Source organism: Acinetobacter sp. OYA S30 (genome assembly GCF_033599315.1).
GTDB lineage: Bacteria > Pseudomonadota > Gammaproteobacteria > Pseudomonadales > Moraxellaceae > Acinetobacter > Acinetobacter baumannii.
This window is the reverse complement of sequence record NZ_JAWVAV010000017.1, coordinates 1-81,546: the sequence shown is the minus strand read 5'-3', so window position 1 is coordinate 81,546 and position 81,546 is coordinate 1. Positions and strand designations below refer to the sequence as shown.

General features: G+C 38.1%; 76 protein-coding genes and 1 pseudogene. 28 read left to right on the top strand and 49 right to left on the bottom strand.

All coding sequences use genetic code 11. The features are described from left to right. The 8 genes and pseudogenes from R5R67_RS10535 to R5R67_RS10500 form a co-directional block, all read right to left on the bottom strand. A pseudogene (locus tag R5R67_RS10535) lies at window positions 1-246 on the bottom strand (GIY-YIG nuclease family protein); the annotation flags it as partial. A 512-nt stretch (window positions 247-758) separates the two neighbouring features. Further along, window positions 759-1,334, bottom strand: a complete 576-nt coding sequence (locus R5R67_RS10530) for a DUF4126 domain-containing protein (protein ID WP_017725592.1) — start codon at window positions 1,332-1,334, stop codon at window positions 759-761. A 123-nt stretch (window positions 1,335-1,457) separates the two neighbouring features. After that, complete coding sequence (locus R5R67_RS10525; protein WP_001983336.1) at window positions 1,458-1,592, bottom strand: zinc ribbon-containing protein; 135 nt, start codon at window positions 1,590-1,592, stop codon at window positions 1,458-1,460. A 325-nt stretch (window positions 1,593-1,917) separates the two neighbouring features. After that, window positions 1,918-2,637 carry a hypothetical protein gene (locus R5R67_RS10520; protein WP_002123357.1) on the bottom strand — a complete coding sequence of 240 codons (720 nt, stop codon included), beginning with the start codon at window positions 2,635-2,637 and terminating at the stop codon, window positions 1,918-1,920. Between the two features lie 125 nt (window positions 2,638-2,762). Beyond that, the gene (acnD, locus tag R5R67_RS10515) at window positions 2,763-5,369 is read right to left on the bottom strand and encodes a Fe/S-dependent 2-methylisocitrate dehydratase AcnD (protein ID WP_001093589.1); all 2,607 of its coding nucleotides are present in this window, start codon (window positions 5,367-5,369) and stop codon (window positions 2,763-2,765) included. Beyond that, a complete protein-coding gene (prpC, locus tag R5R67_RS10510; RefSeq protein WP_000097514.1) occupies window positions 5,369-6,526 on the bottom strand; it encodes a 2-methylcitrate synthase in 1,158 nt (385 codons plus the stop codon). The genes acnD and prpC overlap by 1 nt, the downstream gene beginning before the upstream one ends. Before the next feature lie 265 nt (window positions 6,527-6,791). Continuing rightward, the gene (gene prpB, locus R5R67_RS10505) at window positions 6,792-7,676 is read right to left on the bottom strand and encodes a methylisocitrate lyase (RefSeq protein WP_001118924.1); all 885 of its coding nucleotides are present in this window, start codon (window positions 7,674-7,676) and stop codon (window positions 6,792-6,794) included. Further along, on the bottom strand, window positions 7,669-8,379 hold the full coding sequence (locus R5R67_RS10500) for a GntR family transcriptional regulator (protein WP_001153625.1): 711 nt from the start codon (window positions 8,377-8,379) through the stop codon (window positions 7,669-7,671). The genes prpB and R5R67_RS10500 overlap by 8 nt, the downstream gene beginning before the upstream one ends. A 45-nt stretch (window positions 8,380-8,424) precedes the next feature. Between R5R67_RS10500 and R5R67_RS10495 the strand changes: the two genes are divergently transcribed. Beyond that, window positions 8,425-8,559: a hypothetical protein gene (locus R5R67_RS10495; RefSeq protein WP_002017219.1), complete on the top strand. Its 135-nt coding sequence runs from the start codon at window positions 8,425-8,427 to the stop codon at window positions 8,557-8,559. Window positions 8,560-8,894: 335 nt separating this feature from the next. Beyond that, the gene (locus R5R67_RS10490) at window positions 8,895-10,109 is read left to right on the top strand and encodes an aromatic amino acid transaminase (RefSeq protein ID WP_000486246.1); all 1,215 of its coding nucleotides are present in this window, start codon (window positions 8,895-8,897) and stop codon (window positions 10,107-10,109) included. A gap of 48 nt (window positions 10,110-10,157) precedes the next feature. On the opposite strand, the gene dld is transcribed toward R5R67_RS10490, so the two are convergent. From dld to lldP, 4 genes are all read right to left on the bottom strand, one after another. After that, window positions 10,158-11,864 carry a D-lactate dehydrogenase gene (gene dld, locus R5R67_RS10485; RefSeq protein WP_017725590.1) on the bottom strand — a complete coding sequence of 569 codons (1,707 nt, stop codon included), beginning with the start codon at window positions 11,862-11,864 and terminating at the stop codon, window positions 10,158-10,160. A gap of 290 nt (window positions 11,865-12,154) precedes the next feature. Then, window positions 12,155-13,306 carry an FMN-dependent L-lactate dehydrogenase LldD gene (lldD, locus tag R5R67_RS10480; RefSeq protein ID WP_002009553.1) on the bottom strand — a complete coding sequence of 384 codons (1,152 nt, stop codon included), beginning with the start codon at window positions 13,304-13,306 and terminating at the stop codon, window positions 12,155-12,157. Next, complete coding sequence (lldR, locus tag R5R67_RS10475) at window positions 13,303-14,055, bottom strand: transcriptional regulator LldR (RefSeq protein ID WP_001222772.1); 753 nt, start codon at window positions 14,053-14,055, stop codon at window positions 13,303-13,305. Before lldR ends, lldD begins: the two co-directional genes overlap by 4 nt. Window positions 14,056-14,074: 19 nt before the next feature. After that, window positions 14,075-15,742, bottom strand: coding sequence for an L-lactate permease (lldP, locus tag R5R67_RS10470; RefSeq protein ID WP_011857993.1), 1,668 nt, complete (start codon window positions 15,740-15,742; stop codon window positions 14,075-14,077). Between the two features lie 373 nt (window positions 15,743-16,115). On the opposite strand from lldP, the gene R5R67_RS10465 reads away from it, so the two are divergent. Beyond that, window positions 16,116-17,486, top strand: coding sequence for a phosphomannomutase/phosphoglucomutase (locus R5R67_RS10465; protein WP_005120672.1), 1,371 nt, complete (start codon window positions 16,116-16,118; stop codon window positions 17,484-17,486). Between the two features lie 43 nt (window positions 17,487-17,529). Here the strand turns inward: R5R67_RS10465 and galE are convergent, their stop codons facing one another. The 25 genes from galE to tviB form a co-directional block, all read right to left on the bottom strand. Then, a complete protein-coding gene (gene galE / locus R5R67_RS10460) occupies window positions 17,530-18,546 on the bottom strand; it encodes a UDP-glucose 4-epimerase GalE (RefSeq protein ID WP_001062913.1) in 1,017 nt (338 codons plus the stop codon). After that, complete coding sequence (pgi, locus tag R5R67_RS10455) at window positions 18,539-20,209, bottom strand: glucose-6-phosphate isomerase (RefSeq protein ID WP_030424273.1); 1,671 nt, start codon at window positions 20,207-20,209, stop codon at window positions 18,539-18,541. The genes galE and pgi overlap by 8 nt, the downstream gene beginning before the upstream one ends. Continuing rightward, window positions 20,206-21,468: a nucleotide sugar dehydrogenase gene (locus R5R67_RS10450; RefSeq protein WP_000686121.1), complete on the bottom strand. Its 1,263-nt coding sequence runs from the start codon at window positions 21,466-21,468 to the stop codon at window positions 20,206-20,208. Before R5R67_RS10450 ends, pgi begins: the two co-directional genes overlap by 4 nt. 117 nt (window positions 21,469-21,585) lie before the next feature. After that, on the bottom strand, window positions 21,586-22,461 hold the full coding sequence (gene galU, locus R5R67_RS10445) for a UTP--glucose-1-phosphate uridylyltransferase GalU (RefSeq protein WP_005120675.1): 876 nt from the start codon (window positions 22,459-22,461) through the stop codon (window positions 21,586-21,588). An 18-nt stretch (window positions 22,462-22,479) separates the two neighbouring features. Next, window positions 22,480-23,100: a sugar transferase gene (locus R5R67_RS10440; protein WP_000977704.1), complete on the bottom strand. Its 621-nt coding sequence runs from the start codon at window positions 23,098-23,100 to the stop codon at window positions 22,480-22,482. A 416-nt stretch (window positions 23,101-23,516) separates the two neighbouring features. Beyond that, complete coding sequence (locus R5R67_RS10435) at window positions 23,517-24,527, bottom strand: MraY family glycosyltransferase (RefSeq protein WP_001100755.1); 1,011 nt, start codon at window positions 24,525-24,527, stop codon at window positions 23,517-23,519. 10 nt (window positions 24,528-24,537) lie between these two features. After that, window positions 24,538-25,473: an NAD-dependent epimerase/dehydratase family protein gene (locus tag R5R67_RS10430; protein WP_109428905.1), complete on the bottom strand. Its 936-nt coding sequence runs from the start codon at window positions 25,471-25,473 to the stop codon at window positions 24,538-24,540. Between the two features lie 16 nt (window positions 25,474-25,489). Further along, window positions 25,490-26,677 (bottom strand): glycosyltransferase family 4 protein, encoded by a 1,188-nt coding sequence (locus R5R67_RS10425; RefSeq protein WP_109428906.1) that lies wholly within the window; start codon window positions 26,675-26,677, stop codon window positions 25,490-25,492. Between the two features lie 10 nt (window positions 26,678-26,687). Further along, window positions 26,688-27,818: a non-hydrolyzing UDP-N-acetylglucosamine 2-epimerase gene (wecB, locus tag R5R67_RS10420; protein WP_000734323.1), complete on the bottom strand. Its 1,131-nt coding sequence runs from the start codon at window positions 27,816-27,818 to the stop codon at window positions 26,688-26,690. A 12-nt stretch (window positions 27,819-27,830) separates the two neighbouring features. After that, entirely contained in the window at window positions 27,831-28,940 is a 1,110-nt protein-coding gene (gene wbjC / locus R5R67_RS10415; RefSeq protein WP_318754842.1) for a UDP-2-acetamido-2,6-beta-L-arabino-hexul-4-ose reductase, read from the bottom strand. Window positions 28,941-28,942: 2 nt separating this feature from the next. Beyond that, window positions 28,943-29,977 (bottom strand): polysaccharide biosynthesis protein, encoded by a 1,035-nt coding sequence (locus R5R67_RS10410; protein WP_318754841.1) that lies wholly within the window; start codon window positions 29,975-29,977, stop codon window positions 28,943-28,945. Continuing rightward, a complete protein-coding gene (locus R5R67_RS10405) occupies window positions 29,970-31,097 on the bottom strand; it encodes a glycosyltransferase (RefSeq protein WP_318754840.1) in 1,128 nt (375 codons plus the stop codon). Before R5R67_RS10405 ends, R5R67_RS10410 begins: the two co-directional genes overlap by 8 nt. Window positions 31,098-31,135: 38 nt before the next feature. Next, window positions 31,136-32,164 (bottom strand): O-antigen polymerase, encoded by a 1,029-nt coding sequence (locus R5R67_RS10400; RefSeq protein ID WP_318754839.1) that lies wholly within the window; start codon window positions 32,162-32,164, stop codon window positions 31,136-31,138. Window positions 32,165-32,181: 17 nt separating this feature from the next. Beyond that, complete coding sequence (locus tag R5R67_RS10395) at window positions 32,182-33,387, bottom strand: oligosaccharide flippase family protein (RefSeq protein ID WP_318754838.1); 1,206 nt, start codon at window positions 33,385-33,387, stop codon at window positions 32,182-32,184. Next, window positions 33,380-34,960 (bottom strand): hypothetical protein, encoded by a 1,581-nt coding sequence (locus R5R67_RS10390; protein ID WP_318754837.1) that lies wholly within the window; start codon window positions 34,958-34,960, stop codon window positions 33,380-33,382. The genes R5R67_RS10395 and R5R67_RS10390 overlap by 8 nt, the downstream gene beginning before the upstream one ends. A 26-nt stretch (window positions 34,961-34,986) precedes the next feature. Beyond that, on the bottom strand, window positions 34,987-35,757 hold the full coding sequence (locus R5R67_RS10385) for an oxidoreductase (protein WP_318754836.1): 771 nt from the start codon (window positions 35,755-35,757) through the stop codon (window positions 34,987-34,989). Window positions 35,758-35,760: 3 nt separating this feature from the next. Continuing rightward, entirely contained in the window at window positions 35,761-36,447 is a 687-nt protein-coding gene (locus R5R67_RS10380) for a cytidylyltransferase domain-containing protein (protein ID WP_038345893.1), read from the bottom strand. A 10-nt stretch (window positions 36,448-36,457) separates the two neighbouring features. After that, window positions 36,458-37,429 carry a Gfo/Idh/MocA family protein gene (locus R5R67_RS10375; protein ID WP_163050092.1) on the bottom strand — a complete coding sequence of 324 codons (972 nt, stop codon included), beginning with the start codon at window positions 37,427-37,429 and terminating at the stop codon, window positions 36,458-36,460. Continuing rightward, window positions 37,429-38,484, bottom strand: coding sequence for a nucleotidyltransferase family protein (locus R5R67_RS10370; protein WP_065709049.1), 1,056 nt, complete (start codon window positions 38,482-38,484; stop codon window positions 37,429-37,431). The genes R5R67_RS10375 and R5R67_RS10370 overlap by 1 nt, the downstream gene beginning before the upstream one ends. Then, a complete protein-coding gene (locus R5R67_RS10365) occupies window positions 38,477-39,118 on the bottom strand; it encodes a sugar O-acyltransferase (RefSeq protein ID WP_038345898.1) in 642 nt (213 codons plus the stop codon). Before R5R67_RS10365 ends, R5R67_RS10370 begins: the two co-directional genes overlap by 8 nt. After that, the gene (locus tag R5R67_RS10360) at window positions 39,119-40,213 is read right to left on the bottom strand and encodes an N-acetylneuraminate synthase family protein (protein ID WP_032047237.1); all 1,095 of its coding nucleotides are present in this window, start codon (window positions 40,211-40,213) and stop codon (window positions 39,119-39,121) included. Then, on the bottom strand, window positions 40,203-41,339 hold the full coding sequence (neuC, locus tag R5R67_RS10355) for a UDP-N-acetylglucosamine 2-epimerase (RefSeq protein ID WP_318754835.1): 1,137 nt from the start codon (window positions 41,337-41,339) through the stop codon (window positions 40,203-40,205). Before neuC ends, R5R67_RS10360 begins: the two co-directional genes overlap by 11 nt. A gap of 5 nt (window positions 41,340-41,344) precedes the next feature. Beyond that, window positions 41,345-42,493: a LegC family aminotransferase gene (locus R5R67_RS10350; protein ID WP_318754834.1), complete on the bottom strand. Its 1,149-nt coding sequence runs from the start codon at window positions 42,491-42,493 to the stop codon at window positions 41,345-41,347. Then, window positions 42,493-43,689: a UDP-N-acetylglucosamine 4,6-dehydratase gene (locus R5R67_RS10345; RefSeq protein WP_000102101.1), complete on the bottom strand. Its 1,197-nt coding sequence runs from the start codon at window positions 43,687-43,689 to the stop codon at window positions 42,493-42,495. The genes R5R67_RS10350 and R5R67_RS10345 overlap by 1 nt, the downstream gene beginning before the upstream one ends. A 13-nt stretch (window positions 43,690-43,702) precedes the next feature. Then, the gene (tviB, locus tag R5R67_RS10340) at window positions 43,703-44,977 is read right to left on the bottom strand and encodes a Vi polysaccharide biosynthesis UDP-N-acetylglucosamine C-6 dehydrogenase TviB (RefSeq protein WP_034129613.1); all 1,275 of its coding nucleotides are present in this window, start codon (window positions 44,975-44,977) and stop codon (window positions 43,703-43,705) included. 355 nt (window positions 44,978-45,332) lie between these two features. Here tviB and R5R67_RS10335 point away from each other — a divergent pair, with 355 nt between their 5' ends. The 5 genes from R5R67_RS10335 (at window position 45,333) to R5R67_RS10315 (ending at window position 50,727) form a co-directional block, all read left to right on the top strand. Further along, window positions 45,333-46,433: a polysaccharide biosynthesis/export family protein gene (locus R5R67_RS10335; RefSeq protein WP_034129612.1), complete on the top strand. Its 1,101-nt coding sequence runs from the start codon at window positions 45,333-45,335 to the stop codon at window positions 46,431-46,433. Between the two features lie 4 nt (window positions 46,434-46,437). Beyond that, window positions 46,438-46,866 (top strand): low molecular weight protein-tyrosine-phosphatase, encoded by a 429-nt coding sequence (locus R5R67_RS10330; protein ID WP_034129611.1) that lies wholly within the window; start codon window positions 46,438-46,440, stop codon window positions 46,864-46,866. Between the two features lie 18 nt (window positions 46,867-46,884). Continuing rightward, a complete protein-coding gene (locus R5R67_RS10325; protein ID WP_318754833.1) occupies window positions 46,885-49,068 on the top strand; it encodes a polysaccharide biosynthesis tyrosine autokinase in 2,184 nt (727 codons plus the stop codon). Window positions 49,069-49,259: 191 nt separating this feature from the next. After that, the gene (locus R5R67_RS10320) at window positions 49,260-49,982 is read left to right on the top strand and encodes an FKBP-type peptidyl-prolyl cis-trans isomerase (RefSeq protein ID WP_000030404.1); all 723 of its coding nucleotides are present in this window, start codon (window positions 49,260-49,262) and stop codon (window positions 49,980-49,982) included. Window positions 49,983-50,031: 49 nt separating this feature from the next. Further along, window positions 50,032-50,727 carry an FKBP-type peptidyl-prolyl cis-trans isomerase gene (locus tag R5R67_RS10315; protein ID WP_000724220.1) on the top strand — a complete coding sequence of 232 codons (696 nt, stop codon included), beginning with the start codon at window positions 50,032-50,034 and terminating at the stop codon, window positions 50,725-50,727. A 45-nt stretch (window positions 50,728-50,772) separates the two neighbouring features. Here the strand turns inward: R5R67_RS10315 and murJ are convergent, their stop codons facing one another. Next, entirely contained in the window at window positions 50,773-52,323 is a 1,551-nt protein-coding gene (gene murJ, locus R5R67_RS10310; protein WP_171290665.1) for a murein biosynthesis integral membrane protein MurJ, read from the bottom strand. A gap of 72 nt (window positions 52,324-52,395) precedes the next feature. Further along, window positions 52,396-52,965 (bottom strand): 1,6-anhydro-N-acetylmuramyl-L-alanine amidase AmpD, encoded by a 570-nt coding sequence (ampD, locus tag R5R67_RS10305; protein ID WP_109428919.1) that lies wholly within the window; start codon window positions 52,963-52,965, stop codon window positions 52,396-52,398. A 171-nt stretch (window positions 52,966-53,136) separates the two neighbouring features. Here ampD and nadC point away from each other — a divergent pair, with 171 nt between their 5' ends. Then, complete coding sequence (gene nadC, locus R5R67_RS10300) at window positions 53,137-53,982, top strand: carboxylating nicotinate-nucleotide diphosphorylase (RefSeq protein ID WP_109428920.1); 846 nt, start codon at window positions 53,137-53,139, stop codon at window positions 53,980-53,982. Here the strand turns inward: nadC and R5R67_RS10295 are convergent. The 6 genes from R5R67_RS10295 to R5R67_RS10270 all read right to left on the bottom strand — a co-directional run bounded on the left by R5R67_RS10295 (window position 53,979) and on the right by R5R67_RS10270 (window position 60,081). Next, the gene (locus R5R67_RS10295) at window positions 53,979-54,146 is read right to left on the bottom strand and encodes a hypothetical protein (protein WP_031996581.1); all 168 of its coding nucleotides are present in this window, start codon (window positions 54,144-54,146) and stop codon (window positions 53,979-53,981) included. The genes nadC and R5R67_RS10295 overlap by 4 nt on opposite strands. Window positions 54,147-54,549: 403 nt before the next feature. Further along, entirely contained in the window at window positions 54,550-56,718 is a 2,169-nt protein-coding gene (locus R5R67_RS10290; RefSeq protein ID WP_109428921.1) for a phosphocholine-specific phospholipase C, read from the bottom strand. 21 nt (window positions 56,719-56,739) lie between these two features. Then, window positions 56,740-56,874: a hypothetical protein gene (locus R5R67_RS10285; protein WP_254974790.1), complete on the bottom strand. Its 135-nt coding sequence runs from the start codon at window positions 56,872-56,874 to the stop codon at window positions 56,740-56,742. Window positions 56,875-57,007: 133 nt separating this feature from the next. Further along, entirely contained in the window at window positions 57,008-57,724 is a 717-nt protein-coding gene (rph, locus tag R5R67_RS10280) for a ribonuclease PH (RefSeq protein WP_001217232.1), read from the bottom strand. Window positions 57,725-57,882: 158 nt separating this feature from the next. Further along, a complete protein-coding gene (locus R5R67_RS10275) occupies window positions 57,883-59,025 on the bottom strand; it encodes a fatty acid desaturase family protein (RefSeq protein WP_114289274.1) in 1,143 nt (380 codons plus the stop codon). Between the two features lie 30 nt (window positions 59,026-59,055). Next, window positions 59,056-60,081: a ferredoxin reductase gene (locus R5R67_RS10270; protein ID WP_109428922.1), complete on the bottom strand. Its 1,026-nt coding sequence runs from the start codon at window positions 60,079-60,081 to the stop codon at window positions 59,056-59,058. A gap of 173 nt (window positions 60,082-60,254) precedes the next feature. On the opposite strand from R5R67_RS10270, the gene R5R67_RS10265 reads away from it, so the two are divergent. Further along, complete coding sequence (locus tag R5R67_RS10265) at window positions 60,255-60,893, top strand: TetR family transcriptional regulator (RefSeq protein WP_000027529.1); 639 nt, start codon at window positions 60,255-60,257, stop codon at window positions 60,891-60,893. Window positions 60,894-61,029: 136 nt separating this feature from the next. Next, window positions 61,030-61,677 (top strand): TetR/AcrR family transcriptional regulator, encoded by a 648-nt coding sequence (locus tag R5R67_RS10260; protein ID WP_001047027.1) that lies wholly within the window; start codon window positions 61,030-61,032, stop codon window positions 61,675-61,677. Between the two features lie 78 nt (window positions 61,678-61,755). Here the strand turns inward: R5R67_RS10260 and R5R67_RS10255 are convergent, their stop codons facing one another. Beyond that, window positions 61,756-62,373, bottom strand: coding sequence for a thiol:disulfide interchange protein DsbA/DsbL (locus R5R67_RS10255; RefSeq protein WP_000737567.1), 618 nt, complete (start codon window positions 62,371-62,373; stop codon window positions 61,756-61,758). Between the two features lie 179 nt (window positions 62,374-62,552). Between R5R67_RS10255 and ubiG the strand changes: the two genes are divergently transcribed. The 12 genes from ubiG to R5R67_RS10195 all read left to right on the top strand — a co-directional run bounded on the left by ubiG (window position 62,553) and on the right by R5R67_RS10195 (window position 73,470). Further along, a complete protein-coding gene (gene ubiG, locus R5R67_RS10250) occupies window positions 62,553-63,266 on the top strand; it encodes a bifunctional 2-polyprenyl-6-hydroxyphenol methylase/3-demethylubiquinol 3-O-methyltransferase UbiG (RefSeq protein ID WP_000080758.1) in 714 nt (237 codons plus the stop codon). Beyond that, the gene (locus R5R67_RS10245) at window positions 63,263-63,964 is read left to right on the top strand and encodes an HAD family hydrolase (protein ID WP_081313815.1); all 702 of its coding nucleotides are present in this window, start codon (window positions 63,263-63,265) and stop codon (window positions 63,962-63,964) included. The genes ubiG and R5R67_RS10245 overlap by 4 nt, the downstream gene beginning before the upstream one ends. A 65-nt stretch (window positions 63,965-64,029) precedes the next feature. After that, complete coding sequence (locus R5R67_RS10240; RefSeq protein ID WP_000877608.1) at window positions 64,030-64,776, top strand: YciK family oxidoreductase; 747 nt, start codon at window positions 64,030-64,032, stop codon at window positions 64,774-64,776. Window positions 64,777-64,993: 217 nt separating this feature from the next. After that, the gene (locus tag R5R67_RS10235; RefSeq protein ID WP_000732887.1) at window positions 64,994-65,404 is read left to right on the top strand and encodes an RcnB family protein; all 411 of its coding nucleotides are present in this window, start codon (window positions 64,994-64,996) and stop codon (window positions 65,402-65,404) included. 222 nt (window positions 65,405-65,626) lie between these two features. Then, window positions 65,627-65,947 carry an RcnB family protein gene (locus R5R67_RS10230; RefSeq protein WP_000724539.1) on the top strand — a complete coding sequence of 107 codons (321 nt, stop codon included), beginning with the start codon at window positions 65,627-65,629 and terminating at the stop codon, window positions 65,945-65,947. Between the two features lie 120 nt (window positions 65,948-66,067). Further along, on the top strand, window positions 66,068-67,423 hold the full coding sequence (gene argA / locus R5R67_RS10225; RefSeq protein ID WP_001142457.1) for an amino-acid N-acetyltransferase: 1,356 nt from the start codon (window positions 66,068-66,070) through the stop codon (window positions 67,421-67,423). A gap of 333 nt (window positions 67,424-67,756) precedes the next feature. Further along, window positions 67,757-68,725 (top strand): sulfonate ABC transporter substrate-binding protein, encoded by a 969-nt coding sequence (locus R5R67_RS10220; protein WP_001173275.1) that lies wholly within the window; start codon window positions 67,757-67,759, stop codon window positions 68,723-68,725. A gap of 71 nt (window positions 68,726-68,796) precedes the next feature. After that, a complete protein-coding gene (locus R5R67_RS10215; protein ID WP_001164677.1) occupies window positions 68,797-69,780 on the top strand; it encodes a sulfonate ABC transporter substrate-binding protein in 984 nt (327 codons plus the stop codon). A 26-nt stretch (window positions 69,781-69,806) separates the two neighbouring features. Continuing rightward, window positions 69,807-70,982 carry an FMNH2-dependent alkanesulfonate monooxygenase gene (gene ssuD / locus R5R67_RS10210; RefSeq protein ID WP_000689549.1) on the top strand — a complete coding sequence of 392 codons (1,176 nt, stop codon included), beginning with the start codon at window positions 69,807-69,809 and terminating at the stop codon, window positions 70,980-70,982. Next, window positions 70,979-71,776 (top strand): aliphatic sulfonate ABC transporter permease SsuC, encoded by a 798-nt coding sequence (gene ssuC / locus R5R67_RS10205; protein ID WP_030424282.1) that lies wholly within the window; start codon window positions 70,979-70,981, stop codon window positions 71,774-71,776. The genes ssuD and ssuC overlap by 4 nt, the downstream gene beginning before the upstream one ends. A gap of 12 nt (window positions 71,777-71,788) precedes the next feature. After that, a complete protein-coding gene (locus R5R67_RS10200; protein WP_000183283.1) occupies window positions 71,789-72,589 on the top strand; it encodes an ABC transporter ATP-binding protein in 801 nt (266 codons plus the stop codon). Between the two features lie 260 nt (window positions 72,590-72,849). Next, window positions 72,850-73,470, top strand: a complete 621-nt coding sequence (locus R5R67_RS10195) for a TetR/AcrR family transcriptional regulator (RefSeq protein WP_001186827.1) — start codon at window positions 72,850-72,852, stop codon at window positions 73,468-73,470. 34 nt (window positions 73,471-73,504) lie between these two features. On the opposite strand, the gene R5R67_RS10190 is transcribed toward R5R67_RS10195, so the two are convergent. Beyond that, the gene (locus R5R67_RS10190; RefSeq protein ID WP_005120699.1) at window positions 73,505-74,071 is read right to left on the bottom strand and encodes a hypothetical protein; all 567 of its coding nucleotides are present in this window, start codon (window positions 74,069-74,071) and stop codon (window positions 73,505-73,507) included. 80 nt (window positions 74,072-74,151) lie between these two features. After that, the gene (locus R5R67_RS10185) at window positions 74,152-75,285 is read right to left on the bottom strand and encodes a TDT family transporter (protein ID WP_005120702.1); all 1,134 of its coding nucleotides are present in this window, start codon (window positions 75,283-75,285) and stop codon (window positions 74,152-74,154) included. Window positions 75,286-75,493: 208 nt separating this feature from the next. On the opposite strand from R5R67_RS10185, the gene ribF reads away from it, so the two are divergent. From ribF to R5R67_RS10160, 5 genes are all read left to right on the top strand, one after another. Then, on the top strand, window positions 75,494-76,495 hold the full coding sequence (gene ribF / locus R5R67_RS10180; RefSeq protein WP_272390945.1) for a bifunctional riboflavin kinase/FAD synthetase: 1,002 nt from the start codon (window positions 75,494-75,496) through the stop codon (window positions 76,493-76,495). 61 nt (window positions 76,496-76,556) lie between these two features. After that, window positions 76,557-79,394: an isoleucine--tRNA ligase gene (gene ileS, locus R5R67_RS10175; protein WP_005120704.1), complete on the top strand. Its 2,838-nt coding sequence runs from the start codon at window positions 76,557-76,559 to the stop codon at window positions 79,392-79,394. Further along, window positions 79,387-79,917, top strand: coding sequence for a signal peptidase II (gene lspA, locus R5R67_RS10170; protein WP_001133879.1), 531 nt, complete (start codon window positions 79,387-79,389; stop codon window positions 79,915-79,917). Before ileS ends, lspA begins: the two co-directional genes overlap by 8 nt. A 1-nt stretch (window position 79,918) precedes the next feature. Next, the gene (locus R5R67_RS10165; protein ID WP_000136002.1) at window positions 79,919-80,401 is read left to right on the top strand and encodes an FKBP-type peptidyl-prolyl cis-trans isomerase; all 483 of its coding nucleotides are present in this window, start codon (window positions 79,919-79,921) and stop codon (window positions 80,399-80,401) included. A gap of 133 nt (window positions 80,402-80,534) precedes the next feature. After that, window positions 80,535-81,077: an NADPH-dependent FMN reductase gene (locus R5R67_RS10160; RefSeq protein WP_000964178.1), complete on the top strand. Its 543-nt coding sequence runs from the start codon at window positions 80,535-80,537 to the stop codon at window positions 81,075-81,077. 45 nt (window positions 81,078-81,122) lie between these two features. Here R5R67_RS10160 and R5R67_RS10155 read toward each other — a convergent pair whose 3' ends face one another. Then, complete coding sequence (locus tag R5R67_RS10155) at window positions 81,123-81,473, bottom strand: ankyrin repeat domain-containing protein (protein WP_000353866.1); 351 nt, start codon at window positions 81,471-81,473, stop codon at window positions 81,123-81,125. Window positions 81,474-81,546 lie beyond the last annotated feature (73 nt).

Here is an 81,546-nt window from a genome sequence, read left to right as displayed (position 1 = left end):
TATATGAAATAAAAGCCATAAATCTTCATTCCTTTTTATTTTTATAAAACCGATTGTTATTTGACCATCCTTATAAGACTTATTTTTATTATAATTCCAATAATGCCCTTGCAATAAGACATCCTCTTCACCATTTTTGAATATCTCAATTGGATTCCAATTACCATCAAACATTAAATTGAATCTAACTTTCACGTTATCAAAGTCATTCAATTTCAAAATATCATTAAGTTTTATAATAGACACGCCAAACCTTTAAAAATAAAATAACTTCAATAAAATTCATGAATAATCTACTGATTATAATCAAGAATCTATTAGATGATGGTTTAGAATAAGTTTTTTTGAAATCTGAATACTCATTCCTTTTTAAGAACAATCTCTTACTTAAAGCCATATTTATAAAGCAATAAGCACCAGTTCTTAATTTTTATGGCGGAACCCATATAGCTTGAACCGAAAGTAGGATTGCTCGGCTCCACTAACCAGTTGCAACTACAAAAAGTATTAAGGTATTTCTCAATGTAAGTTTTTTCCTACAAACTTTTAAGGATTTTGCGGATTGGCGACACTCTACTTTTTTCCTAATATGAACTCATACAGGAACAGGATGTTCCGGAACATAAAACAACAATAATACGTTCAAGCACCAGGAGCGTGAGATACGACAGGAGTCATATCTAATCACCAAATACAAAAAAGCCCGACAGGATGTCGGGCTTTTTTTATGCTTATTAAAAAATGATATTTACACTCACCTATAGCGGGGTATGCGCCTGTTCTTGCTTTTTATGGCGAATCCAACGCACCACCCAAATAACCGCAATCAGTACCACTATTGCAACAAGCGCAGGCACCAGCATAGCTGAAACTGAAAGTAAGATTGCTCCAATCCACTCCCCTGTCGCCACAATAAAGTTCCCTAAACCACCCGTGGTCGCAGTTGAAACACTACGTGCAGCAACGGTACTCATTTGCACCACACCTGCCGTACCACCACCGACAATAATGGCTGCTGCCCAACTGGCAAACTGAGACATTTCTCCACTGCTAACCGCCATTGTCGCTAACGTACCCGCGATCATGGCCGCAGGGGTTGCGACTGTGTCTAAGGCATTATCGACCCACGGGATATAGTAAGCTGCAACTTCACATACCGTTGCCACACCTAAAGCCAAACACACCGATGGCAGAGCTAACCACTCAAAGCCTTTTGATGGCTCAAACCAGCCCATCATGGTGGCGATGCTCATGACCAATAGCGGTACAAACACGCGAAAACCGCAGGCAGCGCTCAGGCCCACACCAATACATAAACCCAATATCGTTTCCATAACGGTTTCCTTCTTCATGCCCATCACGGGTCTTGTTATGTAAGTCTTATTTTTAAATTAACAAAAAGCCCCATCGGGTGACAGGGCTTTTTGTTAAATGCGAACGCAAATATTATTTCATTCTTAACGTTTAAATTGCGTGCAGTAGCATTTTGTGCAAGGTGGTAAAGGGTCGGTATTAATTTCTAAAAACACTCTATGTCCGCACTGAGCACAGAAATAGAAGCCTGTTCCGGGTTTTTCGCCAGCTGTTACCATGATTACATTCCTATAATCGTATATATATTAAACAGGAATATAACCCAGTTAGAGTGAATGTCAATTGTCCATTTCGCCCGATGATGATGGCATAAATGCAAAAAATGTTATTTGTACGATTTATCTTACACAGATTTAGGGATTTAGCGGATTGGCTACCCTCTGCTTTTTTTCTAATATGAACTCATACAGGAACAGGATGTTCCGGAACATAAAACAACAATAATAGGTTCATGCATCAGGATCGTGAGATACGACAGGAGTCATATCTAGCAACCAAATACGAAAAAGCCCGACAGGATGTCGGGCTTTTTTATGTAATAACTTATGTATTCGCTGAATCTATAAGACCAATTTTCTTTAGCATCATTTTACCAAGTGGTGTGACAAATCTATAAGAAACCTCAGGTACTCCCTGATGATTAAATTTCGGTAAACCAGTATTCTTATCAATTCGATAATTTGATCGAATAAGTCCTAATCTCTCTAAATGTGATTTATAGCTCTCCTGAATATCCTTTTTCTCTAATATATTTTCATCTGCACCTATATAAGTTGCTATTGGTTCTATAACATTTTGATGTTGTTGACGAAATTCTTCATCACCATCAAAGGTGGGATGTAAAAAAAAGCGCAGCCAAATCACTTCTTGATCGTTAAGCTCACCTAATAATTTTAAAATATACTTACTATCTGCATAATTTTTTTCTTCATCTGATATACCATTTGCTACTACGTTTGCAATATATTCTCTTCTTTCGTTAGAGAGTGATCTCGATGCCTGAACAAATCCCTCTTCAATCAGATCTATAGCCAATTCATTCTGTTTAGCAATTTCTAATAAATCAGAATTAATTTTCTGAACCTTTGTATCCAATATTTTTATATATTTTACTAATCTATCCATTCGTTGATCAGGAATAATAGCTCCTACAACCTCTGAAAGGATCGAACCAAATCCTGGTATCAAACCTGCAATAGCCTTATAAGTTGCAACTCTATGATCTAAAAAACTTGCATTTAAATTATTATCTTTTTCTGTCATGTTCATCCCTCAATATACCCACTTCTAATTATTTATGCCTTTTAAGGTTTACTAGTTCCCATAAAAAACCCCATCATCAAGATAGGGCTTTTTAGAATAAATTTCAATCAATTACAGACTAAATGTTAAGCCACCTGACCTTCTAAAAAGTCTTGTGCAAAACGCTGTAATACACCGCCCGCTTCATATACAGAAACTTCTTCTTCTGTATCTAAACGGCAAGTCACAGGCACTTCAAGAATCTCTTCTTTACCATCCGCAGTGGCACGTTCAATCACTAAAGTTAAAGTCGAACGCGGCGCAATATTACCAATCACGCTATAAAGCTCTGTACCATCTAGTTTTAAAGTCTTGCGGTTTACACCCGGTTTAAACTCAAGCGGTAACACGCCCATACCCACTAAGTTGGTACGATGAATACGCTCAAAACCTTCTGCCACAATCGCTTCTACACCTGCAAGGCGTACACCTTTTGCAGCCCAGTCACGGCTTGAACCCTGACCGTAGTCAGCACCCGCAATAATAATTAACGGTTGCTTACGGTTCATGTAGGTTTCAATCGCTTCCCACATACGCATCACTTCGCCTTCTGGCTCTACACGCGCTTTTGAACCTTGCTTAATGGTACCATCTGAACGGCGAACCATTTCGTTATAGAGTTTCGGGTTGGCAAATGTTGCACGTTGTGCAGTCAAATGGTCACCACGGTGGGTTGCGTATGAGTTGAAGTCTTCTTCTGGTACGCCCATTTTGTGAAGATATTCACCCGCAGCCGAGTCCATCAAAATCGCATTTGAAGGCGATAAGTGGTCGGTAGTGATGTTATCACCCAAAATCGCAAGCGGACGCATATTCGCCAAAGTACGTGGTGCAGCCAACGCCCCTTCCCAATATGGTGGACGGCGGATGTAAGTACTTTGCGGACGCCAATCGTAAAGTGGGCTCTTCGCTTGTTCAACTTCGCCCAAGTCAAACATTGGAATGTAGACTTTACGGAACTGTTCAGGCTTCACGGCTTGCTTAACCAACGCATCAATTTCAGCGTCAGATGGCCAGATGTCTTTGAGGTAAATCGGGTTACCTTCTTTGTCATAACCTAACGCATCTTTTTCGATGTCAAAACGGATCGTACCTGCAATTGCATATGCCACAACAAGCGGTGGAGATGCCAAGAATGCTTGTTTTGCATAAGGATGGATACGGCCATCGAAGTTACGGTTACCAGAGAGTACTGCGGTTGCGTACAAGTCACGGTCAATAATTTCTTGCTGAATGGCTGGATCTAATGCACCCGACATACCGTTACACGTCGTACAAGCGTAAGCCACAATACCAAAACCAAGTTTCTCTAAGTCTTTTAGAACACCTGCTTCTTCAAGGTAAAGTGCAGCCGCTTTTGAACCCGGTGCAAATGATGATTTCACCCAAGGTTTACGAACCAAACCAAGTTCATTTGCCTTACGTGCCAGCAAACCTGCTGCCACGGTGTTACGTGGGTTAGAGGTATTAGTACATGAAGTAATTGCAGCAATAATGATTGCGCCATCTGGCATTAAGCCATCAGAACGGTTTTCAACAACTCCCGCAATACCTTTTTCTTTTAAGTCCGCAGTTGAAACACGTGCATGTGGATTTGATGGACCAGCAATGTTACGTGTGACTGTTGACAGATCAAAACGTAGTACACGTGGGTACTCTGCTTTGGTCATTTCAGATGCCCAAAGGCCAATTTCTTTTGCGTACTGTTCAACCAATGCCACTTGAGCATCTTCACGGCCTGTTAGGCGTAAGTAGTCGATTGTGTTTTGGTCGATGTAGAACATCGCAGCCGTAGCGCCATATTCTGGTGTCATGTTCGAAATGGTTGCACGGTCGCCCACAGACATACTGTCAGCACCTTCACCAAAGAACTCAAGGTAAGCACCAACCACACGCTCTTTACGCAAGAATTCAGTTAGAGCAAGTACGATATCTGTTGCAGTAATGCCTGCCTGACGCTGACCAACCAACTCAACACCAATAATATCTGGCAGACGCATCCAAGATGCACGGCCCAACATTACGTTTTCAGCTTCTAAACCACCTACACCCACAGAAATTACGCCCAAAGCATCTGTATGTGGTGTATGTGAGTCTGTACCGACACATGTGTCTGGGAATGCTACGCCATCACGCGCCTGAATCACCGGAGACATTTTCTCTAGGTTAATCTGGTGCATAATACCGTTCCCCGCAGGGATCACATCGACATTTTTAAATGCTGTTTTGGTCCACTCAATAAAGTGGAAACGGTCTTCGTTACGGCGGTCTTCAACAGCACGGTTTTTTGCAAAAGCGTCTGGGTCAGCACCACCGTATTCCACTGCTAAAGAGTGGTCGACAATGAGCTGTGTTGGTACAACTGGATTAACTTTAGATGGGTCACCGCCCTTCTCAGCAATCGCGTCACGCAAACCTGCAAGGTCAACCAATGCAGTTTGACCCAAAATGTCATGACAGACTACGCGTGCAGGATACCAAGGAAAGTCCAAGTCCTGACGGCGTTCAATCAACTGCGTTAAATAAGCAGTTAAGTTCTCGGCATCGGCACGGCGTACCAATTGCTCAGCGAGTACTTTAGAGGTGTAAGGCAGTTTTTCGTATGCGCCTGGCTGAATATCTTCAACGGCTTGACGCACATCGTAGTATTCAAGCTGGGTACCTGCCAGCGGTTTACGGTATTTTGTGTTCATTAACCACGCTCCGCCAATGGTTTAAATTCGAGGTTTTCAGGGCCCGTATAGTTCGCGCTTGGACGAATGATTTTGCCGTCTTGACGTTGTTCAATCACGTGTGCTGACCAACCTGCTGTACGCGCAATTACGAATAACGGTGTGAACATTGCAGTTGGAACACCCATTAAGTGATAGCTCACCGCACTGAACCAGTCGAGGTTCGGGAACATGTTTTTCACTTCTTTCATCACTGCTTCTAAACGCTCAGCGATGAGGTACATTTTGGTGTTCTCTTGCGCTTCTGCTAAGTCATGCGCCACTTTCTTGATCACTTCGTTACGTGGGTCAGAAACTGTATATACAGGGTGACCAAATCCGATTACGACTTCTTTGTTTTCAACACGTTTACGGATGTCAGCTTCTGCTTCGTCTGGATTGTCGTAACGTTGTTGAATCACGAATGCAACTTCGTTTGCACCACCGTGCTTAGGTCCGCGAAGTGCACCAATACCGCCTGTAATTGCCGAGTACATGTCAGAACCTGTACCTGCAACCACGCGTGACGTAAATGTAGATGCGTTGAACTCATGCTCAGCATACAAAATAAGTGATGTATGCATCGCTTGAATCCACTCTTCACATGGTTTTTCGCCATGAAGTAAATGTAAGAAATGCGCTGCAATTGAGTCGTCATCTGTTTCAACTTCAATGCGACGACCGTTGTTGCTGAAGTGATACCAATAAAGCAGCATTGAACCTAAGCTTGCCATTAATTTGTCAGCAATGTCTTTTGCGCCAGCTTCATTGTGGTCTTCATGTTCTGGCGTTAAACAACCTAGAACTGAAACACCAGTACGCATCACATCCATTGGGTGTGCAGACGGTGGTAATTGTTCAAGTGCAGTTTTAAGTGCTGCCGGTAAACCACGAAGTGCTTTTAATTTTGCTTTATATGCTTTGAGTTCAGCTTTGTTTGGTAATTTGCCATGTACGAGCAAGTGAGCAACTTCTTCAAACTCGCTACCTGCCGCAAGGTCAAGAATGTCATAGCCACGATAGTGCAAGTCGTTACCACTACGTCCTACGGTACAAAGTGCTGTGTTGCCTGCAACTTGTCCGCTAAGTGCAACTGATTTTTTTGGTTTGAAGCCTGTTGTTGTTTCATTTGAGCTCATAAGATTGTCCTTTCCTATCTGAATTTATTTATTAAGCACGACGGAGTCGCACCGTTTTCACTTCTTATTTCGGGATTAACCTTCGGTTCGACCTACTTTTCTTTCGGGAAAAGTAGGCAAAACCATTGTCATCTGCAAAACTCATCCACAACCATCAAATATCCTATCTATCGCAGAACCAATTTTAAAAAATGTAGTCCTGTCTCAAACAGTTGCAGATGACGCCTCCGAGTATCAGATTCCAATTAATCAACTTTTTAATTTATTACTTCTTTTTAGCAAATGCGTTGTCTAAGTAGTCTTCAAACGCGTAGTAGTTAATGCGTTCATATAACTCTTTACGCGTTTGCATAATATCAACCACATTCTTTTGCGTGCCTTCTTTACGCAAGGTTTCATACACAGTTTCGGCTGCCTTGTTCATGGCACGGAAAGCAGAAAGCGGATAAAGCGCAAGGCTTACATCAGCAGATGCCAACTCTTCAGTGGTAAACAGTGGTGTAGAGCCAAACTCGGTAATGTTTGCCAAAATTGGTACGCCTGTCTTCTGAGCAAATTGCTTGTACATATCAAGCTCGGTAATTGCTTCAGGGAACAACATGTCTGCACCTGCCTCAATGTAGGCACCCGCACGGTCAATTGCCGCTTGTAAGCCTTCAACCGCTAACGCATCAGTACGCGCCATAATCACAAAGCTGTCATCACCACGCGCATCAACCGCAGCTTTAATACGGTCAACCATTTCTTCTTGAGTCACAATGGCTTTGTTCGGACGGTGACCACAACGTTTTGCACCCACTTGGTCTTCAATATGCATTGCCGCAGCACCAAACTTGATCAGTGATTTTGTAGTACGGGCAATATTAAATGCAGAAGCACCAAAGCCTGTGTCAGCATCGACTAATAATGGAAGATCACATACATCAGTAATACGGCGTACGTCGGTCAACACATCATCAAGGTTACTGATTCCCAAATCAGGTAAGCCTAAAGAACCAGCTGCTACACCACCACCTGATAAGTAAATCGCTTTATAACCTGCACGTTTTGCCAAAAGTGCATGATTGGCATTGATGGTTCCAACCACTTGTAATGGCTTTTCTTGGGCTACGGCATCGCGAAATAGCTGACCTGCGGATTGTTTAGCCATTGTTATGTTCTCCTTGTGCTTGTAGCAGTGTTTGCTCAATAATTTTGTAAGAAGCATTGATATGTCGATGCATGAGCAGCTCGGCAAGTTCACCATCGCCTTCTGCAATTGCATCTAAAATACGGATATGTTCGTCCCAAGCTTTGCTCGGTCGATCGGGTGTGTTTGAAAACTGAATTCGGTACATACGGATGAGGTGATAAAGCTCATCACATAGCATTTTTTCTAGGGTTTTATTGCCACTACTTTTGATAATGCAGTAGTGAAAATCGTCCTGCCCTTCTTGCAAGTAATATCCTTTACCTGCTTTAAAGTTTTCATCTTCAGCATGCATACGCAATACATCACGTAATGCCAAAATTTGCTTTTTATCAATATGCTGTGCAGCAAGTTTGCAAGCCAAACCCTCTAAAGAAGCCCGAATTTGGTAAAGCTCTTTAAACTGTTGCAGTGAGAGTGAAACCACGCGCGCGCCCACATGTGCGGTACGCTCAACCAGTCGTTGACCTTCAAGGCGATGAATTGCTTCACGCAAAGGCCCACGGCTAATACCGTAAGTGCGCGCCAGTTCAGGCTCAGAAATTTTGCTACCTGCCGGAATTTGACCCAAAACAATCGCCGTCTGTATTTGCTTAAATACATGCTCGGTCAGTGTTCTTCCCTGACTTTGTAGTGGCTCTGGTGCGAAGGTCAAATCTTGCATATTGTCGACAATTTTTAATCAATTATGAGTTTTATAGCGGGATGAATGAAAAAAATCAAGGTGATTGTTGACACTTTTCAGAACGCATCAGGTCAATTTTTATCGTTCGGCCTGTTACCTCACCTTATATTTAAACTATTAAACCACTTAAAAATTAGTCTTTATAAAACAGATATTTAATATTATTTTACCTATGAATTTATGATACTTTTTTAGTTGCTTTTCGACCTCTAATCTTTTGTTTCAAACTTTAGTCTACAACCAATGTATTACAGCAAGATTGTAGACAATCTGCTTGAATGAAAGCATGAGTTAGAAATTAGTTTCTATTTACCGTAATTTCTTTTAAATCTTTTTATCATTTTCATCCAGAAAATATCGATATTAGTGAAATTATCAGGTGCTTCACGGTAGCTTTATTGATACATTATTGAGCATCGACATAGTTGTGGCGTATTTTTCGAGACAGAAAAAACCCAGCACTATGCATATTGTTGAATGAAAGGACTTTTTTGATGTTTCAACATATCCCCCCATACGCAGGCGATCCAATTCTCTCTTTAATGGAACAGTTCAATGCTGATACTCGTTCTGAAAAAGTAAACTTGAGTATTGGTCTTTATTATAACGAAGACAGTATTGTTCCTCAGTTAGAGACGATTATTGAGGCGCAAAAGCGTATTGAGCCTAAGAACGGTAAAACCAAACTTTATTTGCCAATGGAAGGCTTCAAACCTTACCGTGAAGCAATTCAAGCACTTTTATTTGGTGCAAACAGCCCAGCAGTTAAAGCTGGCCGTGCTGTAACCATCCAAACACTTGGTGGTTCAGGTGCATTGAAAGTTGGTGCGGATTTCTTGAAAACTTATTTCCCAAATTCAGACGTTTGGGTGAGCCAACCAACTTGGGATAACCACGTTGCGATTTTCAATGGCGCTGGCATTAAGACTCATTTCTACCCATATTTCGATGCAGAAACGCGTGGTGTAGATTTTGACGGTATGCTTTCTACACTTAAAACTTTGCCTGAGCAAAGCATTGTGTTGTTGCACCCATGCTGCCATAACCCAACGGGTGCTGACTTAAACCCAGCGCAATGGGACCAAGTAATTGCAGTATTAAAAGATCGTAACCTTATTCCATTCCTAGACATCGCTTACCAAGGTTTTGGTGACGGTATGGAAGAAGATGCGTATGCAATCCGTGCTTTAGACCAAGCGGGTCTAAACTTCATTGTGAGCAACTCGTTCTCTAAAATCTTCTCTTTATATGGCGAGCGCGTTGGCGGCTTAACTTTCGTTTGTGATGATGCAGAAGCTGCTCAGTGCACATTCGGTCAGTTAAAAGCGACTGTACGCCGTATTTACTCTAGCCCTCCTACAACAGGTGCTTGGTTAGTTGATGAAGTGTTAAATGACGCTGAACTTAACCAACAATGGCAAGGTGAAGTGAAAGAGATGCGTGAGCGTATTATCAAAATGCGTAGCATCTTGAAAGACGAACTCACTAAAGCATTACCAGACCGTGACTTTAGCTACCTTGTAAACCAAAAAGGTATGTTCAGCTACACAGGTCTAACTGCTGAGCAAGTTGATATCTTGCGTGAAGAATATGCAATCTACTTAGTACGTAGTGGCCGTATTTGTGTAGCAGGTTTAAACATGAACAATGTTTACACTGTTGCTAAAGCGATGGCTGAAGTGCTTGCTAAATCTGTAGAAGCTGCATAAATCATCTATTAAAAAAGGCGCTTCGGCGCCTTTTTTTATGTCTCGATATTACGATTTAGCCTTGCCCCAATATTTCAGTTTTGAGGTATGTCCAATCCCCACATTAAAGCTATTGGTTGGGTCGAGTTTTTGATAAAAGTTGGCTAATGCAGGTTTGGCAATGTAAAGGTGCCCAACATTATGCTCTGCCGGATATTCAGCACGGCGCGCATCGAGTAATTTCCACATTTGGTGTTCCATTTCTAACGGGTCATTGCCCTTTTTAAGAATATAGTCCTGATGGAACACATGACAAAAGAAATGCCCATAATAGAGTTTATGGATGATTTTCTTTTCCATCTCGGCTGGTAGTTGCTCTACCCATTCGCGGTCATTACGACGTAGCGCAATATCAAGCGCTACAATATCTTCAACTTCACTACGGTGCGTATCACGATAACGAATTGCCGCCCCTGCAATCGCAAAACGGTGTAAGAACGCCTTTCGCCCCTCTTCTTCGCTACATACGAAATAGTTGCCTGACTGATGCACAGTAAAATATTCTTTTAAAAACTGCTCTGTCTGTGCTTTCGAATTATTTTCGACACGTAAAACCAAATGGTGCTCATAACGGTCTCGATACTCGGTCATACGCTTAGGCAAATGACTCGGTAAAAAGAAGGTAATCGCCTGTAAAATCTGGTCTGTTAAGCCTTTAATTTTAAATTTTTCTAAAAAGCCATCAACTTTGTCTTTCATCGCGAAAGCTTTTGGAACATTGGCTGTACCAAACTTTTCAATAAATAAGAAAGTGTCTTTTCCGTACTTTTCACCAATCAAGTAAGCGTCACGGTGAATATATTCGCCTGCAATCGGTAGGCTTGGCAGAGAGGTCAGTAAGTAACGACGAATGGCCGTTAAATCATCAGCATCATTACTACCAATATAAAAAACACTGCTCTCTACTTTTTCATAGGTATCAAGGCGTACAGCAAACACACAGACTTTACCTGCCGAACCTGATGCTTCAAACAATCGTGACGGGTCTGCATTAAAACGAGCAGGCGTATCTTCATCGACCTGAGTCACGTCGTGCGCATAGCGATGATCTGATGCCTGCTTTTCACTATCATCTAAAATATCTACGGCTTGGTATTGCTGCTTCTCTAAACGAGTCAAAATTTCTTCGGGTGTCGAGCCTAAATTTACGCCTAAATGGTTCACCAGTTCTAATTGACCAGCAGAGTTCACGTGAGCATATAACGCCAGTTCGGTATACGCGGGACCACGGCGTACCAAGGCACCACCAGAGTTATTACATACACCACCGAGTACCGAAGCACCAATACAAGATGAACCAATCACCGAATGTGGTTCACGATTATAGCCTTTTAAAATTTGCTCTAAATTATCTAAGGTCGCACCCGGTAAGCAGATCACTTGCTTGCCATCATGGATGACTTGAATACCCTTTAATCGGCGTGTACTCATGACCAAAACAGGACGGTCATAATCATCACCATACGGAGTTGAACCACCGGTGAGTCCTGTATTTGCTGCCTGCATAATCACAATACAGTCCGCCTCAATTGCAGCCTGCAACACTTGCCATTGCTCTAGCAATGTGCCCGGCACCACCACAGCCAGCACTTTCCCCTCACCAAAACGGCGACCTTGGCGGTACTGACGCGTACTTTGGTCATCGGTCAAAACATAAGAACGCCCTACAATATTTTGTAAGCGTTCGATCACTGCTTGAGGAGAAAATGTTTGCATGATGGTTTCCTTTTGGTCATCCATTTATCAAATTAGACCAACACGACGGGATCTTACCGTTTGTAATTTATAATTTAATTAGCTCATTCTCTAATGTGAATCAGCCCTATATTTACTATCGTGGTGGCGGCATGGATGCCGCCGTTTCGATGCGGTAGCAAGGACGTACCGTCATCGAGACAAAGGTTTTTGGTTACTTTTGACCTTTCAAAAGTGACAAATGCCTATATGTAAAACATTAGCAAATCACCAAACTTTGAGGCTGTGCTTACTGCTTCACTTACTATGTCTTAAAAACCTTGCTTCATCGCCTGTACTAAACAATCCGCATTAATATCCGAAATCGACTTAGCACCCGTGAGCGTCATCGCAACACGCATTTCCTTATCAATTAAATCAAGTAAGTTCGACACACCTTGTCCACCTGCTGCTGCCAAGGCATAAACAAACGCACGGCCAAGTAAAACCGTATCCGCACCGAGCGCCAACATACGCACCACATCTAAACCATTACGAATGCCTGAGTCAGCCAAAATCGCTAAGTCACCTTTCACCGCATCGGCAATTGCAGGCAATGCACGAGCAGATGACATCACGCCATCTAACTGACGACCGCCGTGATTCGACACTACAATCCCATCTGCACCAAAACGCACAGCATCTTTGGCATCTTCAGGATCTAAAATACCTTTAATCACCATTGGGCCATCCCAAAACTCACGAATCCACTCAAGGTCCTTCCATGAAATGGATGGGTCAAAGTTCGAGCCTAACCAGCCAATATAGTCTTCAAGCCCAGTCGGCTTACCTAAATATTTAGAGATATTTCCCAAGTCGTGCGGACGACCCATTAAACCCACATTCCATGACCAATGCGGATGAAACACTGACTGCATATAACGACGCATCGCAGCATTTGGCCCACTCATACCCGAATGGGCATCACGATAACGTGCACCCGGCACAGGCATATCTACGGTAAACACCAGTGTTGAACAACCTGCCGCTTTTGCACGTTCCAAAGCATTACGCATAAAACCGCGGTCACGTAACACATAAAGCTGGAACCACATCGGACGGTTAATTGCAGGTGCAACTTCCTCAATCGGGCAAACAGAAACCGTTGAAAGCGTAAATGGAATACCTTTTTTATCGGCTGCCATTGCGGCTTGCACTTCACCACGGCGTGCATACATACCTGTTAAACCTACAGGCGCCAAGGCAACTGGCATCGACAGCGTTTCATTAAACAGTTTTGTCTCTAAACTTAACGCTGACATGTCATTCAGCACACGTTGACGCAATGCAATTTCTGACAAATCTTGTACGTTACGCTTTAAGGTATATTCCGAATACGCTCCACCATCAATGTAATGAAATAAAAATGGGGGTAAGCGACGTTGTGCCGCAGCACGATAATCATTGCCAGAAGAAATAATCATTTTGAATCAACTCTATTTAAACGGTTTGCACGTTTCTGGCGAGCTTCATCTTCATCCAGAGAACGCACATGATTAATCACAAATTCAATATGACCGCAGACAGCTTGGCGTGCGGCCTCGGGATCTTTACGATCAATAGCATCCATCACCTGAAAATGCTGCTCGCTCAGCAAGTCACCATTTACGGGGTCGTTATAAACTTTTTTACGCCCTAACAAGACGTTGTATTGCAGCAAATCAAACAAGCTGCGCATCATTTGAATCAGCACCACATTGTGAGATGCTTCAGCAATCGCTAAGTGGAATTCAGCATCGGCCACCGCCGCCTGTGCTGAGTCACCTGCATTTTGGTGGCGGCTAATTTCATTAAAATAATGATGAATTTTGGCGCGATCTTCTGGGGTCGAACGTAACGCGGCATACCATGCCGTCCCCCCTTCAAGCACCAAACGCGCCTCTTGCACATCAAAACGGTATAAAGGATCTTCTTCAATCAGGTTGCTGATTGGGTTCACAATCAGTTGCTGTGGCCATTGTTCAGGTAATTGCTGAATATAAGTTCCATCGCCACGGCGACTAATCAGTACACCTTGACTATTGAGCTGTTGAATTGCTTCACGTAAGGATGGACGAGAAACTCCTAAGCTAGTTGCAAGCTGGCGCTCGGCAGGCAAACGATCACCTTTTTTCATGTGACGCTCTTCAATTAATGCCTGCAATTTCATGACCACTTGATCGGAGATTCTCATCGCGTTTCCTTCACTGGAGTTATGGAATCATCCACGGAACCAGATAAGCCTGAACCGTAATAATGATGCCAACAAAGACAGTGAATATGATGCTATGTTTTACCGTGAAACGGAACAAGTCAGACTCTTTTCCAACTAAGCCTACTGCGGCACACGCAATCGCAATCGACTGTGGCGAAATCATTTTACCTGTCACACCACCGCTGGTATTCGCAGCCACCAACAATACTTCTGGAATACCAATCTGCTGAGCTGTAGTCGCCTGTAATGCCGAGAACAAAGCATTTGAAGAAGTGTCTGAACCTGTAAGGAACACACCAAGCCAACCCAAAAATGGCGAGAAGAAAGTAAACGCATGACCCGTATGCGATAGAGCCAGAGCCAAAGTTGCAGATAAACCTGAATAGTTCGCAATAAAAGCAAACGCCAACACCATACCAATCGAGTAAATCGGTGTTTTTAACTCATTGAGCGTTTCACCGAAGGTTGTTACTGCCTCACTTGCTTTCATTTTTAAGAAAATAACTGTGATGATCGCAGCAATAAAAATTGCAGTACCTGTTGCAGAGAACCAGTCAAACTTATAAATCGCTTCGTATGGTTTCATCTCGGACACAATCGGTGGCATTTTCTCGACCAATTTATGTAAATACGGCACTTCAAGTTTAAAAATCCAGTGTTCAAGAGCACCATCTTTTGCAAATAATGCTTTAAATGGCTTAACGCTCCAGATCGTGACCATTACCGTTAAAATAGCAAATGGAGACCATGCCTTTGCAATTTTCCCAATGCTATAACGTTGAACTGTTGTAGGTTGCTGAGTCAAAGTCTGACCTGCTTCAGGTTCAAAACGGAAAATATGTTTTGGTTTCCAAACACGGAATAACAACGTCAGGCTGACCAATGAAGCAATTGCTGCGGTAATGTCTGGTAACTCAGGGCCAATAAAGTTAGAGGTGAGATACTGAGCAATCGCAAAAGCACCACCACCGACCAATACCGCAGGCCAAGTTTCCTTAACACCACGCCAGCCATCCATAATCGCCATAATCCAGAACAGCACAATAATGGTTAAAAATGGCAACTGACGACCCACCATCTGGCTAATTTCCATAGTGTCTACGCCTGACACCTGCCCTGCCACAATAATTGGAATACCCATTGCACCAAATGCAACTGGTGCTGTATTTACAATTAAACATAAACCAGCAGCGTAAAGTGGCTTAAACCCTAAACCGACAAGTAGTGCAGCGGTAATTGCGACAGGAGCACCAAAGCCCGCAGCTCCTTCAAGGAAAGTACCAAATGCAAAACCAACGAGTAACATTTGCAGACGTTGGTCTTCGGTAATAGATAGAATGCTTGAGCGAATAACCTCAAACTGGCCTGTTTTTACCGAAATCTTGTATAGAAAAACTGCCCCGATAATGATCCATGAAATTGGCCATAGACCGTAGAAGAAACCGTAAATGATTGACGCAAAGGCCATTTGACCAGGCATTTGATAGAAAAATAGCGCAATCAGTAATGCAATAATAACTGTGCCCGTACCCGCGATACTGCCTTTTAAACGAAAAACAGCCAAGGCCAAAAAGAAGAAAATAATCGGGATTAATGCAACCGCACTAGACAGCCAAATATTATTTAAAGGGTCATAAAGTTGTTGCCACATATTGAGCATTGTCATCTCCTTGAAATGCCGGGGCGAATTTTTGTACCTTAAAATTTCAACATTCAACACAAATTGGTATGACCAATTAAAATTTAAGTGCAAATGTTTTCCTTAAACCACAATGTGCATCATAAACACAGTTATTGGTAAGATCAATGATTAAATAATTATAATAATTGGTATGACCAATAGTGCTAAGTAAAATCAAGCTATTTCTAATTTATAAATTTATTTATTCGACTAAAGTCGCAAAAAAGCTTTCTTATAAACTTAAATATGACCTAAAGAAATGAAGTGCAAAATTTGAATATAAAACAATAAACATAACCATTTATTGGTAAATGTATAATAATGCCCAAAACTTAAATCATTTGTATTGAACTGAATAATGACTACTTTAACCTGTTTTAAAGCTTATGATATCCGAGGCAAACTCGGCACCGAATTGAATGAAGAAATCGCCTATAAAATTGGCCGCGCTTACGGACAAATCTATAAACCAAAGACGGTGGTTGTAGGTTGTGATATTCGTCTAAGTAGTGAGGCTTTAAAACAAGCGACCATCCGCGGTTTAAATGATGCGGGTGTGAATGTGCTTGATTTAGGCATGACGGGTACTGAAGAAGTTTACTTTGCCGCTTTTCATTTAGACGTACAAGGTGGAATAGAAGTAACTGCGAGTCATAACCCAATGGACTATAACGGTATGAAATTGGTTCGAGAAAATGCTCGTCCAATTAGTGCCGATACTGGTTTAAAAGAAATTCAGGCTTTAGCAGAAAACAATAACTTTGAAGAAGTTAGTCAAAAAGGTACAACGCAAAGCTATAACATTTTGCCTGAGTTCGTTGACCATCTACTGACTTATATTGAACCTGCAAAAATCCGTCCATTAAAGTTAGTGGTAAACGCAGGTAATGGTGCAGCTGGTCACGTAATTGATGCTATTGAAGAAAAATTTAAAGCGCTTAACGTACCTGTTGAATTTATTAAAATTCATCATGAAGCAGATGGTACTTTCCCAAATGGCATCCCTAACCCAATTTTAATTGAAAACCGTGACAGCACCCGAAATGCTGTTCTTGAGCATAAAGCAGATATGGGTATTGCATGGGACGGCGACTTTGACCGCTGTTTCTTGTTCGATGAAAAAGGTCAGTTTATTGAAGGCTATTATATTGTCGGTCTATTGGCTCAAGCTTTCTTGATTAAACAGTCAGGCGAAAAAATTGTGCATGACCCACGTTTAGTTTGGAACACATTTGATATCGTAGATGAATATAAAGGTGTTGCTGTACAGTCAAAATCTGGTCATGCGTTCATTAAAGACGTTATGCGTGCACACAATGCCGTATACGGTGGTGAAATGAGTGCCCACCACTATTTCCGTGATTTTGCTTACTGTGACAGTGGTATGATTCCTTGGTTACTCACCATTGCTCTACTCTCTGAAACAGGACAATCTCTCTCAACACTCGTTGAAAATATGATTGCCAAGTTCCCTTGTAGTGGTGAAATCAACTTTAAAGTAGCCGATACGCAAACTACGATTCAAAAGATTTTCGACTTCTATGCCGATCAAAATCCACAAATTGACCGTACCGATGGGGTAAGCCTCGACTTTGGCACATGGCGTTTTAACGTACGCGCCTCAAACACTGAACCTTTGCTACGCCTCAACATTGAAAGCCGTGCAGACCGTCAAGCTCAGCCAATGCAGTATTATATAGATGAGTTGACGGGTTTAATTCAGAACTAATTAAAAATAAAAAAGGAGCAAATCGCTCCTTTTTTATCCGAATCTAATTGTAGCCATTAGGATTCTGCTTTTGCCAATTCCAGCTATCCTTAAGCATATCTTCTAAGCCATATTGAGGTTTCCAACCCAACTCAGCAACTGCGCGAGCATTGTCCGCAAAAGAAGTCGCAACATCCCCTGCTCTACGTGGAGCGAACTCAAAAGCAACAGGTACACCATTCACTTGTTCAAAGGTATTTTTGACTTGTAAAACAGATGAACCATTACCTGTACCAATATTCCATGCACGGCAACCTTGCGCCTGTAAGCGGTTATTTAAAGCGCATAAATGTGCATTCGCCAAGTCAACAACATGGATATAATCTCGCACACCTGTACCATCTATTGTATCGTAATCATTACCATAAATAGATAGTTTCTCACGGCGGCCCACAGCAACTTGAGTCACATAAGGCATTAAATTATTTGGAATACCTTGCGGGTCTTCACCAATACGCCCACTCTTATGTGCACCTACTGGGTTAAAATAACGTAGTAAGGCAATAGACCATTTAGAGTCAGCTACTGAAAGTTTTTGTAATAATTGCTCAACAATTAGTTTTGTATATCCATAGTTATTACTTGGCATACCTGTTGGCATTTCTTCATTTAAAGGAGAGGTATTTGCTTCATCATATACTGTCGCAGAAGAGCTAAATACAAGTGTATAGACACCTGCCTTTTCCATCGATTTAACCAGTTGAATACTGCCCGCAATATTATTATCAAAATAAATAAGCGGTTTTTCCTGGCTTTCACCTACTGCTTTTAAACCTGCAAAATGAATAACCGCATCAATTGCGTGCTCTTGAAACACTTGGTCAAGCTCACCAGAATTCCGAATATCGCCCTCCACAAAAGTTAAACTTTTTTGTGTGATCTCTTGAACTCTATTTAAAGATTCTTTTGAGCTATTTGAAAGGTTATCAAATACAATAACTTCATGGCCTGCTTCTAAAAGCTCTACACAAGTGTGTGAACCAATATAACCTGCACCACCTGTAACTAAAATTTTAGCCATCGACTTTTCCTAATAAAATTTTAATCAAACCACGTGTTGAAGCATCAAGTGCTGAAAGATCATTTTGAGCACCATTTAAAATTGGAAGTAACTGATCAGCAATCTGCTTACCTTTTTCAACACCCCATTGATCAAACGGATTAATATTCCAAATTACCGACTGAACAAATACCTTATGTTCATATAAAGCAATTAACATCCCTAAACTATATGGATTTAGTTCTTTTAAAAGTAATGTCGAACTCGGCTGATTACCTTCATATTGTTTATAAATAGGTAAATTCTTTAATTCAGCTGCATCTAAAGCTTCATTGCCAAAAGCCAATAAACGTGATTGTGCCAAACAATTTGATAATGCAAGGTGATGCTGCTCAATCAATGCCTCAGCATTCTCTACATAGGTAAAGTGATCTGCATTATAACGTTGAACCGGTGCAATAAAGTCACAGCTTACTGCCTGTGTTCCTTGATGTAAGAGCTGGTAAAATGCATGTTGTGCATTTGGACCAACCTCGCCCCATACAATCGGACAAGTATCTAATTCAACTTTTTGGCCATCACGTTGTACCGACTTACCATTAGACTCCATTTCAAGCTGCTGCAAATAAGCAGCAAAATACTTTAATCTTCCGTCATAAGGTAATACTGCATGGGTCTGAATATTTAAAAAATTATTATTCCAGATACCGAGTAATGCCATGAGAACCGGTATATTTCGCTCAAAGCTTGTATTTTGAAAGTGTTCATCGACAGCATGTGCACCAGCTAAAAGCTGCTGAAAACCATCTATACCAATCGTTAGGGCTATAGGAAAACCAATACAAGACCAAAGAGAATAACGCCCCCCTACCCAGTCCCAAAGTAGCAACTGATTATCAGGAGCAATACCCCACTCAGTCATTTTTTCAGCTTTTGTAGATACACCGATGAAGTGACTTTTTACAACGCGGTCATGCTTTCCTAAAGCTTTTTCAAGCCACTGACGAACTGTTTGTGCATTTGATAAGGTATCAATGGTACCAAATGACTTTGAAGAAATAATAAATAAAGTCGTTTCCGGACGCAGTTGATGGAGCAAGTCTGATAACTGGCTACCGTCCATAGTTGAAACAAAGTGTACATTGAGAGGCTTAGCTGTTTTTACTTTAAAATCAGCTAAAGCATGAGTCACCATGTGCGGCCCTAAATCGGAACCACCTACCCCAATATTAACAACATCCTGAATCACTTCACCCGTAGCGCCACGATATTGCCCAGCATGGATTTTTTCAACCAAAGTGTACATACGCTGTAATTGGATATGGACCTGTTTTGTGAGCTCCGGAAATTTCGAATATTCCGAGGGTAAACGCAAAGCCCAATGCATTGCTTCACGCTGCTCAGTACAATTAATTTTATCTTGCGAAAAAAGACGATTAATCCACTGTGTTAATTGTTTATTGTTTGCGAGAGCAACTAGTTGTTCCAAAATATTTTTGGTAATACGTTGTTTACTATAATCAAAAAATAACTGATCAAATTTTACAGAATAATTTTGAAAACGTTCTGGCTCTAAAGCAAAAAGCTCTTTTATATGTAGTTTTGAGTTTTTCTCAACTGAAGACTTAAGCTGTATTAAAGGTGAGCTTAAATCCTTTGGGAATTGTTCAATTGATTTACTCATAAGCGTCCAACTCCTTCGTAAGCAAAACCTCTAGCCTTTACATATGCTGGGTCATAAATATTACGCCCATCTAAAATTAAAGGATGCTTCATTAACTGTTGTAGTCGCTTAAAGTCAGGACTCCAATATTGTTTCCATGCGGTTACTAAACATAAAGCATGAGCATTTTGTGCAGCCTCGTATTGATCACTACATAAAATAAGATCTTCCCGAGAGCCATATATTGAGGCAATTTCATCTAGAGCCTGAGGGTCATGTAAACGTACTTTTACCCCTTGCGCCCATAACGCAGCCAATAAAATATGAATGGGTGAGTTATGTATATTTGAAGTATTTTCTTTAAAAGAGGCTCCCCAAATCGCAACAGTTTTACCACTCAAGTCACAGTGATAATAATTCCATAACTTCCGGAACAAAATTTCTTTCTGTTGCTCATTAATAGCCCAGACTTGCTCCAAAAGTCGGCTTTTTGTTCCCGTTTCTAACACTGTGCTTGAAAGTGTCAAAATATCATGCGAAAAATTCTCACCGCCAAATCCCACACCTGGTGATAAATATGCGGCACCAATACGTGTATCAGCAGCAATACCATGCTTTACATTTGCAATATCAATACCGAGTTTTTCAGCGACCATCGCAAGATCATTCATATAGCTAATACGAGTAGCTAACATGCCCGAAATACTAAGTTTGGTAAACTCAGCATCTAAAATCGGCATAAATAAGTATTGATAACTAAATTGGAAAAAAGGACGCAACAATTCCTGCATAATTTCACTTGCGTCTCTAGACTCTACACCTACAATGACATGTTTTACATCTAGTACACTATTAATTGCATTACCTTCTTGAATCACATCAGGGAAATACACCCATTCATCTTTCGGCAAGTGCTGTTTTAATTTCTCTGTACCATGTAAACCAAAAGTAGAGCCATTAATCATTAATTTAGGATGAATAATTGGCCGTTCACTTAGTTTTTCAACAGTTTTTAAAGCAAGTTCAATTTGTGTAGGACTAAAACAAAATAAATAAACTTCGATATCTAAAGGAATTTCAGAAAAAGGGCTTTCTTTCAAGAAACCAGCTTTTCGCTGTTTGTTTAAATAATGATTTACTTCTTGATCTTGATACGAAAGTACAGAAATATTTTCTTCACAACTTACACAGGTACACCAATAAATTTGATTACCATATTCAGCCAATAATGCGGCCATTACACCGGCATGTAACGTCGTTCCAAATACTGCGATTTTCATTGCACACCTGATTCTTTAGTATTTTATAGATTTCTCTTCCTTTTACAGGAAGAGAATATACTGCTCTGTTTTTATATTCATTCGTTTTTACAAATACTTAAGCAGAGCTACAAAACTTTATAATTTAAGTTCTTGAATCAGCTGTTTAAATTCCATTCCTAATTTTGGATGTTCTAAGCCATAATGTAATACAGCTTTTAAATAACCAAGCTTACTACCACAGTCAAACGTTTGGCCTTGCATACGATAAGCTTCAACAATATCTGTATCTTGAAGCATTGCAATTGCATCAGTTAACTGAATTTCATTACCTGCACCTTTCGGCGTGTTCTCAAGTAATTGCATAATCTTGGCAGGTAACACATAGCGGCCAACCACAGATAGGTTTGATGGTGCAGCACCTACTGCAGGCTTTTCAACAATACCCTGCATGGCAATACTTTCACCCATATTTGGGCTATGCTTTACATCGACAATCCCATATTGATCTACTAAATGGTCTGGCACTGCCTCAACCATGATTTGAGCAGCTTGGCTTGAGTTATAACGAGAAATCATACGAGATAAATCATTTTGTCCAGAGCCATCTTTCACGAGTACATCTGGTAATAGCACTGCAAAATCATCTTCGCCGACAACACTCTTTGCACATAAAACAGCATGTCCTAAACCTAAAGGTTGAGGCTGTCTAACACTGATTACACTTACATGCTCAGGCACAATTTGTGTAATCTCTGCAAGTAAGTCGAATTTTTTCTTTTGTTCTAAAGTCGTTTCTAACTCAAAGTTCCTATCAAAATAATTTTCAATTGAGGCTTTCGATGAATGAGTGACTAAAATAATTTGCTCAATTCCAGCCTCTACAGCTTCACGTACTACATATTCAATTGCAGGACGGTCAACTACTGTTACCATTTCTTTAGGGATTGACTTACTTGCTGGTAAAAAACGTGTGCCTAAACCGGCAACAGGTAAAACTGCCTTTTTAATCATATGAGTAGTTACTTACTATTATAAACTTGCTTTGTCTTCATCACGCGCTGAACCAGAAAAGCGGCTTGCACCTACTAACTGATCTGGAGCATTAATTCCTTCTTTTTTCAACATAACCAAGACTGTTTTCATCATAATTTTAAAGTCTAAAGATAAATTATGGGTTTCAACATACTCGATATCAAGTTCAAATTTTTCTTCCCAACTTAAATTATTTCTCCCACTTACTTGAGCAAGACCTGTCATACCCGGTCTGACTTCATGACGACGCATTTGTCGAGAAGTATAGTGTTCTAGAAAGTCGGCTAACTGTGGACGTGGACCCACAATGCTCATATCGCCTTTTAAAACATTAATAAGTTGTGGCATTTCATCTAAAGTGGTTGAGCGCAGCTTATGCCCAAATGGAGTAATACGCTCTTCATCAGGTAATGGATTACCCTGTGCATCAAATGCATCTTTCATAGAACGGAACTTAATCATTTTAAATAATTTTCCGTCTTTTCCTGGTCTTTCTTGGTAAAAGAAAACCGGAGAACCTAAATTTTTACGAACCTTATATGCTACCCAAATAAAGATTGGGGACAAAATGATTAATGCGGTTAAGGAAATTACGATGTCAACTATCCGTTTCATCATGTATTCACTCTTATTTTCAATGGGTTTTCAAAGAAAACTAAAAAATATGCAATAGTTAGCATCTGTCTCTCACAAGACGATTTATACAAACATACTATCATAGATTAGATGACGTAACTTTTACCTTATGACAAATCGTACTTTAATGTTACTTATGTATTGTCTAATGAAATGAAGCCTCTCTTTTTACACTATTGTAATTAAAAAACCCAAAAATATATAAACAACTTATTGATATTAAAAATATTTTTTTATTTCGAGTTTCTCTAAATTATTTTATTTTTGATAATTTATATCCTTGTATTTCCATATTTTTGAACAAAAAGAAACATTTCTTTAAAAAAATATAGCTTCTTTTATCAGTTTAATAAAAAAATGATTGTGAAAAACCTTTAAATTATAAAAAGATATATTCATTAATTTTTATGTTCTAACTGTCCTGCATTAAAATAAATAGCTAAAATTATTAAAGGAAAATATGCGATTATTAAACCGACTAATGGAGAAATTGCTTTATTTAATACAAAAAATGCACAAGGTAAGAGCCATATAAGATTAATGATTAAAACTGCTAAAGTTACGGGTGTATGACTATCAAAATACCTAGCAGCGTATTGATAAGCGTGGCTTCGATGGGCTTGATATATTTTCTCCCCTCTTAGTATTCTCCTTATAATTGTAAAGGTTGCATCTACTATAAAAACTCCTAGACAAATGATCCAAGCTAGAAATAACTTAAAGTCTATTTTTAAAGCATATAAAGCTAATACAGCGAATAAAAAACCTAAAAAACTACTACCTACATCTCCCATAAAGATTTTAGCTTTTGGAAAATTCCATACGAGAAAACCACAGACAATAGAAGTGATTGCAAGTAATATAAAATTATTGATGTCATACCAACTGTATAATAAAGCTAGACTTAGCCCGACTGATATTGCTTCGATACTTGCAATGCCATTAATACCATCCATAAAGTTATATAAATTAAGCAGCCAAACCAAAAAAAGAATAGCAAGAATGTTGGTAAAAAAACCTAAGTTTAAATTATTAAAAACAGAGACTTGGGCAAATCCATCTAAACTAAATACGATAAATGTTGCAGTAATAAAATGAATGCTTAAACGCAACATAGAATTGATATGAGCATGATCATCACAAAAACCAAGGAGAGCAATAAGCAAACAACTCCCCCCTATAATGAAAAAATCATTCAAACTTATAAACTGAGATATATAGCTATATAATAAAGCCATTAGAACACTTATCACTATTGCTACTCCACCACCACGTGGTGTGGGCTTCACATGTGAACTTCTAAAGTTAGGTAAATCAATAATATTTTTTCTTAAAGCATATTTTCGAACACTAAAAGTTAATACAAAAGAAATAAGAAAAAGAATGATGAAAGATATAATAACATTCATATCAAACCTATTACTTTTTGAACATCAATTTTAAGCTCTCATCAAAGCTAAAAGGAGCTCTCCATCCTAATAGTTCTATATTCTTTGAGGTGTCAACGGTCAATACAGAACAAAGTCTTGAAGCGACAGCACTCTTATTAAGAAGTTTAGCTAAAAAATTAATTAATACTTTAGGTATAGGCACAGCAATAAGATTTCTACCCTGAACTTTAGCTAACTTCGTAAATAATTCTTTAACTGTTATATCGTCTTGATCACTGATTAAAAAAACCTGATTTTTTGCTAAAGGATGTGATAAACAAATATTAATGAAATCACTTAAATTATAAATACTGACCATACTTCTTTTATTATCGAGGCATCCAACAGGTAGAGGAATTCCTTTAGCCGCCAGATTGATCATACTTTTAAAATTTGCCTTAACATTTGGCCCATAGATTAAAGCTGGGCGAATAATGACCACCTCCATCATCGAGTTTTGCGCTAAATTTAATAGAGATTGTTCAGCTTCATATTTCGATAATCCATAAGGATCTTTAATATTTATAATATTATCATGAGGAGTAAAAGGTACTTGATCACTCACTTCACCATTTACTTTAATACTACTCATAAATATAAATCGTTTTACACCAGCTTTAGCTGCTTTTTTAGCTAAATTCAGTGTTCCTTCTACATTTACTTTTCTATAAATAGATAGTGGATCACTTTCAACTTCCTTCATAATATGAGCACGCCCAGCACAATGCACAATGACATCTACTGAGCTCAAGTCCAAAGAAGTTAGATCATCATTTATATCAAAAGTTATAGTCTTTATATCATTACTTAACTTTTGTGTATTTTTACGAGTTTGAGCCAGAACACTATGTTCTGGCATTGTCGTAAAATATTCACATAAGTATGAACCAACAAAACCACTACTTCCTGTAATCAAAATATTCATTTTAAAAATTAAATTCTTAAGTAAATTTTCTAATAATATTTAGAATTTTACTCATTGCTACTTTTTCTGAATAAAATTCATTTAATACTTCTCTTGATGAATTGAATGCATAGCAGTGTTTTGCTAACACAATTTCATCAAGTTGTTTTGCCAAAGCCTCTTCATTATTAGGTGGGACTACCCAACCGATATGATGAGTATTAATCATATCTGCTACTTCTGACTCACTATCCATGATTGCTAGCAAAGGCTTATCTGCCGCCATAGAAAAATAAGATTTACTAGGAACCCCTAAACCTAACATCCCATCAGCCAAAGTAATCAATGCAACATCACACGCATTTAAACCAGTTGTTTTTTCTTTCTGATCTAAAGATCCATAATAAAGTATATTTTGAGATCCTAAAGACTGTATTTGCTCTTTAAGACGAGCAACATATGCACCATCACCAATAAAAATGAATTTTGCCAAATGTGCATATTTCATTTTCTGAATAGCATGCAGAATATTTTCTACGCCTTGTACACGACCAATATTACCGAAGAATTGAAAAATCGTAGTTTCACTATCCAACCAGTTCAATTCTTGTAAAATTCGGTTATTAGTTTTGGGCTCTGTACCAATATCAGATGAATCAATCCAATTCTGCACTACAGTAATATTGTTACTTTGATGCGTTTTTTGATGTACTAACTCTTTCATATCTTTGCCAATGACAATGACCTCATCAGCACTTGCATAAATCCTATCAAATAAACTTTTTAAGATTTTAAATAAAAAATGATCTTTTTTTAAAATTTTAGCCGCTGCTAAATTTTCGGGAAATACATCATGGACTAATAATATCCATTTAAAATTTAGAAATTTTTTAATAATAAATAAAACGAAAAGCAGTAAAATAGGTGTCGTACCTGTAAAAACGATACTATCCTTTTTCACTACTTTCAAAGTCTTCATTAAAAAACTAAAAGCGATAATTAGTTCATATAAAAATCTTTTAAACAAACTTGCCTTATTTGGCTTTTTAGCTTTAATAAAGTGTCCATTTGCATGTTGAGGACAATTCATATCCTCTTTTGCAATAAGAACAAGGTCTATATCACTTTGTACATTCAACGTGTCATACAATTTTCCTAACAAGTAACCTGTCGTATTTTGATATGGATGATAATATTCCGTGATTAAATAGACCTTCTTCTTCACTGCTTTAACCTCAATACTTCTTCCAAATCACTCGATTTACATAATCTGTGTAACTCATAATGATACGCACAACTTTTTCACTCACATTTGGCATACTGTAGTCTTCAACTAAACGCAAAAGACGATTTTCGCCTCTAGTTTGACCTTCTAAAATTGCCAAACCTTGTAAAATGCGTTCCGCTTTCAACCCTACCATCATTACAGCCGCTTCTTCCATTCCTTCGGGACGCTCATGTGCTTGACGTAAATTAAGTGCAGGGAAATTTAAGATTGATGATTCTTCGTTAATTGTTCCACTATCAGACAACGCAGCCTTTGCAGAAAGCTGTAACTTGTTATAGTCGCTAAAACCTAAAGGTTTTAACAATTGAATTAAAGGATGAAACTCAACATTTAACTCTTCAATACGCTTACGTGTACGAGGATGTGTCGATACAATCACAGGATATTTATATTTATCTGCAACTGCATTTAACATTTCTACCAAATCTAAAAAATTCTGATCTGAGTTAATGTTTTCTTCACGGTGAGCACTCACAATAAAATATTCATGCTCTTTTAAATTTAAGCGTTCAAGTACATCAGAAGCTTCGATTTTCGCTTTATAATGATGAAGCACTTCGAACATTGGGCTACCTGTTTTGATTACTAAATCAGCGGGCAATCCTTCTGCTAATAAATAATCGCGAGCAATCGTACTGTAGGTTAAATTAATATCAGCCGTATGATCGACAATTCGACGGTTAATTTCTTCAGGGACTCGCATATCAAAACAACGATTACCAGCTTCCATATGGAAAGTCGGAATTTTACGACGTTTTGCTGGTAGCACTGCCATACAGCTGTTAGTGTCACCCAAAACAAGTAGAGCCTCGGGTTGCACTTCTTCTAAAATTTTATCAACTGCAATAATTACATTACCGATTGTTTCTGCGCCTGTCGCACCAGCTGCATTTAAGAAATGGTCAGGTTTACGGATACCCAAATCAGTAAAGAAAATTTCATTCAATTCATAGTCATAGTTTTGTCCAGTATGAACAAGAATATGATCAAAATATTCATCACATGCAGCCATTACACGAGATAAACGAATAATTTCTGGACGTGTGCCCACCACTGTCATTAATTTTAACTTTTTCACAAATCTCTACTCTTAATTTGTTATTGGCATCGCATAAGTATCTGGCTTATTACGATCAAAAATTTCATTCGCCCACAGCATTACTACCATCTCTTCATCACCGATGTTAGTAATATCATGTGTCCAGCCCGGTACTGTCTCTACAATTCGTGGTTCATCACCATGCGTTTCAAGCTCATAAAATTCACCTGTTACAATATGTTTAAACTTAAATAGTGCCTTACCTTTAATAACAAGGAACTTTTCAGTTTTTGTATGATGATAATGACCACCACGAGTAATTCCCGGATGAGCAGTAAAGTAAGAAAATTGCCCAGCATCGGGTGTCTTCAACATTTCAACAAATACACCACGAGCATCACCATATTTGGGAACACTGTAATCGAATTGTTCAGGCTTTAAAAAACTCAAATAAGTTGAGTAAAGTGCTCGAGTTAGCCCTGTTCCCACCCGATCTGTAATAAGTGTGTCTCTAGATGCTTTAAATCCATTTAAAACTTTTGCTAAATCACCTACGGTAATTTGATATTCAGGTTCAACTTGGAAAAATTGTTCAACTTGTTGCCCATTCAGAATATTCCAGAATGTTTCAACTACATCGTCGACATACACAAGACGAATCACAGCATTTTCATCATGAATTTGTAAGGGTAAGTCATTTGCAACGTTATGGCAGAAAGTTGCAACAGCAGAGTTATAATTAGGGCGTGACCATTTACCAAAAACGTTGGCTAAACGGCAAATATAAACTGGGTTACCTTGTGCTTGATGAAGAGTGACCAGTGCCTGCTCTCCACCTAGCTTACTTTTACCATAAGGATTATCACGCTCGACCTGAATAGACGACGATAAAATAACAGGCGTTTTCTTATTAGCTTGCTGCAAAATTTGACTGATCTTTGCCGTTAAAGTGGTATTACCTTCAGCAAATTCTTCTTCATTTAGAGGGCGATTCACACCTGCTAAATGTACAATCCAATCAGCAGCTAAAACTACTTGCTCAAACTCTTGATCTGTTGTTTCACGATGAGCTTTTAAAATCTCAACTTCAGGTTTTTCTGATAAAAACTGAATAAAGTTTTTTGCAATAAAACCATTAGAACCGGTAACTAAAACTTTCATGCTTACGCCTCTGGTGAAATATATTCGCCTCTTGTTAATGCGCGAACAAAATCAAGTTTAAGCAATAATTGTTTCATACCCTCTACATCTAAACGAGTAGTATTATGCGAATTGTAATCTTCGAACTCAGTAATTTTTAAGTCACCATCTTCTACGTACTTTTCATAGTTCAAGTCACGCTGATCTGCTGGTACGCGGAAATAATCACCTTGGTCAAAAGCATGTACCATTTCTTCACGACTTAATAAAGCTTCGAAAGCTTTTTCACCATGACGGGTACCCATAATAGAAATAGGATGATCTTCAACATTTAGTAATTGTTTCAATGCTTCAGCCAATACTGCAATTGTAGCTGCAGGAGCTTTTTGTACAAAGATATCCCCATTTTCACCATGTTCAAAAGCATATAGAACTAAATCTACCGCATCTTCTAAAGTCATCATGAAACGAGTCATGTTCGGATCTGTAATCGTAAGAGGTTTACCCTGACGAATTTGATCAACGAATAAAGGAATGACTGAACCACGTGATGCCATCACATTACCATAACGAGTGCCACAAATAACCGTATCTAAACCCTCAAGGTTACGTGACTTTGCAACCATAACTTTTTCCATCATTGCTTTAGAAATACCCATTGCATTAATTGGGTAAACTGCTTTATCTGTACTTAAACACACTACACGTTTAACACGATTCTGAATTGCCGCTTCAAGTACATTTTCTGTTCCAATTACATTGGTTTTTACAGCTTCCATTGGGTGGAATTCGCAAGATGGAACTTGCTTTAAAGCAGCTGCATGGTAAATATAATCCACACCACGAGTAGCATTTAAAATACTGTTGTAGTCGCGCACATCACCTATATAGAATTTAAGCTTAGATGAGTGATATTTCTTACGCATATCATCTTGCTTTTTTTCATCACGGCTAAAAATACGGATTTCTTTAATATCTGTTTCTAAAAAACGTTTTAGAACAGCATTACCGAAAGATCCTGTACCACCAGTAATTAACAAAATTTTATCTTTAAACATATGAATTTTCGTCCTCATTTAAACAATTTTCAATAATCTGGGTATATTTAACTGCACGTTCTCTTGCAGTCGAAAAATTTTCAGCATGTTTTTTTGCAGCTCTTAATTTGATATCTAATTCATTATTTTCATTATTTTCGATAAAATGATTAATCACAGCTGCTGCTGAATCTGGAACAGTGGGGTCAAAATAAAATGCGAAGTCTAAGCAGACATCTTTTATAAAACCTCTATCTGAAGCAAATAAGGGTTTTTCCATGATCATAGCTTCTAAAGGAGTTGCAGAGAAACATTCTAAGAGACTAGGAAATATAATTGCATCCATTTTTTCATAAAAATTTGGGCACTCATTTACCTTCAATGGACCTACATTAATAATATTTTCCTGAAAGTTAGAGGATTTATTGGCCCACTCTTCTTCATTAAAAGTCACATAAAAATCAACGTCTTTCTGATATTTCTTTCTCAATACCTCTTTTACTTGAGGTAAGACATTTGTATTTTTATGAAAATAATCTCGACTAATTAACCCAATTTTAAATTTATCAGAAGTTTTAATATTAACTTCTTCCCATTTCTCGGGACAAAAATATACATTTGAGACAGTATTATAGACTACAAAAATATTATCTTTTTTAAATATATCTAACTCAACCAACTGGTTCTTAACATGTTCAAGCTCAACAATAAAAAAATCAGATCTTTTAAAAAATATTTTTTGTAAAAAATATTTTATTTTTAACTTAAATTTTTCACTAAATGATAAAAGATTATAACACTCATTATCTGGATAAATAATCCAAGCTTGAGCAAAACCAACTACATTGATTCCTTTAATGCTATAATAACAAGGTCCAAAAATGGTAAAAACAAGATCATAGTTATCAAAAAAACCTAAATTATTTTTATAGTTTTTTAAACCAAAAATATTATATACATTATAGTTTTTAAAAAAACTTTTTGTAGTTTGATTAATGTTTTTATCTACTTCAGTTGAAACAATGACATCAAAAGATTTGATGATATCATTTGACAAAAAAGGTAACTCATTAATAAAAGAGCTTGCCACTTGCACACCACCGCCACTATGTAAATTAGCAGCATTAATTAATATCTTCATCATTTCACCTTAAATATAAAACGCTAGCAACACAATATTTACTTAACCCTTAAAATATCAAAAACAAATAAAAGGAATAAAATAAATACAAAGCTCCCAGAGTTAAAAGCGTAACCATTATGGGCAATCATGAAAAAGTAATGTAGTAAATAAAATAAAAAAGTAATGAAAAAACTATTCTTATAATCCTTTATACAACCTAAAAGAAAAGAAAAGATAAAGAAAATAATTCCAACTAGAACAACTCCACCATCTGAATAGATAGGCATTAGCGCAGTGTAAACATTAAAAGTTGGATTAATGAGAGAATCGTTATCATAAACAAACTGACAATTGGAATTTAGCAAAGGAACTGAATGTAAACATTCAGAGGTATAAGTAGGAGCAATACGAACAAAATTCTCAAATCCATAGAAAAAGTAATTAAATAATTCCTCAAAATTAATACTATAAATTCCAGATCTAATAGCATTAATACCAAAAAATATGACTAAAAAAGCTATAAATGCTTTAAACAAAATAGAAATTTTAATTTTCTTATAAAGAATAAAAAAACTAGAAAAAATAAAAATATAATTAATTAATATGCCTTTCCAGCCAGTTAGAATAGTTAAAATCAATAACAAAAATATTAAAATCTTTACCAAAAAATCAAGCTTTATCTTTAAAACAAAAAAAACATAACTACTAAAAAATAGAGACAACATTGCACTTAAAGTAAATATGTTCCATAAAAAACCCTGTTGAATATCTACTCTCAAACTATTATTCAGCAAAGGTATCCCATATTTTAGCAACTGAATAGATACACTACCTATAGCTAAAAATAGAAATAATTTAATAATAAATATATAAATTTTAGGTGAAAAATCAAAAAATTTAAAATTCAATTTTTTTGAAAAAATCGTACCAAATAGAAAACCAACTATAGTAAAAAATAAAGAAACTTGTATAGCGAACAAAGATGGTTCATAAAAAGTTATTTTAGACAAATTCGTAAGATATAAGTAAATTAAAGCTGGAAGCATATATAAAGATATTGCAACCACATTAAATCTTATCTTCATAAGCTTCCACCTTTCCATTAAGTAGTTTTATTCAAAACAATCTTTTTATGAAATAAAATAAAGAAAATATATCCCAGAAAAACCAACCAACCAGTTGCTACTTTTGCATACAAATAATAATCTAATCCATAATTTAATTTAAAGAAGAGAGGGTATGTATAATATAAAGCTAAAATAATACATACAACCAAATTCACTGTAACAATTTCTTTTCTTAAATCTAGACCATTCATTACATGGTAGTAAATTGCTGTAAGAGAAAAAGGAATAACAGCTAACGTTGCTATATGCATTTTTCCAGTTAGAAAACCATAATTAGTAAATCTTTGAACAAAGTAGTCCATACAAAAATTCGCAACAACCACCCCTAATACTGTAATACCAAGCGTAATTAATGTTTCTCGCAAAAATAATCTCTGACCTGCTTCGCAACTTTGTTTTATAATCTTGACAAACAACAGCTCAGCAACTGTTGCTGGTATAATCATTAATGCAGTAAAAGCAAACAAAATAATACTATAATGTCCTAACTCTTCCCTACCACTTGAATAATCAATAAAAAAGCGGTCCATTACTAAATATAGAAAAATCATTAGTGAATTTATAAATAACAAAAAAGATGGTAAAGCTATTTCTTTAATAACTTTCTTAATTCTCTTATATTGAATAAAATTAAAAAGCTCTCTTTCTTGATAAAACAAAACAAGACTAAAAAATAGATAAGATAAAATTAAAGACACAAGATAAATATTAAAATCTAGAGTATAAAAATATAAAACTATAGAAATTAATAGAGGAAGTAGTTGATTATAAAAAACCAGATTTAACATTTTTGTTAAACTATTTGTAGCACGATAGTAGGCTTTTATAATATTTCCTACTGCAATAAAAATACCACTAGCTGTAAGTACTGATACTATAATATCAGCATCATTTAATATAACTGCCGCCAAAAGAATAAATAATGAGCCAATAAATGTAGTAAATAATACTGTTGCAACGAGATATTTTTTTTCTTCTTCCTTTGCTACAGGAATATAGCGGTCTAATGAAAATCTTGCACCTAAATGTGAATAATCCACAAATTGCTGCCATGTTTTAGCAAGGGCTAAACTGCCTAATTGATAGGAATTTAAATATTTCATTAATAATAAGTTAAATAAAATATTTAAAAACTGAATCATATAATTCAGTAATATATATATAATTCCTTTTTTAAACATGGCTATTTACCATATCTTTTTTTACTTCATCATAGAATTCATCTTTTAATAATTCTCCATTTTTAAAGTTATTTATTATTTCCTGATATTTACCCAAGTACACTTCTGAATAAATTTCGCCAGGCATAATATGACTTTTTGGTAGAATTTTAGAATGTCGTCTACTTTGAGCAACTATATAAAGCAATACTAATGCTCTATTTATGGTTTCACTATTTAGCCTATCAATTTTAGTAATATTATCTAATTTACTATAATATTCCTCTACAGTATCTGGCTCCTCAGTAATACCAAAACCATAATAATAGCCTTTACCAGCTGTTATCGCCGGTATACCAAGACAGCTAAATTCTAAACCAGCTGTCCCTTTTGCTGTCACAATATAATCTGCAAAATTAATAATTGAATTTGTATTTAAATTATTTGGTAAAATATAGATATTATCTAATTGATACTTTTCTAATAGTTCTTCTACTGCTCCCTTTTCGTTCCACATATATGAACTAGGGTGAGCTTTGACAAAAACATTAACTTCTTTATTTTCATTTAAATGAATAAGAGTTTTAACTAAAAAATCATAATAATCTTTAAACAATAAACCTTCTCCGACATGAGGTGCATCGGAAAAAGCATGAGACATTACTACAATATTTTTTTTGTTCTTATCTACTTTTGGAAATATCTCTTTTAAATCATCTAAGCTATAAGTTTTTTTATTTAAAAATGCATTTTTAACATCTATTTGGTCAATATTTCCCTTAAATCTATTTTCAACATAAGCTCTAGCTTCTTCCAAGTATTCAGGTGATGACAATTTTTGATTAAAAAGCTCTATCGAAGGTTTAAGGAAGTGTTCTTTTATATTTACAGATGAGTTGTAGCATTTATATGCATAAATATCTTTTAAGAAAATCACATTACTATTATTTACTTTCTTTAACTGTCTAGGCAGCATTCCAAATTCAGCATACACATTATGACTCGTAACTAAATATTTGGGTTTATATTTTCTAATCAAGTATTCATTATTATAAAAGGTCAAGAATGCTCTAAATATTAATCTATAATGCGTAATTTTGATTTGATTAATAGTATAAGTATTTGGCTTGAATCTAATAAGAGTATCATAGATAAGCTCACCTATCTCGACACCCTTATGTGTAAGATTAGCTAATTTACTTCCATCTTTATATAAAATAACTGTTTTTAATGTTGCGAATAAGGCAGGAATGAAGATTGTAGGATTTAAAAAACCTTTCCACCACATATAAAAATCATTGATATTAAAGGATTTATAAATATGAGCTACATCATTACCTTCTTCATAAAAACCTCTTAAAAATACAACAGGCTTTGCTCCTGTAACCTCTTGTATTGCTTTACCTATTCTTGCTTTATCCATAATACTTGCTGGACAAGTGATCTGGCCCTCTATTAAACAATAACCTTCTTCACTAACAGGAGAGTTTTCCTTTTGCCAATATTGGTAATTTAGTTCAGTAAACTCTTTTTCTACAGGATTAGGCTTATATGGTTTTAAATAGCTTATAATTCTCTTTAATTGATTAATCATAAAATACATCCTTACATCTAAATGAATTACAAGCTAAAGCCATCATCTACAATAATATTCTGACCTGTTACATATCTTGATTGCTCAGAAAGCAAGAATAAAACTGAACCTAAGATTTCTGTAACGTCTAGCATACCAGCTCCATGGGTATGGCTCTTATATGCTTCCAAAAATGGTTCAGGTTGATGATCAAAGATGCCGCCTGGACTTACACAATTAATACGGAACCGACTATCGTTGACATAAGCAACTGTGTATTTGTTTAAATGAAGTGTTGCTGATTTAATTGCGGCATACTCAACAGGCATTGTCATTTTAGTGTTGTTATAAATATCAAATTTTGGAGCAACTACACCATAAATAGATGAAATATTTACAAGCGAAAAAGGAGTCTGACGTTCAGTAAAATATTTGGCACACTGCTGTGTAAATAAGAACATACTACCTAAATGTAATGATAAGTTCTCATTAAAACTTTCTAAACTCACATCAAAAAAATGTGAACCATATGTCTTATTACGTGGATATGTTGTATTAACAGCTCCATCAATTTTAAGATCTGCTAAAAAAAATGACTTTACACTTGCTTCATTTGTTACATCTAAAGAAACTAACGATAATTTTTCGTTTGTAGGATCAACGCCTAAACTATTTAAACGAGCTCCCATAGATTCAATATTTATGTCAGCTGCAATAACTTTTGCACCTTGCTCCAATATCGCTGCCACTAAACGGGTACCTAATAAGCCTCCAGCACCTACTACTAAAAAGGTTTTATTCAGTAATAAATTTTGCATTAATTATTCACCTTTAATAATAGCTTCAGCTAAACGAAAATCATAAATATCATCAATATCTACGGCTCGTGCTTTTGGTACTTCAATACTAGTAACTTGTCCTGAAAATAAACCGTAATTGTTTAATACAAACTGTGGAGTCGTTGCATAAACTACGGTAGTAATATCAAAAACTTTTGGAGCATCTTGGCGGCGTGTTACTTCCCCTTCAGGTTTATTTACTAGCTCGACAAAACCAGCTCTATTGTATTTAACCATATTGAAATAGGGACTACGACTTGCAGGTGTAATTGCAATACAAATATCGGCATTCTCTGTTTGTCTTTTTAAAATTGCAGCTTCGACATCTTCCTGACTACGTAATGGACTAGTTGCAGGTAAACTAACAAAACCATCAAATACACCATAGTGCTCAGTAGCCCACTCAACCGCATGACGCCAAGATAACCATTCAGGGCTTTCATCAGTTGCTAGCTCGGCAGGCCGCTCTATAAGAGTGGCTCCTCCCTTAACTGCAATTTGAGCAATGGCCTGATCATCTGTTGAAACAAAAACTTGTTCAATTAAACCAGAAGCTAAAGCAGTATCAATTGAATATTGTAATAATGGTTTTCCGGCCAGGGGCTTAATATTCTTTCCTGGTAGTCCCTTAGAGCCGCCTCTAGCAAAAATGAATGCAAAATTTCTCATATAAGCAGCCTTATTTTTCCATTTTAAATTCTTTCATCTTTACAATAAGCCCTATTGTTTTTTCAGCCTCTTGTAAAGTAATTGATTGGTTTGGCTGCCCGTTTATTTTTCTAACAAAATCGGTAACCATTTCTAAATACATTTGATTCTTATCCCACTCAGGCGCGCTATAAATTATTTCTCGCCCATTAGCTGTAATAAGTACGACTTCATTTTGAATTAAATCCCACTCAATACATCCTTCGCTACCAATAAATCTACATTTACGGTGAGCTTGACGTTGCAGAAAGTCTAAATGAATATTAACAACAGTACCCTTTTCTGTTGTCATTAAGAGATCTGCATTATCCTCTACATCTAACCCTAATTCTTCTGAAGAACGTAAAATGACATGTCGTGGAATAAGCGCCCCTAAAATCCATTGGGTATAATCTAGTTCATGACTTAGCTCTAATAGAACTCCTCCACCTAATTCAGCTTTAGCAGAGACAGTTTCACGATAATCTTTTGTAGGGCGCCAATCTGGTAAATACTGCCCAATTTCAATAAATCCATTATAGAGTGTTCCAAGAATACCCTCTTGCAGTATTTGTTTTACTTTCTGTGCTGATGGTAAATAACGTAAACAATAGCCTACTGCTACAGGCGTTTGATACTCGTTTTCTGCATCAATCAAGGCTTGAGCATCACTCTGGGTAACAGCAACTGGTTTTTCTATTAATACAGGAATACCAGCTTTAATAAGTGGTATTGCATGTTGAGCATGGAAAGGAGCAGGTGAAGCAATTATTGCAAACTGAACTCCTAACTCAACAATTTCATCAATACTTTGTGCTATATAGTCACTATCACTTACTAACTCTGTTGGCATTCGCCCACTGGCAGACATCACGATTAATTTAGTTTCAGGAAACAGCAACTTAATATTACGACGATGTCGGGTAGCGATATTACCCAACCCAATAACAGCAATATTTTTCATTACTCTAAGCCCAACATATGAATATCTTTTTGCGCACGGTTATAGTCTTCCATATGACCAATATCGAGCCAATATTCATGTAATGGATAGCTCAACACTTTATTTTGCTTTTCCATTTGCTGTTCTAAAATCGTTGGCATGCCAATAAACTGAGCGTTTACTTCTGCCAACAATTCAGGTGAAATAACATAAATACCTGTATTAATATCAAAGAAATAACTTGGTTTTTCAGTCATACTTTGTATGACATGGTCTTCAGAGTTAACTACGCCATAAGGAATCTGGTATTGAAACTCTCGCACACACATTGTTGCGATTGCTTGGCGCTGCTCATGAAAATCCAATAATTTTTCAAAATTCATGTTTGTCAGTACATCACCATTGATGACAATGAATGGCAATTTAATCTCTGATGCTGGCAATAAACTCAACGCCCCACCTGTACCAAGTGGATCAGTTTCATGTACATACTGAATTTGTACACCTAATTTCTCACCATTACCAAAATATTCATTAATCACTTCTGGTAAGTAATGCGTAGAAATATAAAATTTGTAAAAACCTTGATTTTTAAAACTTGAAATAATGGTTTCAAGTAAAGGTTTTCCTCCTACAGGTAACATTGGTTTTGGACATGTATCTGTTAAAGGACGTAAACGTGTTCCAAATCCTCCAGCCATAATAAATACTGGATTTTCTTTTCTCTTTTTGCGAATTAGGTCATCTAACGTAATAATATTAACCAGTTGGTTATTTTTAGTTATAGGTAATGCCAGATAGCTTTTTTCGCGCATAATCTCAAAAATCTGACGATTGTTTAAGCTACCTTCCTCAATACTATAAGGATTAGTATGCATGATTGTTTCAACAGCTGCATGCACATCTTGGCCTTTTAAAAGACCTCTGCGAATATCACCATCGGTAATACTTCCGATTAAATGATTGTTATCATCTACAACCAAAACAATTCTTAAAGCATATAAATCAAGTAATTCTAATGCTTTTAAAATTGAATCATTTTTATGCAAAATTATTTTATTAACATCTCTAATCACGTCTTAATTCCTTAGCAGGTGATCCAATATAGACTTTATTTGGTTCTGTATGTTTCACCACCACAGCCCCAGCACCTATAACTGAATTTTCACCTAAGCACTTTAGTTGCTCGGGATTTTTCCCCGGCAAAACAGCAACATTTGTTCCCACATATGTACCTTGCATTAAATGTACACATCCAGAAATATTGGCACCAGGCATAATAGAAACATAATTTTCAAGAATACAATCATGCCCAATTGTGCTGTTAAAACTTACTATAATAAAATTGCCAAAACGACATGAATTTGTAATCCGCGCTCCAGCCGCAATCACAATACCTTTACTATCTTCTAACAATTCTCGAATACCATATCCAAGCGATGCTTGAGAGTGAATCAAATTTGGATAGGTCAAATCAGGATAAGTTTCATATATTCTTTTACGAATTTTTGGATCAGCAATACCTATTACATATACTGTATCAGTCAGCGTAGGAATCACTGATTCTGCCAAAATGGGAAAACCTAATAAAGCATCCCCATCCTTAGCATTTCTCTCTAAAAAACATATCTGGTGGTAGCCTTGATCTATTGCTAAATCTAATAACTCTTTTGCGAAGCCACCTGAACCAATAATTGCCAGTTTTTTCATTTAAATTTCGATAAAATCGTTTTTCTTAAAACTACGCTTTGCTTTTGTACCAATAACATCCCAATACTTATTTGGCTCTAAACAAACGCGGCCAGCTCGTTTTGTGGTGATATTATCTGCAGTTAATAGTTCTCCCTCAGCAATATCTGTTTTCGCCACAATACTGCGACGAACCAGATAGTAGTTATCACTTTCCTGTTCAAGCATAAATTTAATACCATCGCCCAAAGCTGCATGTGTTTTATGCAAAATTTCGACATAGTGTTTAAATTCATTAGGTTCCATTGAGGCTGCATGGTCTGGACCAGCCATTGTTTTATCTAAAGTAATATGTTTCTCGAAAATACGAGCACCGAGACTTACACTAATAACCGCTGCATATTCATCAAGCGTATGGTCAGAAAATCCTGTTGCCAAATCAAATACGTTTTTCAACGTTGAAATGGCTTTAAGATTACTTTCTTCAAATAATGCAGGATACTGAGTCACACAGTGTAAAATAGAAACTTGTTGCTTCAACTGTTTACGTACTGAAATTTTAGAATAAGCTTCTCTAAATAGCTGCTGAGATGGTTGAACCTCTGTTCCCTTATCAATAACAAATGCAAATACAGATAAGGCTTGTTCAATATCACCTAAACTTGCTGTTCCAGTAGATAAAATGACATGCTTTTTTGAACATGCAATTTCATAGAGAAATGGTAAATTTGAAATATCAGCAGATGATACTTTTAAGTAAGGCACATCAATTTCATTTACCAAAAACTTTAAACTGTCTGAGTCAAAAGGAGTTGAAATAAATGTAATTTCCTGCTCATCACAGAATTTCTTGATTTCTTCTGTTTGCTCATAAGTCAATTCTAAACTTTTCACAAGCTCTAACTGACTTTGACTAGAACCTGTATTTTCTTTTTGATACGCAGCCATTTCAGTCTGATCAGACAATAGGCTATCTGCTTTAAATGTCTGAAACTTTACTGCGTTTGCGCCACAATCTTTGGCTTTTAAAATAAGCTCTTTTGCTAAATCTACAGAACCATTATGATTTACACCAATCTCTGCAATAACATAAATTTCATCTTGATTAAAGATCATAAAATGGCGCCTTCTTCTTAAAATCTGTCGTTTTAATAACTTCAATTATTTTTTGAGAGGTATTTCCTAAACCTAAAGGTGGAACTACCTGACTCAATTGATCCTTTGGAAAATTTATTGCCTTTTGCAAGGCTTCTACAATTTCATTTTCGTCTAATCGAACATCAAGGATAGATTCGCAACGTAGACGACCTTTTTGTCGATCACCAATATTTACCGTCGGAACCTGTAATGCCGGTGCTTCAGATAAACCACTTGAAGAGTTACCCACCATTGCTAAAGCATTTTTTAAAACACTTAAATAGTTCTGGATACCAAAACTCTTTACAAGTAACACGCGATCCGGCAATTGGGCTTTTAAATCTAACATTGCCTTAACAATATTAGTATTACCGTTATCTGCATTAGGATAACTAAAGACAAAGTTGACGCCATTAATTTGCTTAAGCGCATCAAATAACGGAGCAACATTTTCTTCTAATAAGTTTGTTTCAGGATGGTAAGTGATTAGGAAATATGGCTTTGAAAAATCGAAGTTATATAACTCGCTCAACTCTGAAATACTTTTAAATGTAGTCCGTTGGATATGGTCTAAACCAAGTGCTCCTACATTAAAAACTCTTTCTGGCTGTTCACCTAACTGAATAATCCGCTTTTTATATTCTTCTGCTGCAGCGAAATGAATATTAGACATTTTAGTAATTGCATGACGAATTGATTCATCATACGCACCTTCGGTAATCTCACCACCATGTAAGTGAGCAACAGGTACATGCATGATTAAAGCAGCTTGTGTTACCGCTAATGCTTCAAAACGATCACCCAAAACAACTAATACATCTGGTTGCATACGCTTAAGTGCATCTGCAAATCCAAGCAGGCCTACACCCATTGATTTTACTACAGCTGATGATGTATCGGATGACAAAAGCATTTCTACCGATTCGGTAATTTCAAAACCATCTTTTACAATTGTTTTCCATGTTTCGCCATGCTCTGGTGAATAGTGCATAGCTGTTGCCAAAATTTGTAATTCTAGCTCTGGATCCTGCTGAATATCTCGCATCAACCAATACAGCAAACCATATTCAGCTCGAGTTCCTGTAAAAACAGCTATTTTCTTCATTCTCGTTACTCCAGAGGAACCGAACTTGGAATATTTACAACTCTCTCTTCTAGCCACAATGAGTTAGTTAAATCACCTTGTAATGCATTTTCATACATTGGTAATCTGGTCATTAAAGTCCAGATAGGACGAGTCATAACCTTATTTGAATTGGTTTCATCCAAAATCAAATCTCTTTGAGTTTTATCTTTGCAAATAATTGCATTTAACCAATAGTTAGATTGGCAATTTTCAGGTTCTACAAAGAATGAAATATCAGTATCTTTAAAGAAATTTTGATATTGATGGGCTAAATCACGTTTTTTACTCAGGAATCCTTCTAAGCTTTCCATTTGCGCGCAACCTAAAGCAGCATTCAAATTCGGTAAGCGGTAGTTAAAACCATTTTCATCATGGTAAAACTCATATGGATGCGGTATTTTTGCAGTTGTCGTAATATGCTTAGCTCTTACACCAAGTTCTTCATCCTGACATAAAACCATACCACCACCACCCGTGGTAATGACTTTATTTCCATTAAAACTAAGTGCTGAAACTAAACCAAAAATTCCAGTATGTTTACCTTTGTAATAAGAACCCAAACTTTCCGCAGCGTCTTCAACTAATGCAATGTTCCACTTTGTGACAACTTCTTGAAGCTCATCAATTTCAACTGGATGGCCAAATGTATGCATTGGTACGATTGCAGAAATACGTTTATTAGTAGCTGTATGTTTACACACACCTTGATCATCAAGAAAAGCATTTTCTTGCAAATAAGTATCTAATGCTTTTGGACATAAACCCATTGTTTTCAACGAAACATCAATAAATAATGGTTCTGCACCGATATAAGACAAAGCATTACATGTTGCGACAAAAGTCAGCGCTTGCGTGATTACAATATCGTCGCGCTTTACACCAGCCAATAAAAGAGCAATGTGTAATGCTGCTGTACCATTAACAGTCGCAATAGCTTTAGCACAGCCTGTAAAATGTTGAATCTTAGATTCAAAGTCATTTACATAAGCACCAACACTAGAGACGAAAGTACTATCAATCGTATCTAATACATATTTTTTTTCGTTACCTAGAAAACGAGGTTCATGTAATGGAATAAAATTATTGGTCTGATAGATATCACGTATAAATTGATTAAATTTAGAAGTATCCATTACATTTTCCCATCTAAATATAGCCCTGTTTCTTTATGGCCAAAGTTAGGCATCATATAATTAAATAAATCGACGATTTCTTCTTTGTTCCAATGTTTACTTAGAAGCATGGAGTTAATTTTTTCTTCAAATACTTGTAACTTATCTTCTTCAATATTGAGCTCGTTTTTAATAACACCTAAATTATTAAACCGTTGCATATCTAAAGTTTCATTATCTGTAAAGAACTCTTCAAAATCTTTCTCACCTGTTGTTGTACTACCAGTAAACAAACAAGGCCACTTACCTTGCTTTGGTAAGGTTTGGATTAGGCTACGAGCTTCATCTTCAGACTCACATAAATACGGCTCATATCCAAGGTTATTAAGATATTTGACTGCAATATCAGCAAAAGTAATGAGGTGCAAATGCTCACTAAGTTTAGGGAAAAAAATGTCTCTATTTTCACCTAACAAACAAGACATTAGACATAACTCACCTGACTCTTTTGGAGTAACAAAATAACGGCGAATATCATTTGGAGCTGCAATTGGCTGGTTTTTCTGAATCCGCTGGTTAAAACCATGCAATAAAGAACCATCAGAAAAGGCAACATTAGCAAAACGAGCAGTTGAAATATCAATATATTGGCTTTGGCGCATTAAGAACATTTCCATAATACGTTTAGAACCACCCATCATATTGACTGGATTAGCTGCCTTATCTGTAGAGACACAGAAGTATTTTTTCACACCTTTTGCAATAGACTGTTGAATTGTTTTTTCGGTATTTAAGATATTGACATGAATCATGCGCATCAATGTAAAGGGATCTTTTTCACTACGCACATGTTTTAATGCAGAAAGATTAAGTACATAATCAAAATCTCCATCATTCTCGATATAAGCATCATATTCAGCCGAACCAATATCTAATGCGAATGTTTGGAAATCACCATCAATATAGCCAAAAGAGCTACGAATATCACGAACAACTTCTGTTAGGTTATTCTCAGAAATATCAACAACATGAAGCTTTTTTGGATTGCGTTTAAAAATTTCTTTAACGACCGCTTGTCCAATAGATCCAGCCCCACCCAAAACTAAAAACTTTGATGAGGAAACAATTTCGATTAACTTGTTATTCCAATGTTGAATGTCTTCAACAAAAAGCTCTTGTGTTCTGCCAATTAAATTTAATTGAATATCTGTAGACATTATAAAACCCTAATCAAAGTCTAATATTTGAACTTTCTTTATCCAAAACATATTTCAAATCATAAAGAACATGCTTCTCTTTACCTAAAGCATGAAACTCTTCCACACTCATGGACTTAAACTGATTATGTGCTACCGCTATGACGATCGCATCATACAAGCCTTGTTGTAATTCTTTAATTGGCGCTAAACCATATTCGTGTTGTACTTCTGTATCATCTACCCACGGGTCATAGATATCTAAATCTAAGTCATACTCTTTCAAAGCTTTGATAAAGTCGACAATTTTTGTATTACGAATATCAGGGCAATTTTCTTTAAAACTAAGACCCATTACTAAAATACGAGCGCCAACCACCTGAATACGTTGCTTAACCATCTCTTTAATGAGCTGAGTTGCTACATGCTCACCCATACGATCATTTAAACGGCGAGCTGCTAAAATAATTTCAGGATGCAACCCGATAGATTGGGCTTTATGAGTAAGATAATAGGGGTCTACACCTATACAATGCCCACCTACCAAGCCTGGACGAAATGGTAGAAAATTCCATTTCGTACCGGCAGCCTTGAGTACATCTTCGGTATCAATATCTAATTTATTAAAAATAAGAGCCAATTCATTAATCAGAGCAATATTGACATCACGTTGTGTATTTTCAATTACTTTTGCAGCTTCTGCTACCTTTATATTTGGCGCCTTATGGGTTCCAGCCTCAATAATCAAGTTATATACTTCATCAATATAATCAGCCACCTCAGGTGTTGAACCCGATGTAATTTTTAAAATATTAGTTACACGGTGCTGTTTGTCACCAGGATTAATGCGCTCTGGGCTATAACCTGCAAAGAAATCTTGGTTAAACTTTAAACCAGATACTTTTTCCAAAACAGGAATACATACCTCTTCTGTCGCACCTGGATATACGGTGGATTCATATACCACCACGTCTCCTTTTTTAAGCACTTGACCAATACTAGTGGATGCTTTAATTAAAGGAGTTAAATCGGGCTGTTTAAAATCATCAATTGGTGTAGGTACGGTGACTATAAAAAAATTAGAGTCCTGTAAATCATCTAAATGGGCAGTATAGTTGAGGTGAACAGCTTGCTTTAATTCTTCAGGTGAAACTTCTAAGGTATGATCTTGACCATTCTTAAGCTCATCTATACGTTTTTGATAAATATCAAAGCCGACAACGGGCACTTTTTTTCCAAACTCAACTGCCAACGGCAAGCCAACATAGCCTAACCCAATAATTGCTATTTTTAATTTGGCAATTTGCATATAAACGAGCCTTTTTCCTTAGAGTTTATATCTAATAAATCATGCTTTTGGCACTTACAATGCAGCGTACTATATCAGATTTTAAGTTAACGCCGCATAGCAATTGTATAAATGTGTTTACAGCACTTATAAGTAGAATTTATCAGTTTAGCTAAAATCATACATTTTTAATATTTCTCATGAATGACTGTAGTCTAAATGGGCTAATCAGATAAACTAAACATACAAAGCTCTGCGATTTTTCGGTGTTTTTTCATTTCTTTTCAGCTAGAATCAGTTCAGCCTGCGTTTAATAGACACTTGTTACTATGCAGTGGACAATATCAATTAAAGATAAATACACAAAGGGTTGCGTGTGAAGTATTGCCAGTTTTTCTCTGTTCTTGCCTTAAGTTTAAGTGCTGCTAGTTGTGCGGTTACTTCCGGTTTACAAACTTACGATATTCCTAATGAAGGTGTTTATAAAACGGACCTCGGAACTACAGTTAACGTAGTAAAAATTTCTCAAGAAACATTACCGGCAATTCAACCTGCACAGATCGACTATCAACGTGACTATGCAACTCTTTTTAAAACTCAACAACCTATATATCGTTTAAGTCCTGGTGATGTGCTTTCGATTCAGCTCTGGGCCTATCCTGAAATTACTCCCCCTGTAAATAGCATTAGTAACGAACAATCCATTCAAGCCAATGGCTATCCAATTGATCAGAGTGGATATATTCAATTTCCTCTAGTCGGCCGTTATAAAGCCTCTGGTAAAACCCTTGCCCAAGTCAACCGTGAGCTACACAGCCAACTTGCTCGTTTTTTAAAAAATCCTGATGTTATTGTTCGAGTTCTTTCCTATGAAGGCCAACGTTTTTCTGTACAAGGTAGTGTACTAAAAGGCGGACAATTTTACTTAAGTGATCAACCTGTAAGCGTATATACAGCTCTCGGTCTCGCGGGTGGAGTGACGGATAAAGGTGATAATACTTATATTCAACTTATTCGAAATGGAGTTACGTATAATTTAAATACAATTGAATTAGAAAAAGCCGGTTATTCGCTACATAAATTACTCGTTCAGCCAAATGATACTATCTATGTCAGCACACGTGAGAACCAAAAAGTTTATGTGATGGGAGAAGCTGGTAAAAACCAAGCATTACCAATGCGTGATCAAGGCATGACTTTAAGTGATGCTTTGGGGGAAAGTCAGGGGCTCAATCCTCTATCTGCTAGTGCGAGTCGCATCTATGTTTTGCGTACTAACCCGAATGACCGTACAACTGAACTTTACCATCTAAACTTAATGAGTATTGGTGACTTTGGTTTAGCTAATCAGTTTAAATTACGTAGTAATGATATTATTTATGTTGATGCGACTGGCTTAACTCGCTGGCAACGTGTGGTCAACCAGATTATTCCATTCTCAAGTGCGTTATATAACATAGACCGTTTGGGACAGTAATATTATGCAATTTAAGAATATTTTGGTGGTCTGTATTGGAAATATCTGCCGAAGTCCCATGGCAGAGTACTTCTTAAAACAGCAATATCCTCAATTGAATATCGAGTCTGCAGGTATTTCTGGGCTTATAGGCCATCAAGCAGATGAGAAAGCTCAACTTTGTATGCAACGTCTAGGCATTGACATGCAATCCCATATTGCAAGAAAGTTAAATGCTGAACATATTAAAAAAGCCGACCTTATTTTGGTCATGAGTCAAAACCAGCAAAAGCATATTGAACAAACCTGGCCTTTTGCAAAAGGTAAAACGTATCGTTTAGGTCATTGGCAAAATAAAAATGTGCCCGATCCGTATCAACATGATCAAGCTGTATTTGATGAAACTTGCCAACTCATTCAACAATGTGTGGCTGACTGGAAACCTTATATTTAACGCCTAGATTTTAAGCTTATGAACCAAAATACTAATACCGAAGATACAATCGATTTAAAAGAATTGTTTTTCTCACTCATTGCACAGTGGAAGCTTATTGCTCTATGCATTATTTTGAGCCTAGTATGTGCTCTACTCTATTTACGTGTCACTCCAGATACCTATTCGGTAGATGCATTGGTTCAGGTTGAAGACAGTAAAGGTGCTTCTGCAGCACTTTTAGGCGAATTGTCCAATATGATTGAACAAAAGTCACCAGCTCAAGCAGAAATTGAGATTTTAAAATCTCGACTAGTTTTAGGGTCAGTCATTAAAGACTTACATCTCAATATACGAGTTTCTAGTACAGAAAATACGCTTACCCACCGTTTATTAACTAATAGCGACTATAAAACTGAATATAATAAAAAATCTGTCATTTTTAAGGATGGGCTCAAAAGTTTTGAAGTTAGACAGTTTGAAATTCCCGCTTATTATCTCGATAGAAATTTGCATCTTAATTTTGATAAACAATCCTTACGCCTAACTGATCCTAATACTGAACAAACTATATTGACGCTGCCACTTAATCAGTTAAACCAAGTTAGAGGCCCACATGGAACTTGGAAAGTTGCTATCTTTACAAAAGATCAGTTTGATGCAACATATAATATTACCAATCTATCGATACCTGCTGCTGTAAATGCTATTAGCTCAAATTATTCTGTTGCAGAACGAGGGAAACTGACAGGTGTTTTAGGCTTAACCTATCAAGGTGAGGATAAACAACACATTACTGAAGTTTTAAATGCTATTTTAACAACTTATAGTGCCCAAAATATTGAACGTCGCTCTGCAGAATCCGGTCAAACCTTAAAATTCCTAGACGAACAGCTTCCCGACCTTAAAAAACAATTAGATGATGCGGAACGTCAATTTAATAAATTCCGTCAACAATACAACACGGTTGATGTCACTAAAGAATCTGAATTGTATTTAACTCAAAGCATTACTTTAGAAACTAAAAAAGCCGAGCTTGAACAAAAACAAGCAGAAATGGCAGCTAAATATACGGCTGAGCACCCGGCAATGCGAGAAATTAATGGGCAGTTAGGCGCTATTAATAAACAAATTGGTGAACTCAACAGCACTTTAAAGCAACTTCCAGATGTACAACGTCAATACTTACAGTTGTATCGTGAAGTTGAAGTAAAAAATCAGCTCTATACAGCCCTTTTAAACTCTTACCAACAACTTCGTATTGCAAAAGCTGGTGAAATTGGTAATGTGCGTATTGTTGATACTGCGGTTGAACCAATTAAACCAATTAAACCTCAAAAGTTCCAAATTTTAATTTTGTCATTATTTTTGGGAGGTTTTATTGGTATCTTAGTTGCGTTACTCCGTAATATGCTACGTACAGGTATTAAAGATTCTGGACAAATTGAAAATGAATTGGATTTACCGGTTTATGCAACCGTACCTCGTTCTCCAATTCAGGAAAGTCGTATCAAGATTTTAAAGAAGAAGAAAAGTATTCCTATTCTTGCAGTTAAAAATAGTGATGATATTGCGATTGAAAGTTTACGTAGTATCCGTACAGCTATCCACTTTGCATTAGCAAATGCAAAAAATAATATCATTATGATTGCAGGCCCTTCTCCAGAAGTGGGTAAATCGTTTATTTCAATTAACTTGGCGACTATTTTTGCACAAGGCGATAAACGAGTACTATTGATCGATGCCGATATGCGCCGTGGTTATATGCATAAATATTTTGATGTGGATGTGAAGCCAGGTTTATCAGAACTTTTAAGTGGACAAGCTGATTTACAAAAAGTATTGCACAAAACTCAGGTAACTAACCTAGATGTGATTACTCGTGGTAAGAGTCCAACAAATCCTTCAGAGATTTTAAGCTCAAACCAGTTCAAGGAATTACTTGAGCAGCTTCAAAGCCAATATGACCACATCATTATCGATACTCCCCCAGTACTTGCAGTAACCGATGGTATTATTATTTCGCAATATACTGGTGTGAACTTAATTGTTGCGCGTTATGCTAAGTCACAAATGAAAGAGCTTGAATTAACCCTTAATCGCTTTGAACAGGCGGGTGTTAAAGTCAACGGCTTTATTCTCAATGATATTCAACGTGCTAGCGCTGGCTATGGTTATGGCTATAACTATGCTTATGCCTATAAGGCACAAAAAGAAGACTAATTAAAACTCTTCATAAAACCGGATCAAATGATCCGGTTTTTTTATTTGCTTTTTAAGTTTTGCCACATTAAAACTAACTAAAATATATAAAAAACCACTCGTTTTTTTTGTTAAACATTCTATGCTTAAGTCGAAGCATGCTAAGATCGAAGCAGCCTTTTAGACTCAAATGATTATTTTTGGAACCCTTTATGAGTAAAGCCTTACCCATTGCTGTCGCTGTAGTTTTAGGCGGTGCTGCACTTGTACCTGTATATTATGCAACTCAACATCCGACCACAGAAGTCGGACGTAAAGCAGACAAAAATGCTTCTCCAATTCAAAAAATCAGTTATGTTCTTGGGTATGAAGTTGCTCAACAAACCCCTCCTGAGCTGGATACCAAAGCATTTGTTCAAGGGATCCATGATGCGCGTAATAAGCAGCCTAGTGCTTATACTCAAGAAGATTTAAAAGCTGCCGTTGCTGCTTATGAAAAAGAGTTACAACAAAAAATGCAGCATCAAGACAAACCTGAGCAAGCGGGTACAGCTACTGACTCTGCAGATGCACAGTTCCTTGCAGAAAACAAAACGAAAGCTGGCGTAAAAACCACTGCATCAGGTTTGCAATATATCATTACTAAAGAAGGTACTGGTAAACAGCCAACTGCTCAGTCTGTTGTCAAAGTACATTATGAAGGTCGCTTAATTAATGGACAGGTTTTCGATAGTTCTTATAAGCGTGGTCAACCAGTAGAATTCCCGCTTAACCAGGTCATTCCGGGTTGGACTGAAGGTCTTCAACTCATGAAAGAAGGTGGAAAAGCGACTTTCTTCATACCATCAAATCTTGCATATGGCCCACAAGAGCTTCCTGGAATTCCAGCAAACAGTACACTGATTTTTGATGTAGAACTCATTTCAGTGAAATAATAACAATCCAGGAGAGTCGTTATACTCTCCTGTTTTTTTGGAAAATGACATGAAAAAAATCAGTTTGGTTATTGCAGCGTCAACGATGAGTTTATCTGTTTTTGCTGCTGCACCGATAACAAATAAAAGCCCGGCAAAAGATCAGTTTAGTTATAGTTATGGTTATTTAATGGGCCGTAATAATACTGATGCGTTAACAGATTTAAATCTTGATATTTTTTACCAAGGTTTACAAGAAGGTGCTCAAAATAAGACAGCACGCCTAACTGATGAAGAAATGGCGAAAGCAATTAATGATTATAAAAAAACATTAGAAGCTAAACAGCTAGTCGAATTTCAAAAACAAGGTCAACAAAACGCTCAGGCTGGTGCAGCTTTTCTGGCAGAAAATGCTAAAAAATCTGGTGTGATTACGACTAAATCAGGTCTGCAATATCAGGTATTAAAAGAAGGCACTGGTAAAACACCTAAAGCCACCTCTCGTGTAAAAGTAAACTATGAAGGACGTTTACTCGACGGAACTGTATTTGATAGTTCAATTGCACGTAATCACCCTGTTGATTTTCAGTTAAATCAAGTGATCGCCGGATGGACCGAAGGTTTACAAACTATGAAAGAAGGCGGTAAAACCCGTTTCTTCATTCCAGCTAAACTTGCTTATGGCGAAGTTGGCGCTGGGGATAGTATCGGTCCAAATAGCACTTTAATTTTTGATATTGAGTTGCTACAAGTTTTGCCAAAATAATTTTCGAAGATAAAAAAAGCGATCTAAATTGATCGCTTTTTTATTTTAGTGTTTTAAATCTCTCGGTCTAAAGCCTGTCAGTAATAAGCCAATTAAGTAAGCGATCACACCTACAACGCATAAACCTACTACCTCTGCAACACGAATCCATTGAGAGAGTTCACCGTTATACCAATTTAACCCGAACCAAAGCGCTGCAATCATCGCGAGGTTAGCCAAACCATATTGAAGTGCCAGTTTTTTCCAATGTGCCCCAAATCGGAAAATATTACGCTTATGTAGATAAAAATAGAGCAAACCTGCATTTACTAAAGCTGAACCAGAAGAGGCTAATGCAAGCGCCATATGCTCTGCATGCCAATTGATCAGTTTAAAAAATCCAATAAATACAACGTTTAAAATCGCATTGGCAGCAACCGACATTAAACCCACACGGACTGGCGTTTTGGTATCTTGCTGCGCATAGAAACCTGGTGCAAATACTTTAATTAACATGAAGGAAATTACACCAGCGCTCATACACTGCAATGCAAGTGCTGTCATTTGTGTATCGCGTAAATCAAACTCACCACGCTGGAATAATGCTTGAATAATCGGTGTTGAAAGCATAAATAAAGCAATACTTGCTGGCAAACCAACCAACACAATCACTTTTGCTGCCCAATCAATCATACTGCGAAACTTAGCCTGATCTTGCTCTGCATGACGTGCTGATAGTGAAGGCAAAATCACTGTACCAATCGCAACACCAATTAATCCTAAAGGTAGCTCAGTCATACGTTCGGCACTGTAGAGCCAAGACACTGAGCCATCTTGCATGAAAGATGCCCAAATCGTATTTAGCAATAGGTTAATCTGAGTCACAGATACACCAAATAATGCTGGAAGCATTAATTTTAAAATACGTTCTACACCTTCATGTTTAAAATCAACTTTCGGTGGAATCAGTAGTTTTTTACGCCATAACTCAGGAATTTGTATAGCTAACTGTAAAATACCAGCCGCAACAACTGACCAACCTAAAGCTTTGATTGGCTCAGCCATATACGGTGTAAGCCACCACGCTCCTGCAATCATTGCTACGTTCAGTAAAACAGGTGAAAAAGCTGGCGAGGCAAACGAGCCATAACTGTTTAAGATGCTGCTGGCAAAAGCCGTAAGCGACATAAACATTAAATATGGAATGGTCAGACGGAACATACTGACCGCTAAATCAAACTTTTCAGGGTCATTATGGAAACCCGGCGCATACATATAGATAATTGCTGGAGCTAAAACCATAGCCACGAAAGTCAGTAAAGTCATGACTGTCAGCAAACAGCCAAATACTCGACTAATTAAGATCTGCACTTCTGCATGCGCACGACCTGTTTTATATTCGGTCAATACTGGAATAAAAGCCTGTGAAAAAGCCCCTTCGGCAAACAACCGTCGAAAGAAGTTGGGAATACGAAAAGCCACAACGAAGGTATCAAAATCTTTACCCGCACCAAACACGTTGAGCAATACGACATCTCGTACTAAGCCCAATACCCGTGACAACATCGTCATCGCACTGACAATAAAAGTCGATCGCCATAATGCCATCGTACTCACCTACAGCTATATTCGAAAGTCGCTATTGTAATGAAACTAGAAAATCTTTTCGTTGTGAAATGATGAATGAACTCAAGTTTTTTTCTGTGCTAACAACTGCCTAAAGTGCTGCCATTTAAAATAAGGTCCCGGATCGGTTTTTCGGCCCGGTGCAATGTCTGAATGCCCTGCAATATGGTTTTTAATTTCAGGATAGGCCTGACGAATAGCAGTAACAACGTCAGTTAGCACTTCATATTGTACGTCTTCAAAAGGTAAATCATCACTTCCTTCAAGCTCAATACCAATTGAATAATCATTACATTCAACTTTGGCTAAGTAGCTTGAACGCCCTGCATGCCATGCACGATCATTAAAGTTAACAAACTGTAGGACTTCACCTGTTCGTAAAATTAACAGGTGTGTAGAGACTTGCATACCTTCAATAGTCTGAAAATAGGGATGAACGGACCAATCTAATTTATTTTGGAAAAACTGTTCAATATAGCCTCCCCCAAACTGAGAAGGCGGCAAGCTAATATTATGAACCACAATCATTTGTATTTCGGTACCAGCGGGACGCTGGTTAAAATTTGGAGAAGGTACTTGTCTCGCCCCTTTTAATTTTCCATCTATAACTTCATACGGTGTGATTTGCTTCATTGAAATGCCAATAAATTGCTTGCCAATTGTTTTAGTTTAAAACAGTTAATTGCTTTTCAGAGTATTCAGGATGATTGTTTATCGCGATTAATCTGATAAAACAGCTTATTTTTAAAGTCGACGGTGCTAATATATCGCAAGTTTTAGGGTCATCGACAAAATGGAAACCGTATGAGCATACCTCAGTCTTTGCTTGAACAGTCAATTCAAATCAATATTCAACAAGCATTACAAGAAGATATTGGGGACGGTGACATTACCGCCATGCTCACACCTGAAGATGAACAGGCTACCGCAACTATCATTAGCCGTGAAGATATGGTTTTAGCTGGACAGCCTTGGGTGAATGCGCTCATCTCAGCGTATGACAACACTGTACAGGTGACTTGGTTAAAACAAGAAGGTGACCATGTTGCTGCAAATGAAGCCTTTTTAAAGCTTGCTGGTTCTGCACGTAGCTTACTGACTGTAGAGCGTCCTGCTTTAAACTTTATTCAAACATTATCAGCTGTGGCTACAAAAACTGCTGAATATGTTCAGCATCTTGAAGGTTTAAACACAAAGCTTCTCGATACACGTAAAACTTTACCGGGCTTACGTATTGCACAAAAATACGCCGTAACCGTCGGCGGCGGACAAAATCACCGCCTCGGTTTATTTGATGCATTCTTAATTAAAGAGAATCATATTATGGCAGCGGGCGGTATTGTCCAAGCGATTGCAAAAGCACATCAAATTGCGCCGGGTAAACCTGTTGAAGTCGAAGTTGAAACTTGGGATGAGCTAAACCAAGCGCTTGAAGCAGGTGCAGACATTGTTATGCTCGACAACTTTAGCCAACAACAAATGATTGATGCTGTAAAACACGTGGCGGGTCGCTGTAAACTCGAAGCTTCGGGCAATATCACTATTGAAAACTTACGCGAAGTAGCGACTACTGGTGTCGACTATATTTCTATGGGCGTGTTGACTAAAGATGTCAAAGCCGTTGATTTATCAATGCGTTTTAATGCCTAAATAAAATCAGCATCGTTATTGGTATTTTTTTGCGACTTGGTCATGTCTGCCACTTGTGTTTTTTGCCATGCTGACTGAGTCGCTTGTGCCCCACTATCCCGTGGATCGGCAGCCATTAAAACAAAAGTAACTACTGCTAATAATACAATAAAACCTTGTAGCATAAATTTTCCCCATCACTTTAAAAAATTAGGGTTTCAAGGTAAAAGATAAATATGACCAGGCTTAGGAGATTCTGTTACAAAAGGTAAGCCTTTATTTTTATTATTCATCTATACGACAAGTTATTGCCTCTCTTCATTTATATTTCCCAACATTAGATTGTGTGAGATGTCATCTACAACCTGCCCAAAATCTATAAATATATTGTTTTTGCAATAAATCAGTTATATGCAGAAAGAGAACAGGTTTTGTAGATGACAAATGCATTTGGTTACTTTGGGCGAAACCAAAGTAACGAATTAGCTACTTCCACTGGATGAATAAACGATAAGACTCCGTCGTGCTAACTAATTTAAAATAATTATTAACTAAGACTTCAGCTTAATATTCATGCATTACAGCAACTTAAGACTCTACATACCCCATATATGGATCAGAAATTGAATCTTCTTGAGTTTCTATACGTCCTGCAAAACGGCGACTAAACGTCGCATCGTCCGCTAATGTCACTGTAAAATCATACCAACCACCAAATTCAGACATATCCCAAACCAGTTCTTTTTCAGAACTATTAGTTTCTATCATCCATGTCTTGTTTGGTAGATAAGCATTAGCTTTGACGTTGAGCTTGACTGACTTATTACCATCATGACGCACTTTTAAATATAAATTCGCATCACATTCTTCTACACATACTCTAATTTCCGGTAATGCTTGAGTCTGATTAGCTTGACTTAAATTACCTTTAAAAGCACGGTGAAAACCATTTGGTCCAAGGACCCATAAATCATACTGTCCATTGATAGTATTCCACACGTCATCAAGCTGTTTGCCCGCCTCAACCATATAACGGCGTGGAATTGCCGTAAGATCTAATCGGTTATAGACATGGAAAACGGCTGCCTGTTTACCCGTATTGGAGAACATCAGCTTAACCGTTTTTTGAGTGGCATCGACTTTGGCACTAGTGTGCAAAATATAAGGTAAAGCACGCGAAGGTCGAATTCCTATTTCCTGCTGAGGAAATTGTTGCTGGCTCGGAACAGAAACTTGCGGCAATAGTTCTTGAGCGACACGAATCGCATCGGCTTCGGCTTTTGTTTTCTTCCCATCTAGTTCAGCAACAGGCAAAAGATTCGGTGTTTTAAAATTAAATGCCGTTGTTAAATCACCACATACAGCACGGCGGTATGGGCTAATGTTAGGTTCTTGCACACCAAAACGTTTTTCTAAGAATTGTAAAATAGAAGTATGATCAAAGACTTGAGAATTTACCCATCCTCCACGGCTCCACGGCGAAATCACATACATTGGAACGCGTACACCTGGGCCATACACCCGTCCGTCTGTTTCGGGTTGAGATTTTGAAGTCGCCACTGCTGGATGGTTAAAGTATTCATAAGATACTTGTTGGTCCGTTAAAGTGGTTTTTCCATATACAACACCGTTTATATCTTTAGAAGGTGCGCTTGGTGAAGGAACATGGTCAAAGAAACCGTCATTTTCATCGAAGTTCACCAATAAAACGGTTTGGCTCCACACTTGAGTGTTTTCAGTTAATGCATTTAATACTTCCTGAATATACCAAGCGCCTTGTACAGGACTAGATGGCCCCGGATGTTCACTGTAAGTTGCAGGAGCAACTAACCAACTCACTTGCGGTAATTTACCCTGCGCAATATCAGCTTTAAAAGTTCCTAAAAAACCACCGTCCGGCATGGTATTGGCAATACCTTTGTAAAGTGGTTGAGTCGCATCAATCTTTTCATCATATGCTGGACAAATGAGCGTATCGTTACTAACAGGCTGACCAGATTGCTCATTTGCACGGCGATATTGCTTGAAACCAGCTAAAGGGTTATCAGTAAAGTTATCCGGCATGTTTTGATAAACTTTCCATGTCACGCCGGCCTGCTGTAAACGCTCAGGATATGTCGTCCATTCATAACCTTCTGTTGATGGTCCAATCCCATCAAATTCATTGACCACACTCGCAACACCTGCACCTGTAGGGCCATTGGTTCCCGTCCAGATAAATTTACGGTTCGGGTTAGTTCCCGCGTGCATGGCACAGTGGTAGGCATCACAAATCGTAAAAGCATTCGCTAAGGCAAATTGATATTCAACTTCTTGTTTTTTGTAGTAGCCCATCGACTGCGGTTGTTTATGCGCTACCCAATCACTCATACGCCCATTATCCCAAGCACCTTGACCATCTGACCATGAATGATTTGTACCAGTAACACGCTGAGCATTTCCTAAACGACTATCTAAGTGGTATGGCAATACTTTCTTTTTGTTGGCGTCATATTGTTCCCAAACCTTTCGACCTTCTGTCATAGGAATGGTAAAACGGTCGCCGAAACCACGTACACCTTTGAGTGTTCCAAAATAATTATCAAATGAACGGTTTTCCTGAGTCAAAATCACAATGTGTTTAACATCTTGAATTGTTCCACTTTCAACTTTGGCGTCAATTGCTAACGCTTTTTGAATACTCAGCGGGAAACTCGCTAGAGCAGCGGTCCCAAACATTGTTTTTGTAGAATTTAAAAGAAATTCGCGACGATTCATTAGTTCTATCCTGAGTTCTTATTATGGTGCACAGTGCATTTTGCAATTACTGGTAGGCGGTGTTGTTGGCGATGAATTATCTGAGTCGTTATCATCGTTACAAGCACTGAGCATGAGTGCTAAAGATGTAATTAATAAAATTGAAAGTTTTCGCATTGTTTTTTCCCAAACGGTTTAAATGCGAACTACTAATAAAGCGAAAAGGTGACAGGCAAGTGATGTTTTTATGTCGATTTGATGAAGGCATAAAAAAACGCATCCAAAGATGCGTTTTTTAGAAAACTTAAACTTACCAGCCTAAAGCTTCTTGTTGCTTTTTAATGAGCTCGGCAATTCCTTTTTCGGCCATTTCTAACATAGCATTGCTTTGAGCACGGGTAAATGGTTTATCTTCAGCTGTACCTTGAATTTCAATAAACTCGCCTGCTTGTGTCATCACTACATTTAAGTCAGTTTGACAGTTCGAGTCTTCTTCATAACAAAGATCAAGTAATACTTCATCTTGATACATACCTACAGAAATTGCAGCAACTAAGCCTTTAAGCGGATCTTGCTTAATTTTTTTCTGTGCAAGTAAAACATTCATCGCATCAACCAATGCTACAGCAGCACCAGTGATTGAAGCAGTACGTGTACCACCATCAGCCTGAATGACATCGCAGTCGATCGTAATCGTGTTTTCACCAAGCTTTTTCAAATCAACCATCGCACGTAGGCTACGACCAATCAGGCGTTGGATTTCTTGAGTACGACCAGTTTGTTTACCACGAGCAGCTTCACGGTCACAACGTGAGTGTGTTGAGCGCGGTAACATGCCATATTCTGCTGTTACCCAGCCTTGACCTTGGCCTTTTAAAAAGCGTGGCACTGAGTTATCAATGCTTGCAGTACAAAGGACTTTAGTGTGACCAAATTCGACCAGCACAGAACCTTCAGCATAACGGGTGTAGTTTCGTGTAATTTTCACTTCACGTAATTGGTCTAATGCACGTTGGTCAATACGCATAATCCTTCCTAAATTCTCTTAAATACAAACTTGGGCATAGTATAGCAAAGGATTTTGACAGGTTGAGTTTATTCCCTACTTTCAAATGTAAGTCTGCACTTTTCATGACTTAAAAATAAAAATAGCCCCTTTTTAGGAGCTATTTATTGGTCTATCTATTAGGCAAATTTGAATTTTGCTTTTAATTTTTCTAATGTCTGCATCACTTTTGCAGTGGTGTGGTTTGGTAATAAGCATTTTGCTAAACGCACCCATACACTCCAGAACTGACGCATGAAATTAGCTTCATTGTAGTTAATGCCGTATTCTACACAGAGTGCCTTAATTTTCGGTGCTACTTCTTTATAGCGGTTGGCAGGCATATCTGGGAATAAATGGTGTTCGATTTGATGGCTTAAATTACCACTCATAAAATGAAGCCATTCTGTACCACTAAAATTACTTGAACCACGAATCTGACGTAAATACCACTCTGCCTTAGTTTCAGTATCGGTATTATCCGGCTCAAACGTTTCTGCATCTTCAGTAAAGTGACCATTAAAAATCACAGCAGATGACCACAAGTTACGAATAATATTAGCAACTACATTGCCTGCAAAAACCGGTAAAAACATAGGACCAGAGATCACAGGGAAAAACACATAATCTTTTAAAACTTGGCGCGTCGCTTTTTTACGGACCTTAGCCGCATCTTTCCACACCTGTTTCCAGCTTTTGGTTTTATAAACTAATGCATCTTCAAGATGTAGATTTTGTACACCTACATACCATTCAAAGAAAAACATTAACTGTAGAGCCAAAGGAATATTAAATAGGTGACGAGGTTCCCACTTCTGTTGATCGCTTACTCGCAAAATACCATATCCGACATCATGGTCTTTACCGACAATATTGGTATAGGTGTGGTGTACATAGTTGTGTGTTTCACGCCAGTCATCACCAGAGGCAATGGTATCCCAATCATAGGTATTACCATTCAGACTTGGTTCATTTAGCCAGTCAAACTGACCGTGCATAACGTTATGACCAAGTTCCATGTTTTCTACAATTTTAGAAATACCCAGTAAACCTGTACCCAATAACCAGACAGGTGGAATCCAACCACCAAACATCAACATGCCACGTGATGCGATTTCGGTATAGCGAACAAAATTACGGACTTTGTAGATATATTTTGCATCTTGCTCACCAAGACTTTGCATAACATCTTGACGAATCTGTTCAACACGGCGGCCAAATTCTTCAATTTGCTCAGGGGTTAAATGAGCAGATTTAGAAGCCATAGAAACTTTTAATGCCATATTCATAGGGTTAATCCTCTGTAATTCTTTTTATAGATCAATTGTGACTGGGCTTAATGCCTGGCTCACGCATAGTTTAATTGGACGGTTCGGTTGGTCTTCAATTTCACCTGTTAACAGGTTTTGAGTAACTCCGCTCACTTTGGTACAACTGCATTTATTACAAACACCCATACGGCAGCCATGTTGCGGGCGTAGTCCCGCCTGCTCTGCACTGCTCAGTAAATTTGTTTCAGCTAAAAATTCGTGTTGAGCACGGCGGAAAATAACAGGCTGTGCTGCATGTGTACCAGTCACTTGAAGTGGTTGGAAATATTCTTGGTGAAGCTGAGACTGAGCACCTTTTTGCGCATAAATTTCATTCGCCTGCTGCATCATGCCGTGGTGCCCACATATATAGGTCGCAGTCTGCGCAAAATCTGGAACCAGCTTTTGTAGTAAGCTTTCCGTTAAATGTTGTTTTTGCTCGGTGGTATTAAAAAAATGATATTGAAGCTGTGGGTACTGCTCTGCCAAAGCTTTTAATTCGGCATGAAAAATTTCTGCACGATTAAAATAAATGACATGGATTTGTTCAAGCTGCTGTTTTAAAGCTTGCTGCAAGAGTGAATAAATTGCAGTAATACCACTTCCTGAGGCAATTAAAATTGCAGGCCGCTGACCTTGATGCAAAGTAAAATCACCTTGAGGCTGTGAAATCTCAACACACTCGCCTACATGTAATAGTTGAGCTGCACGAGACACTAAGCCTTGTACTTTAATACCTAAAGCGATTTCACCTTGAGTGGTTACTTCAATAATCGAATAGCTACGTTGTTGGTAAACGCCATCGATAAGCAACGTCAGTAGAATGCTTTGTCCCGCTCGAACTTGATCGAAATTAAAATTACGATTTGGTTTAAGCTTGATCAGTACCATATCGGTATGAAGCGGCTGAACAGCGGTAACTTCTGCAAGTACCCTTTTCCAAGCCCAAGTCGCGTTAATTTTCTGCAAAACAAAATCAACGAAATCTTCTCGTACCCAATGTGGTTGATAGTTAAGTGTTGCGTTCATACGTTCCTCTTTTGTTTCTGGCTATTTATTTGAGTGAACACATGTTCGTATAGTGAACATATGTACACTATATTTATAAGTGTTCACTAAGTCAACACTTGTTCACTATTTTTTTTATGAAAGTTTGCTCTTTTTTGTTAGACTTTGGCTCACGGTTTAAATAGGTTTTTTTAATGTCGATACGGGATGAACGAAAACAGCAAAGTCGTCAGGCACTTCTCGATGCAGCCTTGCATCTGAGCACGTCTGGGCGTTCGTTCAGTAGTATCAGTTTGCGTGAAGTTGCACGTGAAGTGGGTTTAGTGCCAACAGCGTTCTATCGTCATTTTCAAGACATGGATGAACTCGGGAAAGAGTTGGTTGACCAAGTTGCCCTACATTTAAAAAGCGTTTTACATCAACTCGGCCAGAGTTATTTACAGCACAAGTCTGCAAAAACCCAAACCAGTATTGAGCTATTTGTACAGGCAGTGAATCATAGCCCTAAACAGTGGCAATTTATGATTGCTGAACGTTGGGGTGGTTCAGAGACGGTCCGTGCAGCCATTGCTAGAGAAATTGAATTTTTGATTGAAGATCTCACAACAGATCTGACTAAACTCGAAAATTTTAAACATATTCAAAATCCTCAAGACTTAAATGTCTTATCTACCATTTTGACCAATATGTCATTTACATGGGCAATGACGTGGCTCAACCTCGCCAAACAATATCAAGGTGAGCAACTTAAACAGCAACAAACTGCATTTATTGAAAATGCGTCTACACAAGTTCGCTTACTGTTTAGAGGCATTGCTAATTGGGAACGGTAAAACTGGCAAATGACAAAAAACAGGTTATGTGTTAATACGTAAAGAGTGAAAGAAAAAGGCGAAAATTTCGAGAAAAGTCTTTTTCTTTTTACAGGAAGTAAACTATTCGTTAGGCCAAACTGGTGTGGGAATACCTATGAATCTTGATCGTCATACACAGTTTTTGATGCGCAAAGAAAAAATTCTAAGCGTTGCAGAAAAATTGTTACTAGAAAACAATCAGGAAATTACTCTAGATGAATTAGTGGCCGAGCTAGATATTGCAAAAGGTACGCTTTATAAGCACTTTAGAAGTAAAAATGAACTTCTGCTTGAATTGATTATTCAAAATGAAAAACAAATTTTAGAAATTTCTCAAAAATATAATACTGATTTTAAAGAGTATGCACCACGGTACATGCTCCACCATTTGCTCACACCGGGAAAAACGATTTTATTGCATCAACTTGAAGAAAATCTGACGATGACAGAGTCTAAGTTGAAGCATCTTTTTGAAGAGCTTTATGAAGTTCGTCAACAACGTATTCTAGCGATTAAAGACATTACAGAAAGTTATTTAAAATCATTAAATTATGATATGTCGATTCGTGACTATTTATCTTATATCTGGTCACTCACTTACGGTGCATCGTTGCTTTTAAACTCAACTTATTATCAGCGCTCGATTGGTTCTCGCCAAAAATTAATTAATTTATATATTAACCAAGCCTTATCACTACCTACCCAAACCACCAATTTTGATGCGCTAAATTTTCAGATAGAAGACGAGAATTCTCAAAATTAATTGAATTATTTCGTGATTATGAAATAAATTTTATAAAAAAGGGCTTCATAAGAAGCCCTTTTTTAAAGCAATAAACTTTTATTTTGCCTTACGTTCTTTTTCAATTAAGTAATTAAGGACTTGGGTAACTTTACCATCTTCACCTTGCACCACATATTTACCATTAACGACTACTGCTGGAACGCCTGTTAATTGGTACTGTTGAGCAAGTTTATTTGACTCGGCAACTTTTGCAGTTACAGCAAATGAGTTGTAAGTACTATTAAATTTTTGTTCAGGCACACCGTAACGAGTAAAGAATTTAGCCGCAGAAGCTTGGTCAAAAATCTGCTGACCATTCACCTGAATTGCATGGAATAATGGTAAATGCGTGCGCTTACGTACACCTAATGCCTCAGATGTATAGTAAGTACGTGCCCCTTGTTCCCATACTTTGTTCATGGCTGCTGGCGTACGCACAAAACGTACATCACTCGGAATTTGTTTTAACCACGTTTGCATATGTGGTTCAAGTTTAAAACAGTGCGGACAGCCATACCAAAAGAACTCACGAACTTCGATTTTCCCCGGTACTTCCACTTTGCCTGGATTGGCGATTACGGTGTAGTCTTTACCAGCAACAAAATCTGCTGCCATTGCACTACCCGATACGGCCATAATTGCTGCACTCAAACCACCCAAAACCAATTTTTTCATTGTTACAGCTTTTCCTCTAAGTTGTTATGCATTAGCTTATGCCCTAAATATAAAACAAATATGCTAAATTCGTTTTGCTTCTGTGAAGTTTTTTATTGGGTTTATCGCTTTTTTCCCAATAATCGCTACACTAACGGCGAACTACATCAAAAAGATAACCCAAGTTTAGAGGTGACACCATGTCGCAATTGAATGTTGATTTACAAGAAATCGCAAAATTTGAAGCACTTGCTGCCAAATGGTGGGATCAACATTCTGAATTTCGCCCACTTCATCAAATCAATCCTTTACGCTTAAACTGGATTGATGAACGTGCAGGTGGCCTTGCCGGTAAAAAAGTACTTGATGTCGGCTGTGGCGGCGGTATTTTGGCTGAAAGCATGGCACGTCGTGGAGCAGATGTACTGGGCATTGATATGGGTGAAGCGCCTTTAGCTGTAGGCCGTTTGCATGCTCAACAAGAAAATGTTCAAAATATTGAATATCGTCAAATTCCAGTTGAAGAATTGGCACAAGAACAAGCAGGCCAATATGATGTGGTCACTTGCATGGAAATGATGGAACATGTTCCAGACCCAGCATCCATTGTGAAAGCATGTCAGACTTTGGTTAAACCAGGTGGCCATGTGTTCTTCTCGACCATCAACCGTAACCCGAAATCTTATTTATTCGCCATTATTGGTGCTGAATATGTGCTGCGCATGCTGCCAAAAGGTACGCATGATTATCACAAGTTTATTCGCCCATCTGAAATGGCACATGACATTCGTAATGCAGGCTTAACTTTAAAAGAAATGACCGGCTTACACTACAACCCAATTACGAAGCGTTATTGGTTAGCACCAAATGTTGATGTTAACTATATGGTTCACACAATAAAGACAGGTGTATGATGAAAGCTGTTTTATTTGATTTAGACGGCACGCTCATCGATACGGCTGCCGACTTTATTCGTATTATTCAACAAATGTGCCGTGATGCAAGACGCCCTATTGTAGAAGCCGATCTTATTCGTACACAAGTGTCTGAAGGTGCCCGTGCGATGGTCAAATTGGTCTACCCAGAGCTGGATGTGACCAATCCAATTTTCTTGGCACATCGACAAAATTTTTTAGATTTGTATGGCAATAATATTGTTGTCGATACTGACCTGTTTGAAGGGATGTACCCACTTTTAGAAGAGTTAGAAGCTCAGCAAATTCCGTGGGGTATTGTCACCAATAAACCACGTGGTTTAAGTGAATCTCTTCTAGAAAAGTTAAACCTGACAGAACGCTGTGCGGTTTTGGTATGTCCTGAAGATGTTTCTAAAACCAAGCCAGACCCGGAACCTATGTATTTGGCTGCAAAGCAGTTAAATATCCCGGCAAATGAAATCATTTATGTGGGGGATCACCCACGTGATATCGATGCTGGCCGCAATGCTGATATGTATACCATCTTGGCAGCTTATGGCTATTTACCTGTCGAACATCAGGATGATTTAAACGCTTGGCAAGCCGATTCGATTGTAAATACGGTGACAGAATTACACGAGTTGTTACGTCAAAAGCTTCCTGCTCTACAGGAAAATCAGCGTATGATAAGTTAACACAAGAGTTTTATAAGCTTTTTTAACAGTTACTTATATCAATATAAAAAGAAGGAGGTTTACCAATGAAATATTCAGAATATCAACCTCGTCCGGATCTACTCAAAGATCGAATTATTTTAATCACTGGTGCTGGTGATGGAATTGGGCGAGCTGCAGCCCTCAGTTATGCTTTACATGGTGCAACTGTAGTCTTGCATGGTAGAACCTTAAATAAACTTGAAGTAATTTATGATGAAATTGAAGGTTTAGGCGCACCTCAGCCTGCTATTTTACCCCTCCAGCTTTCGAGTGCTTCCGATCGCGATTATGACTTTTTAGTAAGTACGCTAGAAAAACAATTTGGTCGTCTGGATGGCATTTTGCATAATGCGGGTATTTTGGGTGAGCGAGTAGAACTTGCACATTATCCAGCAGAAGTATGGGATGATGTGATGGCAGTCAATTTACGTGCACCTTTTGCTTTAACCCAAGCTTTATTACCGCTATTACAAAAGTCAGAAAACGCTTCTGTCGTATTTACCAGCTCAGGTGTAGGCCGTGAGGCACGCGCGCTCTGGGGTGCGTATTCTGTCTCGAAAGTCGCGATAGAAGCGGTGAGCAAGATTTTTGCGGCTGAGCATACTTATCCAAATATTCGCTTTAATTGTATTAACCCAGGGGCTACACGTACTGCCATGCGTGCTAAAGCTTATCCTGAAGAAGATCCGAAAACATTACCAACACCGGAGTCCATCATGCCGGCTTATCTTTATTTAATGGGTGAAGATAGCTTAACGCTCAATGGACAAAGTATTGATGCACAGGATTAAATAATTACAGATGAAAAGCTAAAATAATTTATAGCCGATCATCACATCTGGCTTGGCTATACCTGAAAAGATATATACAAGCCTTTTTTATTATTGAGAAAAACGCTGGATTTATCCGTAATTTTAATTGAAGCATTAAATGATCTTCACAGTTTCTCTGCATTTTGCGCGTACAGTATTCAACATGAGAGACATCAGATGTAAACGAGGATGCATCATGAAAAAGTTGTTCACCATCTTAGCCCTTTGCATCACTGTACTGACCACCAGTATGGCAAGCTTTGCTGATCCTCCTTTTGACCGAGGACATGGCCCGAAAGGTCCTAAAGGCGGACCTCGTGGTGAATGGAATGATCGTGGGCATAAATTTGACCGTGACGATAATGGTGATCGTGTTCGCGATGAACGCCGTATGCGTGAGGAACGTGGCTTTGAGCGTCTGAAACAACATCGTTGGCAGCCAGGTTATGTGATGCCACAGCACTATCGTGGTAATGGTTATAAAGTCGACTATAAAGACAATAACTTACCTAAACCCGATCGTAACCAGCAGTGGTACAAAATTAACAATGACTATATTTTAGTCGACACGGACTCTAACAGTATTGTGAGTATTCGCGGTTTCTAAGATAGATAGCTCCTCACTATCGCTTAGTAGGAAAGGATGAAGCTGATCGGCTTTATCCTTTTTTTATTTTTATATCAATATGATATAGAAATTTAAATCTTCTAAATTTCTTCTTATTTCATAGAAAATTTTCACATTTATTATTCTTCGCCTTCACGATTTATCTGTAATTTTTCACTAATCTTCAATCATCGAAATTTAATAGATCATTCGAGGTTTACGATGAAAAAGATAACAACAGCAATTGTTCTTTCAATGAGTGGTTTAATCGCAACAACAGCAATGGCTGCGCCTCACGACCATTATCACCACCAAGGTTATGAGACAAAAACCGTTAAAGTCATTCATAAAGATGACCATGCGAATATCTGGCGTGCAGGCCAAGTCGTACCGCATCAATACCAACATCCACGTTATGTCATTGACTACCGCTCACACCAGAAATTGACTAAGCCAGGTCGTTATCAAAAATGGTATAAGGTGAACGGAAATTATGTACTCGTAAATGAGCAAAGCCATAAAATTATTAAAGTAATTCGTTAAGTTCATAAAACATCTAACACCCAAAGCTAATTTGGGTGTTTTTTTATCTAAAACATGCGGCTTTAATCTTTTTTGTTTAGAATCCTCTTTATATCTTTTTGCTGTTGATTCGAGATCGGTATGCCAACTAAGTCTTTAGAGAAATCACATAATAATACCCAGCATTATGTACATTGGTTCCGACATTCAGCACCCTACATCAATGCGCATCGTGATAAAACTTTTGTTTTAATGTTTGGCGGTGAAGCAGTCCGCGATCCTAATTTCGAACATATTATTCACGATATTGCCTTATTACATTCTCTTGGCATTCGCTTAATCTTAGTGCATGGCGCACGTCCACAAATTAATCACAACCTTAAAGAAAAAGGGATTGAAACCCCTTTTTATGATAACTGCCGTATTACTACACGCGAATCTTTAAGCTGTGTAATGAGTGCTGTAGGGTCTATTCGGTTAGAAATCGAAGCATTGTTATCTATGGGTTTAGCTAACTCTCCAATGTATGGCGCTCGAATAGATGTCGTATCAGGTAATTTTGTAACCGCTAAACCTTATGGTATTCGTGAAGGAATGGATTTTCAGCTTACAGGCGAAGTTCGTTCAATAGATACTGACGCGATTGAACGTCATCTTGATAACAATAATATTGTTTTACTTGGCCCAACGGGCTATTCAACCACAGGTGAAGTATTTAATTTAAGAGCTGAAGAAGTTGCAACCAAAACTGCGACTTATTTAAAGGCAGATAAATTAATCTTTTTAGGTGAGCAACAAGGTTTACCTAACGAAGATGGGCAATTACTGCGTGAATTAAGCCCACACCAGCTTGATTACTATATTCAACAATACCAAACCACACACCCAACCCTAACCCTACATTTGCAAGAAGCAAAAAAAGCATCTTTATCGGGTGTACATCGTGTCCATCTAATTTCTTATTCTTATGATGGCGCACTTATTGAAGAACTCTTTACGCGTGATGGTGTGGGTACCATGATTACCGATGCGCATTATGAAGAAGTCCGTATGGCACATATTCAAGATGTCGGCGGGTTAATGAACCTTTTACGCCCATTAGAAGAAGAAGGCATTTTGGTGTATCGCTCACGTGAGCGTTTAGAACAAGAAATTAACCAGTTCGCTGTCATTGAACGAGACGGTATGATTTTGGCCTGCGCTGCCCTTTATCCAATTCCGACTGAGTTTAATGAGACACGTTCAGCAGAAATTGCTTGTGTAGCAGTACACCCAAGTTATCGTAAATCGAACCGTGGCAGCCAAATTCTGCAATTTCTCGAAGAAAAGGCCAAACAACAAGGTATTCGTCAATTGTTCGTTTTAACCACCCGTACCGCGCACTGGTTCTTAGAACACGGTTTCCATCAGGTGAGTGTGGATGACTTACCAAATGCCCGTCAGGCACTTTATAACTATCAAAGAAATTCTTTAGTCTTTAAAAAATTGCTTCCCTAGACTATGCATTTTTTAAGATATTCTTATTTCAGATAAGCTTAGTCTAAAAAGTACAACCATAAAGGTAATTAATGTATGGTTGTACTTTTTTTAAATCTTTAAATTTTATTCTTTTAATAACTTTTACTTTATTTACATATACTTAAATATCTTTTTATAAATATTGTCCTGTTCAATAAATCATTTTTTTGCATAAGTTTATCGCCGAAAGTTTTTAGCTTTTTTTTGCATAAATAAAGACTGAATATTTATTTTTTACGAAATAAAAATCCCTTTAGGGTATCTGCTCATCCAATTATTTTTCTTTTTCTCTTTCGGGGAGCACGAAACCACATGGCACTTTTTAATTCCACTTCATGGGCAAAATATTCAGTCATTGCTGCCAGCCTTGCGGGAGTGATGATGCTAGGTGGTTGTGCCAAAAAAGAGGAGCACACCACGACAACTTTAAATATCGGCTATCAGAAATATGGCATCCTTCCTATTCTAAAAGCACGTGGTGACTTGGAAAAAGCGCTCAAAGATCAAGGCGTACAAGTGAAATGGGTCGAGTTTCCTGCGGGACCTCAATTACTTGAAGGCCTAAATGTAGGAAGTGTTTCGTTAGGCGAAGCAGGTGAAGCACCACCTATTTTTGCTCAAGCAGCCAATCCAAATTTAGTCTATGTCGCAAATCAACCTGCTGCACCAAAAGCAGAAGCGTTATTGGTACAAAAAGATTCTCCAATCCAGTCTATTAAAGACTTAAAAGGAAAACGTGTCGCACTGAATAAAGGTTCGAATGTTCACTACCTTTTATTAAAAGTCTTAGAAGCAAATCACTTGAGCTTAAGTGATATTCAACCTGTTTATTTACCACCATCAGATGCGCGTGCTGCCTTTGAAAAAGGAGCTGTCGACGCATGGGTGATTTGGGATCCGTTCTTTGCAGCAGCTGAACATCAAATTCAGGCCCGTGTTCTGGCAACAGGTGAAAACTTGGTAAGCAATCATCAGTTCTACTTAGCTGATCGTAAATTTGCAGAAAATAATCCAAAAGTTCTGAACACGGTTGTACAAACGCTAAACCAGACAACTGAATGGGTCAGCACACACCAAGATGAGGCTGCCAAGCTACTCGAAAAGCCTACGGCACTTGAATTTGATGTACTCAAAACATCCATTTCACGTATGGGTTTTGGAGTTCAGCCAATATCTGACAAGGTAGCCCAAGAACAACAATATGTAGCTGATGCCTTCTACGCGCAAAAGCTCATTCCCAACAAGCTCACCATTCAAGAAGCCATTTTAAAACTGAAATAAACCCAGCTTGGGCACAGCTTAAATAACGATATAAATGCTGTGCCTTGTGTTAAGGGAACAAGGATATCAATATGCAACATCAGTCATTATTTAATAAGAGTCAGTGGACTCAGTTAGTTAAGCGCTTTAGCGCGGTCGCTGTATTAGGTTTAACAATCGCAGCACCTGCTTGGGCAATTGACCCAACAGTGAAAGAACTTCGTATTGGTTTTCAAAAAAGTTCGATTAACTTCGCGATTGCCAAACAGCAGAAACTATTTGAACAAGAATTTCCAAATGCCAAAATCACTTGGAATGAGTTCCCCGCTGGCCCTCAAATTTTAGAAGCCTTAGCTGTTGGCTCACTCGATGTTGGCGTTACTGGAGACACGCCCCCGGTCTACGCTCAAGCCGCTGGCAAGCCTTTATATTACATTGCTTATGAAGCAGCCAAACCATTGGCCTCAGCAATTTTAGTTCCCAAAAACTCACAACTAAAACAGCTTAAGGACCTAAAAGGTAAACGTATTGCGCTACAGAAAGGTTCTAGCTCACATTACCTACTTGTACAGGCCGTACGTAAAGCAGGCTTAAAATGGAGCGACATTACCCCAATTTGGCTCACACCTGCCGATGCTCGCGCTGCATTCCAAAAGGGTGCTGTTGATGCATGGGCAATATGGGATCCGTACTACGCTTCAGCACAACTAGAAGACCAAGCTCGTGTTCTTGCATCTGGTAAAGGCCTAAGCCCGAACTATACCTTTTACTTAGCCGCTCCAAATTTTGTTAAGCAATATCCAAAAGCTGTTCCAGGACTCATCAAACAGATCAATCAAGCTGACAAATGGGTTCAAAGCCATCAAGCAGAAACTGCAAGTGCGATTGGCCAAAGTACAGGCCTAAAACCTGCGACCAGTGACTTATTTATTAAACGCCGTCCACGTCCATCATCGGCAGCTCCACTTAACAGCAAAGTCATTGCTGAACAACAGCAGCTTGCAGACATCTTTACTCAACAAGGCATCATCCCTAAACCAATCAGCATTAAACAAGCTGTTTGGGGTGCCAAGTAATTTCAATAGATATATAGGTAATGCACATGAAAATTTTCTGGTTTATTCCTACCCACGGTGATAGTCGCTATTTAGGTACAAGTAAAGGCGCTCGTCAGGTTGACCATGCCTATATGAAGCAAATTGCTGTGGCAGTAGATAACTTGGGTTACGAAGGTGTACTTATTCCAACGGGCCGTTCATGTGAAGACCCATGGATTACGGCGGCAAGCCTAATCGATGCAACTCAACACCTTAAGTTTTTAGTTGCGTTACGTCCGGGGGTAACAACACCAGCGTTGGCAGCTCGTATGGCTGCAACATTTGACCGCTTGTCGAATGGTCGTGTTCTACTCAACTTAGTGACTGGTGGTGATGAAGCAGAACTACGTGGTGATGGTTTATATGAAGATCACTCAACGCGTTATCAAACAGCCAATGAATACGTAAAAATCTGGCGTGAAATTTTGACACGCTCACATACGGGTGAAGCTTTTACATTCCACGGTGAACGCTTACAAGTAGATGATGCAAAATTACTTTACCCACCTGTCCAAAAGCCTTACCCACCACTTTGGTTTGGCGGTTCTTCAGACGTCGCTGTAGACCTTGCAGCTGAGCAAGTAGACACTTACCTCACTTGGGGTGAACCACCAGCAGCCGTGAAAGAAAAGATCGAGCATGTTCGTGCAAAAGCAGAGGCTAAAGGCCGTAAATTAACTTATGGCATTCGTTTGCATGTCATTGTTCGTGAAACCAATGAACAAGCATGGGCAGCAGCTAACGAGCTTATCCAATATCTGGATGATGCAACTATTGCTGCAGCACAGAAAAAATTTGCACAAATGGACTCAGTGGGTCAGCAACGTATGGCTGCTCTACACGGCGGTAATCGAGATAAACTTGAAGTATCTCCAAATCTTTGGGCAGGTATCGGTCTAGTCCGCGGTGGTGCAGGTACAGCACTTGTCGGCGATCCTGAAACCGTTGCTGCACGTATTCAAGAATATGCGGATTTAGGTATCGATACCTTTATTTTCTCAGGCTATCCACACCTTGAAGAGTCAATCCGTTTTGCAGAGTTAGTATTCCCATTATTACCAATCGAGACCCGAGCTAAACTTGCTCAACCAAACTTAACCGGTCCATTCGGTGAAATTATTGCCAACAACTATGTTCCAGACGAGAAGAAACAAAATAGTTCCGTCAAGGAGCCTGCATGAGCAAAGATATAAATATTGTTTCACGTGGAACGAAGCAAGTCGGGCAGCGTCTGCTGCCTTGGATTTTCCCGATTGTTCTATTGGTTGTTTGGCAAATTGCGTCAAGTTCAGGCCTTTTAGAAAATCGTATTCTGCCGGCTCCTACGGCTGTCGTTTCTGCTTTTTGGCATCTACTCATTAGCGGCGAGCTTTGGCAACACGTTAAAGTCAGTGCAGGACGAGCCTTACTCGGACTATTTATTGGTGGTGGTTTAGGTTTGCTATTGGGTCTGCTCAATGGGTCTTCACGTTTCACCTCTACCCTGCTCGATACAACCTTGCAAATGATTCGTAACATCCCAGCATTAGCACTTATTCCACTGGTTATCTTGTGGTTCGGTATTGATGAAACAGCCAAATTATTTTTGGTGGCGGTCGGAGTCTTCTTCCCTATTTATATCAACACCTATCACGGTATCCGTTCAGTCGATCCACAATTAATTGAGATGGGTAAAAGCTATGGTCTTTCACGTTGGCAGCTTTACAAAGAAATTATTCTACCGGGTGCGATGCCCTCGATTTTAGTTGGTTTACGTTTTGCTTTAGGTCTGGTTTGGGTGCTGCTCATTGTAGCTGAGACTATTTCAGCACAAGCAGGTATTGGCTATATGACTATGAATGCACGAGAATTTTTGCAAACTGATGTGGTTCTGGTCGGTATTCTTCTTTATGCCCTATTAGGCAAATTAGCCGATGTTCTAGCGCAACTTTTGGAACGTTATTTACTACGCTGGCATGCCGGTTATCAAAAATAAGGAGCTTAGAATATGACAAATCTGAATTTAAATATTAATCAGAATGACGTAGAGCTCATTCCAGAAAACCATCCAGAGTTACAAGAACCTGTGGTAGGAGCAGAGATTCTGATTGAACAGCTTTATAAGTTTTATGGTGAAGTTAAAGTTCTTGAAGATCTTAACCTTCATATTCAACCGGGCGAATTTTTAGCTATTGTTGGTCGTAGTGGCTGCGGTAAAAGTACTTTATTGCGCTTAATTGCCCAACTTGAAAAAGCCAGTTTTGGAGAAATCAAATTTAAATCTGCCCGACATTTGCGTGAAGGTATTACTAACGATGACATACGGGTTATGTTTCAAGACCCACGGTTACTTCCTTGGAGAAATATTCTTCAGAACGTGCAACTTGGGCTACCAAAATCGCAACATGCTTTGGCAGAAGAATTATTAGAAAAAGTAGGTTTAAAAGAAAAAGCGGGACAATGGCCTTCACAGCTCTCAGGTGGTCAACGACAACGTACTGCCCTAGCCCGTGCGTTATCTCATACTCCCCGTATTTTATTGTTAGATGAACCTTTGGGTGCATTAGACGCGTTAACTCGTCTTGAGATGCAAAGCTTGATTGAACGTTTATGGAAAGAGCAAGGTTTTACTGCCATTTTAGTTACACACGATGTAAGTGAAGCAGTGCAACTGGCTGACCGCATTATATTGTTAGATAAAGGTCAGATTGCTCAAAGTTTTCAAGTTAATTTGCCGCGTCCACGGAAAAAGAGCATTACTTTTGCTCAGCTTGAACAACAAGTACTCGATGCCGTTTTAGCCACTTAAGGTTGAGATGAGTAATGAGAACCATTCAACCGAAAAATGCCCAATTAACGAGCAATAAAACTGATGATTTATTGCTCTTTTTTAGGGCGAAGATTAAAAAATATTTTTAAGAATAACAATAAACTAGTGAATCTCTCTATTTTTTGCACAATAGTATATCTATTGCTCAAATAACTATCCGTTTTTTCACTAAAAAAGTGAGACACCTGTGCACAAATCAAACGATTTACCTTACAATGGGAACACTATCTTTTTAATTTATGCAGCAAATGGAACAAAAGAAGAGTACCCAAAAGCGCAATCAGCTTCTTGCTGCCGCCCTTGATGTGTTTTCACTATATGGGTTCAGTGGCGCAAGTCTGGATGAAATTGCCCAACTCGCTGACATGCATAAGTCGAATATTTTCTATTACTATGAAAATAAAGAGTCTTTATATGTGGAAGTGCTGACCACAGTTTTACAAAAATGGCTAGCTCCCTTACAAACCTTAGAAGCTGAGTTAGAACCAGCCGAAGCCTTGTCTCATTATTTAATTCAAAAAATCGAACTTTCTCGTAGCCAACCAAAAGCTTCGCGACTATTTGCTTTAGAAATTATTCAAGGGGCACCGCATATTTTGCCTATACTGAAAGGGCCCTTGAAAAAGCTATTTAAGCGCAAAGCTAAGGTCATTCAAACTTGGCAAGAGCAAGGAAAAATTTCACCAGATATCGACCCGGAACTTTTAATTCTCAATATTTGGGGTCTTACGCAAAACTATGCCGATTTTGCGACTCAAATGGAAATGGTAACCGGGAAAACGCTTCGTAACCGCAGTATGTTCCAGCGCTCGATTGAGCATACGGTACATATGATGCTCTACGGCGTATTACCTCGCTAAAATAAAAAAGATCGGCAAATTTGCCGATCTTTTTTTAGAAATGATTTTGATAAAGTGCTAAAAGCTTTTGTGCACCCAATAATGAGTTTTCTTCCCAATCCAAATGGGCCGTATCATCTGCCCCATCAGTAATATATTTCACCGAAATTAAACGTACACCTAACTTGTGGCAAACTTTTGCTAACGCATAGCCTTCCATATCGACCACATCACAAGCGACCTTCGGCTGACCCGTTTCAAATGAGTCCCCTGTCCCACAAATTCCTTTTGGTAAATCCGCAAAATGCGTTTGGAGATGAATTTCAGCCGCCAAGTGGTCATCTAACGGCGTTACCCCAACTTCAAATCCTAAAGGTGAAACGTCCATATCACGTTGTACAAAAGTTTTTATTTCTACTAAATCGTGCCGATTAAAAGATGAACTTCCTGCTGTACCTAAGTTAATTAAAGTTTTACAGCCTGTTTTTTGAATAACTTCAAACGCTTTAAAAGCAGCGTTGATCTTACCAATACCACTGTAATGGACTTCGATACCTGCTTGCTCGAATAAACCTTTAGACTCGTTGGGAAGTGCCATAATTAAAGCGGTATCTGTGTTCATTCAAAAAGCTCAAATCAGAATTAACAAAATTAGAAAGTAAGTATAAATCAGGTGCAAAAGCTTTTTGCACCTTTTCACCTTTACTGCATTCTTTGTTGTAAAGCCACCAAACATGGAGAGAAGAATAGCTTGCCACTGTATGCTCCGGTTAAGGTTTTCTTCATTACCACGCTCCACATCACTAATAATAAAATACTGAATGCCACAGCGACGTATTGTAAAAATACAACTTCAATCTGATGACCTAAATTAAATAAAGCCAAAATAAACACACCAAATGGGAAGGTTAAACCCCACCAACCCAAGTTAAACGGAATACCTGTCTTTGCATGACGAAGTGTTGTTAAAATCGCAAGACCAAGCCACCATAACCCAAAGCCTAAAAGTACCAGACTACCCACAACACCCAAGGCTTGAAAGACATGGGCCAACTCAGGAAAGCCAACATTTACAAATACTCTTTGTGCCTGCTCACCTAGCAACAATAGACCTAAAGCACCTGTCCCAATCGGGCCTAAAGAAAGCCAGCTAGAAATTGCGACTTCTTTTTCTGGTAACTGATGCAAAGCCATACGCAACATTAAAATCGTTAAAATGGCAAATGCAGGTAAAACAGAGATTCCCCAAAGTACGTAACCCGCTAACAATAAATGAAAGCTATGCACATCTGCTGGTAAATGGGCAACCAACATGCCCGCAGAACTTGCTGCGACTTCACATGCAACCACCGGTAAAAGCCAAATTGCAGTCATGGTATGTAGCTGATGATTCTGACGGCTAAACATACAAAATGGTACGATCCACGCAATAGCCAGTGCTAAAAAAACGTCGATGTACCATAAAGCTTGGGCGATATGAACTGCCACTTCGCCGTAAAGCCCGATTCCGAAGCTTAAAAAGCCATTTAGTATGGTTGCAAGCCCCATCGGTATAGCACCTAAAAACAAGCTCATATTTGGATGATTAAATATTTGCTTCGCTTCATGCGAGAAAAGTAACCACCGCAATAAATAGAGAACTGAAAAAACACTAAATAGAACAATATTAAATTGCCATAACAGCGTAGCCAGCATAAATAAAAATGATTTGGCAAATGGAAGCTGAATTAAAATCATACTGACCACGCCAGTACCCATAGTTGCTGTAAACCAATTTGGGGTAAAATGCCGTATAACATCTTTACTTTGATTTAATTGGTAAAAGGGTCTTTTCATCTTAAGTCTCTAATCAAAGAGTGGATGAGGCTATAGTAGGATAAACCAATAATAAGAAAAATTGATTTATTTTTATTTAATTCATCATTTTTTTAGATATAAAAAGTATTCGTATTGAAAAATACCTGAGTAAAAACACAACAACAAGACGAATCTGTGAGATTATGGCAATATATAGCCCTTGCAAAAATAGCCATATTTTAAGTTCATGAAACTGCTTCGTCTTAATGCGTTATCGCCCAATTTCCAGTTACCACAAACAGCGGTAACTATTGGTAATTTTGATGGTGTCCATTTAGGTCACCAAGCGATGATTGCTCAACTCAAAAAAATTGCTGCAGCACAAGGCTTAAAAACATTGGTCATGATTTTTGAGCCCCAACCGCTTGAGTTCTTTAAAGGCTACGATGCCCCACCTCGTATTAATTCATTACGGGAAAAAGTTGAATATCTAGCTGAACTTGGGGTGGATTACATCGCGGTTGCCAAGTTTGACCAGCATTTCCGTAGCATGAGTGCTTCTGAGTTTGCAGATTTATTAAAAGACAAATTAAATGCTCAAGCTTTGGTTTTAGGAGATGACTTTCATTTCGGCAAAGACCGTCAAGGTAATAGCGAATTTTTAAAGAATTACGGCTTTCAAGTCACAAATTTACATACGATTGAACTCGAAGGTGAACGCGTCAGTTCAACTCGTATTCGCCAAGTGCTTCAAGTGGGTAATCTCGCTTTAGCAGCTAAATTATTAGGCCGTCCGTACAGTATTACCGGTCGTGTTCAATATGGCGACCAAATTGGGCGAACTTTAGATTTTCCAACGATTAATGTTCGTCTCAACCGCCATAAGCCTTGTTTAAATGGTATTTATGGCGTTGAAGTCATTTGCGAAACAACTTCGCTAACTCAAAAAGTGCTTCAGGATAATCCTGAAAAGCCAGGAATTGCCGGATACCATGAAAACAGCCTCTATGGTGCAGGTCATGTCGGTACTCGTCCAGCCATTCAGCAAGAACATCCAGAGTGGAGATTAGAAGTACATTTCCCTGATGTTTCTGCTAATCTGTATGGCTTATTTATGCGGGTGACTTTTCTTCACTATCTTCATGGTGAATTGAACTACCCTTCGCTTGAAGCACTTAAGGTAGGAATTGATAATGACGTGCAGCAATTACGACAATATCGTAACGACACGACACAATTTCCTTTTTAATTCGAATTTTGATTGTAAAACATGTCGGCTCCCAAGCTGATTAAACTGGAAGACAACTTGCATGAGCGATAAGCAAACTACTGAAAATGCAGTGGACTACAAAGCCACGCTAAACCTGCCGGATACTCAATTTGCAATGAAAGCAAATTTGGCAGTACGTGAAGTGAAATGGTTAGAAGAGTGGTATACCGACAACATTTATCAGCAGATTCGTGCATCGCGTATTGGCAAGAAAAAATATATTTTGCATGATGGCCCTCCATATGCGAACGGTACAATTCACTTGGGCCATGCGGTTAACAAAGTACTTAAGGATATCATCGTAAAAAGCCGTACTTTGGCAGGTTTCGATGCGCCATATGTACCAGGTTGGGACTGTCACGGTTTGCCAATCGAACTAAAAGTTGAAGAAAAAGTAGGCAAAGTGGGCGAGAAAGTTGACGCAGCTACTTTCCGTAAACACTGCCGTGAATATGCGCTAAAGCAAATTGATTTACAGCGTACTGACTTTAAACGTCTTGGTATTTTAGGTGACTGGGATAATCCTTACCTCACCATGAACTACAAACAAGAAGCCGATATCGTTCGTGCTCTAGGTTTAATCCAAAAAAATGGTCATATCCAGCCGGGCTTAAAGCCAGTGAACTGGTGTATGGACTGTGGTTCAGCACTTGCTGAAGCTGAAGTTGAATACGAAGATAAAAAATCAGACGCAATTGACGTTGGTTTTGGCGTTGTAGATTTAAAAGATTTAAGCGCTCGTGTAAATGTAGATGTTCAAGATCCAACTGATATCGTGATCTGGACCACTACACCTTGGACGTTACCAGCGAACCAAGCAGTTGCATTGCATGCCGAAATTGAATATCAATTGGTACAAGTGACTACTGAACGTGGTAAGCAAAACTTTATTCTTGCTAAAGACTTAGTTGCTTCTGCAATCGAGCGTTACAAGCTTGAAAACCCAGTTGTTTTAGCTGACTTTACTGGTTCAGCTCTTGAGAACCTTACCCTACAACACCCTTTACTTACCGATCGCCAAGTTCCGGTAATTTTAGGTGAACACGTTATCGCAACAAGCGGTACAGGTGCTGTACACACTGCTCCTGGCCACGGTGCAGATGACTATAAAGTAGGTCTTCAATACAACCTTAAAGTTGAAAACCCAGTGGGTGGTAACGGTGTTTACTTATCAACCGCACCAATCTTTGCTGGCGAGCACATCTATAAAGCCAATCCAAAGATTATTGAAGCTTTAGGTGCTGTAGGTCGCTTATGGGCTCATCAACCGATTAAACACAGCTACCCACACTGCTGGCGTCATAAGACTCCGATTATTTTCCGTGCTACACCACAATGGTTTATCAGCATGGATCAAAAAGGTTTACGTGACGGTGCGCTTAATGCCATTGAAAACGATATCGAGTTTGTACCGAACTGGGGTAAAAACCGTATTGAATCAATGATCGAAGGCCGTCCGGACTGGTGTATCTCACGTCAACGTACTTGGGGTGTACCAATTCCTTTCTTCGTTCATAAAGATACGAACGAATTGCACCCTCGTACGCCTGAGCTCATCGAAGAAGTTGCCAAACTTATCGAGAAAGAAGGTATTGATGCATGGTTTAACCGTGATGCGAAAGACTTCATTGGTGAAGACGCTGAACAGTACAATGCTGTTCGCGATACGCTTGATGTATGGTTTGACTCTGGTACAACGCATTACGCTGTACTTGAGCAACGCGACGAATTAGAAAGTCCTGCTGACTTATATTTAGAAGGTTCAGACCAACACCGTGGTTGGTTCCAATCTTCTTTATTAACGTCTATGGCAATTCACAATCGTGCGCCATATAAAGCCTTGTTAACTCATGGTTTTACAGTTGATGAAAATGGCCGTAAATTATCAAAATCTTTAGGCAACTATATTCCGCTTGAAGAAATCATCAAACAACTTGGTGCTGACGGTTTACGTTTATATGTAGCATCTAGCGACTATCGCTATGAAATTGCAGCATCGAAAGAAATCTTTAGCCGTGTAAGTGATAGCTACCGTCGTATTCGTAATACGCTACGCTTCTTACTTGCAAACTTAAATGGTTTCAAACCAAGTACGGATGCTCTGGCAGTAGATGATCTTATTGCTCTTGATCAATACATCTTGCAACGTGCTAATGAAGTACAACAAACTATTATCGCGGCCTATGAAGAAATGAACTTCCACGTCGTGTGTAGTGCGTTAACAAGCTTCTGTATTAATGACTTAGGTGGTTTCTATCTAGACATCATCAAAGACCGTCAATACACCACTAAGGCTGACTCACAAGCACGTCGTTCCGCACAAACAGCGCTTTACCATATCGTACAAGCATTTGTTCGCTGGATGAGCCCTATTCTAAGCTTCACAGCTCAAGAAGCGTGGCCACTTATCCCAGAACAAACTGACAAGTATGTATTTACAGCTGAATGGTATGACCTACCTGTTTCATCAAAAGCAAACTTACTTTCTGAAGCAGATTGGCAAACATTGATTAGCGTAAAATCTGCAGTAAATAAACAGATTGAATCAGCTCGTAACGCTAAACTTGTCGGTAGTAATCTTTCAGCCAAAGTTGAACTTTGGGCAAATGAATCATTACAAACAGTTTTAAACCAACTGGCTGATGAGCTCCGTTTTGTTCTTATTACTTCGCAAGTAGTAGTACATCCATTTGCTGAACAAGGTGAAGCAACTGAAATGGAAGGCTTACGTGTACAAGTATCTGCAGCTGAAGGTGAAAAATGTGCACGTTGCTGGCATGTCCTTCCGGATGTAAATACACATGCCGATCATCCTGGTTTATGTGGTCGTTGTATTGTGAACGTCACTGGTCGTGGCGAAGTGAGAAAATATGCCTAATTCACAAGCTAAAAAAGGCTTATTCCAGTTTTATCCTCACAACCTCATTTGGCTTGGACTTTCTGTCCTTGCCATTGTGTTGGATCAATGGACAAAATGGATTGCAAGTACACATCTGAACTACGCAGATCCTGTACCTGTGCTTCCATTTTTAAACTGGACACTATTACATAACTATGGTGCAGCTTTTAGCTTTTTATCTGATGCTGGAGGATGGCAACGCTATTTCTTCACATCTTTGGCAGGCTTAGTTTCAATACTTTTTGTATTTTGGTTGCTACGTATGCCTAAAAAAATGGTGGTGCTACCTGTAGCTATCGCTTTAATTTTAGGTGGAGCACTTGGTAATCTAATTGACCGTATTACTTTAGGGTATGTGGTCGATTTTATTCATGTTTATTACCAAAATCATCACTTTCCAGCTTTTAATATTGCGGACAGTGCCATTACTCTAGGTACCATTTTGCTACTCATCGATACATTCTTCCTTGAGAAGCAAAGACCTAAAAATTCGGATGCATAATATGACCGAAATTATTCAACCTAATGAAGAAATTCGTATTACTGACGGTTCTAAAGTTGACCTACACTTTTCTGTTGCTATTGAAAATGGCGTAGAAATTGACAATACACGAAGCCGTGAAGAGCCTGTTAGCTTGACTATTGGCGACGGTAACTTGTTACCAGGTTTTGAGAAAGCGCTTCTTGGCTTACGTGCAGGCGATCGACGTACAGTACATCTACCACCAGAAGATGCTTTTGGTCCGTGGAATCCTGAAAATATACAAACTTTTGATACGGTTAAATTCGAACAACGACCTATTCCTGGTCATATGATCGAGTTTGAAGATAAAGCAAAAGCAACCTTATTTGGTGTTGTGAAGTCAGTAAATGATGATATTACTGAAATTGATTTCAACCATCCTCTAGCCGGCAAAAATATTACTTTTGAAGTAGAAATATTTAAAGTGACTCCAGCTGGTCAGCAAGGTATTAAGATCATGTAAAAAAAGCCCTCGATTGAGGGCTTTTTTATTATTTAACTTTTATTGATGACATAAGAATCCTTACAAATTCTATATTCTCACGCACCTATATAATGAATTAAGTTATAAAGATAAAAATCCTTAGGAAAAACATATGCTGGTCTATATTATCGTCGGAAGTGTTCGTGAAGGGCGTACAGCTATTAAAATTGCCAATTGGTTAGAAACAACAATACCCTCATTTAATCTAAAAGATTTTCAAACAGAAGTAATTGATTTAAAAGAATGGAATCTACCCTTATTTTCAGGTTCTCATCCACCTGCTACAGGTATTTATGATCAACCTAAACAACAAGAATGGGCTGATAAAATTGCCCAAGCTGATGCATTTATCTTTATTAGCCCAGAATACAACCACGGTTACAGCCCAGCTTTAAAAAATGCACTAGACTATGTTGGTAAGGAATGGAGCGGTAAACCAGCAGCATTTATAGGTTATGGCTCAACAAATGGTTCTCGTTCTATTAGCCAAATACGCCAAGTCACTTCAAGTTTAAGTATTGTTGACCCCAATGCTGTAATAGAAATTCGGGATATATTTAAGCGTAATAAAGATGAAAAATTTGAAGCCAATGAGTTTGAAGTAAAAGGGCTTCAATCAATTGTTGAGAAACTACAGAAATATCATTTGTCTTAAATTGAACAAAAAGCCTCTTTTTCAAATAAAAGGGGCTTTTTAATTTTATAAACTTTTTAAATAATTCACTATGTCAGTATTACCCGCCATTTCTGCAAGCTGTAGTGCTGTATATTCGCTTTTATAAGTGACATGCGCCCCTTTTTCAACTAATAGCTTCACTATCTCTAAATGATCATTCTCAGCCGCTGCTTGCAAAGCACTATACCCTTCATCATCAGTCTGATTAGGGTCTTCTCCATCTATTAATAATTGTTTTACTTGCTCTAGATCACCTAAAGATGCCCAATAAATCAGTTCTGGAAGAGAGAGTTCTTCATCGTCTTCAGGTATGGGAGAGAAAGAATTAATTTTCACGGGGACACCAAAAATAAAAAACTTCCTCATTATATCCATAGAATCGAGTAAGCATCCAAAAATGATTTGTAGCTCTATATTTAAATAATTCTTTATTGATTGATTTACCGGC

What these genes read in the sequence shown, in the direction of transcription:
- R5R67_RS10530 (WP_017725592.1), bottom strand. Translation starts at nt 1,334, where the DNA reads ATGGAAACGATATTGGGTTTATGTATTGGTGTGGGCCTGAGCGCTGCC.
- R5R67_RS10525 (WP_001983336.1), bottom strand. Translation starts at nt 1,592, where the DNA reads ATGGTAACAGCTGGCGAAAAACCCGGAACAGGCTTCTATTTCTGTGCT.
- R5R67_RS10520 (WP_002123357.1), bottom strand. Translation starts at nt 2,637, where the DNA reads ATGACAGAAAAAGATAATAATTTAAATGCAAGTTTTTTAGATCATAGA.
- acnD (WP_001093589.1), bottom strand. Translation starts at nt 5,369, where the DNA reads ATGAACACAAAATACCGTAAACCGCTGGCAGGTACCCAGCTTGAATAC.
- prpC (WP_000097514.1), bottom strand. Translation starts at nt 6,526, where the DNA reads ATGAGCTCAAATGAAACAACAACAGGCTTCAAACCAAAAAAATCAGTT.
- prpB (WP_001118924.1), bottom strand. Translation starts at nt 7,676, where the DNA reads ATGGCTAAACAATCCGCAGGTCAGCTATTTCGCGATGCCGTAGCCCAA.
- R5R67_RS10500 (WP_001153625.1), bottom strand. Translation starts at nt 8,379, where the DNA reads ATGCAAGATTTGACCTTCGCACCAGAGCCACTACAAAGTCAGGGAAGA.
- R5R67_RS10495 (WP_002017219.1), top strand. Translation starts at nt 8,425, where the DNA reads ATGAAAAAAATCAAGGTGATTGTTGACACTTTTCAGAACGCATCAGGT.
- R5R67_RS10490 (WP_000486246.1), top strand. Translation starts at nt 8,895, where the DNA reads ATGTTTCAACATATCCCCCCATACGCAGGCGATCCAATTCTCTCTTTA.
- dld (WP_017725590.1), bottom strand. Translation starts at nt 11,864, where the DNA reads ATGCAAACATTTTCTCCTCAAGCAGTGATCGAACGCTTACAAAATATT.
- lldD (WP_002009553.1), bottom strand. Translation starts at nt 13,306, where the DNA reads ATGATTATTTCTTCTGGCAATGATTATCGTGCTGCGGCACAACGTCGC.
- lldR (WP_001222772.1), bottom strand. Translation starts at nt 14,055, where the DNA reads ATGAGAATCTCCGATCAAGTGGTCATGAAATTGCAGGCATTAATTGAA.
- lldP (WP_011857993.1), bottom strand. Translation starts at nt 15,742, where the DNA reads ATGACAATGCTCAATATGTGGCAACAACTTTATGACCCTTTAAATAAT.
- R5R67_RS10465 (WP_005120672.1), top strand. Translation starts at nt 16,116, where the DNA reads ATGACTACTTTAACCTGTTTTAAAGCTTATGATATCCGAGGCAAACTC.
- galE (WP_001062913.1), bottom strand. Translation starts at nt 18,546, where the DNA reads ATGGCTAAAATTTTAGTTACAGGTGGTGCAGGTTATATTGGTTCACAC.
- pgi (WP_030424273.1), bottom strand. Translation starts at nt 20,209, where the DNA reads ATGAGTAAATCAATTGAACAATTCCCAAAGGATTTAAGCTCACCTTTA.
- R5R67_RS10450 (WP_000686121.1), bottom strand. Translation starts at nt 21,468, where the DNA reads ATGAAAATCGCAGTATTTGGAACGACGTTACATGCCGGTGTAATGGCC.
- galU (WP_005120675.1), bottom strand. Translation starts at nt 22,461, where the DNA reads ATGATTAAAAAGGCAGTTTTACCTGTTGCCGGTTTAGGCACACGTTTT.
- R5R67_RS10440 (WP_000977704.1), bottom strand. Translation starts at nt 23,100, where the DNA reads ATGATGAAACGGATAGTTGACATCGTAATTTCCTTAACCGCATTAATC.
- R5R67_RS10435 (WP_001100755.1), bottom strand. Translation starts at nt 24,527, where the DNA reads ATGAATGTTATTATATCTTTCATCATTCTTTTTCTTATTTCTTTTGTA.
- R5R67_RS10430 (WP_109428905.1), bottom strand. Translation starts at nt 25,473, where the DNA reads ATGAATATTTTGATTACAGGAAGTAGTGGTTTTGTTGGTTCATACTTA.
- wbjC (WP_318754842.1), bottom strand. Translation starts at nt 28,940, where the DNA reads ATGAAAGTTTTAGTTACCGGTTCTAATGGTTTTATTGCAAAAAACTTT.
- R5R67_RS10410 (WP_318754841.1), bottom strand. Translation starts at nt 29,977, where the DNA reads ATGTTTAAAGATAAAATTTTGTTAATTACTGGTGGTACAGGATCTTTC.
- R5R67_RS10405 (WP_318754840.1), bottom strand. Translation starts at nt 31,097, where the DNA reads ATGAAGATATTAATTAATGCTGCTAATTTACATAGTGGCGGTGGTGTG.
- R5R67_RS10400 (WP_318754839.1), bottom strand. Translation starts at nt 32,164, where the DNA reads ATGAAGATAAGATTTAATGTGGTTGCAATATCTTTATATATGCTTCCA.
- R5R67_RS10395 (WP_318754838.1), bottom strand. Translation starts at nt 33,387, where the DNA reads ATGTTTAAAAAAGGAATTATATATATATTACTGAATTATATGATTCAG.
- R5R67_RS10390 (WP_318754837.1), bottom strand. Translation starts at nt 34,960, where the DNA reads ATGATTAATCAATTAAAGAGAATTATAAGCTATTTAAAACCATATAAG.
- R5R67_RS10385 (WP_318754836.1), bottom strand. Translation starts at nt 35,757, where the DNA reads ATGCAAAATTTATTACTGAATAAAACCTTTTTAGTAGTAGGTGCTGGA.
- R5R67_RS10380 (WP_038345893.1), bottom strand. Translation starts at nt 36,447, where the DNA reads ATGAGAAATTTTGCATTCATTTTTGCTAGAGGCGGCTCTAAGGGACTA.
- R5R67_RS10375 (WP_163050092.1), bottom strand. Translation starts at nt 37,429, where the DNA reads ATGAAAAATATTGCTGTTATTGGGTTGGGTAATATCGCTACCCGACAT.
- R5R67_RS10365 (WP_038345898.1), bottom strand. Translation starts at nt 39,118, where the DNA reads ATGAAAAAACTGGCAATTATTGGTTCAGGTGGCTTCGCAAAAGAGTTA.
- R5R67_RS10360 (WP_032047237.1), bottom strand. Translation starts at nt 40,213, where the DNA reads ATGATCTTTAATCAAGATGAAATTTATGTTATTGCAGAGATTGGTGTA.
- neuC (WP_318754835.1), bottom strand. Translation starts at nt 41,339, where the DNA reads ATGAAGAAAATAGCTGTTTTTACAGGAACTCGAGCTGAATATGGTTTG.
- R5R67_RS10350 (WP_318754834.1), bottom strand. Translation starts at nt 42,493, where the DNA reads ATGGATACTTCTAAATTTAATCAATTTATACGTGATATCTATCAGACC.
- R5R67_RS10345 (WP_000102101.1), bottom strand. Translation starts at nt 43,689, where the DNA reads ATGTCTACAGATATTCAATTAAATTTAATTGGCAGAACACAAGAGCTT.
- tviB (WP_034129613.1), bottom strand. Translation starts at nt 44,977, where the DNA reads ATGCAAATTGCCAAATTAAAAATAGCAATTATTGGGTTAGGCTATGTT.
- R5R67_RS10330 (WP_034129611.1), top strand. Translation starts at nt 46,438, where the DNA reads ATGCAATTTAAGAATATTTTGGTGGTCTGTATTGGAAATATCTGCCGA.
- R5R67_RS10325 (WP_318754833.1), top strand. Translation starts at nt 46,885, where the DNA reads ATGAACCAAAATACTAATACCGAAGATACAATCGATTTAAAAGAATTG.
- R5R67_RS10320 (WP_000030404.1), top strand. Translation starts at nt 49,260, where the DNA reads ATGAGTAAAGCCTTACCCATTGCTGTCGCTGTAGTTTTAGGCGGTGCT.
- R5R67_RS10315 (WP_000724220.1), top strand. Translation starts at nt 50,032, where the DNA reads ATGAAAAAAATCAGTTTGGTTATTGCAGCGTCAACGATGAGTTTATCT.
- ampD (WP_109428919.1), bottom strand. Translation starts at nt 52,965, where the DNA reads ATGAAGCAAATCACACCGTATGAAGTTATAGATGGAAAATTAAAAGGG.
- nadC (WP_109428920.1), top strand. Translation starts at nt 53,137, where the DNA reads ATGAGCATACCTCAGTCTTTGCTTGAACAGTCAATTCAAATCAATATT.
- R5R67_RS10295 (WP_031996581.1), bottom strand. Translation starts at nt 54,146, where the DNA reads ATGCTACAAGGTTTTATTGTATTATTAGCAGTAGTTACTTTTGTTTTA.
- R5R67_RS10290 (WP_109428921.1), bottom strand. Translation starts at nt 56,718, where the DNA reads ATGAATCGTCGCGAATTTCTTTTAAATTCTACAAAAACAATGTTTGGG.
- R5R67_RS10285 (WP_254974790.1), bottom strand. Translation starts at nt 56,874, where the DNA reads ATGCGAAAACTTTCAATTTTATTAATTACATCTTTAGCACTCATGCTC.
- rph (WP_001217232.1), bottom strand. Translation starts at nt 57,724, where the DNA reads ATGCGTATTGACCAACGTGCATTAGACCAATTACGTGAAGTGAAAATT.
- R5R67_RS10275 (WP_114289274.1), bottom strand. Translation starts at nt 59,025, where the DNA reads ATGGCATTAAAAGTTTCTATGGCTTCTAAATCTGCTCATTTAACCCCT.
- R5R67_RS10270 (WP_109428922.1), bottom strand. Translation starts at nt 60,081, where the DNA reads ATGAACGCAACACTTAACTATCAACCACATTGGGTACGAGAAGATTTC.
- R5R67_RS10265 (WP_000027529.1), top strand. Translation starts at nt 60,255, where the DNA reads ATGTCGATACGGGATGAACGAAAACAGCAAAGTCGTCAGGCACTTCTC.
- R5R67_RS10260 (WP_001047027.1), top strand. Translation starts at nt 61,030, where the DNA reads ATGAATCTTGATCGTCATACACAGTTTTTGATGCGCAAAGAAAAAATT.
- R5R67_RS10255 (WP_000737567.1), bottom strand. Translation starts at nt 62,373, where the DNA reads ATGAAAAAATTGGTTTTGGGTGGTTTGAGTGCAGCAATTATGGCCGTA.
- ubiG (WP_000080758.1), top strand. Translation starts at nt 62,553, where the DNA reads ATGTCGCAATTGAATGTTGATTTACAAGAAATCGCAAAATTTGAAGCA.
- R5R67_RS10245 (WP_081313815.1), top strand. Translation starts at nt 63,263, where the DNA reads ATGATGAAAGCTGTTTTATTTGATTTAGACGGCACGCTCATCGATACG.
- R5R67_RS10240 (WP_000877608.1), top strand. Translation starts at nt 64,030, where the DNA reads ATGAAATATTCAGAATATCAACCTCGTCCGGATCTACTCAAAGATCGA.
- R5R67_RS10235 (WP_000732887.1), top strand. Translation starts at nt 64,994, where the DNA reads ATGAAAAAGTTGTTCACCATCTTAGCCCTTTGCATCACTGTACTGACC.
- R5R67_RS10230 (WP_000724539.1), top strand. Translation starts at nt 65,627, where the DNA reads ATGAAAAAGATAACAACAGCAATTGTTCTTTCAATGAGTGGTTTAATC.
- argA (WP_001142457.1), top strand. Translation starts at nt 66,068, where the DNA reads ATGCCAACTAAGTCTTTAGAGAAATCACATAATAATACCCAGCATTAT.
- R5R67_RS10220 (WP_001173275.1), top strand. Translation starts at nt 67,757, where the DNA reads ATGGCACTTTTTAATTCCACTTCATGGGCAAAATATTCAGTCATTGCT.
- R5R67_RS10215 (WP_001164677.1), top strand. Translation starts at nt 68,797, where the DNA reads ATGCAACATCAGTCATTATTTAATAAGAGTCAGTGGACTCAGTTAGTT.
- ssuD (WP_000689549.1), top strand. Translation starts at nt 69,807, where the DNA reads ATGAAAATTTTCTGGTTTATTCCTACCCACGGTGATAGTCGCTATTTA.
- ssuC (WP_030424282.1), top strand. Translation starts at nt 70,979, where the DNA reads ATGAGCAAAGATATAAATATTGTTTCACGTGGAACGAAGCAAGTCGGG.
- R5R67_RS10200 (WP_000183283.1), top strand. Translation starts at nt 71,789, where the DNA reads ATGACAAATCTGAATTTAAATATTAATCAGAATGACGTAGAGCTCATT.
- R5R67_RS10195 (WP_001186827.1), top strand. Translation starts at nt 72,850, where the DNA reads ATGCAGCAAATGGAACAAAAGAAGAGTACCCAAAAGCGCAATCAGCTT.
- R5R67_RS10190 (WP_005120699.1), bottom strand. Translation starts at nt 74,071, where the DNA reads ATGAACACAGATACCGCTTTAATTATGGCACTTCCCAACGAGTCTAAA.
- R5R67_RS10185 (WP_005120702.1), bottom strand. Translation starts at nt 75,285, where the DNA reads ATGAAAAGACCCTTTTACCAATTAAATCAAAGTAAAGATGTTATACGG.
- ribF (WP_272390945.1), top strand. Translation starts at nt 75,494, where the DNA reads ATGAAACTGCTTCGTCTTAATGCGTTATCGCCCAATTTCCAGTTACCA.
- ileS (WP_005120704.1), top strand. Translation starts at nt 76,557, where the DNA reads ATGAGCGATAAGCAAACTACTGAAAATGCAGTGGACTACAAAGCCACG.
- lspA (WP_001133879.1), top strand. Translation starts at nt 79,387, where the DNA reads ATGCCTAATTCACAAGCTAAAAAAGGCTTATTCCAGTTTTATCCTCAC.
- R5R67_RS10165 (WP_000136002.1), top strand. Translation starts at nt 79,919, where the DNA reads ATGACCGAAATTATTCAACCTAATGAAGAAATTCGTATTACTGACGGT.
- R5R67_RS10160 (WP_000964178.1), top strand. Translation starts at nt 80,535, where the DNA reads ATGCTGGTCTATATTATCGTCGGAAGTGTTCGTGAAGGGCGTACAGCT.
- R5R67_RS10155 (WP_000353866.1), bottom strand. Translation starts at nt 81,473, where the DNA reads ATGGATATAATGAGGAAGTTTTTTATTTTTGGTGTCCCCGTGAAAATT.